Source organism: Salipiger sp. ABF4_146 (genome assembly GCF_056161345.1).
In genome coordinates this window covers 1-111531 of record NZ_JBSWYX010000011.1, presented here as the reverse complement: position 1 = coordinate 111531, position 111531 = coordinate 1, and the positions used below count along the sequence as shown (strand labels likewise).

At 65.6% G+C, this 111531-nt stretch carries 109 protein-coding genes (1 of these 109 only partly in view); 67 read left to right on the top strand and 42 right to left on the bottom strand.

The window, feature by feature from the left end; genetic code table 11:
* The 3 genes in view from ACXAJT_RS16835 to ACXAJT_RS16825 are tightly spaced (at most 53 nt apart) and all read left to right on the top strand, a layout consistent with a single transcriptional unit that may run on beyond the window.
* Positions 1-503 carry the 3' portion of an ATP-binding cassette domain-containing protein gene (locus tag ACXAJT_RS16835; RefSeq protein ID WP_475237104.1) on the top strand. 265 nt of this gene lie to the left of the window's left edge, so only the last 503 of its 768 coding nucleotides appear in the window; its start codon lies beyond the left edge, outside the window; it ends in the stop codon at positions 501-503.
* A 53-nt stretch (positions 504-556) separates the two neighbouring features.
* Entirely contained in the window at positions 557-1378 is an 822-nt protein-coding gene (locus tag ACXAJT_RS16830) for an ABC transporter substrate-binding protein (protein WP_475237102.1), read from the top strand.
* Positions 1379-1425: 47 nt separating this feature from the next.
* Positions 1426-2313 (top strand): substrate-binding domain-containing protein, encoded by an 888-nt coding sequence (locus ACXAJT_RS16825; RefSeq protein ID WP_475237101.1) that lies wholly within the window; start codon positions 1426-1428, stop codon positions 2311-2313.
* On the opposite strand, the gene ACXAJT_RS16820 is transcribed toward ACXAJT_RS16825, so the two are convergent.
* From ACXAJT_RS16820 to ACXAJT_RS16770, 11 genes are all read right to left on the bottom strand, one after another.
* Positions 2310-3563 carry a lytic murein transglycosylase gene (locus ACXAJT_RS16820; protein ID WP_475237099.1) on the bottom strand — a complete coding sequence of 418 codons (1254 nt, stop codon included), beginning with the start codon at positions 3561-3563 and terminating at the stop codon, positions 2310-2312. The two genes, ACXAJT_RS16825 and ACXAJT_RS16820, sit on opposite strands and share 4 nt — an antisense overlap.
* Positions 3564-3593: 30 nt before the next feature.
* Positions 3594-4970, bottom strand: coding sequence for a sigma-54-dependent transcriptional regulator (locus tag ACXAJT_RS16815; protein WP_475237096.1), 1377 nt, complete (start codon positions 4968-4970; stop codon positions 3594-3596).
* Between the two features lie 7 nt (positions 4971-4977).
* Positions 4978-5109, bottom strand: coding sequence for a hypothetical protein (locus ACXAJT_RS16810; RefSeq protein WP_475237094.1), 132 nt, complete (start codon positions 5107-5109; stop codon positions 4978-4980).
* Between the two features lie 6 nt (positions 5110-5115).
* A complete protein-coding gene (locus tag ACXAJT_RS16805) occupies positions 5116-6417 on the bottom strand; it encodes a c-type cytochrome (protein ID WP_475237093.1) in 1302 nt (433 codons plus the stop codon).
* Positions 6418-6421: 4 nt separating this feature from the next.
* Positions 6422-7645 (bottom strand): formate dehydrogenase subunit gamma, encoded by a 1224-nt coding sequence (locus ACXAJT_RS16800; protein ID WP_475237092.1) that lies wholly within the window; start codon positions 7643-7645, stop codon positions 6422-6424.
* 113 nt (positions 7646-7758) lie between these two features.
* On the bottom strand, positions 7759-8352 hold the full coding sequence (gene fdh3B, locus ACXAJT_RS16795; RefSeq protein WP_007802716.1) for a formate dehydrogenase FDH3 subunit beta: 594 nt from the start codon (positions 8350-8352) through the stop codon (positions 7759-7761).
* A 12-nt stretch (positions 8353-8364) separates the two neighbouring features.
* Complete coding sequence (locus ACXAJT_RS16790; RefSeq protein ID WP_475237091.1) at positions 8365-11343, bottom strand: formate dehydrogenase subunit alpha; 2979 nt, start codon at positions 11341-11343, stop codon at positions 8365-8367.
* Between the two features lie 122 nt (positions 11344-11465).
* Entirely contained in the window at positions 11466-11660 is a 195-nt protein-coding gene (locus ACXAJT_RS16785) for a twin-arginine translocation signal domain-containing protein (RefSeq protein WP_475237090.1), read from the bottom strand.
* A 50-nt stretch (positions 11661-11710) separates the two neighbouring features.
* Positions 11711-12334 carry a TorD/DmsD family molecular chaperone gene (locus ACXAJT_RS16780; RefSeq protein WP_475237268.1) on the bottom strand — a complete coding sequence of 208 codons (624 nt, stop codon included), beginning with the start codon at positions 12332-12334 and terminating at the stop codon, positions 11711-11713.
* Between the two features lie 2 nt (positions 12335-12336).
* Positions 12337-12987: a DUF3306 domain-containing protein gene (locus tag ACXAJT_RS16775; RefSeq protein WP_475237089.1), complete on the bottom strand. Its 651-nt coding sequence runs from the start codon at positions 12985-12987 to the stop codon at positions 12337-12339.
* Positions 12984-13517, bottom strand: coding sequence for a DUF3305 domain-containing protein (locus ACXAJT_RS16770; protein WP_475237267.1), 534 nt, complete (start codon positions 13515-13517; stop codon positions 12984-12986). The genes ACXAJT_RS16775 and ACXAJT_RS16770 overlap by 4 nt, the downstream gene beginning before the upstream one ends.
* A 372-nt stretch (positions 13518-13889) precedes the next feature.
* On the opposite strand from ACXAJT_RS16770, the gene ACXAJT_RS16765 reads away from it, so the two are divergent.
* The 6 genes from ACXAJT_RS16765 to ACXAJT_RS16740 are packed head-to-tail and all read left to right on the top strand — an operon-like array spanning position 13890 to position 20321.
* Entirely contained in the window at positions 13890-15833 is a 1944-nt protein-coding gene (locus ACXAJT_RS16765) for a 4Fe-4S binding protein (RefSeq protein WP_475237087.1), read from the top strand.
* A 23-nt stretch (positions 15834-15856) separates the two neighbouring features.
* Positions 15857-16048 carry a DUF6494 family protein gene (locus ACXAJT_RS16760; protein ID WP_066111407.1) on the top strand — a complete coding sequence of 64 codons (192 nt, stop codon included), beginning with the start codon at positions 15857-15859 and terminating at the stop codon, positions 16046-16048.
* A 3-nt stretch (positions 16049-16051) separates the two neighbouring features.
* Positions 16052-17116: an iron-sulfur cluster carrier protein ApbC gene (gene apbC, locus ACXAJT_RS16755; RefSeq protein ID WP_475237086.1), complete on the top strand. Its 1065-nt coding sequence runs from the start codon at positions 16052-16054 to the stop codon at positions 17114-17116.
* A complete protein-coding gene (locus tag ACXAJT_RS16750; RefSeq protein ID WP_475237085.1) occupies positions 17113-17823 on the top strand; it encodes a DUF4444 domain-containing protein in 711 nt (236 codons plus the stop codon). The genes apbC and ACXAJT_RS16750 overlap by 4 nt, the downstream gene beginning before the upstream one ends.
* Positions 17820-18320 carry a DUF6505 family protein gene (locus ACXAJT_RS16745; protein WP_475237083.1) on the top strand — a complete coding sequence of 167 codons (501 nt, stop codon included), beginning with the start codon at positions 17820-17822 and terminating at the stop codon, positions 18318-18320. Before ACXAJT_RS16750 ends, ACXAJT_RS16745 begins: the two co-directional genes overlap by 4 nt.
* A 57-nt stretch (positions 18321-18377) precedes the next feature.
* Positions 18378-20321, top strand: a complete 1944-nt coding sequence (locus ACXAJT_RS16740) for a sensor histidine kinase (protein ID WP_475237266.1) — start codon at positions 18378-18380, stop codon at positions 20319-20321.
* Between the two features lie 140 nt (positions 20322-20461).
* On the opposite strand, the gene fdhF is transcribed toward ACXAJT_RS16740, so the two are convergent.
* Together fdhF and ACXAJT_RS16730 are read right to left on the bottom strand one after the other, a co-directional pair.
* The gene (gene fdhF / locus ACXAJT_RS16735; protein ID WP_475237081.1) at positions 20462-23230 is read right to left on the bottom strand and encodes a formate dehydrogenase subunit alpha; all 2769 of its coding nucleotides are present in this window, start codon (positions 23228-23230) and stop codon (positions 20462-20464) included.
* 89 nt (positions 23231-23319) lie between these two features.
* A complete protein-coding gene (locus ACXAJT_RS16730; protein WP_475237079.1) occupies positions 23320-25014 on the bottom strand; it encodes an NAD(P)H-dependent oxidoreductase subunit E in 1695 nt (564 codons plus the stop codon).
* Between the two features lie 153 nt (positions 25015-25167).
* Here ACXAJT_RS16730 and ACXAJT_RS16725 point away from each other — a divergent pair, with 153 nt between their 5' ends.
* Positions 25168-25407: a sulfurtransferase TusA family protein gene (locus ACXAJT_RS16725; RefSeq protein WP_475237078.1), complete on the top strand. Its 240-nt coding sequence runs from the start codon at positions 25168-25170 to the stop codon at positions 25405-25407.
* Between the two features lie 2 nt (positions 25408-25409).
* On the opposite strand, the gene ACXAJT_RS16720 is transcribed toward ACXAJT_RS16725, so the two are convergent.
* From ACXAJT_RS16720 to ACXAJT_RS16705, 4 genes are read right to left on the bottom strand one after another with little or no spacing between them, the layout of a single operon-like run.
* Positions 25410-27569, bottom strand: coding sequence for a molybdopterin-binding protein (locus tag ACXAJT_RS16720; RefSeq protein WP_475237076.1), 2160 nt, complete (start codon positions 27567-27569; stop codon positions 25410-25412).
* A complete protein-coding gene (gene mobB, locus ACXAJT_RS16715; RefSeq protein WP_475237074.1) occupies positions 27566-28057 on the bottom strand; it encodes a molybdopterin-guanine dinucleotide biosynthesis protein B in 492 nt (163 codons plus the stop codon). The genes ACXAJT_RS16720 and mobB overlap by 4 nt, the downstream gene beginning before the upstream one ends.
* Positions 28054-28704, bottom strand: coding sequence for a molybdenum cofactor guanylyltransferase MobA (gene mobA / locus ACXAJT_RS16710; RefSeq protein WP_475237073.1), 651 nt, complete (start codon positions 28702-28704; stop codon positions 28054-28056). The genes mobB and mobA overlap by 4 nt, the downstream gene beginning before the upstream one ends.
* Entirely contained in the window at positions 28701-29576 is an 876-nt protein-coding gene (locus tag ACXAJT_RS16705; protein ID WP_475237071.1) for a formate dehydrogenase accessory sulfurtransferase FdhD, read from the bottom strand. Before ACXAJT_RS16705 ends, mobA begins: the two co-directional genes overlap by 4 nt.
* Before the next feature lie 78 nt (positions 29577-29654).
* Between ACXAJT_RS16705 and ACXAJT_RS16700 the strand changes: the two genes are divergently transcribed.
* Positions 29655-30170, top strand: coding sequence for a DUF2478 domain-containing protein (locus ACXAJT_RS16700; protein WP_475237070.1), 516 nt, complete (start codon positions 29655-29657; stop codon positions 30168-30170).
* A gap of 8 nt (positions 30171-30178) precedes the next feature.
* Here the strand turns inward: ACXAJT_RS16700 and ACXAJT_RS16695 are convergent, their stop codons facing one another.
* Positions 30179-30643: a GNAT family N-acetyltransferase gene (locus tag ACXAJT_RS16695; protein WP_475237069.1), complete on the bottom strand. Its 465-nt coding sequence runs from the start codon at positions 30641-30643 to the stop codon at positions 30179-30181.
* 229 nt (positions 30644-30872) lie between these two features.
* Here ACXAJT_RS16695 and ACXAJT_RS16690 point away from each other — a divergent pair, with 229 nt between their 5' ends.
* Positions 30873-31385, top strand: coding sequence for a hypothetical protein (locus tag ACXAJT_RS16690; RefSeq protein ID WP_475237068.1), 513 nt, complete (start codon positions 30873-30875; stop codon positions 31383-31385).
* Between the two features lie 71 nt (positions 31386-31456).
* Here the strand turns inward: ACXAJT_RS16690 and ACXAJT_RS16685 are convergent, their stop codons facing one another.
* From ACXAJT_RS16685 to ACXAJT_RS16665, 5 genes are all read right to left on the bottom strand, one after another.
* The gene (locus tag ACXAJT_RS16685) at positions 31457-32509 is read right to left on the bottom strand and encodes an L-idonate 5-dehydrogenase (protein ID WP_475237067.1); all 1053 of its coding nucleotides are present in this window, start codon (positions 32507-32509) and stop codon (positions 31457-31459) included.
* A gap of 9 nt (positions 32510-32518) precedes the next feature.
* A complete protein-coding gene (locus ACXAJT_RS16680; protein ID WP_475237066.1) occupies positions 32519-33796 on the bottom strand; it encodes a TRAP transporter large permease in 1278 nt (425 codons plus the stop codon).
* Between the two features lies 1 nt (position 33797).
* On the bottom strand, positions 33798-34298 hold the full coding sequence (locus ACXAJT_RS16675; protein ID WP_475237065.1) for a TRAP transporter small permease: 501 nt from the start codon (positions 34296-34298) through the stop codon (positions 33798-33800).
* 114 nt (positions 34299-34412) lie between these two features.
* Complete coding sequence (locus ACXAJT_RS16670) at positions 34413-35390, bottom strand: TRAP transporter substrate-binding protein (RefSeq protein WP_475237064.1); 978 nt, start codon at positions 35388-35390, stop codon at positions 34413-34415.
* A 46-nt stretch (positions 35391-35436) separates the two neighbouring features.
* A complete protein-coding gene (locus ACXAJT_RS16665) occupies positions 35437-36135 on the bottom strand; it encodes a GntR family transcriptional regulator (RefSeq protein ID WP_475237062.1) in 699 nt (232 codons plus the stop codon).
* 133 nt (positions 36136-36268) lie between these two features.
* Here ACXAJT_RS16665 and uxuA point away from each other — a divergent pair, with 133 nt between their 5' ends.
* The 18 genes from uxuA (at position 36269) to ACXAJT_RS16575 (ending at position 59028) form a co-directional block, all read left to right on the top strand.
* Positions 36269-37486 (top strand): mannonate dehydratase, encoded by a 1218-nt coding sequence (gene uxuA / locus ACXAJT_RS16660; protein WP_475237061.1) that lies wholly within the window; start codon positions 36269-36271, stop codon positions 37484-37486.
* Positions 37483-38937: a mannitol dehydrogenase family protein gene (locus tag ACXAJT_RS16655; RefSeq protein WP_475237060.1), complete on the top strand. Its 1455-nt coding sequence runs from the start codon at positions 37483-37485 to the stop codon at positions 38935-38937. The genes uxuA and ACXAJT_RS16655 overlap by 4 nt, the downstream gene beginning before the upstream one ends.
* A 166-nt stretch (positions 38938-39103) precedes the next feature.
* Complete coding sequence (locus tag ACXAJT_RS16650; protein WP_475237058.1) at positions 39104-39721, top strand: GNAT family N-acetyltransferase; 618 nt, start codon at positions 39104-39106, stop codon at positions 39719-39721.
* Between the two features lie 60 nt (positions 39722-39781).
* A complete protein-coding gene (locus ACXAJT_RS16645; protein WP_475237057.1) occupies positions 39782-41605 on the top strand; it encodes an SLC13 family permease in 1824 nt (607 codons plus the stop codon).
* A 128-nt stretch (positions 41606-41733) separates the two neighbouring features.
* Positions 41734-43137: a dihydrolipoyl dehydrogenase gene (locus ACXAJT_RS16640; RefSeq protein ID WP_475237056.1), complete on the top strand. Its 1404-nt coding sequence runs from the start codon at positions 41734-41736 to the stop codon at positions 43135-43137.
* A 93-nt stretch (positions 43138-43230) separates the two neighbouring features.
* Positions 43231-44415 (top strand): LysR family transcriptional regulator, encoded by a 1185-nt coding sequence (locus ACXAJT_RS16635; protein ID WP_475237055.1) that lies wholly within the window; start codon positions 43231-43233, stop codon positions 44413-44415.
* A 114-nt stretch (positions 44416-44529) separates the two neighbouring features.
* Positions 44530-45498, top strand: coding sequence for a TRAP transporter substrate-binding protein (locus tag ACXAJT_RS16630; RefSeq protein ID WP_475237054.1), 969 nt, complete (start codon positions 44530-44532; stop codon positions 45496-45498).
* 5 nt (positions 45499-45503) lie between these two features.
* The gene (locus tag ACXAJT_RS16625) at positions 45504-46007 is read left to right on the top strand and encodes a TRAP transporter small permease (protein ID WP_475237052.1); all 504 of its coding nucleotides are present in this window, start codon (positions 45504-45506) and stop codon (positions 46005-46007) included.
* Entirely contained in the window at positions 46004-47311 is a 1308-nt protein-coding gene (locus tag ACXAJT_RS16620) for a TRAP transporter large permease (RefSeq protein ID WP_475237050.1), read from the top strand. Before ACXAJT_RS16625 ends, ACXAJT_RS16620 begins: the two co-directional genes overlap by 4 nt.
* A 479-nt stretch (positions 47312-47790) precedes the next feature.
* Positions 47791-48882, top strand: coding sequence for an NAD-dependent epimerase/dehydratase family protein (locus ACXAJT_RS16615; protein WP_475237049.1), 1092 nt, complete (start codon positions 47791-47793; stop codon positions 48880-48882).
* Between the two features lie 193 nt (positions 48883-49075).
* Entirely contained in the window at positions 49076-49432 is a 357-nt protein-coding gene (locus ACXAJT_RS16610; RefSeq protein ID WP_475237048.1) for a hypothetical protein, read from the top strand.
* Positions 49433-49533: 101 nt separating this feature from the next.
* Positions 49534-50883 carry a PepSY-associated TM helix domain-containing protein gene (locus tag ACXAJT_RS16605; RefSeq protein ID WP_475237047.1) on the top strand — a complete coding sequence of 450 codons (1350 nt, stop codon included), beginning with the start codon at positions 49534-49536 and terminating at the stop codon, positions 50881-50883.
* A 112-nt stretch (positions 50884-50995) separates the two neighbouring features.
* Positions 50996-51886: a LysR family transcriptional regulator gene (locus tag ACXAJT_RS16600; protein WP_475237046.1), complete on the top strand. Its 891-nt coding sequence runs from the start codon at positions 50996-50998 to the stop codon at positions 51884-51886.
* Between the two features lie 168 nt (positions 51887-52054).
* Positions 52055-53608, top strand: coding sequence for an ABC transporter substrate-binding protein (locus ACXAJT_RS16595; protein ID WP_475237045.1), 1554 nt, complete (start codon positions 52055-52057; stop codon positions 53606-53608).
* A complete protein-coding gene (locus tag ACXAJT_RS16590; RefSeq protein ID WP_475237042.1) occupies positions 53608-54567 on the top strand; it encodes an ABC transporter permease in 960 nt (319 codons plus the stop codon). The genes ACXAJT_RS16595 and ACXAJT_RS16590 overlap by 1 nt, the downstream gene beginning before the upstream one ends.
* Position 54568: 1 nt before the next feature.
* A complete protein-coding gene (locus tag ACXAJT_RS16585) occupies positions 54569-55393 on the top strand; it encodes an ABC transporter permease (RefSeq protein ID WP_475237040.1) in 825 nt (274 codons plus the stop codon).
* Positions 55390-56991, top strand: a complete 1602-nt coding sequence (locus tag ACXAJT_RS16580) for an ABC transporter ATP-binding protein (RefSeq protein ID WP_475237039.1) — start codon at positions 55390-55392, stop codon at positions 56989-56991. The genes ACXAJT_RS16585 and ACXAJT_RS16580 overlap by 4 nt, the downstream gene beginning before the upstream one ends.
* 42 nt (positions 56992-57033) lie before the next feature.
* Positions 57034-59028 carry a CocE/NonD family hydrolase gene (locus ACXAJT_RS16575; protein ID WP_475237038.1) on the top strand — a complete coding sequence of 665 codons (1995 nt, stop codon included), beginning with the start codon at positions 57034-57036 and terminating at the stop codon, positions 59026-59028.
* Between the two features lie 266 nt (positions 59029-59294).
* On the opposite strand, the gene ACXAJT_RS16570 is transcribed toward ACXAJT_RS16575, so the two are convergent.
* The 4 genes from ACXAJT_RS16570 to motA form a co-directional block, all read right to left on the bottom strand.
* A complete protein-coding gene (locus tag ACXAJT_RS16570; RefSeq protein WP_475237037.1) occupies positions 59295-60479 on the bottom strand; it encodes a carbohydrate porin in 1185 nt (394 codons plus the stop codon).
* 331 nt (positions 60480-60810) lie between these two features.
* Positions 60811-61239 carry a flagellar FliJ family protein gene (locus tag ACXAJT_RS16565; RefSeq protein WP_475237036.1) on the bottom strand — a complete coding sequence of 143 codons (429 nt, stop codon included), beginning with the start codon at positions 61237-61239 and terminating at the stop codon, positions 60811-60813.
* The gene (locus tag ACXAJT_RS16560; protein ID WP_475237035.1) at positions 61229-61498 is read right to left on the bottom strand and encodes a hypothetical protein; all 270 of its coding nucleotides are present in this window, start codon (positions 61496-61498) and stop codon (positions 61229-61231) included. Before ACXAJT_RS16560 ends, ACXAJT_RS16565 begins: the two co-directional genes overlap by 11 nt.
* Positions 61495-62361 (bottom strand): flagellar motor stator protein MotA, encoded by an 867-nt coding sequence (gene motA / locus ACXAJT_RS16555; RefSeq protein WP_475237034.1) that lies wholly within the window; start codon positions 62359-62361, stop codon positions 61495-61497. Before motA ends, ACXAJT_RS16560 begins: the two co-directional genes overlap by 4 nt.
* Positions 62362-62496: 135 nt before the next feature.
* On the opposite strand from motA, the gene ACXAJT_RS16550 reads away from it, so the two are divergent.
* Genes ACXAJT_RS16550 through ACXAJT_RS16540 form a run of 3 tightly spaced genes read left to right on the top strand, consistent with a single transcriptional unit; the run spans position 62497 to position 66757 of the window.
* Positions 62497-63567, top strand: a complete 1071-nt coding sequence (locus ACXAJT_RS16550; RefSeq protein WP_475237033.1) for a hypothetical protein — start codon at positions 62497-62499, stop codon at positions 63565-63567.
* Positions 63564-64904: an FkbM family methyltransferase gene (locus ACXAJT_RS16545; RefSeq protein WP_475237031.1), complete on the top strand. Its 1341-nt coding sequence runs from the start codon at positions 63564-63566 to the stop codon at positions 64902-64904. Before ACXAJT_RS16550 ends, ACXAJT_RS16545 begins: the two co-directional genes overlap by 4 nt.
* The gene (locus ACXAJT_RS16540) at positions 64901-66757 is read left to right on the top strand and encodes a hypothetical protein (RefSeq protein WP_475237029.1); all 1857 of its coding nucleotides are present in this window, start codon (positions 64901-64903) and stop codon (positions 66755-66757) included. Before ACXAJT_RS16545 ends, ACXAJT_RS16540 begins: the two co-directional genes overlap by 4 nt.
* On the opposite strand, the gene ACXAJT_RS16535 is transcribed toward ACXAJT_RS16540, so the two are convergent.
* A complete protein-coding gene (locus ACXAJT_RS16535) occupies positions 66754-67419 on the bottom strand; it encodes a response regulator transcription factor (protein WP_475237028.1) in 666 nt (221 codons plus the stop codon). The genes ACXAJT_RS16540 and ACXAJT_RS16535 overlap by 4 nt on opposite strands.
* 129 nt (positions 67420-67548) lie before the next feature.
* Between ACXAJT_RS16535 and ACXAJT_RS16530 the strand changes: the two genes are divergently transcribed.
* The 7 genes from ACXAJT_RS16530 to ACXAJT_RS16500 all read left to right on the top strand — a co-directional run bounded on the left by ACXAJT_RS16530 (position 67549) and on the right by ACXAJT_RS16500 (position 73362).
* The gene (locus tag ACXAJT_RS16530; protein ID WP_475237027.1) at positions 67549-67818 is read left to right on the top strand and encodes a MucR family transcriptional regulator; all 270 of its coding nucleotides are present in this window, start codon (positions 67549-67551) and stop codon (positions 67816-67818) included.
* Between the two features lie 159 nt (positions 67819-67977).
* Positions 67978-68400 (top strand): Ros/MucR family transcriptional regulator, encoded by a 423-nt coding sequence (locus tag ACXAJT_RS16525; RefSeq protein ID WP_475237026.1) that lies wholly within the window; start codon positions 67978-67980, stop codon positions 68398-68400.
* Between the two features lie 9 nt (positions 68401-68409).
* Positions 68410-69405 (top strand): flagellar motor protein MotB, encoded by a 996-nt coding sequence (locus ACXAJT_RS16520; protein ID WP_475237024.1) that lies wholly within the window; start codon positions 68410-68412, stop codon positions 69403-69405.
* Positions 69406-69789: 384 nt separating this feature from the next.
* Positions 69790-70509, top strand: coding sequence for a hypothetical protein (locus ACXAJT_RS16515; protein ID WP_475237023.1), 720 nt, complete (start codon positions 69790-69792; stop codon positions 70507-70509).
* Positions 70510-70585: 76 nt separating this feature from the next.
* Positions 70586-71335 carry a sigma-70 family RNA polymerase sigma factor gene (locus ACXAJT_RS16510; RefSeq protein ID WP_475237022.1) on the top strand — a complete coding sequence of 250 codons (750 nt, stop codon included), beginning with the start codon at positions 70586-70588 and terminating at the stop codon, positions 71333-71335.
* Positions 71332-72672: a flagellar hook-length control protein FliK gene (locus ACXAJT_RS16505; protein ID WP_475237021.1), complete on the top strand. Its 1341-nt coding sequence runs from the start codon at positions 71332-71334 to the stop codon at positions 72670-72672. Before ACXAJT_RS16510 ends, ACXAJT_RS16505 begins: the two co-directional genes overlap by 4 nt.
* A 15-nt stretch (positions 72673-72687) precedes the next feature.
* Positions 72688-73362, top strand: coding sequence for a flagellar hook assembly protein FlgD (locus tag ACXAJT_RS16500; protein ID WP_475237020.1), 675 nt, complete (start codon positions 72688-72690; stop codon positions 73360-73362).
* Positions 73363-73383: 21 nt separating this feature from the next.
* Here the strand turns inward: ACXAJT_RS16500 and ACXAJT_RS16495 are convergent, their stop codons facing one another.
* The 5 genes from ACXAJT_RS16495 to ACXAJT_RS16475 all read right to left on the bottom strand — a co-directional run bounded on the left by ACXAJT_RS16495 (position 73384) and on the right by ACXAJT_RS16475 (position 77110).
* Positions 73384-74034, bottom strand: coding sequence for a hypothetical protein (locus ACXAJT_RS16495; RefSeq protein ID WP_475237018.1), 651 nt, complete (start codon positions 74032-74034; stop codon positions 73384-73386).
* A 97-nt stretch (positions 74035-74131) separates the two neighbouring features.
* Positions 74132-74893, bottom strand: a complete 762-nt coding sequence (gene flgH, locus ACXAJT_RS16490; protein ID WP_475237015.1) for a flagellar basal body L-ring protein FlgH — start codon at positions 74891-74893, stop codon at positions 74132-74134.
* A complete protein-coding gene (gene flgA, locus ACXAJT_RS16485) occupies positions 74890-75561 on the bottom strand; it encodes a flagellar basal body P-ring formation chaperone FlgA (protein ID WP_475237014.1) in 672 nt (223 codons plus the stop codon). The genes flgH and flgA overlap by 4 nt, the downstream gene beginning before the upstream one ends.
* Before the next feature lie 3 nt (positions 75562-75564).
* Positions 75565-76350: a flagellar basal-body rod protein FlgG gene (gene flgG / locus ACXAJT_RS16480; protein ID WP_475237013.1), complete on the bottom strand. Its 786-nt coding sequence runs from the start codon at positions 76348-76350 to the stop codon at positions 75565-75567.
* Positions 76351-76363: 13 nt separating this feature from the next.
* On the bottom strand, positions 76364-77110 hold the full coding sequence (locus ACXAJT_RS16475; RefSeq protein ID WP_475237012.1) for a flagellar hook basal-body protein: 747 nt from the start codon (positions 77108-77110) through the stop codon (positions 76364-76366).
* Positions 77111-77254: 144 nt separating this feature from the next.
* Between ACXAJT_RS16475 and ACXAJT_RS16470 the strand changes: the two genes are divergently transcribed.
* The 4 genes from ACXAJT_RS16470 to ACXAJT_RS16455 all read left to right on the top strand — a co-directional run bounded on the left by ACXAJT_RS16470 (position 77255) and on the right by ACXAJT_RS16455 (position 83022).
* Positions 77255-79060, top strand: coding sequence for a hypothetical protein (locus ACXAJT_RS16470; protein WP_475237011.1), 1806 nt, complete (start codon positions 77255-77257; stop codon positions 79058-79060).
* A 146-nt stretch (positions 79061-79206) separates the two neighbouring features.
* Positions 79207-80508: a flagellar hook protein FlgE gene (locus ACXAJT_RS16465; protein ID WP_475237010.1), complete on the top strand. Its 1302-nt coding sequence runs from the start codon at positions 79207-79209 to the stop codon at positions 80506-80508.
* A 25-nt stretch (positions 80509-80533) separates the two neighbouring features.
* Positions 80534-81946 carry a flagellar hook-associated protein FlgK gene (gene flgK, locus ACXAJT_RS16460; RefSeq protein ID WP_475237009.1) on the top strand — a complete coding sequence of 471 codons (1413 nt, stop codon included), beginning with the start codon at positions 80534-80536 and terminating at the stop codon, positions 81944-81946.
* A gap of 14 nt (positions 81947-81960) precedes the next feature.
* Positions 81961-83022, top strand: a complete 1062-nt coding sequence (locus ACXAJT_RS16455) for a flagellin (protein WP_475237007.1) — start codon at positions 81961-81963, stop codon at positions 83020-83022.
* Here the strand turns inward: ACXAJT_RS16455 and ACXAJT_RS16450 are convergent.
* Positions 82987-83751, bottom strand: a complete 765-nt coding sequence (locus ACXAJT_RS16450; RefSeq protein ID WP_475237006.1) for a response regulator transcription factor — start codon at positions 83749-83751, stop codon at positions 82987-82989. The two genes, ACXAJT_RS16455 and ACXAJT_RS16450, sit on opposite strands and share 36 nt — an antisense overlap.
* 199 nt (positions 83752-83950) lie before the next feature.
* Between ACXAJT_RS16450 and ACXAJT_RS16445 the strand changes: the two genes are divergently transcribed.
* The 7 genes from ACXAJT_RS16445 to ACXAJT_RS16415 all read left to right on the top strand — a co-directional run bounded on the left by ACXAJT_RS16445 (position 83951) and on the right by ACXAJT_RS16415 (position 88659).
* Positions 83951-85063, top strand: a complete 1113-nt coding sequence (locus tag ACXAJT_RS16445; RefSeq protein WP_475237004.1) for a flagellar basal body P-ring protein FlgI — start codon at positions 83951-83953, stop codon at positions 85061-85063.
* Positions 85064-85074: 11 nt separating this feature from the next.
* Positions 85075-85395, top strand: a complete 321-nt coding sequence (locus ACXAJT_RS16440) for a rod-binding protein (protein ID WP_475237003.1) — start codon at positions 85075-85077, stop codon at positions 85393-85395.
* Positions 85392-85802 carry a hypothetical protein gene (locus tag ACXAJT_RS16435; RefSeq protein WP_475237002.1) on the top strand — a complete coding sequence of 137 codons (411 nt, stop codon included), beginning with the start codon at positions 85392-85394 and terminating at the stop codon, positions 85800-85802. The genes ACXAJT_RS16440 and ACXAJT_RS16435 overlap by 4 nt, the downstream gene beginning before the upstream one ends.
* A 112-nt stretch (positions 85803-85914) precedes the next feature.
* Positions 85915-86862, top strand: a complete 948-nt coding sequence (locus ACXAJT_RS16430; protein WP_475237001.1) for a flagellin N-terminal helical domain-containing protein — start codon at positions 85915-85917, stop codon at positions 86860-86862.
* A 138-nt stretch (positions 86863-87000) separates the two neighbouring features.
* Positions 87001-87438 carry a flagellar biosynthesis regulator FlaF gene (locus ACXAJT_RS16425; RefSeq protein WP_475237000.1) on the top strand — a complete coding sequence of 146 codons (438 nt, stop codon included), beginning with the start codon at positions 87001-87003 and terminating at the stop codon, positions 87436-87438.
* Entirely contained in the window at positions 87407-87841 is a 435-nt protein-coding gene (locus ACXAJT_RS16420) for a flagellar biosynthesis repressor FlbT (protein ID WP_475236998.1), read from the top strand. The genes ACXAJT_RS16425 and ACXAJT_RS16420 overlap by 32 nt, the downstream gene beginning before the upstream one ends.
* The gene (locus ACXAJT_RS16415) at positions 87838-88659 is read left to right on the top strand and encodes a DUF1217 domain-containing protein (protein ID WP_475236997.1); all 822 of its coding nucleotides are present in this window, start codon (positions 87838-87840) and stop codon (positions 88657-88659) included. The genes ACXAJT_RS16420 and ACXAJT_RS16415 overlap by 4 nt, the downstream gene beginning before the upstream one ends.
* Positions 88660-88697: 38 nt before the next feature.
* On the opposite strand, the gene ACXAJT_RS16410 is transcribed toward ACXAJT_RS16415, so the two are convergent.
* Genes ACXAJT_RS16410 through fliF form a run of 5 tightly spaced genes read right to left on the bottom strand, consistent with a single transcriptional unit; the run spans position 88698 to position 93324 of the window.
* Complete coding sequence (locus ACXAJT_RS16410; RefSeq protein ID WP_475236995.1) at positions 88698-89747, bottom strand: flagellar motor switch protein FliG; 1050 nt, start codon at positions 89745-89747, stop codon at positions 88698-88700.
* Between the two features lie 21 nt (positions 89748-89768).
* A complete protein-coding gene (gene fliP, locus ACXAJT_RS16405; protein ID WP_475236993.1) occupies positions 89769-90620 on the bottom strand; it encodes a flagellar type III secretion system pore protein FliP in 852 nt (283 codons plus the stop codon).
* Entirely contained in the window at positions 90617-90946 is a 330-nt protein-coding gene (locus ACXAJT_RS16400) for a FliM/FliN family flagellar motor switch protein (protein WP_475236992.1), read from the bottom strand. The genes fliP and ACXAJT_RS16400 overlap by 4 nt, the downstream gene beginning before the upstream one ends.
* A 3-nt stretch (positions 90947-90949) precedes the next feature.
* Positions 90950-91618, bottom strand: coding sequence for a FliH/SctL family protein (locus tag ACXAJT_RS16395; protein ID WP_475236989.1), 669 nt, complete (start codon positions 91616-91618; stop codon positions 90950-90952).
* Entirely contained in the window at positions 91615-93324 is a 1710-nt protein-coding gene (fliF, locus tag ACXAJT_RS16390; protein WP_475236987.1) for a flagellar basal-body MS-ring/collar protein FliF, read from the bottom strand. Before fliF ends, ACXAJT_RS16395 begins: the two co-directional genes overlap by 4 nt.
* A 148-nt stretch (positions 93325-93472) precedes the next feature.
* Between fliF and ACXAJT_RS16385 the strand changes: the two genes are divergently transcribed.
* The 4 genes from ACXAJT_RS16385 to ACXAJT_RS16370 are packed head-to-tail and all read left to right on the top strand — an operon-like array spanning position 93473 to position 96003.
* Entirely contained in the window at positions 93473-94057 is a 585-nt protein-coding gene (locus ACXAJT_RS16385) for a flagellar basal body-associated FliL family protein (protein ID WP_475236985.1), read from the top strand.
* Positions 94054-94995: a flagellar motor switch protein FliM gene (locus ACXAJT_RS16380; protein ID WP_475236984.1), complete on the top strand. Its 942-nt coding sequence runs from the start codon at positions 94054-94056 to the stop codon at positions 94993-94995. The genes ACXAJT_RS16385 and ACXAJT_RS16380 overlap by 4 nt, the downstream gene beginning before the upstream one ends.
* On the top strand, positions 94979-95344 hold the full coding sequence (locus ACXAJT_RS16375; RefSeq protein WP_475236982.1) for a flagellar motor switch protein: 366 nt from the start codon (positions 94979-94981) through the stop codon (positions 95342-95344). The genes ACXAJT_RS16380 and ACXAJT_RS16375 overlap by 17 nt, the downstream gene beginning before the upstream one ends.
* Before the next feature lie 5 nt (positions 95345-95349).
* Positions 95350-96003, top strand: a complete 654-nt coding sequence (locus ACXAJT_RS16370; protein ID WP_475236980.1) for a MotE family protein — start codon at positions 95350-95352, stop codon at positions 96001-96003.
* Between the two features lie 65 nt (positions 96004-96068).
* On the opposite strand, the gene ACXAJT_RS16365 is transcribed toward ACXAJT_RS16370, so the two are convergent.
* The 3 genes from ACXAJT_RS16365 to ACXAJT_RS16355 all read right to left on the bottom strand — a co-directional run bounded on the left by ACXAJT_RS16365 (position 96069) and on the right by ACXAJT_RS16355 (position 100942).
* Positions 96069-97769, bottom strand: coding sequence for an ABC transporter ATP-binding protein (locus ACXAJT_RS16365; protein ID WP_475236978.1), 1701 nt, complete (start codon positions 97767-97769; stop codon positions 96069-96071).
* 100 nt (positions 97770-97869) lie between these two features.
* Positions 97870-99984 (bottom strand): TonB-dependent receptor, encoded by a 2115-nt coding sequence (locus ACXAJT_RS16360; RefSeq protein WP_475236976.1) that lies wholly within the window; start codon positions 99982-99984, stop codon positions 97870-97872.
* Between the two features lie 46 nt (positions 99985-100030).
* Complete coding sequence (locus ACXAJT_RS16355; protein ID WP_475236975.1) at positions 100031-100942, bottom strand: helix-turn-helix domain-containing protein; 912 nt, start codon at positions 100940-100942, stop codon at positions 100031-100033.
* 369 nt (positions 100943-101311) lie between these two features.
* Between ACXAJT_RS16355 and ACXAJT_RS16350 the strand changes: the two genes are divergently transcribed.
* The 12 genes from ACXAJT_RS16350 to ACXAJT_RS16295 all read left to right on the top strand — a co-directional run bounded on the left by ACXAJT_RS16350 (position 101312) and on the right by ACXAJT_RS16295 (position 110995).
* Positions 101312-102112: a creatininase family protein gene (locus ACXAJT_RS16350; RefSeq protein ID WP_475236973.1), complete on the top strand. Its 801-nt coding sequence runs from the start codon at positions 101312-101314 to the stop codon at positions 102110-102112.
* Between the two features lie 11 nt (positions 102113-102123).
* Positions 102124-102939: an ABC transporter ATP-binding protein gene (locus tag ACXAJT_RS16345; protein ID WP_475236972.1), complete on the top strand. Its 816-nt coding sequence runs from the start codon at positions 102124-102126 to the stop codon at positions 102937-102939.
* Entirely contained in the window at positions 102920-103783 is an 864-nt protein-coding gene (locus ACXAJT_RS16340; RefSeq protein WP_475236971.1) for an ABC transporter permease, read from the top strand. The genes ACXAJT_RS16345 and ACXAJT_RS16340 overlap by 20 nt, the downstream gene beginning before the upstream one ends.
* An 8-nt stretch (positions 103784-103791) precedes the next feature.
* Positions 103792-104955, top strand: coding sequence for an amidohydrolase family protein (locus ACXAJT_RS16335; RefSeq protein WP_475236969.1), 1164 nt, complete (start codon positions 103792-103794; stop codon positions 104953-104955).
* Positions 104952-106343 carry an FAD-binding oxidoreductase gene (locus ACXAJT_RS16330; protein WP_475236968.1) on the top strand — a complete coding sequence of 464 codons (1392 nt, stop codon included), beginning with the start codon at positions 104952-104954 and terminating at the stop codon, positions 106341-106343. The genes ACXAJT_RS16335 and ACXAJT_RS16330 overlap by 4 nt, the downstream gene beginning before the upstream one ends.
* A gap of 31 nt (positions 106344-106374) precedes the next feature.
* Positions 106375-107385 carry an ABC transporter substrate-binding protein gene (locus tag ACXAJT_RS16325; RefSeq protein ID WP_475236966.1) on the top strand — a complete coding sequence of 337 codons (1011 nt, stop codon included), beginning with the start codon at positions 106375-106377 and terminating at the stop codon, positions 107383-107385.
* 18 nt (positions 107386-107403) lie between these two features.
* Positions 107404-108048 (top strand): NAD(P)H-dependent oxidoreductase, encoded by a 645-nt coding sequence (locus tag ACXAJT_RS16320; RefSeq protein ID WP_475236965.1) that lies wholly within the window; start codon positions 107404-107406, stop codon positions 108046-108048.
* Complete coding sequence (locus ACXAJT_RS16315) at positions 108023-108634, top strand: TetR family transcriptional regulator C-terminal domain-containing protein (RefSeq protein WP_475236963.1); 612 nt, start codon at positions 108023-108025, stop codon at positions 108632-108634. The genes ACXAJT_RS16320 and ACXAJT_RS16315 overlap by 26 nt, the downstream gene beginning before the upstream one ends.
* Positions 108635-108663: 29 nt before the next feature.
* Positions 108664-109053 carry a RidA family protein gene (locus ACXAJT_RS16310; protein WP_475236962.1) on the top strand — a complete coding sequence of 130 codons (390 nt, stop codon included), beginning with the start codon at positions 108664-108666 and terminating at the stop codon, positions 109051-109053.
* 179 nt (positions 109054-109232) lie between these two features.
* Complete coding sequence (locus ACXAJT_RS16305) at positions 109233-109592, top strand: hypothetical protein (RefSeq protein WP_475236960.1); 360 nt, start codon at positions 109233-109235, stop codon at positions 109590-109592.
* Between the two features lie 21 nt (positions 109593-109613).
* The gene (locus ACXAJT_RS16300) at positions 109614-110561 is read left to right on the top strand and encodes a calcium-binding protein (RefSeq protein ID WP_475236958.1); all 948 of its coding nucleotides are present in this window, start codon (positions 109614-109616) and stop codon (positions 110559-110561) included.
* The gene (locus ACXAJT_RS16295) at positions 110555-110995 is read left to right on the top strand and encodes a Hint domain-containing protein (protein WP_475236957.1); all 441 of its coding nucleotides are present in this window, start codon (positions 110555-110557) and stop codon (positions 110993-110995) included. Before ACXAJT_RS16300 ends, ACXAJT_RS16295 begins: the two co-directional genes overlap by 7 nt.
* Positions 110996-111531 lie beyond the last annotated feature (536 nt).

Genomic DNA, 111531 nt, shown 5'->3' with positions numbered 1-111531 from the left:
CGCCCGCGGCGGAAGCGACCGGACGGCAGGCGCTGGTCTTTCAAAAGCCGGTGCTGCTGCGTCGCTCGGTCGCCGCGAATATGGATTTTGTTCTCAAGGCGCGCGGCGGCGATCGCCGCCGCCGCGACAAGCTGCTGGATGACGTGGGCCTGCTGCACAAGGCGCGCCAGCCCGCGCGGCTGCTGTCGGGCGGCGAAGCGCAGCGGCTCGCGTTGGCGCGGGCGCTGGTGACCAACCCCGAGGTGCTGTTCCTTGATGAGCCCACCGCCAGCCTCGATCCCGCCTCGGTTCTGGTGATCGAGCGCATCGTGTCAGAGGCGCGGTCTCGCGGCACCCGCATCGTCTTTGTCACCCATGATGCCGGACAGGCGCGGCGCATGGCCGATGAGGTCGTCTTCCTGCATCGTGGGCGCGTCGCCGAGCACAGCCGCGCCGCAGAGTTCTTTCCCGAGCCGCGAAGCCAAGTGGCGCGGGATTACCTCGCCGGGCGGATCGTTCTCTGATCCCGGCGAAGCTTCACCAGTTTTTTGATGACCAAGGCAAAAGGAAGCCACTGATGAAATTTGCCAAACTGATCGCCTCCACCGCGCTGACCCTCGGCCTTGCCGGCGGTGCCTTCGCGCAGGAGCAGTCGATCATCGTGCAGTCCACCACCTCGACCGCGAACTCGGGGCTCTATGACTACCTGCTGCCGATCTACACCGGCGAAAGCGGCATCACCGTCAACGTGGTGGCCGTGGGCACCGGGCAGGCGATCAAGAACGCCGAGAACTGCGACGGCGATCTGCTACTGGTCCACGCCAAACCGTCGGAAGAGAAATTCGTCGAAGCGGGCTTCGGCACCGAGCGCACGGACCTGATGTACAATGACTTCGTCATCGTCGGCCCGGAAAGCGATCCGGCGGGCGTGAACGGCATGTCCGACGTCGAGGCGGCGCTGACCAAGATCTCCGAGGCAGGCGCGCTCTTTGCCTCGCGCGGCGATGATAGCGGCACCCACAAGAAAGAGGTGGCGCTGTGGAAGGCCGCGGGTGTCGATCCCACCGCCGCGTCGGGTGAGTGGTACCGCGAGACCGGCTCGGGCATGGGCGCGACACTGAACGCGGGCATCGGCATGGGTGCTTACGTGATGACCGACCGCGCCACTTGGATCAGCTTCCAGAATAAGCAGGACTACGCCGTGGAGGTTGAAGGCGACGAGGATCTGTTCAACCAGTATGGCGTGATCCCGGTGAACCCGGAAAAATGCCCCTCGGTGAACATCGATGCGGCGCAGGATTTCGCAGACTGGCTGCTTTCCGAGGATGGTCAGGCGGTGATTGCCGACTATGAGGTCGACGGCCAGCAGCTGTTCTTCCCCAACGCCCCGCAGAACTGATAGGGTCCGGGGGCGGCACATCGCCGCCCCCATCACGACAGACCCGAATGACCGACCTGCAGACCCCGCCGCACCAATATCTCACCGTTCGCGAACTGGCCGATCTGCTGCGCCTGAAAGAGCGCAAGGTCTACGATCTTGCCGCGTCGGGCGAGGTGCCCTGTTCGCGCGCCACCGGAAAATTGCTGTTCCCCGCCGATGAGATCCGGGCATGGATCGAAGGCGCGCAAAGCGGTGGGTTTGCGGCCCCGCGCGCGCCGCGGCCGGGCGTCTTTCTGGGCAGTCACGATCCGCTGCTCGACTGGGCGATCCGCCAGTCGCGCTGCGGCCTTGCCACCTATTTCGACGGCTCGCAGGACGGGCTGACCCGGTTCGCTGCGCGCGAGGGCGTGGCCAGCGGTCTGCATGTGCGCGCGCCCGATGGCAGTTGGAACCTCGCCGCTGCGCGGGCCGCCGCCGACGGGCAGGACGTGGTGCTGATCGGGTTCGCCGCGCGCCGCCGCGGGCTGGTGCTGCGCGAGGCGGGCCCGGTACCGCAGGGGCTTGCCGATCTGTCCGGCCTGCGCGTCGCGCCGCGGCAGGAGGGATCGGGCACGGCGGTGCTGCTGCGTGATCTGGCGCAGGAGGCGGGCGTCGATCTGGCCAATCTTAGCTTTACCGCCACCGAGCGCACCGAGGACGACGCTGTGCAGAGCGTGCGGCGCGGCGAGGCGGATGTGACCTTCGGCCTCGAGTCGGTGGCGCGCAGCTACGGTCTGCGCTTCGTGCCGGTGATCGAGGAGCGGTTCGACCTGCTGCTCGACCGGCGCGCTTACTTCGAGCCGGCGCTGCAGCGTCTGCTGGCATTCTGCCGCTCCGCGCCCTTCGTGAGCCGCGCCGAGAGCCTCGGCGGCTACGATCTGTCGCGGTTTGGCGAGGTGGTCTGGAACGCCTAGCGCAGCGCCGCCTCGGGGAAGCAGGTGGCGGCGCGGCCCTGCGCCTCTTGCCAGCGCCCGATCGAGCGGCGGGTCTTGAAGCCCGGCAGCCCATCGGCGCCGCCGACGTCGTGGCCCATCCGCTCCAGCGCGCGCTGCATGGTCGCCACGTCCGAACGGTAGAGCCCGCCGACGGCGCCCCAGCGCGCGGCGAAATCGCCAACGCCATAGTCGATGCGATCGCCCACGTGCCCGACGAAGAGCGCGTAGAGGTCGCTCATATTGTAATCCTTCAGAACATAGAAGTTCGGCGTCACCACGAAGGCGGGGCCGTGCCGTCCGGCGGGCATCAGCAGAAAGCCTTCGCCGCGCCGCTCATGCTCGGGGAAGGGACGGCCCGAGATGCGGGTGATGCCGAGCTTCTCCCAGTCGGCGATGCGGCGCCCCTGATCGGGCCCCTCGAGCGTGCAGGAGACCGAGGCCGGCACCCGCACCTCGAAACCCCAGTCGCGCCCGGTCTGCCAGCCGTGCTTTGCCAGATAGGTGCCGATCGAGGCGATGGTGTCTGCCTCAGAACGCCAGATGTCGGCATGGCCGTCACCATTGCCGTCGGCGGCGTACTTCAGGAAATTCGAGGGCATGAATTGCGGCTGACCCAGCGCCCCGGCCCAAGAGCTCTTCATCGCTCCGGCGGGCGCGTGTCCGGCCTGCGCGATCTGCAGCGCGGCGATGAGCTCTTCTGTGAAATAGTCCGCGCGGGTGGACATGAAGCCCTTGGTGCCCAGCACTTCGAAGGCATTGTGCGGGATCGACACGCGGCCATAGCCGCTCTCACGGCCCCAGATGCCGAGGATGATGCGGCCCGGCACGCCCGTGGCCCGTTCGGTTGCGGCGAGGGCGCTGGCGTGCCGCTGTGCCATCTGCCGCCCGACGCGGGTGGCGCCGTCAATGGCACCGCGGCTGAAGTATTTCGAGGGCTGGCCGAACTCGGCCTGTCGTTGTCTCTTTGGGGTCTGCGGTGTGGTTCCGGGCGGCACCAGATCGGGCAGATCCCAGTTCAGCGACACGCCAGAAAACGCCGCCTCGAAGGTTCCGCGCGAGACGCCCTTGCGCGACGCTTGCGGCCAGACAGTCTGCTCCAGCCAGCCACGGAACTGCCGTTCGACAGCGGCGCGATCCAACGCGGCTGCCGGGACGGCGGCCAGAACCAACCATAGCAGCGCGCCCGCGCAGAGGCGCCCGAGGTTACGGGGGTGGATACGTTGAATCATGGACCTGCTCCGCCCGGTGTTTGCCCAAGCCTAGCGCAGTGGCTGCGGCGGCGAAATGCTCTCTTCGCCCCATTGCGCCATCTTGCGGTCGATGGTCTTGCGCGAGACCCCCAGCCGCCGCGCCGCTTCGGCCCGATTGCCATCGCAGAGATCGACCATGTGCAGGATGTGACGTTGCACAACGAGATCGAGATCCTCGATCGCTTGCACCCCGGTGACCGATCCGGCCCCTGCGAACTCCTCGGGGAAGCCGCCGAGGATCACCGAGCGTTCGATCAGGTTGCGCAGTTCGCGCACGTTGCCGGGCCAGTCGTAGCGCCGCAGTTTGAGCAGGGTTTCTTCGTCCAGCGCCAGACCGGGCATCCCCAGCGCCTGACTGAACTGCTTGGTGAACAGCGCCGCCAGTTCGAGGATATCGTCCGAGCGGTCGTGCAGCGGCGGCATCTCGACGGTCAGCACGTTGATCCGGTGGTAAAGATCGGCGCGGAACCGCCCCTGCGCCACCATCTGCGGCAGGTCGGCGTTGGTGGCGAACAGGAAGCGCAGGTTGAGGGGCAGTTCGCGCTCGGCCCCGGCGGGCCGGATGCGCTGGTCTTCGAGCACACGCAGCAGCGCCGCCTGCAGCGGTTCCGGCATCTGCGCCACTTCGTCAAGGAACAGCGTGCCGCCATCGGCGAGCAGCAGCAGCCCAGGCTTCAGCCGCTCGCCGCCTTCGAGTCTGCCGAACAGTTCCTGCACCATGCGATCCGGCGCGATGGCCGCGCAGTTGACCGGAACGAAGGGTTTCTCGGCGCGGTCCGAAAGCTGGTGCAAATGCCGCGCGGCCAGTTCCTTGCCGGTGCCGCTGGCGCCGGTGAAAAGCACCGGGGTGGGCAGCGGTGCCAGCTTGGCCAGCATGGCACGCACCGCCACCATCACCTCGGATTTGCCGATCAGCTTGCCTTGAAAATTCCCGGTGCGCAGTTCCCGCCGCAGCAGCGTGTTGTCGCGGCGCAAGTACTTGCGGTCGAGCGTACGCGCCACGGCGCCGAGGATCTGGTTGGCGCGGAAAGGTTTGAGGACAAAGTCGCTGACCCCGGCGCGCAGCGCGGTGATCGCTGTATCAAGGTCGGCGTAGGCGGTGATCAGGATGGTGTCGCCGAAGAAACCCTTGCGTTGCTGCTCGGCCAGCCAGTCGAGCCCGGTTGTCTTCGGCATCACGTTGTCGAGGATCACCAGATCGAAATGCGCCGCGTCGAGCTTTTGCGTCGCCTCCTGCGCCGAGGCGGCCTCTTCCACTCGCTGTACGCGGGGGCCCAGCATCTTGACCAGAAAGTTGCGCATGCCCGGCTCGTCGTCGACCACGAGGATCGAGGCACCGGCCAGCGTCGGGCCGTAGTCGTCGGTGGAGGCGTCGTTCGGCGTCATGCGCGGCTCAGTGGTCGTCGAGCCGGGCGTTGGAGGTGGAGTAGACCTCGGCCGAGGTGAAGCCGATCTCGTGCAGGCCGAAATAGGCCACGATGCCGATGACGATGATGGCGGCAAAGCCGGTGAACATGGCTTTCATAAGCGGTCACTTTCCTTTGGTGGGCTGATCCGTGGTCGCCCGTTTGAGATAGTCTATCAGGTCGGCCCGGTCATCGCTGCCCGCGATCACCTGCATGGGCATCTTCGAGCCGGGAATGTAGTGATCTGGCCCCTGATCGAACAGCGCGTCGATCGTGGTCTCATCCCAGACGATGCCCGAGCCGTCCAGCGTGGCGGAGTAGCTATAGCTCGGCACGGTGCCGGCGGCGCGCCCGAAGACGCCATGCAGGGTCGGGCCGGCCTTGCGCGACGGCCCGGGGGTGAGGGCGTGGCAGATCGAGCATTTGCGCATGAACTGCCGCTCGCCGTTGGGCATGGTTTCGGCATCACGCAAGAAGCTGCGCGCGCCGGAAATACCGGGTTCGAAGGCGTCGAGCATCTCGACCGGCCATGAATAGGCGATATCATCCAGCCCCCCGGCGTGGATCACGCTGCCGTCGTTCGAGAAGGCCAGCGCCCAGACCGGCCCCTGACGGGTGGCGCGGAAATCGCGGGTGATTTGCCAGTCTTGCGTGTCGACGATCATGATAAAGCCTTCGCCATCGCCCACCGCCAGTTGATGGCTGGCGGGGTGATGGGCCATAGACAGGATCGGCCTGCGCTCCAACGTCAGATCGGCAAGCTGGGCGCCGGTCTCAAGATCGACCACGCGCGTGCCGCCATCCACCGCGCCATAGGCGATCCAGTCCGCGCCAAGGGCGATGCGGTTGATGCCAAAGCCGTGCTGGGCCAGCGGCACCGGGGCGGTGCCATCCGGCGGATAGCGCAGCAGCGCGCCGCTCATCGTGCCCGCGAAAAGCGTCCCGTCCTCGGCAAAGGCCAGCGCGTTGACCCCGGAGCCGGGCGAGGGCAGGTCGACGCCTTCATCCCCTGCCAGCGGCCAGAGCCGGATCGTGCCATCCCAGCTGCCGCTGGCCACCGAGGCGCCATCCGGCGCGACTGCAAGCGCGGCAACCTTGCCCTGATGATGGCCCAGAACCCGCGCGGCGTCGCCCCAGACCCGCACCGCGAAATCGTCGCCGCCCGAGACCAGCGTGCCACCCGGCCCATAGGCCAGCGCGGTCACCGCCGCCGCGTGACCGTCGAGCCAGCGCGGCGTGGTGCCGTCCCAGAGGCCGACCGAATTGTCGAAACTGCCCGTCGCCAGCTTGCCCGAGGGCGAAACGGCGATGGCCATGATCGGACCGCCGTGCCCCTTGAGCGTGTTGAACCCGGTCGTGCCTTCGCCCTGCGCCGCCAGCGAGGTGGCGCAGAGCGTCAGGACAAGGACAAAGGCCAGCCGGCCCATGGGCTCACTCCGCCGGAGTGGCCGAGTTCCCGGCAGACTTTCGGGCCTCGGCGGCTTCGCGCTCCTTGACCTTGTCGTACCAGATCGAGTGGTGCTGGTGCGCCCAGTTCTCGTCGACCTGACCGGAGCCCATGGCGTCATAGGCGCCTTCCATGCCCACCGTGCCGATGTAGATATGGCCGATGATCACCGCCATCATCAGGAAGGCGACGATTGCGTGCCACAGCTGCGCGAACTGCATTTCTTCCTGCGGTGCAAGCTCCACCGGGAAGCTGCTCCAGCCGAACCAGCCCGGAACGCCCCAGTCGTTGAGGATCGAGAAGGTCTTGGAAAAGAGCGGCAGATCGAAGGGGAAGAGCAGCGACAGGCCCGACACAGAGACCGACGCGCCCAGCACGATCACCCCCCAGAAGATGATCTTCTGCCCGGCGTTGAACTTCTTGGCCGGCGGGTGCTTGTCGCCGATGATGCCGCCCGCTTGCGCGAACCACGTGATGTCGGTGCGGTCGGGGATGTTGTGCCAGACCCACATGACAAAAACCATGATCAGGGCAAGCATGAAGGCCCAACTGACGTTGTTGTGGATCAGCTTGGAATAGGTCAGCAGGAACGAGTTGAACTGATGGCCGAAGACCGGGATCAGGAACATCCGGCCAAACAGGGTGAAGAGCCCGGTGAAGGCGAGCAGGATGAAGGACCCGGCGAGCGTCCAATGCGCAAAGCGCTCGATCCATTGAAAGCGCTGCACGGTCTTGCCGGTCTTGCCGCCGTCGATGCGGATACGGCCGCGCAGCACGAAGAACACGGCGAGGATGCCGATGGTGCCGAGCAGAAGCCATCCGCCGTAGGTGGCCAGCGGCCCCTCGCGGAATTCCAGCCACCACATGCCGCCGTCTTGGATCAGCACCTTGCCGTTGGGGTTGAGCGTCGAGGCGCGCACGTCGGCCTCGTTGTAGCGCAGCGCGCGCCACAGGTCGGGGTCGGAGGCCCCGCCGAGCGTGCCGAGCTGCGGCGCCTCGGGGGCTTCGCCGCCGATATTGTCGCGGCGGAAGCTGTCGTCGATTTCGATGCCCGCCTGTCGGCGCATGATGTCCTCGAGCGTCTGCGCCCCGCCGGTGGCGGAACGGTCTGGCTCGGGCGGCAGCAAAGTGGCGTCCTGAGCCGCGGCGCCCAGCGGGGCGGCGACCGTCAGGACCAGTGCGAAAAGGGCCAGCAGGTGGCGCAGCATGGTCATCTCCCGGATGCAGGGTCACGCAGACCCCGCGCGGAACGGCGGCTTTCGCCGCCCCGCGCGGGGCAATTGTGCGTCAGCGGCAGGCCCGAGGGCCTGCCCTCTTTGGCTCAGTTGGCCTTTTCGTCGTAGGCGGTGCCCCAGCCCCAGGCGCCCGAGCCGAAGCCACGGGCCACCACGCGCTCGCGGTAGATCGACGACACTTCGTCGCCGTCACCGGCCAGCAGGGCCTTGGTCGAGCACATCTCGGCGCAGATGGGCAGCTTGCCCTCGGCGATCCGGTTGCGCCCGTACTTCTGGAACTCGGCGGCGGAGGTGTTCTCTTCCGGGCCACCGGCGCAGAAGGTGCACTTGTCCATTTTGCCGCGAGAGCCGAAGTTGCCCGCCTGCGGGTACTGCGGCGCGCCAAAGGGGCACGCGTAAAAGCAGTAGCCGCAGCCGATGCACAGATCCTTGGAGTGCAGCACCACACCGTCTTCGGTCTGGTAGAAGCAGTCCACTGGGCAGACGGCCATGCAGGGCGCGTCCGAGCAGTGCATACAGGCAACCGAGATCGAGCGTTCGCCCGGCTGGCCGTCCTGAATGGTCACCACCCGTCGGCGGTTGATGCCCCACGGCACCTCGTGTTCGTTCTTACACGCGGTGACGCAGGCGTTGCACTCGATGCAGCGTTCGGCATCGCAGAGGAATTTAGCTCGTGCCATGTATCGCTCTCCTTACGCCGGCATGATCTTGCAGAGGGTGGCCTTGGTCTCCTGCATCTGCGTGACGGAGTCGTAGCCATAGGTCTGCGCGGTGTTGGTGGATTCGCCCAGCACGATCGGGTCCGCCCCGTCGGGATACTTCGAGCGCAGATCCTCGCCCTCGAAATAGCCGCCGAAGTGGAAGGGCATGAAGGCAACGCCTTCGCCCACCCGCGGGGTGACCATGGCCATAACCTTGACCTTGCCGCCCTCGGGACCTTCGACCCAGACATCGCCACCGTCCCGCACGCCGAGGTTGTTGGCGTCGCGCGGGTTGATCTCGACGAACATGTTCTGCTGAAGCTCAGCGAGCCACGGGTTCGACCGGGTCTCGTCGCCGCCGCCCTCGTATTCGACCAGTCGGCCGGAGGTGAGGATGATCGGATAGTCCTTCGAGAAGTCGTTCTTCTGGATCGAGGCGTACATCGTCGGCACCCGCCAGAAGGTTTTGTCGTCGTAGGTCGGGTAGTCTTCCACCAGATCGCGCCGGTTGGTGTAGAGCGGCTCGCGGTGCACCGGGACCGGGTCGGGGAAGGTCCAGACCACGCAGCGGGCCTTAGCGTTGCCGTAGGGGGCACAGCCATGCTTGATCGCCACGCGCTGGATGCCGCCCGACAGGTCGGTCTTCCAGTTCACGCCACCGATCTGATCGGCGAACTCCGACGGGTACGGCCCGGTCTGCGATTGCTCGCCAAGGTCGGTGTCGGTTTCCGGACGCGAGTCGATGTAGCCTGCGACATATTCGATCATGCGCCGCTCATAGGGCGTCAGATCGCTGTCCCAGCCCATGTCGATGAGCATCTGCATCGTGAACTCGGGATAGCCGTCCTCGATCTCCGAACCGACGGGGTAGGATCCCTCGGCCAGCAGGTTCTCGCCATTGCGCTCCACACCGAAACGGGCGCGGAAGGGCAGGCCGCCTTCGGCGACCGGCAGCGAGATGTCGTAGAGGTTGGCCGAGCCCGGGTGGTTCATTTCGGCGGTGCCCCAGCAGGGCCACGGCATGCCGTAGTAGTCACCGTCGGCCGGTCCACCCAGCGCCCGCAGAGTGGTGCGGTCAAAGGTGTGCTGGTTGGCCATGTGCATCTTCAGGCGTTCCGGCGACTGGCCGGTGTAGCCGATGGTCCACATGCCCTTGTTGAACTCGCGTGTCAGGTCCTCGATCAGAGGCTCTTCGCCGTTCACCGCGATGTTGCGGAACATGCGGTCGGCAAAGCCGAACTTGCTGGCGAACTTGTGCAGGATGACGTGGTCGGGAAGGCTCTCGAAGAGCGGATCCACCACCTTGTCACGCCACTGGAGCGAGCGGTTCGACGCGGTGACCGAGCCATAGGTTTCGAACTGCGTCGCGGCCGGCAGCAGGTAGGTGTTGTCGGTCCGGTCATGCAGGATCGCCGAGACGGTGGGATAGGGGTCCACCACGACCAGCAGGTCGAGCTTCTCCATCGCCGTCTTCATTTCCTTGAGGCGGGTCTGCGAGTTCGGGGCGTGGCCCCAGAACACCATGGCGCGGGTGTTGTCGGGCTGTTCGAGGTTCTCTTTCGCCTCGAGCACACCGTCGATCCAGCGGCTGACCGGGATGCCGGTCAGGTTCATCATGGCCTTATCCTTGCCGTCCTTGCCCTGCATGGTGGCAAAGCGGCCTTTCAGCCAGTCCAGATCCTCTTCCCAGACGCGCGCCCAGTGCGCCCAGCTGCCCGCGGTCAGGCCGTAGTAGCCCGGCAGCGTGTCGGCCAGAACACCAAGGTCGGTTGCGCCCTGCACGTTGTCGTGGCCGCGGAAGATGTTGGTGCCGCCACCGGCGGTGCCCATGTTTCCGAGAGCCAGCTGCAGGATGCAGTAGGCACGGGTGTTGTTGTTGCCGTTGGTGTGCTGGGTGCCGCCCATGCACCAGATCACGGTGCCCGGACGGTTGTTGGCCAGCGTCCGCGCCACGCGCTCGAGCTGGCTGCCCGGCACCCCGGTGACACGCTCGACCTCATCCGGGGTCCAGTTGGCGACCTCGGTGCGGATGTCATCCATGCCCCAGACGCGGCTACGGATGAAATCGCGGTCTTCCCAGCCGTTTTCGAAGATGTGCCACAGCAGACCCCAGACCAGCGCCACGTCCGAGCCCGGACGGAACCGCACGTATTCATCCGCGTGGGCGGCGGTGCGGGTGAACCGCGGGTCACAGACGATCAGCGGCGCGTTGTTCTGCTCTTTCGCCTTCAGCACGTGCTGCAGCGAGACAGGGTGCGCCTCGGCGGGGTTGCCGCCAATGATGAAGATCGCCCGCGACTTGTGGATGTCGTTGTACGAGTTGGTCATGGCGCCGTAGCCCCATGTGTTCGCCACGCCGGCAACCGTCGTCGAGTGGCAGATACGTGCCTGGTGATCGACGTTGTTGGTGCCCCAGTAAGCGGCGAACTTGCGGAACAGATAGGCCTGCTCGTTGCTGTGCTTGGCCGAACCGAGCCAGTACACCGAGTCAGGACCCGAGCTGTCGCGGATGTCCATCATCTGGTCGCCGATCTCGTTGATCGCCTGCTCCCAGGAGATGCGCTGCCATTCGCCGCCCACCTTCTTCATCGGGTACTTTAGGCGGCGTTCGCCATGCGCGTGCTCGCGCACCGAGGCGCCCTTGGCGCAGTGCGCACCGAGGTTGAACGGGCTGTCCCAGCCGGGCTCCTGCCCGATCCAGACGCCGCCCTGTACCTCTGCCATCACCGTACAGCCGACCGAGCAGTGGGTGCAGACCGATTTGACGGTCTTCACGTCGCCCGCGGCCGCGGTGGCGGCCGTGGCCTGGGTCACGGTGCCGCCGGTCGCGGCAACCGCCGCCAGACCGCCGATGGCCAGACCCGAACCGCGCAGGAAGGCGCGGCGATCAACCGAGGCATTGGCCGCCTCGGAAAGGATACTTGTCCGCTGGGGGCGTCGCGCAACCCCGTTGGTCTTTTTCCTCAACATGTTTCTCTCTCCCCTTGCGTGCTCGGCCCCCCATGGTGCCTCGCTTGCTTGGTTATGCTCAGAGCCTTGGACAGTCGGGCGTCACGCAACCAGTCGTCCTTGGCGGGGGAAGCCTCGTCCGGTCAGAACCGGGCGGCGGCGTAGTAGGCGCGGGTGTGCGCGGTATCCTGCAGCTTGTTCGACTGCAGGTCGGGTTCGGCGGCCTCGGCCTCGGTCCCGGTGGTGGTGGCCACGGCGACGGCCGCAAGCGGCGCGGCGGTCGAAGCCAGCTTCAGGAAATCGCGGCGGCTGCTTGCCTGCTCGTCTTTCCTCTTCATTGAGAGACCTCCTCTCTCTGGGTTGCGGCGGTTGCCCGCCCCTCTGCGGATCACTCCGCGCTCATCCGGAAGGCTTCTGCCTCAAGCTCCATGAACGCCCGGCCGAGACGGCCAACAGGGGCGTAGAAAACGGAGTTCTTGGCACCTTCGAGATCCGAAAAGAAATGCGCGGCCCACGGGCCGATGTGCTTGTTGAAAAAGCTCTTCTGCTGGCCGAGCGTGGCCGGCGTGCCAAAGCGGCCGACGATCATCGCGCCCATCATCTCCATCAGCGAGGCGATGTTATCCTCGGGCTCGAACACGTTTTCGGCGCGGGCGAGGCCGCGGGCCGTCATGTCCTGCCGCAGCAGCGCCAGCGGTTTTTCGTTCAGAAAGCCGGTCAGGTAGTAAGAAGCGTAGGGCAGCAGTTCGCCGCGTCCGAGGCCGATGAACAGGCGGTTGTATTCGCTCTCCACCGCTTTCGGCTTCGAGAGGCGCGCCACCTTGGCGAGCGTGGTCACTGCCTCGCCGATCGGGCTCTCGTCGCCGGTGAGGCCAGCGGTCTGGTCGATCAGCCCTTGATCGGCGGGGCGGGCAAGGATCAGGCCAAGAAAGTTGTAGAGATCGGCACGAAGGCGGTCTTCTTCGGCGATACGCATGTCGGGGGCTGCGGTCATGTTGGGCGTGTCCGTCATCATCAGGCCTCGAAGGAAAAGCGCATGCGGCGGCTGCTGGCCGGCAGCGGGCTTTCCTCGGGCTCGGGGTCAATCTGGGCGGTGTCGGCCGCCTGCGGCGCGGTCGGCTGCAGCGGCGGGATTTCGGGCTGCGCTTCGATTGTCGGGCCGAGGGTTTCGGGCGCGCGGATCGAAACGGTGCCGGCGTCGGCAACGCTTTGCGCTGCCTCGGTGTTGCCTTCGTCTTCGTCTTCGTCTTCGGCCTCTGCCTCGGTTTCGGTCTGCTGCTGGCCCGAGTATTCGAGATGCGCCAGCAGCCCCTTGCCGACCTGATAGGTCGTCTTGAAGTCGGCGGCGGGCGTCACGGCGGTGAAGTCCGTGTCGTAATCGTTCAGCCCATCAAGGCAGGCCAGCACCGGGTTGGAGCGCCAGAGCGTGCGCAGAGCGCGGTTCTTCAACCGTTTGGGCAACTGCGATTGCAGGAACTTGCGCACCGTCTCGCCGTCGGTGATGTCTTCGGGCAAGGGCAGCCCGGCCTCGGCAAGAAGGTCTTCGTCGCTGCGCTCGGCAAGCTGTGCCTCGGTTTCGGCGCGGCGGGCGTCGTCCTGCGCCTTCTCCTCGGCGCGGGTTTCGGCCTCTACGGCGGCCTTGCGGCGGGACCAGAAATCTTTCACTGCAGCCTCCCTCTCTTCAGGGCGGGCGAGGCGTAGACATCCGCGGTGGTCGAGATGCGCGGGTCGCCGATGCCGTCCTGTTTGCCGTCCACCTTTGCACGATCGCGGCGCCGTTTCACGAATTCTTCTTCTTCGTGATGGCGTTCCACGAAATCGCCGACCCAAGCCAGCAGCCCGGCGGGCATCGGCACCTTCTCGACGATGTCCTCGCCGCTGTCGGAATAATCCTGCGCCTCATAGGGAGAGGCGGTGACCAGCACGATCTCGAACGGCTGCGCGCCGAGCGTCGGGCGCATGATCACATAGACGCTGGGTTCGCGGGCGGTGATGCCGTGCAGATAGGCCTCGGTCTCGGCGCGGTAGAGTTCCAGTGGCACGGTTCCGGCGTGATATTCGACAACGTCGCCCTCGCGGCGCAATTCGCGCCAGTCCGCCGGGCCCGCGCCCGGCAGCACTGCCACGGCACGCCACGCCCATTTTGCCCAGCGGGTCACGCCGGGGGTGCGGCGCAGCACCACGCCGATAGACATGAATTGATCGTTGCTCGGATGACCAGTCACAGTGATATCCTTCCTCCCACGCTCATTGAAACATGTAGACCTCATGGCGAAAGGGCCAATCGGTGCACCGCGGTATTCTGCGGCCGCAGTTGGACATTTTGGGTAGTCGCTCAGGGGGCAAAAATGGGGCAGGGACGAATTGTCCATCCCGAGTTTTTTGCTCTGGAAAAGTGCCGCGGTGCAGCATGCGAATCACCTGCCGCGCTGCGGCCCGGCGTCGCAGCTGGCCAGCGGCTTTCCGCTCGAGGATTTGAGTTGTGAGAGGGGGCGAATCGGGTCTAGCTAGCGGTCTCAGCGAGCGACGAAAGCCCATGAACCGCGCCGTCCGCCAGGAAGGAAATCATGACCAAGACCCTGATAACATGTGATTGTATGGGCACCCAGTCCATCGATGCCGAGGCCCTTGCCGAGGCGACGGGATTCGAGGTCGCCCCCCCTTGCAAGGCGCTGTGCACCTCTCAGGTCGACCGCGCGGCAAAGGGATTGACGCAGGGGAATGTTGTTCTTTGCTGCGAGCAGGAGAGCCGCACCTTCGAGGCCCTCGCCGAGGAGCTGGGGGTCGAGCCCGCGCCGTTGCTGGATCTGCGGGACCGGGCCGGGTGGAGCGCGGACCAAGGCTCGAAAGTGGCCAAAATGTCCGCCCTCGCCGCCGAGGCCATGCTGCCCGCCGCGTCCGAGAAAACCCTTGATGTGATTTCCGAAGGGTTGTGCCTCATCATCGGGTCCGCCGAGGCCGCGATCGAGGCCGCCGAACAATTGGCACCGCACCTGGGTGTGACCGTGCTGCTGGACGAGGCGGACGAACTGCCCGACACCCGCGCCTTTGACGTGGTTACCGGCAAGCTGCGCAAGGCGCAGGGCGCGCTCGGCCAGTTCCGCGTGACCATCGATGCGCTGCGGCAAATCGAGCCCGAGGGCCGCGCCTTCACTCTGACCGAGCCGCGCGACGGCGGCGTGTCGGAATGCGATGTTATTCTCGACCTGCGCCGCGAGCCGCCGCTGTTTCCGGCGCACGAAAAGCGCGAGGGCTATCTGCGCGCCGATCCGGGCCGTCCGCAAGCCGTGGCGGCGGCGGTCATGGCCGCCTCGCACTTGGTCGGCACCTTCGAAAAGCCGCTTTACGTGCGCACCGAGCCGCTGCTCTGTGCCCATTCGCGCGCCGGGCAGACCGGCTGTACCAATTGCCTCGACCTCTGCCCGACCGGCGCGATCTCGCCCGATGGCGAGCATGTGTCGATCGATCCGATGATCTGCGCCGGCTGCGGCGCCTGTTCCTCGGCCTGCCCCTCGGGCGCGATCAGCTACGACGCGCCGCCGGTGGACCTGACCTTCCGCCGTGTGCAGACGCTGGCCAAGACCTATCTCGAGGCGGGCGGCCATGCGCCGCGCCTGCTGGTGCATGACGCGCATGGCGCCGAGATGATCCGCCTGTCGGCGCGCCACGGCGATGGCCTGCCCGCCGATGTGATCCCGATGGAAATTCGCGCCATCGGCGCCTTCGGCCATGCCGAGGCCGTGGCTGCGCTGGCCGCCGGTTTCGCCTCGGTGACCGTGCTGCCGGGGCCGGGAGCTGATATTCCCGCGCTGTCGGCGCAGGTGGCGCTTTCCGATGCGATCAGCGGCGGCGGCAAGGTCACGCTGCTGGAAACGCCCGACCCCGATGCCATGTCCGCAGCGCTCTATGCCGAGCAGGCGCCTGCGCCCGTCGCCACGCCGGTGCGCCCCATGGGCACCCGTCGCCAGATCACCCGTCAGGCCGCCCGCGCGCTGCACCCCGGCGCCGAGACCCTGCCGCTGCCCGAAGGGGCCCCCTACGGCGCGGTGCTGGTCGATCAGGACGCCTGCACGCTGTGCCTGTCGTGCGTGTCGCTTTGCCCCTCGGGGGCGCTTGGCGACAACCCCGACCTGCCGCAGCTGCGCTTTCAGGAAGACGCCTGCCTGCAGTGCGGCCTCTGCGCCAACGTCTGCCCCGAGGATGCGATCACCCTCGAGCCGCGGCTGCAGCTGGGCGACGAGGCGCTGGAGCAGCGCGTGATCAACGAGGAAGAGCCCTTCGCCTGCGTCGAGTGCGGGTCGCTCTTCGGGGTGAAGTCGACCATTGACCGGATCACCGAAAAGCTTCAGTCCCATGCCATGTTCAGCGGGGACAAGCTGCGGATGATCCAGATGTGTGACGACTGCCGGGTGAATGCGCAGTATCATGCGCAGGACAACCCCTTTGCCGCCGGGGAACGCCCGCGGCCCCGGACGACCGACGATTATCTCAGCAAGCGGCGCGACCATTGAACCGCGACCCAAGGGAGGCCCCGATGAGCGACGATTTCAACATGTCCATGCGCAAGTTCCTCAAGCAGGTGGGCGTCACCTCGCAGCAGGCCATCGAAGAGGCCATGCGCGAGAACGCCACAGCCGGCAAAAGCTACGCGGTGAAGGCCGTGGTGACGATCGAGGAGCTTGGCCTGACCCATGAGGTCACGGGCGAGATCAAGGGACAGGAGTAAGACTTGCCAGCCAGCAGAGAGACGGTTCAGACCGTCCTGAAGAGCATCGCCGATCCGGTTGCGGGCGGCGACATTATGTCGAGCGGCGTGGTGCGCGCGCTGAACGTGGACGAGGCGGGCGCGGTGCGGTTCGTCATGGAAATCCCGCCCAGCCAGAGCGACGCCTATACCAAGATCAAGGAGCAGGCGGAAACCGCGCTGCGCGCCACCGAGGGTGTCTCGGCGGTGGCCATCGTGCTGACCGGGCACACCGAGAAGGCGCCGCCGGATCTGAAGATGCGCAAGGCCGAGCCGCAGGGCCCGCAGCCGGTGCCGGGGATCAACAGCATCATCGCCATCGCCTCGGGCAAGGGCGGGGTGGGCAAATCCACCGTCTCGTCCAACCTCGCCTGCGCGCTGGCGCAGCAGGGCCGGCGTGTCGGCCTGCTGGATGCCGACGTCTACGGCCCCAGCCAGCCGCGCATGCTGGGGGTCTCCGGTCGTCCAGCGAGCCCCGATGGCAAGACCATTTTGCCGCTGCGCAACCACGGCGTCACCATGATGTCGATCGGCCTGATGACCAACGAGGATCAGGCGGTGGTCTGGCGCGGGCCGATGCTGATGGGCGCGCTGCAGCAGATGCTGACGCAGGTGCAATGGGGCGCGCTCGACGTGCTGCTGGTGGACCTGCCGCCGGGCACCGGCGACGTGCAGATGACCCTTAGCCAGAAGGCCAAGGTCGACGGCGCCATCGTGGTCAGCACGCCGCAGGACGTGGCGCTGCTGGACGCGCGCAAGGGCATCGACATGTTCAAGCAGCTCAACGTGCCTATCTTGGGCATGGTCGAGAACATGAGCACCCACATCTGCTCGAAGTGTGGTCATGAAGAGCATGTCTTCGGCCACGGCGGCGTGGCAGCCGAGGCGGCGAAGCTGGGTGTGCCGCTGCTCGCCGAGGTGCCGCTGGATCTGCAGATCCGCCTTGCTTCGGACGGCGGCGCGCCAGTGGTGGTCAGCCAGCCCGACAGCGCACAGGCCAAGTCGTTCCACGACATCGCCTCGGCGCTGGTGGCCAAGGGGGTGGCATGAGCGCGGCCGAGGAACTGGCCTTCCCGCCCCTGCTCTGGGGCGAGGAGGTCGCCACCGATGCTTTCGACCATGCCTGCCAGCGCGCCCTTCTGGGGTGCGATGCCGGGCTGGTCGCCTATCGGTTCGGTGCCGACGTGCTGCAGGGCGCGCTGGTCTTCGCGCCGGAGGTGCCGCTGGCGCAGGCGATGGCGATGCTGCCGCTCTGCGGTGTGGGGTTCCAGAACGCGCTTGGTGTGATGGCCCCGCCCGAGGTGGCCGTGCATCTCGATTGGGATGGCGGGATCCGCGTCAACGGCGCCTCCTGCGGCCACTTCCGCTGCATGGCCGCCACGCAAGACCCGGCGCAGGTGCCCGGCTGGTTGGTCATCGGCTTCACCTTGCCGCTGATCCCCGCCAATGACCGCCCCGGCGACACCCCCGATCAGACCTCTCTCTATGCCGAGGGCTGCGCCGAGGTGCAGCCGCCCGCGCTGCTGGAAGCATGGGCGCGCCACACGCTGAACTGGGTGAACCGCTGGGAAGGCGAGGGCAACCGCGCGCTGCATTCCGAATGGCGCGCGCTGGCGCAGGACGTGGGCGAAGAGGTCACGCAGAACGGCCTTTCCGGCACCTTCCTCGGTGTCGACGAGGATTTCGGCATGCTGCTGCGCGACGCCGAGACCACCCATGTGATCCCGCTCACCACGCTTTTGGAGCCCGCCCCATGAAATTGGCCCGTGCCATCCATTTCGACGAGAGCGACAGCCGCGTCTTCGCCAGTCCTGCGCGCACCGGTGAATGGTGCCTGTCGGGGGGCTTCGAGTTCTCCAACTGGACGGAGGGTGACCTCACCGGCAAGGCCCGGCAGGCCTTCTCCAACGGCTGGCTGGGTCTGGAAACCTTTGGCCGGGTCACCTTCGTCGCCGTCACCGCGCTGGAGCCGGGCGAGCTTGAGGCGCTGACCGACCGTCTGGCCGAGCATTTCGTCACCTACTACGGCGCTCCCTCGGTCGAGGCCGCGCGCCCGGTCGCCGCCGAGGAACTGGCGCAGATGATCGAACTGTGCGACGACCATGCGCCGAACACGCTGCTGACCGTCGCGCGCGAGTTGACCGATGCCGGTGTGCGCGAGAGCTACCGGATGATCGAAGCCAGCGATGCCGGGCTCGACCAGTTCGCCGTGCATGGCTCGCTCGACGATCCGCACGAGCCGCATCAGCACTGACCCGCCGCGCACGCCCGTGCTAGGCTCGGTGCCAGTATGAGACCCGTGACCCGCCCGATGATCTCTGTCCGCCTGCGCCTGCTGATCCTTGCGCTGGCACCGCTTGTCGTGCTCATGCCGCTGCTGCTGCTGCTGGGCATGACCCGATGGACCGGCGATTACGACGATCTGCTGGCGGCCAACGTGCAAAGCGATCTGCGCATCGCCGAGCAATACCTGTCGCATCTGATGACCCGCACCGGCGAGGAGCTGACAGGCGTCGCAGAGTCCGTTGCCTTCCAAGACGCCTTCGAAAGCGGTGGCCCAGACCGGCAGTTCCTGCTCAACAAACGCGCCGAGTTGCGGCTGGATTTCCTCTACTACCTGCCCGCCGCCCAAGTCGCCGGCGCGGCGGCGCGCTGGCCGGTGATCGCCGAGGCGGCGCGGGGCCGCAGCCAGACTGCTATCGACGTCTTTCCACCCGCGGCGCTTGCCGCGCTGCCCGGCAACCTTGCCGCCCGCGCCCGCATCGACCTGATCGAGACAGAGGCCGCGGTGCCCACAGACCGGCTGGTCGAGGATCGCGGCATGGTCGTGCATTCGGCAAGCCCGGTGCGCCTGCGGGGTCGGGAAGGGGTGTTGGTGGGGGGCATCCTGCTCAACAGCAACCTCGGGTTCATCGACGCGATCAACGCGCTGGTCTATCGCAATCCGCTCACCGGCGGCACGCGGCAAGGCACCGCGACGTTGTTCCTCGACGATGTGCGGGTCTCGACCAATGTGCGGCTTTTCGAAGACGTCCGCGCGCTCGGCACGCGGGTCTCGGCGGTGGTGCGCAACGCCGTGCTGGGCGAGGGCGAGACGTGGCTGGCGCGCGCCTTCGTGGTCAACGACTGGTACATCTCGGGCTACCTGCCGCTCAGCGATAGCTTCGGGCAGCGGGTGGGAATGCTCTACGTCGGGTTTCTCGAAGCGCCCTTCGCCGAGGCCAAGCGCCGCGCCTATCTGTGGATGATGGCCGCCTTCGCCGGGGTTCTGCTGCTTTCGGCGCCGGTGTTCCTTTGGATGGCGAAGGGGATCTTTGCGCCGCTGGAGAAGATGACCGCGATCATGCGCCGGGTCCGGCGCGGCAACCTTGCGGCGCGCATAGGCCCGGTGGGCGATGACGAGATCGGGCAGGTTGCGGCGCATCTCGACGGGCTGCTGGATCAGGTGCAGGACCGCGATCTGAAGCTGCGGGCCTGGGCCGAGGAACTGGAAGACCGTGTGGACCGGCGCACAGCCGAACTGCGCGACACCAATGCCAAGCTAGAAGAGACCTATCGCCAACTGGTGATGAGCGAGAAGCTCGCGTCGATCGGCGAGATCACCGCAGGCGTCGCGCATGAGATCAACAATCCGATGGCGGTGATCCAAGGCAACGTCGAGGTGATCCGCATGGAACTTGGGGAGGCCGCCGCCCCGGTCGAGACCGAACTGACGCTGATCGACCGGCAGGTGATGCGCATGCAGGCGATCGTCGGCAAACTGCTGAAGTTCGCCCGCCCCTCAGAGTTTTCCGACTGCGGCGAGGGCGTCGATCTGGCGCCGCTGGTCGAGGACTCGCTGCTGCTGGTGGATCACGCGTTGGGCAAAGGCGCGATTGAGGTGGTGACCGATCTGCCGCCGCTGCCGCAGGCGGCGATCGAGGCCGGCGAGATGCAGCAGGTGGTGATCAACCTCATTCTCAACGCGGCGCAGGCCATGGGGGCCGAGGGGACGCTGTGGATGACTTTGCGCGAGGATATGCGTGAGGGTGTCGCGGGCGTGGCGCTGGAAGTGCGCGACAGTGGGCCGGGCATCGCCGAAGAGCACCTTGGCACGCTGTTCGATCCGTTCTTCACCACGCGGCGCGGCGAGGGCACCGGGCTGGGCCTGTCGATCTCGCAGAGCATCGTGCAGCGGGCAGGCGGGCTGATCACCGCCGCCAATGCCGAAGGCGGCGGGGCCGTGTTCTGCGTGTGGTTGCCGCAGGTGGGGTGAAGACCAAGGCGTTGCGCAACGAAAGCCGGGTGAGCGCCAGCCCGCCGGGACGGCGTCGTCCATCGGGCTTGAACCGATGGCGCCCCATGAACGACCGCTCGCCCGGCGGCTTCGCCTTGTTCCGGGCGGTCTTCCGCCCGCTACGCCGCCGTCACCCGCACCGCCGAGAACTTGAACTCGGGGATCTTGCCGTAGGGGTCGATCGCTGGGTTCGTGAGGATATTGGCCGCCGCTTCCACATAGGCGAAGGGCAGGAACACCATGTCTGGCGCCACTGCGCGGTCGGCGCGGGCCATGACCTCGATCTCGCCCCGCCGCGTCTGCAGCTTGACCATGCCGCCGGGCTCGACGCCCAGCTTGCGCAGCGTCGACGGATGCAGCGAGCAATTCGCGCCCGGTTCCACCGCGTCGAGCACGGTCGAGCGGCGGGTCATCGAGCCCGTGTGCCAATGCTCCAGTTGCCGCCCCGTGGTCAGCACCATCGGGTAGTCGGCATCGGGCTGCTCGTCCGGCGGGATCACCGAGGCGGGGGTAAAGCGCGCCCGGCCCCCCTCGCGGGGGAAGCCGTCGGCGAAGACGATGGGCTGGCCCGGATCCTCTGGCGAGAGCGACGGATAGGTCACCGCGTCCTCGCGCTCCAGCCGGTCCCATGTGATGTTGTCGAGCGAGGGCATGCCGCGCGCCATCTCGGCAAACACCTCGCGCGGGTGGGTGTAGGTCCAGCCAAGCCCCAGCCGCTGCGCCAGATCCACCGTGATCTGCCAGTCCTCGCGCGCCTCGCCCGGTGGCGTGGCTCCGGCGCGGCCCATCTGCACCTGCCGGTTGGTGTTGGTGACCGTGCCGGTCTTTTCGTAGAAGGCGGCGGCGGGCAGGATCACGTCGGCGTAGTTTGCGGTCTCGGTGAGGAAGATGTCCTGCACCACAAGATGCTTTAGCTTGGCCAGCGCCGCGCGGGCATGCACGACGTCCGGGTCCGACATTGCCGGGTTCTCGCCGAGGACATACATGCCACGGATGCTGCCGTCGTGGACGGCGTCCATGATCTCGGTGACAGTCAGTCCCTTCCGGGCGCTGAAATCATCAGACCCCCAGATCTCAGTGAAGGCCGAGCGCACGCCGTCATCGGTGACGTCCTGATAATCGGGCAGGAACATCGGGATCAGCCCCGCGTCCGAGGCGCCCTGCACGTTGTTCTGGCCGCGCAGCGGGTGCAGGCCCGCGCCGGGCTTGCCGACGTTGCCGGTCATCAGCGCGAGGCTGATCAGGCAGCGCGAATTGTCGGTGCCGTGGATGTGCTGGCTGACACCCATGCCCCAGAAGATCAGCCCCGCGTTGGCGGTGGCGAAGGTGCGCGCAACGTCACGCACCGTGGCCGCATCAATGCCCGTCAGATCTTCCAGCGTTTCGGGCGCGAAGCCAGCGAGGTGCTGTTTCTCTGCTTCCCAGTTTTCGGTGAACTTGTCGATATAGGCTTGATCGTACAGCCCTTCCTCGACAATCACCGACATGATCGCGTTGAGCAGCGGCACGTCGGCACCGGGGCGGAACTGCACCATGTGGCTGGCAAAGCGTTTCAGCGCCTGACCGCGCGGGTCCATGACGATCAGCTTGCCGCCGCGCTGCGCGAACTGCTTGAAGAAGGTCGCGGCGACCGGGTGGTTCTCGATCGGGTTGGCGCCGATGACGATGGCCACGTCGGCGTTCTCGATCTCGTTGAAGGTGGCCGAGACCGCGCCCGAGCCGACGTTCTCCATCAGTGCCGAAACCGAGGAGGCATGGCACAGCCGCGTGCAGTGGTCGACGTTGTTGTGGCCGAACCCCTGCCGGATCAGCTTCTGGAAGAGATAGGCCTCTTCGTTGGTGCACTTCGCCGAGCCGAAGCCCGCCACCGTCTCGCCGCCCGCATCGCGCAGCTTGGCGAGCCCGCCGGCGGCGGCGTCCATCGCCTCGTCCCATGTCGCTTCGCGGAAGTGGGTGAACGGGTTGGCGGGGTCGACGTTCAGCCCCTTCGGAGCGCCCTCAAGGCGGATCAGCGGCTTGGTCAGCCGGTGCGGGTGGTGGATGTAGTCGAAGCCGAAGCGGCCTTTGACGCAGAGCCGCCCCTCGTTGGCGGGGCCGTTGATCCCCTCGACGTATTTGACCTTGCCGTCCTTGAGCTTCAGCGAGACCTGACAGCCGACGCCGCAGAACGGGCAAACCGACTGCACCGCCTCGTCGAAGTCTTTGCTGTCGCCGTGCTGCTGATCATCCACCACGGTGGCGGGCATCAGCGCGCCAGTGGGGCAGGCCTGCACGCATTCACCGCAGGCGACGCAGGTGCTGTCGCCCATCGGGTCGTCCATGTCGAACACCGGAAAGGCATCGTGGCCCCGGTCCGCCATGCCGATCACGTCGTTCACCTGCACCTCGCGGCAGGCGCGAACGCAGAGGTTGCACTGGATGCAGGCGTCGAGGTTGACCTTCATCGCCACGTGGCTGTCGTCGAGCAGCGGAATACGGGGCTCTTCCAGCTTGGGAAAACGGCTCTGCGAAACGCCGGTCATCTCGGCCATGTCCCAAAGGTGCGAACTGCGGTCATGCGCCGCGTCGCGCTCGGGCTGGTCGGCGAGCAGCAGCTCCATGACCATCTCGCGCGATTTCTTGGCGCGGGCGCTGTCTGTGGTGACTTTCATGCCTTCGGAGGGCGCGCGGCAGCAGGAGGCGGCCAGCGTGCGCTCGCCGTCGATTTCGACCATGCAGGCGCGGCAGTTGCCGTCGGGCCGGTAGCCCGGCGCGTCCTTGTGGCACAGATGCGGGATGTCGGTGCCGAGCCGCTTGGCGGCCTGCCAGATGGTCTCGCCTGGAAGCGCGGTGACTTCCTGACCGTCAAGGATGAAGGCGGTTTGGGGAATGCTAGATCCGTCGGCCATGGCTCATGCCTCCCGGTGGCTGGAGTGGGTGTCTGTGCCGCGGCCGCGCTGCTGCGCGTCCCGCAGAGGGCGGGGAGAGGGAGCGCGCATCATTTCACCTCCTCGGGGAAGTGCCTCATCACCAGCCGGATCGGGTTCGGCGCGGCCTGACCGAGGCCGCAGATCGAGGCGTCGGTCATCACCTGACACAGGTCCTCAAGCAGCTCGCCGTCCCATGCCTCGGCCTGCATCAGCTTCACAGCCTTCTCGCAACCCACGCGGCAGGGGGTGCACTGGCCGCAGCTTTCCTTTTCAAAGAACTTCAGCATATTGAGCGCCGCACCTCGGGCGCTGTCCTTGTCCGACAGCACAACCACGGCCGCCGATCCAATAAAGGTGCCATGCGGCTGCAGCGTGTCGAAATCCAGCGGCACGTCGCCCAGCGAGGCCGGCAGCAAGCCCGAGGACGGCCCGCCCGGCTGGTAGGCCTTGAACACATGCCCCTCGGCCATGCCGCCCGCGGCGCGGATCAGGTCGTTGATCGTGCTGCCCGCGGGCAGCACGTAGACGCCGGGGTTGGCGACGCGGCCCGACAGCGAGTAGCTGCGCATGCCCTTGCGGTCGTTGCGCGCGACCTCGGATTTGATCTCGTGGCCCTCGCGGCTGATGCGGGCGATCCAGTGCAGCGTTTCGACATTGTGCACCAGTGTCGGGCGGTCGAAGATCCCCACCTGCGCCACATAGGGCGGGCGCAGCCGCGGCACGCCGCGCTTGCCCTCGATTGATTCAATCATCGCGGATTCTTCACCGCAGATGTAGGCCCCGGCCCCGCGACGCAGGTCGATGTAACCGGGCGCGACGATCCCGGCGGTTTCGAGCGCGGCGATCTCTTTGTGCAGGATGTCCAGGATCGCCGGGTATTCGTCGCGCATGTAGATGAAGCATTTCTCGGCCTCGACCGCCCATGCGGCGATCAGCATACCTTCGAGCATCAGGTGCGGCTCGCGTTCGAGGTAGAAACGGTCTTTGAAGGTGCCCGGCTCGCCCTCGTCGCCGTTCACCGCCAGATAGCGCGGGCCGGGGTTGGCGCGAACGAATTCCCATTTCTTGCCTGACGGAAAGCCCGCGCCGCCCATGCCGCGCAGACCGGCGGCAAAGATGGCCTCCTGTACCGCTTCCCAATCGCCGTTTTCGCGCAGGGTCAGCAGCTCATCGTAGCCGCCACCGGCGCGATAGGCGTCAAAGCCCTGATAGTTCGGGATCACCGGCTCGAAGTCGCCTTTGTCGAGCGCCGACTGGATCTTCTCGGGGGTGGCGTGGTCGACGTGCAGGTGGCCGATCTCGACCGTGGGGCCAGTGTCGCAGCGGCCCATGCAGGGCGCGCGCAGCACCCGGACCTTGGCGGGATCATGCCCGGCGGACAGCGCATCGAACAGCGCTTCCGAGCCCGCCATCTCGCACGACAGGGAGTCGCAGACGCGGATGGTCAGGTCGGGCGGCGGGGTCTCGCCCTCCTTCACCGGGTCGAAATGCGCGTAGAAGGTGGCGACCTCCCAGACCTCGGCCATCGACAGGCGCATTTCTTCGGCCAGCGCGCGCAGATGCGCCGCCGACAGATGACCATAGCGGTCCTGAATGAGATGCAGAAACTCGATCAGCAGATCACGCCGACGCGGACGTTCGCCAAGCAGCGCGCGGACCTCGTCCCACGCCTGATCGTCCAGCTGCCGCCCCTTCGGCGTGGCGCGGCCCTTGCCGCCCTTGCGTCCGGATGTCCAGATTCCCTGCTGTCGATCCAGCGCCATCTCATGCCTCCCTCTCACGTCGGTGGGTTGGACGGTTGTGAGGCATCCAATCATTTCAGGTCAATATTGCTATGCCGTCAGTTGATAGGGTTTATCTATCGGGCGATCAGAGAGAGGATGGACAGAACAGGCGCTCTTGCCTAAGCAGATCGCATGACCAACGAACTGACTTGGACACAGGAACTCGACGCCCGCGGGCTGCTTTGCCCGCTGCCGGTGCTGAAGGCGCGCAAGCGGCTGCAGGGCATGGGCGCGGGCGAGGTGCTGCGCATCGTCGCCACCGATCCGGCGGCGGTGATCGACGTGCCGCACTTCTGCAACGAGGCCGGGCACGAGCTTGTCGGCACCGCCGACGAGGGCGAGGCGCAGGTCTATCTGGTGCGCAAGGGCTGAGTTCAGACCAGCCCGAAGGACGCGTAGGGGATGTAGCGCACCGGGGTGCCGGGCGTCACGTCCATCGCGTCGTCCGGCAATTCCACCAGCCCATCGGCCCAGGACAGCCCGCTGATCCGGCCAGACCCTTCCGAGGCGAAGACCTCTGCGTGACCCTCCTCGGTGAGCCGGGCGCGCAGATATTCGCGGCGGCCCTGCTTCTTGCGCTTTGAAAAGGCAGCGGGCACGGTAAATCCGCGCGGCGCGGCCCACCCGGCGCCGGACATGAGCGACAGTGCGGGACGGGCAAAGACCAGCGCGCAGACCAGCGCAGCCACCGGGTTGCCGGGCAGACCGAAGACCGGCACGCCGTCCCACATGGCCAGCGCCAATGGGCGCCCGGGTTTCAGCGCGATGCGCCAGCTCGACAGTGTGCCGCGGGCGCGCAACAGGGCAGAGATATGGTCTTCGTCCCCCGCCGAGGCGCCGCCGGAGGTGAGGATCACATCGGCACGGCGCGCGCCGTCGCTCAGGCGGGCTTCGATGCGCGCGGGGTCGTCGGTCACATGGCCCAGATCCACCGGCTCATAGTGCCAGCCCTGCGCCAGCGACAGCAACATCGGGCGGTTGGCGTCCCAGATCTGATGCGGGGCGGCGGGCAGATCGGGCGCGGGCACAATCTCGTCGCCGGTCGAGAGCACCCCCACACGCAGCGGGCGATGCACCGGCAGTTCGGCGACGCCAAGCGCCGAGGCCAGCGCCAGATCTGGGGCCCGTAGACGGCGGCCCTTGGGCAGCGCGGGTGCTCCGGCCTCCACGTCCTCGCCCGCCTTGCGGGTGTTGGCACGCGGCTTGATCGGCCCATCGAAGACCACCGTGGTGCCGTCGGTGTTGGTGTCTTCCTCGAGCACCACCGTATCGACACCCTCGGGCAGGATCGCCCCCGTCAGGATGCGCACCGCGTGGCCAGCGGGCACGGCGTGCGGATAGGGCTGTCCGGCGGCGGCGCGGCCCGCGACGAGCGGCAGGCGCTGCACGCCGCTACCGGTGGCGGCATGGGCAAAGCCGTAGCCATCGACGGCGGAGTTGGGCATCGGCGGGTTGGAGCGTTTGGCGGTCACATCCGCCGCCAAAACCCGGCCCGTGGCGTCGGCGGTTGGCAGAGTTTCGACGCCGGTAACCGCATGCAGCGCCGCCCGCAGCTTGGCCTGCGCCTCGTCCACCGGCACCCATGACACGCCCTGCGGCATGGCAAAGCAATCGTCGCGCAGGCGTGGCGGCGCAAGGTCGGCGGAAGGGTCGGTCGGCATGGCGGGCTCGGAGGTCTGGGGGAAGGCGGAACGCGCTGCGTCGGCGAGGGCAGTCTCATGGCCGAGGCCGAGGATCCAGCCCTCTTCGGCATCGCCCGCGCGGGTCAGCGTGTCGAGCAGCGCCGGATCGAGTGCGCGAAGCGCACCGGCCAGCACGCGCACCTGCGCCCGGTCCTTGATTTCCTTTTGCCCGGAAAGCGCCGCGACCGTGTCCTTGATCAGCGAGGGGAACAGCTCCACCAGCACGATGGGCGCGTCCTGCTGCTCGAAGGGCCGCACCGCAAGATCGGGGCCAAAGCGTTCGCGCAGCGCCTGAAGGCGCGGGAGGCCGAGCAGCGCCTGAGACCCAACGGACCCGGCCCCGGCGAGCTTCCACACCGGCTGCGCGCCCGGGGTATCGTCACAGGCGCGCTTTTCGGCAAAGGAATTGACATAGCCGTCTTTGGTGCGCGGCAGGTCGGCGATCTCGCGCGCCATGCCATTGCCCCAGAACGGTCCGTTGCCGGGGAACAGGCGATTCATCCCGGCGGCCACCTCGAGCCGGTTGTTGGCATTGTCCGGCGCGTCGTCGATCCGCTGCGCCAGCGTGTGCCAGATGGCAAAAGGATCGGCGCTGCCGGTGAGGGCCTTGGCGAAGCCGCGCGGATAGGCAAAGGGAAAATCGAAGCCCGCGAGCACCCGCCGTCCGGCGGCGCGCTCCTGCTCGAAGAGGGCTATGAGCGTGTTCGTCGCCGCGGCGCGGGTGCGGTGATAGCTGGCCTCGATGCCCTCGGCGCGGGCGATGCCGATCCAGATGGCGTCCTTGCTCTCGCCCACGGGCGAGGGTTTCGACGCGCCGGACCAGTCGACCACGACAAAGGTGTCAAAGCTCACAGCCCCACCTCTTGCGCGATGAAATCGGCGATGGCGGCGGTGTCGTCCAGATCGAAGCGGGGCAGGGGGGTCTCCACGGCGCTGTCGGCGGCGACGGCGCGAATGCTGGGGTTCTGCAGCGAGAGCAGCGGCTTGCCGGTCTCGGCGCGATGCGCCTCGATTTTCGGGTGCGGCGCGGCCTTGTAGCCTTCGATCAGCACCAGATCGACGGGGCTCAGCTTTGTCAGCAGGTCTGACAGCGACGGCTCCGGGGCATCCCGCAACTCGTGCATCAGCGCCCAGCGATGTGGCGAGGCAAGCAGCACCTCTCGCGCCCCGGCCTCCCGGTGGCGATAGCTGTCGCGGCCGGGCTGGTCGACATCGGTGCTGTGATGGGCGTGCTTGAGGGTCGAGACCGAAAACCCACGGGAACAGAACTCCGCCACCAGCCGCTCCATCAGCCCGGTCTTGCCGCAGTTCTTGCTGCCAGTGACGCCGTATATCCTCATGAGGCGAGCGCCTGCGCCCGCGCCAGGTCCTCGGGCGTGTTCACGTTGAAGAACGGATCGAACGGCTCGGCGGGGAAGACCGCCTCGCCCGCGCCATGCCGGTCGGTCCAGAGCACCACTTTGCGCAGCCCGTCTTCAAGTGCGGCGCGCAGGTCGTTTCGTAGCGAAACAGGCCAGAGGCCGAAGGTCGGGTGCCGGTTGATTTTCTTGCCGCCGCCGGATTTCAGCGCCTCGTCGCCGGAGCGTGGCGTGCAGGCCAGCGCCAGCAGGTGCGGCGCGTCTTCGGCGGCGAGCAGCAGGCGCGGCACCAGATCGCAGGGGAAGAAGGGCGTGTCGGCGGCCACGGTCACGATGCTGTCGGCACCCTGTTCGGCGGCCCAGTCGAGCCCCGCGAGCACGCCGGCGAGCGGTCCGGGGAAGCCGGGGATCGTGTCGGGCAGCACCGGCAGGCCATAGCGGGCGAAGCGGCCCGCATCGCCATTGGCGTTGAGCGCCAGCCCACCCACCTGCGGCTCGATCCGGTCGATGACGCGCTGCAGAAGGGGCGCGCCACCGATCTCCAGTAGCCCCTTGTCGCCGCCGCCCATGCGCGTGGCGAGGCCGCCGGCGAGGATCACCCCCAGCGGTTGTTGCAAGGCTCGGCTCATTCGGCGGCTCCCTGTGCGGATTTGCGGCGCGACTTGCGGTCTTCCTCCGGCACCGAAGCCGGGTCAACGTCGCGCACGAGCCGCTCTTCACCCGACAGGCACACGAAACGCTGCCCACGCATCCGGCCGATCAGCGTGAGGCCCACCTGCCGGGCGATCTCGACGCCCCAGGCGGTGAAGCCAGAGCGCGAAGCGAGCACCGGAATGCCCATCAGCGCGGTCTTGATCACCATCTCCGAGGTCAGCCGCCCGGTGGTGTAGAGGATCTTGTCCTCGGACCCCACGCCATGCCGGAACATGAAGCCCGAGATCTTGTCGACCGCGTTGTGCCGCCCAACGTCCTCCATATAGACCAAGGGCTTCTCCTGCTGGCACAGCACCGTGCCATGGATTGCCCCGGCCTCGAGGTAGAGCGAGGGCGTGGTGTTGATCTCTTTCGCCAGAGCATAGAGCCACGAGCTGCGCACCTCGGCGTGGGGCAGGGAAAGGCCCTCGAGCCCCTCCATCATGTCGCCGAAGACCGTGCCGACGGCGCAGCCCGAAGTGCGTGTCTTCTTCTGCACCTTTTCCTCGTAAGAGGTCTCGCGCTCGGTGCGGACGACAACGGTCTCGATCTCGTCGTCGTAGTCGACGCCGGTCACCACATCATCGGCGCGCAGCATCCCCTGATTGCGCAGGAACCCCAGCGCAAGATACTCGGGGTAGTCGCCGATGGTCATCGCGGTGACGATTTCCTGACGGTTGAGATAGATGGTGAGCGGGCGCTCCTCGACCACCGAGATCTCGGTCTCGGCACCGGTCTGATCGGTGCCCGAGATGCGCCGTGTGAGGCGCGTGTCGGTGGGATTTGGGAGCAGGGGAATTTCGGGCATGCGGATGATCTTGCGCCTCCTCTGGCCTGCGCGTTGGGCATCTTGTAACCTGTGCCGCGGAGTTTCAAGGGGACGAGCATGCTTGGGTACGTAACGGGTCTGGGACGCGGTGAGGTGGACCGGCTGATGCGCGAGGTCGCCGACCGGCTGCGCGCCGAGGGCTGGCCTCTGGCGGGCGCGGTGCAGCACAATATCGAGACCGGGCCGACCAGCAAATGCCACATGGACCTTCAGGTTCTGAGCGGCGACGACGTGGTGCGCATCAGTCAGGACCTCGGGGCGCTGTCGCGGGGCTGCCGGCTTGATCCGCAGGGGCTCGAACGCGTTGTGGGGCTGGTGAGCGTCGGGCTGCAGAAGGGCGCGGCGCTGCTGCTGGTCAACAAGTTCGGTAAACAGGAAGTCGACGGGCGCGGCTTTCGGCCGGTGATCGGCGAGGCGCTCTCGTCGGGTGTGCCTGTGCTCGTGGCGGTGAACGAGGGCAATCTCGAGGCGTTTCTCGGGTTTGCCGAAGACCTTGCCGAAGCGTTGCCGGCGGAGGTGGACGCGGTGATGGCGTGGTGCCGGGCGCGGATGCGCGAGGCCGCCGAGGTCTGAGCCGGGGCTTAGAGCCGCACCGTCGCGCAGCGGTTGCCGCGTTCCGCGACGATCCGCGCGCCGGCCCCGAGGGCGATCTGCAGCATGGCCCGGTTGTCGTGGCTGAAGGTGGCCTCGACGGTCTCGATCCCCATGTCACGGGCGTGCTCCAGCGCGGCGGCGAACAGGCGGCGGCCATAGCCGCGGCCCTGATAGGCATCCTCGACCGACAGCGCGATCTCTGCATGAGCCTCGCCGGCACAGTAGAGTTCCATCACGGCGCGGGTGTCGCCATCGGCCTCCAGACCCAGCAGCAGGTCGGGGCGGCTGGTCTCGGCGCGGCGTTGCAGCCAATCGGGTCCGGCGGGGCACTGGAAGCGGCTGCGGCGGGCGGCGGCGCTGAGCCGCTGCCAATGTCCCATCAGCAGATCCGCGGCACGGCGCAGCGAGCCTTCGGTGGGAACGGAATGAAGATGTGCTTCTGCCTGTGCCATCAGGGGTCTCCGGGCGGGTCATCGTCGCTTGTCGGGGGAGATAGGGGCGGGGCGGGCGTGTCACCATCGCCAATCGCGTGACCCCGCCATGCGGCAGGCTCATGCCACGTAGCGACGGCGGGTTGATAAGTCCGATAAAATCTGTCAGGAAATGGCGTAGGCCAGCGCCAACGCCAGCTCAGGACAATGATCCGGTCGCACAGCGACCGCCCGGACAGGCGGAGACACCATGGCAGATATGCAAGCAACCCCCGAAGGCCCCAACCACGCACGCTGCGGCGGATCCGCAGGTATTTCGGACCTTACCGGTCTGGGCCGCCACGATCTCACCGTGCTGATGATCGCGCGCTATTTCTTTCAGTCCTTCGCGCATCCGCAGTCCGAAGGCTGGCTGCGCGCCATGTCGGGGGCCGAGCAGGTGCTGGGCCGGGAAGACGCGCCAGATGTGGTCTTCGCGGTGTTGCGCGCGGTGCAGGAGATGCGCCACGCCCGGCGCAACCCGTTCAACTTCTCCAATCCAGACTGTCCTGGCTGCGCGGCGCGGCTGTGCGGGCACGAGCGGCTGTTTCTCAACATCTTCCGGGCGATGCGACGGGGGCGGAGGGCGGATGCCGAGGCGCATGCGCTGCTGCTTTGCGAGGGCAATGCGGGGCAGCGCCTGATCTGCGCGATGGGAGAGTTGGCCGAGACCATGCCGGGCGTGCCCATGCGCCCGTCGGCAGAGCGGCAGCCCACGCATTGACCGCTGCAGACCCTGAATAAGATGAGAGCCGCGCTGGGTGGGCAGCGCGGCTCTCGGCAAAGGGCGGAAGATCAGCTGAAGGTCAGCTGCACCTTGACCGCCTTGCCCCGGTCCATCGCCAGTTCCACCGCCTCGGCGGCTTCATCGACCGGCAGCGAGTGGGTGACGATGGGTGCAAGTGTCATGGCCCGCGAGTTGATCAGATCGACCGCCTGACCGAACTCGGCATCGAAGCGGTGCGTGCCGCACAGGTTGATTTCTTTCGAAACCAGCATGTTGAAGGGCACCGGCGTGTCGCCCATCACGCCGACCTGCACGATGGTGCCGAGCGGGCGGGTGCAGGCGATGGCCGAGCGGATCGCCGGGCCGGCGGCGGAGCATTCGAAGCACAGGTCGAACTGGCCTTTCTCGGCTTGGTAGTCGACAAGATCCGCAGCGTGGGTGGCAACGTTGATGACGCGGGTCGCGCCAACCTGCTTGGCCACTTCCAGCGTTGCGTCCTGCAGATCGGTGACGACGATTTCCGACGCGCCATAGTGCTTGGCCAGCGCAACGCAAAGCGCGCCGATCGGGCCTGCGCCGGTGACCAGCACACGCTTGCCTTCGAGCGGTCCGGCGACCTGTACCGCACGGGTTACTGCGCGGCAGCAGACGGCGAGCGGTTCGGCCAGCGCGGCTTCGGCCATCGGCACGCCCGCGGCGATCTTGTAGCACTGGCCGGCGCCGATCGCGACGCGGTCGCGGAAGAAGCCCTGCTCGTGCGGGAGGAACATCGCCGAGCCCTTGAAGCGCATGTTCATGCAGTGCTGGTGGTCGCCCTGCTGGCAGAACTTGCAAGTGCCGCAGGGGTGCGACGGGTTCACCGCAACCACGTCCCCGACCGACACGCCGTCGACGGCCTCGCCGACGGACACCACGGTGCCCGCCGCCTCGTGGCCGATGATGATCGGCTCCTGAACGCGGATCGTGCCGATGCCGCCGTCGGCGTAATAGTGGATGTCGGAGCCGCAGATGCCGCCCGCGCCGATGGCGACCACCACCTCGCCCGCACTGGGGCTCGGGTCTTCGATGGTCTCGACGCGCAGGTCTTTTTGTCCGTGCAGCCGTGCGATGCGGTTGGTCATTGGATCGTCCTAGTTCTCGAGGAGGGAGGGCAGCCAGGTGCTGAAGAAGGGCACGTAAGAGACCAGCAGCAGCACGATGATATTGGTGATGATGAAGGGCATGATCGCGCGGGTGACCTGCCACAGCGTGACCCGACCGATGCCGGCGCAGATGAACAGACACACGCCGACCGGCGGGGTGGTCAGGCCGATCATCAGGTTGAGCACCGCAAAGACCGCGAAGTGCAGCGGATCGACGCCGACGCCGGTGGCCAACGCCAGCAGCGGCCCGAACAGGATGATCAGCGCGGCGATGGTCTCCATGAACATGCCGACGAACAGCAGCACGAGGTTGATCAGCAGGATCACGAGGAACTTGTTATCGGTGAGCGAGAGCACCGAGTCCGCGATCATCTGCGGGATGCGTTCCGACACGAGGATCCAGCCAAACACGTTGGCAAGGCCGACCAGCACGAGGATCGCCGCGGCCGAGACGGCGCTGTCGATCAGGATCTTCGGCACGTCGCGGATCTTCAGCCCGCGGTAGACGAAGGCGCCGACCACGAAGGCGTAGATCGAGGCGACCACGGCGGTTTCGGTCGGGGTGGCGAAGCCGATCAGCAGGCCGCCGACGATGAAGCCGGTCATGGCCACCGCCCAGAACGCGCCGAGGAAGGCTTTCCACAGCTCACCCGCGCCCTGCCAAGGCTGGCGCGGGAAGTTGTTGCGCTTGGCGATGATCCACGCGGTGACCATCATCGCAACGCCCATCAGAATGCCCGGCAGCGCGCCGGCGATGAACATCTTGCCGACCGAGATGCCCGACAGCGTGCCGACGATGATCATCGGCACCGAGGGCGGGATGATCGGCCCGACGGTCGAGGAGGCGGCGGTGATCGCAGCGGAGAAATCGGCCGGGTAGCCCGCCTTCTTCATGCCGGGGATCATCATGCCACCGATCGAGGCGGCGTCGGCCGCGGCGGTGCCCGAGATGCCGCCGAACAGCATCGAGGCGGCAACGTTGGTCAGACCCAGACCGCCGCGCATCCAGCCGACCAGCGCCTGTGCCAGCCGCACGATGCGCCCGGTGATGCCGCCGGCGTTCATCAGGTTACCGGCAAGGATGAAGCCGGGGATGCAGAGCAGCACGAAGCTGTCCATGCCCGCGTACATCTTTTGCGGGATGACGACGAGGGGCATGCCCTGAAACAGGATGTAGGCCATCGACGAGACGCCGAGGGTGATTGCCACCGGCAGGCCGATGATCAGGCCGCCGAGGAAGCAGCCGAGCAGGATAGTCAGCTCCATTTCAGAGCTCCTCTTCGGATTTTTCAGGGAGCCCATGCTCTTGGTGGGTCAGCATCCCGATGACGCGCAGCAGCGCGAACAGGCTCAGGGAGACCAGCGCAACAAGCACCGAGGCGTGAACGAAGTCCATGCGGACGCCGAGCGACGGGGCGGTCTGCCGCACGCCGATCGACACATAGAGCCAAGTGGCCTTGAGCAGCAGCACACCAAAGCCGACGGTGATCGCGGCGCAGATCAGCCGCAGCAGCCAAGAGACGCGGTCGGGCAGGGCTTCGCAGACGATGTCGACGTTCACCAGATCGCCCGATCTGTAGGCCAGTCCGACGCCGAAGGCGGCAAGGTAGAGCAGGGCGAAGCGGGTCAGCTCTTCGGTCCAGACGACCGCATCGATCAGCCCCGAGCGACCCAGAAGCTGGATCACGACGGCGACGATGATGGCGAGAAAGCTGAGCCCCGTCGCGATGCGGGCGATGATGGTCAGGATCGAGACGACCTTCTGCATGGGATGGCTCGCTGTGGAATTTAAGAAAAGGGGCCGGACCAAGAGGGGAGGAGGGTCCGGCCCCGGGCGCGTGGGCCCCGGAGGAGGGAGGTGGGGCCCACGATGGGGTGGGTCTTACTCCGCGAAGAGTTGTTCGACCTCGGGCTTGATCTCTTCAGAGACCGAGGAGAGCACCGCGTCCTTGGCGGCTGCGGCAAAGGCCGCGTTGTCGACCTCGTTGAACTCCATGCCCAGTTCGGTCAGCTGGTTCACCAGCTGCTCTTCGTCGGCGAGGAAGAGCTCGCGCTCGTAGTCCTGCGCGCGCTGAGCCGCTTCCATGACGTTGGCCTGATCTTCTTCGGACATCTGGTTCCAAGCCATGTCCGAGATCGTCAGGTAGATCCACGACCGCACATGCTGGGTCAGGTTCACGTAGTCCTGCACCTCGTTGAAGTTCGCCGATTTGATCAGCGCCAGCGGGTTTTCCTGTGCGTCGATGGTGCCGTTCTGCAGCGAGGTGAACACCTCAGAGAAGGCCATCGGGGTCGGGCTCGCGCCGAGCGCCTGCCAGACGTTGAGGAACAGCGGCACGTTCGGCACGCGCATCTTCAGGCCGTTCAGATCGTCGGGCGAAGAGATCGGACGGTTCGACGTCAGGTTGCGCGGACCACGGGCGAAGTAGGCGATCGGGCGGATGCCGACCTGCTCGATGATCTGCGCTTCGATGCGCTCGCCCAGTTCGCCACCTGCGGCCGCGTCCATGTCTTCGAGCGTGGTGTAGGCGTAGGGCACGGCCAGCAGGGCCGCCATCGGCGCCCAGTTCTGCAGCGACTCGCCGGTGATGGTCATGTCGGCGGTGCCAAGCTGCATGCCGTTGATGACGTCCATCTCCTTGCCGAGCGTCTCGTTCGGGTAGACCTCGACTTCGATACGGCCATCGGTGAGGGTGGACAGCTCTTCGGCGAACTTCATCGAGGCTTTGTGCCAGATGTTGTCCTCGTTGGCCGGGTGGCCAAGCTGCAGCGTGATGTCCTGTGCCATGGCCGAAGCGCTCAGCGCAACGGTGGCGATGCCGGTCATCATAAGGGTCTTCAGGGTCTTAGCGACGGTCATGGTGTCCTCCCTTTCAGGGTCGCTGGGATCGATGCCGTGCACACACTCACGCGGCATCGGGGTCGAAGTAGTCCGGGAATGCCTCGCGGATGGCGGGCAGGTCGGAAAGGATCATTTGCAAGTGGCCGCGCATCGCCTTCTCGGCGGCGACGGGGTCGCCAGCGTCGATGGCGTCAACCACTGCGGTATGCTGGGCAATCAGGTGCTTGAGCGGGAAATGCGCCGAGGTCATCTGGCGCACACGGTCCATCTGGCTCTTCATGCCGTCGATCACTGCCCAGGCGTTGGGGCGACCGGCGCCACGGGCCAGCGTGTGGTGAAACTCGTCGTCGAGGGGCACGAAGGCGGTCGGGTGCGCGTCCACCAGTTCGGCCTGCGCGGCGATCTGCGCGCGCAGATCCTCGACCAGCCCGTCAGGCCGCTCGGTGGCGCAGAGCTTGACGATATCGGCCTCGACCGCCTCGCGGACGAAGCGCGCATCCATCACCGCGCCCACAGAGATTTTTCGCACGAAAGAGCCGCGCTGCGGGCGAATTTCAAGCAGGCCCTCTTCGGCGAGCTTGATGAAGGCTTCGCGCACGGGTTGGCGGGAGACGCCGAAGCGGGTGCCGATCTCGGCCTCCGAAAGACGAGTGCCGGGTTCAAGCTGGTTGCGTGTGATGCACTGGCGCAGGGCCCTGATCAGCTGCGGGCCGACAGGGGCCGACAGGTCGACCGGCTCGATCTGGATTATTCCGATTCCCATGGCACTCCTCCTGAGCCGCGAAACTGCTCCATACTTCCATACTAGTCAACATCAGAATCCGCTGATAAGGATCTGTCACCACCACCGGCGCCGACGATAGGCCCGGAACAGTTGACGAAAGGGAGGGAAAGCGATGCGTCAGACCTGGCGTTGGTTCGGTCCGAAAGACCGCGTTAGCATCGACGACATGATGCAGGCAGGCGTTGAAGGCGTTGTTTCGGCGCTGCATCACGTGCCCACCGGCACCGTCTGGTCCCCCGAGGAAATCGCACAGCGCCAGCAGGAGATCGCCACCCGCAAGGACGGTCGTCCCTCGACGCTGGTCTGGGATGTGGTCGAATCGCTGCCCGTCTCGGAAGATATCAAAAAGCAGAAGGGCGACTGGAAAGCCCATATCGAGAACTGGAAGACCTCGATGCGCCACCTGCGCGAGGCCGGGCTCGAGACCATCTGCTACAACTTCATGCCGGTGCTTGACTGGACCCGCACGGATCTGGCGTGGGAGCGGCCCAGCGGGGCGCGCTGCATGCGCTTCGACCTGATCGATTTCGCCGCCTTCGACATCCACATCCTCGAACGCCCCGGCGCTGCCGAGAGCTTCCCCGACGCGGTGGTGGCCGAGGCCGCCGAGCGTTTTGCCAAGATGGATGACGCTTTCAAGGAAAAGCTGGCGGGCAACGTCGTCTTCGGTCTGCCGGGCGCCGCCGAGAAGTTCACCTTGGACGACGTGAAGCTGCATCTTGCCGAGTATGACAGCATCTCTGAAGAGAAGCTGCAGCAGCACATGATCGACTTCCTGTCGGAATTGACGCCGCTCGCCGAAGAGCTGGGTATGCGCCTGTGCTGCCATCCGGACGATCCGCCCTTCCCGCTGCTGGGTCTGCCCCGGATCATGTCGACCGAAGCGCATTACCGCAAGATTCTTGACGCGGTGGACCTGCGCGCCAACGGCGTGACGCTCTGCACCGGCTCGCTTGGCGCCCGCCCGGACAACGACCCGGTGGAGATCTTCAAGGCGCTGGCCGACCGCGTGCACTTCCTGCACCTGCGCAACGTGACGATCGAAGGCACCGAGGTGATGAACTCGCTCTACGAAGACGAGCATCTTTCGGGCCACACCGACATGGTGGCGATGGTCGCCGCCGTTGTCGCCGAAGAAACCCGCCGCAAGGCCGAGGGCCGCGCCGACTGGTCGATCCCCTTCCGGCCCGACCACGGTCAGGACATCCTCGACGACATCGGCCGCGAGGCGCAGCCGGGCTACCCGGCGATCGGCCGTCTCAAGGGGCTGGCGGAACTGCGCGGCATCTACCGCAGCTTCGAGCACAAGCTGGTCACGGGGGCGGCATGAGGCTGACATCCCTGAGCCAAGTGCCCGAGGCGCTGCGCCCGACCTATGATCCGCAAGCGCATGGGGTGGGCATCGTGCACCTTGGCCTCGGCGCCTTTCACAAGGCGCATCAGGCGGCGCTGACCGATCTGGCGATGACCGCAGAGGGCGGCGACTGGCGCATCCTTGGGGTGTCGCTGCGGTCGCCGAAGGCATCGGACGAACTGCACCCGCAGAATGGGCTCTACACGCTGATCGAGAAAGGCGCCGAGGGCACCTCGGCGCGGGTCATCGGTGCCATCGCCGGTGCCATCTGTTCGGCAGGCAACCCCGAGCCCGCGCTGGAGGCGATGGCCGCCGAGGGCACCAAGATCGTGTCGCTTACGGTGACGGAAAAGGCCTATGGCCTCGACCGTGCGGCGCAGGGGTGCGACGTGGCGCATCCCGCCGTTGCCGCAGACCTGGCCAATCCTGCCGCGCCGCAGGGCGTGCTGGGCCTGCTGACCGAAGCGCTGCGCCGCCGCCGCTCGGCTGGGCTCGCGCCCTTCACCGTGCTGTGCTGCGACAACCTGCCGGAAAACGGCGTGCTGCTGCGCGGTGCGGTGGTCGATTTCGCGCGCCGGATCGATGCTGATCTTTCGGAATGGATCGCGCTCAACGTCGCTTTTCCGTCGACCATGGTTGACCGCATCACCCCGGCGGCGACCTCCGCCACGCTGGCCGAGGCCGCCGAGCTCACCGGCTGCGAAGACCTCGCCGCTGTCGAGACCGAGAGCTTCTGCCAATGGGTGATCGAGGACAACTTCCCGCAGGGCCGCCCGGCCTGGGAGGCGGCGGGCGCGATCTTCACCGATGACGTGGTGGCCTTCGAAGCGATGAAGTTGCGGATGCTGAACGGCAGCCATTCGATGCTGGCCTACGCGGGGTTCCATGCGGGCTGCACCTACGTCCGCGACGTGATGGCGAATGCGCCGCTGGCGAAGCTGGTGCGCCGTCACCTTGCGACCGCCGCCGCGACGCTGCCGCCAATCCCGGGCATCGACACCGCCGCCTATGCCGACGCGCTGGCGCGCCGCTTCGAAAACCCGGCGATCGCACATGAGACTTTCCAGATCGCCATGGACGGGTCGGAGAAGATGCCGCAGCGTATCTTCTCGGCGGTGGCAGACGCGCGGGCCAAGGGCATCGATTGCCGCGCTTTCACCTTCGCCACGGCGGCCTGGCTGCGCCACCTGAGCGGCGCGACCCATGACTGCGACGCCTATGTCCTGCGCGATCCCCGCGCCAATGAACTGCTGGCCATGGCGGCGGGCAAGGACGCCGAAGAGATCGTTGGTGCGCTGCGCGGCGCGTCCTTTGTGCCGCCGACTGTGGCCGAGGATGACGCCTATTGGATCGAGGTCACCGGCCTTCTGGCAGAGATGCTCTTTGAGCCGATGCAGGATGTGATCGCCCGCGAAGCGGCGGCCTGAACCTCTTTCTGCCGCGCGGCATCTTGGCTCTCTGCCGGCCGCGCGGCAGTCGTTGGTATACCATCAATGACCAAACACCGCTTATTGGCGGTGTTTGCGCAAACGGTATGTCTGGAATTACTGTCCCGTCATGAATGTCGCTGTATGATCGGCTTGGGAGGATGCCATGCCATATACCGACATTGATCGCGGGTCCCGGACCTTTATCACTCCACGCCGCAAGAGCGCGGAACAGGCCGAAATCTCGCGTCTTGAGAACGAGTTGCGCGCTTTTGTTGCGGTCGCCCTGCAGCACGGACTGCGGGACTATTGCGAGATTCGCCATCCCGAGCTGACCCATGAACTGGATGCTGGCCTGCAGCGCGCGCGCCATCAGGCCGAATCGAAATACGAACGGGTGATGGCCCGTCTCGCCAAGGTGCCGGGGTTGATCGCAAGCGTCGGCGACACCGGCGAGCGGACCTATTACCGTAACAGTCAGGAAAACGTCGCCTATATCGAGCATTCGCTGTGGAACAAGCGGTTCATCCTCAGCGGCATCTGGGTGGCGCCAGCGCATCGCGGCAAGGGCATTGCCCATCGCATCCTGCGCCAACTGGTCGATGCGGCGGATGCCTGCGAACTGGGGATTGAGCTGCACCACGAGCCCTTTGGCGAAGAGGGGCTCGACAAGCCGGCGCTCGAAGCCTTCTACAACCGCCACGGCTTTCAGCATCACGAGCTGACACCGGGCGCGATGTTCCGCATTCCCCGGACTCCGCTTGATCACCACGACAGATCCTAGCTTCACTAAGGCCTGAGCCCGCCAGTCCCGGCGGGCACGGCCAACGGAGGTGAGGCACGGATGACGCTCGAGCTGGCCCTGGTGCTCGGTCTGCTGGTGCTTGCGCTCGTGCTCTTTGCGCGGGGCAAGCCGCGCATGGATGCGGTCGCCGTCATGGTGATGGTCGCGCTGCCCTTCACCGGCGTGCTTAGCATGTCCGAGGCGCTCTCGGGCTTTTCCGACTCCAGCGTCGTGCTGATCGCCGCGCTCTTCGTCATTGGCGAGGGGTTGGTGCGCACGGGGGTGGCGCAATGGATGGGCGATCAGATCATCGCCCGTGCCGGTGGCCGCGAAGGGCTGCTGCTGGTGCTGCTGATGCTTGCCGCTGCGGTGCTTTCGGCCTTCATGAGTTCGACTGGCGTCGTCGCCATCTTTGTGCCGATCGTTCTGGGCATCGCCCGACGCGCAGGGATCGGGCCGGGGCGGCTGATGATGCCGCTGTCGATGGCGGCCCTCATTAGTGGGATGCTCACGCTCGTCGCGACCCCGCCCAACATGGTGATCCACGCCGAATTGGTGCGGCGCGGTCTGGAGGGGTTTTCGTTTTTCGCCTTCCTGCCCTTCGGCCTGCCGGTGCTGATCCTCGCTATGATCTACATGCTGGTGATGCGCCGATTCCTCGCGCCCGATGCGCCGCCGCCGGTGTCGGAAAGGCGCCCGATGGCCGAAATGATCGACAGCTACGCGCTGCGCGGGCGGCTGGCGCGGCTGCAGGTCACGCCGGGATCCGATCTGGTGGGTCACCAACTGGGAGAGCTTGACCTGCGGGGGCGCGACGGGGTGACGATCCTGACGCTCGAACGGCCGCGTCGCTGGGGCACGGAAATGCTGCGCCCGACGCGCGAGACCGTGCTGCAGGCATCGGACATTCTGCTGCTTGGGGTCGTCGGGGAGAGTTTCGATCTTGAGAACTGGCGGCGCGAGCGAAAGCTGCAGATGCGTGCGCTCGGGGCCGAAGACCTGACGCGCCCGGACCGAGAGGTTGGTATTGCCGAGGCAATGGTGCCCCCCGGATCGCGGCTCGCTGGGCGCAGCCCCGCCGAGGCGCGGCTGCGCACACGGCGCGAATTGACGGTGATCGGCCTGCGCCGCGGCAGCGGCCCGCTGGACGGTGCCGGGGCCGACACCGCGCTGCGACCGGGCGACACGTTGCTGCTCTTAGCGCCATGGCCCGCGCTGCGCCGCATGTCCGAAGACCGGCGCGATCTGTTGCCGCTCGACCTGCCCGAAGAGGCTGATGGCGTTGCCCCTGAACACCACCGCGCGCCGCTGGCAGTGGCGGTGCTGCTGGTGATGGTGCTGGCCATGGCGACGGGCGCGCTGCCCAACACCCAGGCGGCGCTGCTCGGCTGCCTCGCTATGGGTGCATTCGGGATCATCGGGATGGATGGTGCCTACCGCGCGATCAACTGGCAGACGCTGGTGCTGATCGCAGGCATGATGCCGTTCGCCACCGCGCTGGAACGCGCGGGCGGCGTCGATCTTGCGGCGCAGGCGGTGCTGGGGCTGATGGGAGACATGCCACCCCGCGCCATTCTGTCGGTGCTGTTTCTTGCCACCACGGTGCTGAGCCTCTTCATCTCGAACACGGCGACGGCGGTGCTGATGGGGCCGGTGGCCATGGCGGTGGCGGACGGGCTTGGCGCTTCCCCCTATCCCTTCGCCATGTGCGTGGCGCTCGCCGCCTCTACCGCCTTCATGACACCCGTGTCGTCGCCGGTGAACTTGCTGGTGATGGTGCCGGGTGGCTATCGATTCACCGACTTCCTGCGGATCGGTGCGCCCTTCACGCTGGTCACCATGGCGGTCTGCATCTTCTTGTTGCCGATCCTGCTGCCGCTCTGATCCGGGCCGCTTGACCCCGAACAGCTTCCGCGCCGAGACTCGGGAACAAGCACGGCGCTGCCCCGTTTACCCTGCGTCCCCACACGGCAGCCCGCCTTCCTCCCGAGGTGCGGCGGAAAGGAGCCCTCATGCCCGACACACTCTCCTGCGACGTCGCCGTCATCGGCGCCGGCACCGCGGGCATCGCCGCCGAGCGCAACGCGCGCAAGCATGGCGCTTCGACGCTGCTCATCGATCCCGAATTTTCGGGCACGCTCTGCGCCAATACCGGCTGCATGCCCTCGAAGCTGCTGATCGCGGCGGGGCGCAGCGCGCAGCGGGCGCGTGGCTCGGGGCTCTTTGGCATCCAGACCGGTTCGGTGGCGGTCGACGGGCCCGCGGTGTTGAGCCGTCTGCGCGACGAACGGGACCGCTTTGCCGCGGCCACACGTCAGACCTTTGAAAAGCTTCCCGCGGGCACCTGCCTGCGTGGACGGGCCCGATTCACCAGGCCGACCACGCTGGAACTGGACGATGGCACGCGGATCGAGGCCAAGGCGGTGATCATCGCCACCGGCTCCGCCGCGATGATCCCGCCGCCGTTCCGCGATCTTGGCACGCGCCTGCTGACCAATGAGTCGATCTTTGAGTTGCCTGATCTGCCGCGCAGCCTTGCGGTCATCGGCGCCGGGGTAATTGGCGTCGAACTGGCGCAGGCGATGGCACGGCTGGGCGTGCGGGTGACGGTCTTCGATCTGGGTAAGCAGTTGGCCGGTGCGCGCAGCGATGCGATACATGAGGCGCTGAAGTCCGCGCTTGAGGCGGAACTTGACCTGCAACTCGGGGTCGAACCGGATCCGGAGCCCTGCGAGACGGGCGTGACGATCCGCTGGGACGGCGGGGCAGAGAGTTTCGACAAGGTGCTGGTGGCGTCGGGGCGCGCGCCGCGTCTCGATGGTCTGGACTTGGAAGCGACAGGCCTCTCGCTCGACGACAAAGGCATGCCGGATGTTGACGCGGCGACCCTGCAATGCGGCACGGCGCCGATCTTCATGGCGGGCGACGTCAATGGTGCGCGGCCGGTGCTGCACGAAGCCTCGTCCGAAGGCGCCATTGCCGGGCGCAACGCCGCCGCCTTTCCTGCAGTCATTCGGTCCGAGCGCAGCCTGCCCTTCACCATCACCTTTACCGAGCCGCCGCTTGTCAGCCTCGGGGCTGACCCGGAGGACGCCTCTGTCATCGGGACCGCGGACTATTCCGATCAGGGCCGGGCGCGGGTCGAGGGGGAAAACCACGGCACGGCGCAGATCTACGCCGCCGCGCCCGATGGCCGGATCGTGGGCGCCGACCTGTGCTGCCCCGGAGCGGAGCACATGGGGCACCTGCTGGCGCTGGCGGTGCAGCAGAAGCTCACGGTTTCGGACCTGCTGGCGCTGCCGGTGTATCACCCGACGCTCGAAGAGGGGCTGCGCGGCGCGCTACGCGAGATTTGTGCGGCGCTGCCTCTGCCTTTGCCGGGTGACAGCGACAGCGGCGCGCCGGCGGGCGGCTGAGCGCCATGGACCCTACAGCCGCCGGGGCGCTATAACCGCACGGCAGGCAGAAGGGCAGGGCCAAGCGATGGGCACAGCAACAGGCACGCGCCGATGATTTCGCGCAACCTCCGGCACCTTCGTGTCTTTCTGGCGGTGGCCGAGGAAGCCCAGATCACCGCCGCCGCAGAGCGGTTCAACGTCTCGCAGCCCGCCGTCACCCAGATGCTTGGCAAGCTGGAGGCGCAGGCTGGCGGCGCGCTGTTCGACCGGACCAGCCGTGGCTTCGTGCTGAACGAGCGTGGCGCGGTGCTGGCGGCGCGTCTGCGCCGAGCGTTTCGGCAGCTTGATGCGGCGCTCGGGGCGATCTCGCCGCGTCTGCCGGCGCTGGCCACAAGCGGCCAACTGCAGGCGCTGATCGCGGTGCACGACAGCGGCGGCTTCACCCTCGCCGCAAAGGCGCTCGCGCTGTCGCAGCCCACCGTGCACCGCGCTGTCAGCCAGCTTGAAGAGGAGATCGGCGAGCGGCTTTTTGACCGAACGTCGCAGGGCCTGATTCCCAGCCGTGCCTGCCGCGCGCTGGTGCCGCGCGCCCGGCTGGCGCTGAGCGAACTGGATCAGGCCGACATGGATCTCGGCGAATTCGACGGCCGCGAGACGGGCCGGATCGCCATCGGTACGCTGCCTTTGTCGCGGTCTGTGCTTTTGCCGCGCGCGCTTTCGGCGTTTCGGCAGGCGCGCCCCAACATGCGAGTTACGGTGGTGGACGGCACGCATGAGATGCTGCTGTCGGGTCTGCGCCGCGGCGATGTCGACGTCATGCTCGGGGCGCTGCGCAGCACCCGCCCGGCGCCCGATGTGGTGCAGGAAACGCTGTTTCACGACCGCTTCGCCATCGTCGCACGGCCGGGGCATCCGCTGGCTGGACGCGGGCCGGTCCCGCCGTCGCAACTGGCCCGGTTCCCATGGGTGGTGCCGGGTCCGGGGACGCAGCTAAGGCGCCAGTTTGAGGCGATTTTTGCCGCTCACGACCTGCCGCTTCCCGCCAGTCTGATCGAGGCCGGTTTCATTCTTCTTATACGTGAGTATCTCGATCTGAGCGATGCACTGGCGTTCACCTCGGGCCGTCAGGCGGCGCCGGAATTGAGCCGCCGCAACCTCGTTCAGCTGGAGACCACGGAAAACCTCCCACTGCGGCAGATCGGGCTGACGACGCGGGTGGGTTGGTTGGCCTCGCGGCCGCAGCAGCTGATGATCGATTGTCTGCGCGCGGCGGCCAAGGGCCTTCCTGCCTTATAGCGAGAAGTTATGATGGAATGCGTCGAATGTATTGGTGCTGCCGAAAAGATCGCTCCACAACCTATGCCGCACACGGCCTGTCATGCAGGCAGGCGTGATCTTGGGAGGATTACCATGCGTTCTGTTCTTCTTGCCGCGGCCCTTGGCCTTGCCTCCACCTCTGCGGCCCTTGCCGAAGATTTCAAATTTGCCAGCTTCTTTGCGCCGACCCACCCCTATGTCGAGGGGGCTTTTGAGCCCTTCGCCAAACTGGTTGAAGAGAAGTCCGGCGGCGATCTGTCGGTGACGATCTACAACGGCGGTGAGCTTGGGCCGGGTCCGGCCGAGCAATACAGCCGCGTGCTGGACGGTGTGGCCGAACTGGCCGTGTCGCTGCCGGGCTATACCGCGTCGACCTTCCCGCTGACGCTGACCGCCGAACTGCCGGGTGTGCTGAACACCGAGACCGGCACCGCCGACATCTGGAACAACATCGAACTGTTCCAGCCCGAGTACCGCCGCGCCATTCTGGTCAGCCTGTGGTCGTCGGCGCCGAACCAGCTTTACACCCGCGACACCGCCGTGCGCAGCCCGGCCGACATCGAAGGGCTGAAGATCCGCGTGCCGTCGCGCAACACCGGCCTGCTGGTCGAGGCATGGGGCGCGACCCCGGTGTCGATGCCGGTCAGCGAGATCTACAACGCCATGCAGACCGGCGTGATCGACGGCGCGATGATCGACACCACGGCGACCCGAGCCTTCCGGCTGGGCGAGGTGGCGAGCTACCTGACCATCGGCATGGACACCACCAACTCGCCGTTCTTCATCCTCGCCAACCGCGATGCCTTCCGCAGCCTCGGCGATGATCAGCAGGCGGCGCTGCTTGAGGCGGGCAAGGAAGCCTCGGTTCTGGCCAATGAGGTGCAGCTTTCGGTGGCCGCAGGCGGTGTCGAAGCCTTTGCCGAGATGGATGGTCGCGAGGTGATCGAGCTTAGCGCCGACGAGGCCGCCGCCTTCAACGAACTGGCCGCGCCCGTGGTCGAGAGCGTGGTTGCCGAGACCGGCGGCAGCGCTCAGGCCATCGTCGACGCGCTGTCGAAGTAAGCGCCATGACGCGCTCTGAAACCCGGGTCCTGTCGGTTATCTCCGACAGGGCCACCGCGATCCTCGCGGTGATCGGCGGGCTGGCACTGCTGCTGCTGGTGGTGCTGATCTTCACCGGCGTGGTGCTGCGCTACGTGTTCGGCCAGCCGATCCTCGGCTCGAACGAGATCATCCAGCTGACCGCCGTGGCGCTGGTGATGTCCGCGCTGCCCTATTGCACGCATCTCAATGGTCACGTGACGGTCGACGTCTTCGACCGGGTGCTTGGTCGCTTTGGCCGAATGGCCGGGGATGTGCTGGCGCGGGTGCTGTCGGGCTATGTGCTGGGGGTGCTATGCCACCGCGCCTACTACAAGGCGCTCGACGCTGCCGAATTTGGCGACACCACCAATATGCTGGGCCTGCCCCTTTGGCCCTTCTACGGAATTCTCGCTCTTGGTTGCGGGTTCTGCGTGCTGGTCTTCGCGCTGCAGATTCTCAAGCTGGTGATCTACGGAGAGGAACTATGACGGATGTCTCCGCGGGCCTTGTCGGTATTGCCTGCCTCTTCCTGCTGATGATCCTGCGCACGCCGGTGGCCTTCGCCATGCTGCTGGTTGGGTTCTTTGGCTACTGGGCGCTGTCGGGCTTCCGCAGCGCCAGCGCGATGCTGATGACCGAGAGCTACTCAGCTGTGTCGTCCTATTCGCTGATCGTCGTGCCGATGTTCGTGCTGCTGGGCAATATCGCCTCGGTGGCGGGCTATTCGCGCGGGCTCTATGATGCCGCCTACGCGTGGGTCGGCCGCTTCAAGGGCGGGCTTGCGTCTGCCTCGGTGATCGGCTGCGCGGCTTTTTCGGCGGTCTCGGGCTCCTCGGTGGCCACCGCCGTGACCTTGGGCAAGGTGGCGCTGCCGCAGATGAAACGGCTTGGCTACGGCGACGGTCTGGCCACCGGATCGGTGGCTGCCGGCGGCACTCTGGGATTCCTGATCCCGCCGTCGACCGGCTTTGTGCTCTACGCCATCCTCACCGAAGAGAGCATCGGGCGGCTGTTCATGGCGGGGATCCTGCCGGGGCTGCTGCTGAGCGTGCTGTTTATCGGGGTGATCTGGCTGCAGGCGTCGCTCAACCCCTCGGTCGGCCCGCAGGGCGAAAAGCTGAGCTGGGCGGACCGTATCCGCATCTCGTCGGAGGCATGGCCGCTGTTTGGCGTGATCATCGTGTCGATCGGCGGCATCTACCTTGGCGTCTTTACCCCGGTCGAAGCCTCGGGCATTGGCGCCGGCCTGGTGATCCTTCTGGCCCTCGTGCAGCGCAAGCTGAACTGGCCGGGCTTCAAGGCGGCCATTCTCGACACGCTGAAAACCTCGGCCATGCTGTATATGGTGGTGATCGGGGCGAACGTGCTGAACCCCTTCCTTGCGATCACCCACATTCCGGCGACCCTCGGCGCGCAGCTCGAGACGCTGGGGCTGGGCGCCTATGGCACGCTGATCGTGATCCTGCTGGCCTATGTGGTGCTGGGGATGTTCATGGACGGTCTGTCGATGCTGGTCATCACCATTCCGATCGTCTTCCCGGTGATCACCGGCTTCGGCTTTGACCCGATCTGGTTCGGCGTGGTGGCGGTGATCGTCATCGAAATGGGCATGATCACCCCGCCGGTGGGCATGAACGTCTTTGTCGTGCGCGGCGTGGCCGGGCCGTCAGTGCCGCTGACCACCGTGTTCAGCGGTGTGGCGCCGTTCCTGCTGGCGATGCTGGTGGGGCTGGTGCTGATCATCGCGGTGCCGCAGATCGCCACGTTCATTCCGGACACAATGTTCAACTAGGCCGAAAGCGGACAAGCACGAGTGTCCGTGTAAGGGGCCCCGCCGAGCAATCGGCGGGGCCTCGCCTGTTGCCCTCGCCGGGCGCGCTATGCGGCAAAGTCACTGGGTTTGCGGCTCGAATCGTGCCAAACTCACTCGTGCGCGAATGAGTTCTGGCTACGAATCCACGCTATTTTCGGATTCTCAGGTCAGGGACGAGACTGTTGACGGGCTTGGGTTGCGGCGTCTGAAGCGACAAGAAGGGCAGCAGGTGAACTGATGCCAGGATTTTCGCTCAACAATGGGGCAGCTGCTTGCAATCGGGCGCGGATGCATGGCGCAAATTATGGCCATGTTGCCGATTATCGTGTAAAGGATTCGAGTAGCTAAAAATTTTGAACTTGTAAGTTACAGATTTCCTTTAATTTTCCTAAGGGCCCCAGTTTTTCCGGGGCTTCGCCGGAGGTGCTTTTCATATGCGAATTGGAACGGAGAATCCGATGAATATTGTTGTCTTGGGATGCGGGGGCTTTATTGGCAGCCATCTGCTTGATCGACTCCTCGCCACCACCGATCACAAGATCATTGGTTGGGATCCGTCGAGCGAGAAGATCCAGAAGCATCTGGACCATCCAAATTTCACGCTCCACCAGAAGTACGTTGATGACCCCGACACGCAGCATGACCTGCGCGACGCGGTCGCAGGCAGCGACGTCGTGGTTAACCTCGCGGCGATTTGCAACCCGTCAGAGTACAACACCAACCCGATCAGCGTGATTAAGTCGAACCTGTTCGACGTCTATCCGATCGTCGAGCTTTGCGTTGAGCACAAGCGCTGGCTGATCAGCTTCTCGACCAGCGAGTGCTATGGCCGCACGCTGTCGAGCTACGTGGGCGACACCGAATACGCCGACCCCGATCTTTACGAGCTCAAGGAAGACGAAACGCCGCTCATCATGGGCCCGATCGTCAACCAGCGCTGGACCTACGCTTGTGCAAAACAGATGGTCGAGCGTCTCGTCTACGCGCACCATAAGGAAGACGGACTGCCGTTCACCGTGGTGCGCCCGCTGAACTTCTTCGGTCCGCGCATGGACTATATCCCGCAGCGGGACGGCGACGGCGTGCCCCGCGTGCTGGCGTGCTTCATGGGCGCGCTGCTGAACGGCGACCCGCTGAAGCTGGTGGATGGCGGCAAGGCGCGCCGCACCATCGTGTCGATCTACGAGGCCGTCGACGCCATCTGCCGCATGCTCGACAATCCCGAGAAGGCAAATGGCCACGCTTTCAACATCGGCAACCGCAACAACGAGGTCACCATGGCCGAGCTGGCGGACATGATGCGCAAGACCTACGCCAAGATCACCGGCGATCCCTCTTACGAAAACTACCCGATCATCGAGGTCAGCTCGGAAGAGTTCTACGGGGAAGGCTATGAGGACTGCGATCGCCGGATGCCCGATATCTCGAAGGCCAAGGAATTGCTGGGCTGGGAGCCGAAAATCGCGCTCGAAGACGTTCTTCTCGACACGATGACCTATTTCCACGAGCAATACTCTGGAACCATGGCGCGCGCGCACGTGGCTGAATAAACGCCTCCCCTCGCCATTTCTTTTGCCGCGCCCCCTCCCGGGCGCGGCAATTTCGTTTCTGGGCATGGCATGTGGCGCCGTGACACCGAACCGCGGCTGCTGCCGTCGCCGCTCTGTTCCGTTCCGTTGCACGGGCCGGGACACTTGATACGCTCACGCACGCCCCCTTTCCAAACCCGCAGGCCCGTGCGACATGACCGGGGTGCGGAGCAAGCTGACATACCCCCTCGCGCTGATCTTGGCCGGACTGCTCGCGCTGACCGCTGCGACCTCGGCTGCCATGATGGCGCCCGACCGCAGTTCGGCGGCGCTCGAGACGCTTGAGCTGACGGTTGGCATGGTTCACGCAGACGCCTGCGAAACCGGCGGAGCGCACGACCATCACTGTCCGTTCTGCCACAGCCTGCCAGATGCGCCCGTTCTTGACCGCCTCGACCGCAGCAGCGTGCTGCTGCCCCATGAAAGCTGGCGGCAGGGCGCGGATCTGCTTCGCGAGGCTCAGGCCCGCAACATCAACCATTCCCTAAGAGCGCCACCCGGCATCGCCTGACGGCGTCACGCTGCCGTCCCGACGTCCCTCTGCGCGGCTTTGCCGCCGGATTGCTCTTGCCTCAGGTCCCGTCACGGCGGCGGGCCAATTGGAATGGACCCATGACAGAACAGACACATCGCGCGGCCTCCGCCGCGCTCTACCGCGCCGTCTGGCGCTGGCATTTTATCGCAGGGCTGATGGTTCTGCCCTTCGTCCTTATCCTCGCCATCACTGGGGGCATCTATCTCTTCAAAGATGAGATAAACGGTGCCGCCTACACCCCGCTCCGCTTCGTCGAGGAGCGCGGCGCGGCGCTTGCGCCGTCGCAGATCACCGCCGCGGCGCTGGCCACGCACCCCGGCACGCTCAAAGCCTACAGCCCCGCCGCGGCGCCGGACCGTAGCGCCGAAGTCGACATCCTTGGCGATGACGGCCTCAAGGACACCATCTACGTCGACCCCTACACCGGCGATGTGCTGGGCACGCTCTGGGACGGCGGTGCGGCGGGCAGCCCGGCGATGTATGTGGTCCGCAAGCTGCACTCATTGGAATACGTCGGCTGGTTCGGCAACCGGCTGATCGAGGCGGCGGCGGGCTGGATGGTGCTGCTGGTGGGCACGGGGATCTTCCTGTGGCTGCCGCGCGAGCGCAAGCTCGGCACCGTCAGCATCAAGGCCAAGCGCGGCCGGCCATGGTGGCGCGATCTGCACGCGGTCACAGGACTTTATACCGGTGTCTTTATGGTTTTTCTCGCGATGACCGGGCTGCCGTGGTCGGGTGTCTGGGGCGGAAAGTTCTATGACTACGCCTACGCGCTAGGGCTGGGGATGCCGGATGGCTACTGGTCGGGTGCCCCTGTTTCGACCGTGCCTGTGTCAGATGTGGTGGACCGCGCGCCTTGGATCATGGAACAGCAGGCCACGCCGCTCTCGGAGGCAGACGCGGGGGTGCCGCAGGCGCTCGACAGCGTTGTCGCAAAGGTCGAGGCACTGGGCATCGTGCCGGGCTATGCGGTGTCGATGCCAAACGGGCCGCAGGGGGTGTTCACCGCCTCGGCCTATCCCGACGACATCAGCGACGAGCGGATCATCCACCTCGATCAGTACAGCGGCGAGGTGCTTTATGATGCGGGCTTTGCCGATCTGGGAACGCTGGGCCGCTGGGCCGAATGGGGCGTTAGCGTGCACATGGGGCAGGAGTGGGGGCTGGCGAACCAGATCGTGCTGCTGCTGGCCTGCGTGGCGATGGTCGGGCTGTGCGTCTCCGGCGCGGTGATGTGGTGGAAGCGCCGACCGTCAGGGGCGCTCGGCGTGCCGCAGATGCCCACAGACGGGCGCATCCCGCGGGTGCTGCTGTTGATGGCGCTGGCGGCGGGGGTTTTCTTTCCGCTGGTTGGACTGTCGATGCTGGTGCTGGCCGCGGTCGAGATCATCGTGCATCTGACCGGGCGCCGTCGGCGGCTGGCCTGATCCCTGGCCTGATCCTCGAGCGGAACCCACGTCGGCCCCGCATCTGCCGGGGCCGACGCTTCGTGCGTCGCAGCCCTTTCGCACCCCTGGTGCGGGGCTCTATAAGCGGCGCATGGATATCGCCCGTCTCCCGCCGCTGCGCAGCCTGCTCGCCTTTCAGACCGTGGCGCGCTGCGGCAGCTTCACCCGCGCCGCCGAATTGCTCGCGCTCACGCAAAGCGGCATCAGTCGCCAGATCGCATCGCTCGAAGATCACGTCGGCGCCGCGCTGTTCGAACGCCAGCCCTCGGGGGTGGTGCTCACCCGGATCGGCGAGGAATACGCCAAGGAAGTGGGCCGGGCGCTCGACGCGCTGCAATCGCTGGAGGCGGGGCAGATCACCCGGCGCGGCCAGGATAAGGTGACCATCGCCTGCTCTCGGGCCGTGGCCGATCTGTGGATGCTGCCGCGGCTGACCCGGCTGCGTGACGCGTTCCCCGGCTTGGAGTTGAAGCTGATCGTCAACGACTTCTTCCAGCAACTGCGGCACGATGAGTACGATCTGGCCATCTACTACCGTCCGAACCGCCCCGCCGATCACGTGGTTGACGTGCTGGGCCCGGAGGAGATGCTGCCGGTGATGGCGCCCGGCGCGGTGCCGCTGATCGATGCCGAGGCGCCGCTGCTGCTCACCGTGGAAGAGACGCACAAAGAGTGGACAGACTGGGGCAACTGGCTCGCCGCGATGGATGTGCACCTGCCTGATACGGCGACCCGCTGGAAGCTGGGCGATTACCACCTGTCGGTCGAGGCGGCGCGGCGCGGCGTCGGCATCGCGATGGGCTGGACGTGGTTCATCGTCGATTACCTCGAAAGCGGCGAACTGGTGCCCGCCGATGCCCGCCCGTTCCGCGGCCACGGGCAGTACTACCTCATGCGGCCCACCACACGTCATCAGCGGCAGGTGGCGCGGCAGGTCGGCGATTGGCTGGTCGAAAACAATCGTCGTTGGCGCGCGGTCTAAGGCAGAGACTTCCGCAAGACGCTGATTTCGTTGCCCAAAAACTCTCTCTTGAGGGGCGCTCAGAGGGGTATGACAAAAATTCATTTGTACCTCTAAGCAATCCCCGGGATGTTCCGCGCCAATTCGGCTCCAAGCCGTGTATAGCGAAGAATCCACAGGAGAGACGCCATGACGAACGTTCATGACATGTCGGGTATCAGCCGCCGCGGACTACTTGCCGGGGCCGCAGGAATGGGTCTCGTCGGCCTCAGCGGCCTGCCGCTGCGCGCACAGGAAACCCCGCGCAAGGGCGGCACGCTGAAGCTCGGCATCAGCGGCGGGTCGACCACAGACGACTTCGATGTCCGTAAGCTGGCCGACTGGGTGCCGGTGAACCAAGCCTACATGGTCATGAACGGCCTCGTGGAAATCGACTCCGACAACATCGCCCAGCCCGAGCTCTTCGCCGGTTGGGAAGCCGAGGAAGGCGCTGCCGCGTGGGTTTTCGACGTCCGTCAGGGCGTGACCTTCCACAACGGCAAATCGCTCACCGCCGATGACGTGATTTACTCGCTCAACCTGCACCGCGGCGAAAGCTCCTCGGCGGCGCGCTCGATCCTCGCGCCGATCACCGAGATCGAGAAACTGGGCGAGCACCAGATCCGCATCACGCTGGAAAGCGGCAACGCCGACCTGCCCTACCTGCTGTCCGACTATCACCTGCTGGTGGTGCCCGAGGGCTTTGACGACTGGTCGAACCCGATCGGCACGGGCCCGTTCACGCCCGAGCGTGTCGAGCCCGGCGTGCGCGGCCGCTTCGTGCGGAACGAGAGCTACTGGAAGCCCGGCTGCGCCAACGTCGATGCTGTCGAGGTGGTGGTGATCAACGATGTGACCGCCCGCACCAACGCGCTGATGTCGGGGCAGGTGCATGCGATCAACTCGGTCGATTTCAAGACGGTCAACCTGCTGGGCCGCAATCCCAACCTCGAGATCGTGCGCTCGGCCGGCGGTCAGCACTTCACCTTCCTGATGGATTGCACCAAGGCGCCGTTCACCGACGTCAACGCCCGCCTCGCGATCAAGCACGCGGTGGACCGCGAGCAGCTTCTGCAGACCGCGCTCGCCGGCTTTGGCCAGCTGGGCAACGACCACCCGATCCCGCAGACCGACCGTTTCTACAACTCGGAACTGGAACAGCGCGCCTACGACCCCGAGCAGGCGCAGTTCTACGCCAAGAAGGCCGGGTTCGACCCGCTCGCCGTCACCCTCTCGGCCTCCGACGCGGCCTTCTCCGGTGCGGTCGATGCGGCGGCGGTGTTCCGCAGCGCGGCCACCGGCGCGGGCGTCGACGTGACCATCAAACGCGAACCGGCGGATGGCTACTGGAGCGACGTGTGGATGCAGGTGCCGTTCTGCATGTCCTACTGGGGCGGCCGTCCGACCGCCGACCAGATGCTGTCGATCGCCTATGAGTCCAACTCGTCCTACAACGACACTCGCTGGAGCAACGACCGCTTTGACGCGCTGCTCAAAGAGGCCCGCGCGCTGCTCGACGAAGAGAAGCGCCGCGAGATCTACTGGGAATGTCAGGCGCTGATCCACGAGGACGGCGGCGCGATGATCCCGATGTTCGGCGATTACCTCGACGCTGTCTCGACCGACGTGAAGGGCGTGAAGCCCCATGCGATGTTCAACCTGATGGGCGCGCGCATGGCCGAAAAGGTCTGGCTGGACGGCTGATGGTTTCGTTGATCGCAAAACGTGCCGGCCTCGGGCTTCTGACGCTCTGGCTGGTCTCGGTTCTGGTGTTTGCCGGAACCGAGATCCTGCCGGGCGACGTGGCCGGCGCCATCCTCGGGCAGAACGCAACGCCCGAGTCGCTCGCCGCGCTGCGCAGTGAACTGGGCCTCGATGTGCCCGCGCTGCAGCGCTACTTCGACTGGCTGGGGGGCATCCTCACCGGCGACATGGGCCGCTCTATGGCCTCGGGGCAGCCGGTCTCGGATCTGCTCTGGCCGCGCTTCTGGAACACCATGGCGCTGGCCGCCTACGCTGGCGTGATCGCCGTGCCGCTGGCCGTCAGCCTCGGCATTTTCGCCGCCGCCAAGCGCGGCACGATCTTCGACCGGGCCGCCAACGTTGCCGCGCTCGCCTTCGTGTCGCTGCCGGAATACTTCCTTGGCCTGCTACTGGTGCTTTGGCTGTCGGTGAAGACCGGCTGGTTGCCAAGCCTTGCGGACACCTACGAGGGCATGGGCGTTGCCGCGTGGTTCCACGCCACGACGCTGCCGATGCTGGTGCTGGTGATGGTCACCACGGCACAGATCCTGCGCATGACCCGCACCACTGTGCTCGGCGTCATGGACCAGCCCTATATCGAGACCGCCTTCCTCAAGGGGCTGAAGAACGGCCGTGTGGTGATGCGCCACGCCGCGCCCAATGCCGCCGCGCCGATCGTCAACGTGGTGTCGTTCAACATCGCTTATCTGATCACCGGCGTCGTGCTGGTCGAGGCGGTGTTCAACTACAACGGGCTGGGCCGCTTCATGGTCGACGCCGTGTCGAAGCGTGACCTGCCGATGGTGCAGGCCGCCGCGATGATCTTCGGCGCCGCCTACGTGATCCTCAACATGATCGCCGACATCGCCGCCATCGCGCTCAACCCCCGTCTGCGCCACCCGCGCGGAAAGGAGGCGTAAGATGAGCCGTGTTTCCAATATCCCGCTGACCGGCTGGATCGGCATGGCGCTGATCGCCGCGAATGCGATCCTGTTCCTGTTTGGCCCGATGCTGGCGCCCTTCGGACAGGAAGAGATCGTCGGCATGCCATTCGACATGCCGCAGCCGGGCCATCCGCTGGGCTTTGACCAGAACGGCCGCGACATGCTCTCGCGCCTTCTCTACGGCGCGCAGATGTCGATCGGCATTTCGCTGGCCGCCGTGTGCCTGAGCTTCGCCATCGGCGTGCCGCTCGGCATCCTCGCGGCGATCCGGGGCGGCTGGCTGGACCTGGTGCTGTCGCGCGTCGTCGACACAGTCATGTCGATCCCGGTGCTGATCTCGGCGCTGGTCGTGCTGCAGGCGCTTGGCTCGTCGCTGCCGGTGCTGATTGTGACCATCGCCTGCCTCGACAGCACCCGCGTCTTCCGCCTCGCACGGCTGGTGGCGCAGGGCATCAACGTGATGGAATACGCCGAAGTCGCCCGTCTGCGCGGCGAGGGCCTTGGCTGGATGATCCGCCGCGAGATCCTGCCCAACGCGCTGCCGCCACTGGTGGCCGAGTTCGGCATGCGCTTTTGCTTCACCTTCCTTTTCGTCGCGGGGCTTTCGTACCTCGGGCTTGGGGTGCAGCCACCCTTCGCCGACTGGGGCGGGATGGTGCGCGACAACCAGCAGGGCATCCTCTACGGGCTGTACGCGCCGCTCTTCCCCGCCGCCGCCATCGCCATGGTGACCATCGGGGTGAACCTCACCGTCGACTGGCTACTGGCTGGCCACACCACCGTGCAGGGAGACAACCGATGAGCGATATCCTTCGTATCCGCGACCTGCGCGTCGCCACCGCAGAGGGCACCGAACTGCTGCACGGCGTCTCGCTTGACCTCGAACAGGGCGAGATCCTCGGCCTGATCGGCGAGAGCGGCGCGGGCAAATCGACCATCGGTCTTGCGTCGATGGGCTATGGGCGCGGCGGCTGCCGGATCACCGGCGGCAGCATCGAACTGGCGGGCAAGGACCTTGCCTCCACCAGCCGCGCCGAGCGCGAGGCCGTGCGCGGCGCGCGCATCGCCTATGTGGCGCAGAGCGCGGCGGCGGCTTTCAACCCCGCGCATCGGCTGGAGCGGCAGATTATGGAAGGCCCGCTGCGGCACGGCCAGATGAGTGCCGCCGAGGCGCGCGCATGGATGATCGAGCTTTTCACCGCGCTCGGCCTGCCCGAGCCGGAAACCTTCGGTCGCCGCTACCCGCACCAAGTCTCGGGCGGGCAGCTGCAACGGGCGATGGTCGCCATGGCCATGTCCTGCAAGCCCGACATCCTCGTGCTTGACGAGCCGACCACGGCGCTCGACGTGACCACGCAGATCGAGGTGTTGCTGCTCCTGCGCGAGACGATCCGCAAGTACGGCACCTCGGCGCTCTATATCACCCACGATTTGGCGGTGATCGCGCAGGTGGCCGACCGGCTGATGGTGCTGCGCCACGGCGCAGAGGTCGAGACCGGCACCACCGAGCAGATCCTCGCTGCCCCGCGCGAAGCGTACACCCAGCGGCTGGTCTCGGAACGGCAAGCGAGCCTCAACGCCGAGGCCGGTGCGCATCACCGGACGGGCGAGGAAGTCCTGCGCGTCGAAAACGTCTCTGCCGCCTACGGCAAGACGCCGGTGCTGTATGACGTGAACCTGTCGGTAAAACGCGGCGAGACGGTCGCCATCGTCGGCGAGTCCGGCTCGGGCAAGTCGACGCTGGCGCGGCTGGTCTCGGGGCTCTTGGCCCCGTCGGCGGGGCAGGTGCAGTTCGACGGCGCGCCATTGGCCGAGAGCTACCGCAAACGCACGACCGACCTTCTGCGCCGAATCCAGCTGATCTACCAGCTGCCCGACGTGGCCTTGAACCCGCGCCAGACCGTGGCAGAGACCATCGGCCGCCCGCTGCAGACCTTCCGCGGGCTCAAGGGCAAGGCACAACAAGAAGAGGTGGCGCGGCTGCTCGACCTCATCGGCCTGCCCGCCGAGATGGCAGGGCGTCTGCCCGGCGCGCTTTCAGGCGGGCAGAAGCAGCGTGTCTGCATCGCCCGCGCGCTGGCCGCCGAGCCTGACCTGATGATCTGCGACGAGGTCACCTCGGCGCTCGATCCGCTGGTTGCCGAGGATATCTTGCGCCTGCTGCGCAAGCTGCAGGACGAACTGGGTATGACCTACCTCTTCATCACGCACGATCTGTCGGTGGTCCGCCGGCTCGCCGATCGTACCGTGGTGATGCAGAAGGGCCGGATCGTCGAGGAGGCGGATACCGCCACGCTCTTCGAGGCGCCACGTGATCCCTACACCCGCAAGCTGCTGGACTCGGTGCCGCAGCTGGATCGCGGGTGGCTCGACAAGGTGCTGGCCGCCCGCGCGTCCTGACCCGAACACACATCTGAATACACACGAGAAACGGAAGTCATCATGGCCACCGAATTCATCGAACACGTCTGGATTCCCATGTCCGACGGCACCCGCCTCGGCGCCCGGCTGTTCCTGCCCGAGGGCGCGCGCAGCCACGCTGTCCCGGCAGTTCTGGAGTACATCCCCTACCGCAAGCGCGACGGCACCCGCGCCCGCGACGAGGCGATGCACGGCTATTTCGCCGAGAACGGCTATGCTGCCGTGCGCGTCGACATCCGCGGCAGCGGCGAGTCCGAGGGCCACATGGCCGACGAGTATCTGGAACTGGAACAGGACGACGCCTGCGAGGTCATCGCGTGGATCGCCGCGCAGGACTGGTGCGACGGCAACGTCGGGATGATGGGCAAAAGCTGGTCGGGCTTCAACGCGCTGCAGGTCGCCGCGCGGCGCCCGCCGGCGCTGAAGGCGATCATCACCTGCTACTCCACCGACGACCGGTTCAAGGACGACATTCACTTCATGAATGGCTGCCTGCTGAACGACAATTTCTGGTGGGGCTCGATCATGATGGGCTATCAAGCCCGCCCGCTGGATCCCGAGATCGTCGGCGACAGCTGGCGCGAGGACTGGCAGCAGCGTCTGGAAACGCTGCCCTTCTTCCCGGCGCTCTGGGCCGAGCATCAGAGCTATGACGCCTATTGGAAGCACGGCTCGGTGCAGGAAGACTACAGCGACATCCAGTGCCCGGTGATGGTCGTCGGCGCATGGGCCGACAGCTACACCAACTCTGTGCCGCGCCTGCTGGAGAACCTCTCGGTGCCGACGCGGGGCATCATCGGACCTTGGGGGCATGTGTATCCGCAAGATGGCGTGCCCGGCCCGGCGATCGGCTTTCTACAGGAGGCGACACGCTGGTGGGACCAGTGGCTGAAGGGGAAAGACAGCGGCGTGATGGAGGAGCCCAAGCTGCGCGCCTACATCAATGATCCGATCGCGCCCGAAACCTCGCGCCCGGATCAGCCCGGCCGCTGGGTTGGATCCGACTGGCCCTTGGCCGAGCCGATGCATGCGCTTCACCTGACGCCGGGCGGCGCGCTCACCGATGCGCCGGAAGAGGGTGGGCTGCTGCCGATCCGGTCGCCGCAGAGCCACGGCATCGCCTCGGGCGAATGGATGGGGGTCGGCTGCCCGGGCGAGATGCCCGCCGACCAGCGTATCGAGGACGGCGGCGCGCTTGTCTTCGAAACCGAGGTGCTGCAGGACGATCTGGAGGTCCTCGGCGTGCCCGAGCTTGACCTGCACCTCGCCTCGGACAAGCCGGTGGCGCAAGTGGTGGTGCGGCTTGGCGATGTGGCCCCCGACGGCAAGGTCACCCGCGTCAGCTATCAAGTGCTGAACCTCACCCACCGCAACGGCCACGAGACGCCCGAAGCGCTGGTGCCGGGGCAGTTCGAGACGGTGAAGGTCAAACTCTCGACCTGCGGCCACCGTTTCGCCGCGGGCCATAAACTGCGGGTCTCGGTGGGTACGGCCTATTGGCCGATCATCTGGCCCGCGCCCGAGGCCGCCACCCTGACCATCGACACCGCCCAAAGCCTGCTGCACCTGCCGCAGCGCGCGGGCGGCGATGCGCACCCCGGCTTCGAGCCGCCAGCGCATGGCCGGGCCTGCCCGGTCACAATGATCCGGCCCGCCAAGCTCGAGCGCCACGTGACCACAGATTACCTCACCGGCGAGGTCACCTATGTGACCAACGGCGAAGGCGGGCTGTTCGGCGAAGGTGTGCTGCGTTTCGACGAGATCGGCACGGTGCTGTCGCACAGCCTGCGGCGTGAGCTCACCATCCATCCCGATGATCCCACCAGCGCACGTTACAAGCTGCATCAGGATTACGAGATGGGCCGCGAGGGCTGGGAAACCCGGTCGGTGCTCGACAGCGAGATGACCTGCGACTCTGAGACTTTCTTCCTGACCGCCACCATGGTTGTCACGCTGAACGGCGAGGAGGTCTTCACCAAGACGTGGAACGAGGCGATCCCGCGCGCGCTGATCTGACGCTGTCAGGCAACGCAGAGCGGAACGGCGAGCGCCGGTCCGATCGATCGGGCCGGCGCTTTGCCTTGCGGGGACGACGTGGGAGCGGAGTGTTTGCGGAACATCAAGCAGCGGTCCGAAGGTGTGGTCCAAACTGCGGTCGATGATCGTTGCCGGCTGCAGCAGGCCGCAGCGCAGGGGGCGCCTCTGGCGCGCCCGCCAGAGATGACCGTGTGGCGAAACCGGCTGTCCCCGCGGGGACAGCCGGTTGATCGGCAAGCCGAGGCTCAGAAGGTGGCGCGCAGGCGGAAGCCGATCTGCGTGAACTCGTCGTAGTTTTCAAAGCCCGGCTTGACCCGCATCACGTTGCCCCCGATGCGCCAGTTTTCAGTCAGCGCTGCCTCGTAGAAGGCCTCGACCGCCCATTCGTCTTCCAGCTCGACGCCATAGGCATCCAGCGCCTCGCCCAGTTTGTTCGACCAGTCGTAGCGCGACCATGCGATGCCCCAGCGGTCGCTTTCGCGCCCGGCAAAGGGAGCGTTGCCGCCGACCCCGACGAGATAGAGCGCGTCGAGCGGATTGGGATTGCCGTCACCAAAGCCCACCTGACCAAAGACGCCCCAGCCCTGCGCCGGGTTCTGCGGGTTGCTCCACAGGTACTGCTGGAAGCTCAGACCGGCGTAGCTCACGCCCTTTTTGGTGCTGGCAAAGCTCTCGTCGTCGGTGGACAGCAGCAGCGACTCGTAGTCGGTGCCCTTCTTGGTCGAATGCACGAGGTTGAGATTGTAAAAGCCCGGCTGACCATTGAGTGCCGTGGCGAAGGTGATCGTGCCATTGTAGACCAGACCGTCGTCGAAAAGGTTGTCCCAGAAATCCTCGCCCTGCGCGTTGTTGGGATCATAAAGGAAGAACGAGAAGATCATCGGATCGGTCTTCACCGACAGCATGCCGCCGAACACATAGGGGGGCAGCACGAAGTTGCCCGGTGCCGCGAGACCGATGTACTGGAAGCCGCCCTGACCCTGACCGCCCTGCAGCGGCGTCTGTTCCGCAAGATCGATCACGTTGAACTTGCCGAAGGTCAGGCTGGTGCTGGGCGAGAACTGCTGCGTCAAGGTCAGCGACAGCGTGGTGTTTTCGTCCGCGGTGGCGCGGGGCAGCGCCGAAAAGACGTTGGTTGGCCAGATCACCCCGCCCTCGCCAAATCCGACGAAATCATCACCGTCGGCATATTCGAGATGCGCACTGACCGAGCCGCCATCCCAGATCTCGCCGTAGCTCATCTTGATGTCGGCGCGCCAGCTGTAGCGGCCGTCGTCATCGGCGTCGCCCTCGATCGCGGCATCGGCGAAGGTGGTAAGACCGAAGCTGAACTGCGGCCCGCTCTCCTGCGCGGCGGCGGCGAGCGGCAGGGCCGAGACGGCAAGGCCGCTGGCGATCAGGCGGAAGGGAAGCAATGGGCGAATGGGCATGGCAATATCCTCGTTCCTGAGGTGACTCTGACATTAACGACGCCGATCCGCAGAGCGGGACTTTGCGCTGCCAAGGCGGAACTCGTTGAATACATGGTCTCGAAAATATCTGATTTCGCGGAATTAAATTGCGGTGCGAAACCCGTGCAGAAATCGTTTCACAGCGGCGCGAAAAAAGCAATTGCACAACTACCTCAGGGTGAATTGCCGGGTCCGGTGTGGCCTTGTTGCCCTAGCGTCAAGTGGGGCTGGCGCCGGTACGGTGACGGGCAAAGGCGGGCATGCGTCGGAAGATCATGCTGCGGGCAGCGCGCGTGTGGCCTCGCGGGCCTCAGCGGTGCCAGCGCAGCAACGATAGCTCATCTTGCGCGTCGGCTTCGCGCTTTTCGGCGGCGCGGCGCTCTTCGGCCAGACGCTTGAGGCGCAGGATTTCATAGGTTTTCTGCTCGGCCAGCGCGGCGCGCAGCTTCTCTTCCGACCGGGCGAGGTCCGGCGCGAGCTTGGCGGCGTCGCTGGAGATGCGGTCGACCTCGGCGCGGATCGAGCGGATAAAGCGGCCGAGGTAGGGCGCGCCTTCGAGCCCGTCGATGCGCGACTCCCCCGACAGGCGGTGGAGCAGGGCGGTCTTGTCGTTTTCCAGCTTGTCCATGCGGGCTCGGATCGCGCCGGTTTCGGCGGCCTGCCGTTCTGTCTCGAGCGATTTGACGCGCTCCATCACCTCCAGCGCACGCAGCCGGCGGCGGGCGGCTTCAGTGGCCATCTGAGGCGTCCGGGGGCTGCGGCGCGTCGGGCACCGGGCGCTCGCCGCCGAGCTTGCGGCGCATGGCGGCCAGCAGATCGGCGGGGAAGCCGTTGCCCGAGGGCGGGATTTCGCTGAACGTGCCGCCGCGCGCGGCTGAGAGGAAATTCGGCTCGTCCTCTTCCGCCGCGTCCTGCGGCGCGGAGGCGGCAAAGGCGCCGCCCGAGAGCAGCGCCAGCAGCAGCGGCCCAAACAGGGCGAGGGTGGCCGCCCGCATCATGCCGCGGGCAGTTCCTTTTGCGCGGCCTCGACCTCGTAGAAATCGGGCTGCATGCGGGTGGGAATGTTGCCGCGGCCGATCTCGACGCAGATGCTTGGCGGGTGGTCGGCGACCATGGCGACAAAGATATCGCGGATGATGTGGTAGAAGGCGGCGTCTTCTTCCTCGATCTGGCTGAGGCGGCCCGAGATCGGCTGCACCATGCAATAGGCAAGGAACACGCCAAGGAAGGTGCCCACCAGCGCGCCGCCGATCATGCCGCCAAGGATTTCCGGCGGCTGGTCGATCGAGGACATCGTCTTGATCACCCCCAGAACCGCCGCAACGATGCCGATGGCGGGCAGCCCGTCGGCCATCTGCTGGATCGCATGCACCGAGGCCATGGATTCATGGTGGTGCTTCTTGATCTTGCGGTTGATCACGTCCTCGGTCTGATACTTGTCGTCGAACTGCATCGACAGCATGCGGAAGCTGTCGCGGATCAATTCAAGGGCGAAATGATCCGACGCGATCCGCGGGTAGCGCGCGAAGATGTCACTCTCCTTGGGCGACTCGATGTGGGTGTCGAGCGCGAGGATGCCCTTGGCCTTATAGATGCGCGACAGTTCGAACATCAGGTTCAGAAGGTCAGTGTAGTCCTTGCTCTTCCAGCGCGGGCCTTTCATCACCTTGACGATGCCCTTGCCCGAGCTCTTGATCACCGAAAAGCTGTTGGCGATGACGAAGGCACCGATCGCCGCGCCCCCGATCATCATGCCTTCGAAGGGCAGCGCGTGCAGCACGATGTCCATCTTGCCGCCGGAGAGGATGAACCCCCCGAAAACGAGACCGAAAACGAGGGCGAGGCCGAGTATCAACGTCATGGAAGGGATCTCTGCTTGGGCTCTTGTTGCCGGAATGCGCCGGTTCTCATGTCCAAGCATAAGTAAATTTGACTTTTGTTCAAGTATAATCAAGGATAGATGAGGAAGTCGAAGAACTGTTCGGGGCGTCTGATCATGAAAGCCGAAAAACTCGTTTATTTCTTCGAAGCCTGCGAGCTGCGGACGGTCTTTCCCGACTGGCCCGAAGAGATCGGCCTCGCGCTGTGCCTCGATGATGTCGGCACCTGCGAGATGCTGTTGCACCACCGTGACGAGGGCCGCGACGTGCTGCGGAAGGCTGCGGCGGTTCTGGGTGCGCCGGCGGGCGGCTTTGCCGTGGTGCCGCAGGTCGAGGGTCATCCGACCCGCCGTGTGCTGTTCTCGGACGAACAGAAGCTTTTGAAGCTGGTGGCGGGCGAGGATGATCTGGCCGAGATGGCCGACGACTACCTGATCAACTACCGCTTCGAGGCGGACCGCAAATCCCGCCCTGCGCCCACGCCTGACCCGGCCCCGCAACCGGTCGCTGCCGCGCCGAAACCGGCAGAGCCGTTCCGCTGGCGCCCGCGTCTGCACTTCTCCGAGCCCGCACCGAAGCCCCCGCGCCGGCGCAAGGCCCCGGCCAGTGATATGCCCGAGGGCTATGCCTCGGCCGAGGTCATGCGGGATGCGGACTGCCAGTTTGTCGAAGCCGAGATCAGCCTTGGCTACCGCGGCGTGCGGGTGACCTTGGCGCCGGAATTGGTGACCATCACATCGCGCACGGTTCTGGTGCAGGAGGTTGGCTTTCGCGACGATTTCTCGCGCTTCGTATTGCCGCGCAAAGCTGTGGCGGGCTGGAAAGCGGGCGAGCCGCTGGTGATCGACATCCCCGAAGCGCGCTTCCCGGCGGGCCTGCGCCAGCGCTTTGCCGCTGCGCCGCGCACGGCCGAGGTGACGGTGACCGATCACGGCGTCTTCGTCGCGCCCGGCGCCGTGCTGCCGCCGCCCGCGCCCGAACCGGAAGAGATCGCGCCGGAGCCGATCACGGCGCCCGCCAAATCCCGCCCGCGGCGCTTGCTTTCACCGGTGCGGGTTGCCTTGGTCGCGCTGGTCGGGGGCGGGTTGATGACCGGCACGATGATGAACGCGGTGGAACTGCCACTGGCCTTTGACGCGCCGGTGTTCGATCTGGCGTTTGACGCGAAGCCGGAGGCCGAAAAATGAAATGCGCGGTGATCACCCCGGTCGGGCCGGGCCATGCCGCGCTGTTCGAGCAGGTCTGTGCGCCATCGGTCGCACAGGCTAAAAGCTTCGATATGGGGCCCTTCGCCGAGGTCCATCATTACATGATGGATGACACCGTTGGTCGTCATGGCCGGTCTGCGCGCCGCAACGAAGCGCTGCAGCGGGCGGTGTCCGAGGGTGTCGACTGGGTATTCTTTCTGGATGCCGACGACCTGCTGACGCCCAATGCCTTCGAGGCATTCGGTCGGGTCATCGCCGCCGAGCCCGATCTGGACGTGGTCTGGGGGCTGATCTGTACGCTCGAGGCGAACGGGGAGCCCGAGCTGCGCGAGGGCCAGCCAACGACGCTCGACAGTCGCGCGCAATATCTGGCCGTGGCGCCTTATAACGCGGTGCAGATCGGCGGGTTCTACCGCGCGGAACTGGCGGCGCGGATCGGCTTCGACACGGCGCTCGACACCGGCGAGGACTACAAGTTCTTTTGCCAACTCTGGACCGAGGCGCGCTGCGCCAAGCGACCGGAGATCTTCTTTCTCAACAAGCGCGGCGTGCATTCCACGGGTCCGCGCTCGGCGACGGGCGCGGACTGGAGCCGCGCAGTGGCGCTGCAATGGCGCGCCCAAGTGGCGCAGGTGCCGGTCTGGGCAGAGTTCGACGACGGGCAAGGCACGCCGGTGCGCATGCGCCTCACCGACCCAACGGATGCGATCCAGCACAGCCATGTGGAGGGGCGCTTTTTCGAAGAAGACGCTCTGGCCAAGCTGCCCAAACTGCTCGACGCGGACCATCCGCGCATCGTTGAAGTGGGTGCCAACGTTGGGAACCACGTGGTCTGGTATGCCCGTAACCTCGCGCCGGAGCGGATTTATCTGGTCGAGCCCAAGGCCGATGACGCCGCCCTGCATTTGCTTGACGAGAATATCGCGGCGAATGGGATCGAGGCGATGGTCGACCGCTGCGGTCTGCAGTGGCGGGATGAGGCGGCCGTCCCCGAGCCCGCTGCGATGCCCATGATCACCACCGGCCTGATGGTCGCGCCAAAAAGCCGCCCCGAGGTGCCCGCGCTCGACAGTCTGTTGGCCGATGAGCGGGCCGATTTTATCAAGATCGACGCCAAGGGCATGGAACTGGACGTGCTGGCCGGCGCGGCGGCTCTGATTGCCCGCGACCGTCCGGTGATCTGGATCGAGGTCCTGCGCGAAAACGTCATGGGGTTTGCCCAAAGCTGGTGCCGCAAGGCCGGCTACCGCATCGCCGACAGCACCTTCACCACGCATAGCACCAAGTATTTCGCCGTCCCGAAGGAGCGCTCATGAACACCCAAGTCCTCTCGCGCAAGGAAAAGCGGGCCATCGCGGCGCGTGGGGCCAAGCTCTATGGGGTGACCGGGGATCGGGCGCTGGCCGTGCATCAGGCCTATCAGTTGATCAAGGCCGACAAGCTGCCCGAGGCCTGCCAACTGGTGGTGCCGCTGACCCGCTCGGTGCCCGACAACCCGCATCCTTGGGTCATTCTGGGCATGGCGGCGCTGAAGCGGCGCGAGGCGGAAACCTCCAAGGCGTTTTTTGCCAAGGCCGAGGAAACTGCGCCCAAGCTGATGGAAGTGCTGACCGGGCTGGCCAAGTCGCATTTCCTATGCGGCGAGCCGGAGCCGACACTCAAATACATGGCCGCGGCGTTCAAGGCGGGCAACCGCGAGATCCCGATGATGCAGCTCTATCTGGGTCTGATGAAAAAAGCTGCGCGGGTGCCGCAGGCGGTCGAGGTTCTGGGGCCAATTGCCGAAAAGCTCGACCATCCCGAGCTGACGCTGGAGATCGGCACAACGCTGGCCGAGATCGAAGACTGCAAGCCGGACTCGGTGAAATGGCTCGAACGTGGTTATGAGCTTTCGCCCGACACAGAGCAGGGCAAGGTCGCACGGCTCTCGGCGCTGTTTCATTCGGGCCGCATGGCCGATGCAGAGGCCTGGGGCCGTGAGTTGCTTGCCTCTGATTTTCAGGCGCGCGATGTGGTGATGGTGATCCTGCTCGGGGCGCTGCGCTTCCAGTCGAAGCATGCGGAGCTGATCGAACTGGCCGAGGATCACGAATTCACCGACCCGATGTCCTATGGCCGGGCGCGCGCTTTCGCGGCCAACGCCTATCTCGATGCCGGTAACCTGACCGAAGCCCGCCACGCTTATGTCGAGTCGATGCATGTGGTTGAGAACCTTGAAGAGCCCGCGCGGGCCTATGGCACCTTCTGTTTCTCGCTCGGAGAGTACGAGGAAGGCGTGCCGCACTACTTCCGCCGTCACACGCCGAACTTCCGGGTTAAGGTCCCGTCCGAGAACTCGGAAAAAGACAACCTGCTTGCGCAGGATCGTATCTATCTCATCAGCGAGCAGGGCATCGGTGACCAGCTTGCGCTTCTGGCGCTGACCCGCATCCTGCCGGTGCCCGAGGCCTGCGACGTGATCTTTGTGGCAGAGCCGCGCCAAATCGATCTGCTTGCCGGAAACACGCTGGGGCTGCAGATGATCTCGACAGAGGATCTTGGCGTAGAGACCGAAGCGCCTGCGCCCGGGCAGGTCGTCGCCCTCGGCGATCTTGTGCGGTATATCCCCGAACACACGGCTGCCGCGCGGCGCGGCAGCTTTCTGCGTCCAGACCCGCGGCAGGTGCGCGCGTTCCGGCAGCGCTATGCGGCTTTGGCGGGGGATCGGCCGATCTTCGGGCTGGCTTGGGCGGCCCGCAGCCTGATCGGGCATCTGCGTTCGGTTCCGCTGCACGAGATGGTCAAGCTGCTGCCTGAGGGTGCTTTTGTTGTGAGTCTGCAGTATGGCCGCACGGACGAGGAGATCGCCGAAGCACAGGGGGCGCGGCCGGATGTTGAGTTTTACAGCGACCCCGAGGTCGATCAGATGACCGACCTTGCCGCCTTTGCCGCGCAATGCGCAGCCCTTGATCGAATCGTCACCGTCGACAACACCACCGCGCATGTTTGCGGTGCGCTCGGGCATCCCGAAACGCATGTACTGGTGCCAACCGGCGCCGAATGCATGTGGTACTGGGGGCGCGAGGCGGAGATCGATCCGTGGTATGGGGTGCTTGCAATGCACCGCCAACAACAGGCGGGCGATTGGAGTGTCCCGTTCGCCGCGCTGCGCGAGATCTGCGCCGCCTAAAGCGGCGCGTCGCCTTCCAGCACGTACCCCTGAGCGCGGATTGTGCGCACGCGCAGTGCTTCGCCGTATTGATCGGCCAACTTCTTGCGGATCCGTGCGATGTGAACATCGAACCGCCGGTCCCCATAGTTCCACTCCTCGCCCGCTACATCGGCGGCCAGTTCCGGCCTGCTGATGATCTCGCCACGACGCTCGTTCAAGCAGGCGAGGATCCGTTCCTCGAGCGGGGTGAGGCCCAATTGGACCAACCGCGCGGCGCGCTGTCCGGCGTGCGAGGCATGGCATAAACGCGCCGCCAGCCGGGCTTTCAATTCGGACGGATCATGATCCCCGCGCAATGCGTCATCGGCCCCGGCGGCAAAGATCTCGGCCGCGCCATGCGCACGGTTTCCGTGGTCGATGCCAAGGATCACCGCGCCCGGCGCGTGGCGGCGCACCGCCGCGATGAGGGCGAGCATGTCGCTGTCGCGCGCGCCATGCGCCGAAAGCCCAACGATCATCGCGGTCAGCGGCACGTCATGGGTGATCAGATCGCGCACTTCCGCGGGGCGGGCGCGGCGCAGCACACGGCGCAACCCGCTGAGTTCCATGAGTTCTGCCCATTCCCGGCGGCGCAGCGTATCCCGCTCAACCACCGCGGCAAAAGAAGCACGCTGACTCATCCGCCACTCCAATGTCGGGTTTTTGACAAAAAAACTCCCATGACCTGACGCGAATTGTATTTGTTCAACCTAGATTAACCTTCGATTCCTATTTGCCACATCAGGAGAGGCTCAAGAAGAGACAAGGGTATGCGTAAAGTGATGCAAGGGTTTCTGTCGCGGGTGTTTCGTTGGCAGCGGGTTGAAGAGACGCCGCTTGCCCAAGAAACATATTCGATGCTGGTCTGCCGCGAAACCGGCATGCAGAAACCGTTGCTTCGCCGGCACTTGCGCGAGGTGCTGGGCATGACCCCCGAGCAGTACAGGAAAAAATGGCGCCTGCCCGAGGATACCCCGCTGGCATCGCAAGCCTATATTGACCGGCGGGAAGCCGCTCGAAACATGGAGTGTGAAGGTTAAATTTCACGGAAGACAAGAATCTCTGTAAGGTAAAAGTGCAGTCCCCGTCGTCGGGCACGTCTGTTCAAGAACAGATAACATGGTGAACAGGCAAGGGCGGACAGAAGACCGTCTGGTTCCGGCGATGCGAGCGCAGAAGACGATTGGCAGGATGTTAAGATGAATGGACATGACGACTCTCAGGACATGGTGGCCCGGATCGTGGCGGCCTATGCATCGCGCCCGGACGTAAGCCCGGACGAAATTGTGAACCTTTACCGGCGCTTGACCGGGGAGGTCCACGAGGCGCCTAGCGAAGCGCCGACGCCAGTGTCTGAAGGTGCCCTGCGGCCGGCCCTGCCGGTTGCGCAGGCGGTGACCGAGGACAAGGTGTACTGCCTGTGTTGCGGGCGCGGCTTCAAGATGCTCAAACGTCACCTTGGCGCTGAGCATGGGATGACCGAAGCGCAATATCGCGCCGCGTTCAATCTGCCCGAGGATTTCCCGCTGGTGGCCCCGAGCTACTCGCGCAAGAAAGCTGCCCACGCCAAGGAGGCCGGGCTTGGTAAATACGACCGCGCGGTGATGGCGGGGCAGGAGTAATACGGCACTATGGCGGGCAGGAACGAGCAAGCGATCATCATCAAGAAGGTCGAGGAAACCAGCGGACACGGACACCACGGCGGCGCATGGAAAGTGGCCTATGCCGACTTCATGACCGCGATGATGGCCTTCTTCCTGCTGCTTTGGATCCTTGCCGCCTCTGACGAGGAGAAGCTTCGCGGGCTTGCCGATTACTTCACGCCCAGCCTGTCCGAAGCCGGGGGGCGGGGCGAAGGTCTGCTTGATGGGATGGTGCTGGGGGACGATGGCGTCATGAGCGGCACCGACGGTCCGCATACGCCCGTGCAACTGCCGAGCTTCGGTCAGGAGAACCCGCTGGCGGTGTTTGACAGCCGCCTGCGCGATGCGGACTCGCGGGTTGTGGTCGAGTTTGACAGTCGGCCCGAGGGCCAGCAGGACAGTCAGACCATCAACACCGGCGAAAACGGTGTCGCAGATGGCGTTGCGGCTGCGCAGGCCGCGGCGGACGCCGCCGAAGCTGAGCGTGCCGAGCGGGACTGGCAGGACACGCAGGCGCGGCTCGAAGAGACGATCACCGATCGCGTCGCCGATGATCCCCAGTTGCAGGCGCTGCAAGAGAACCTGCTGTTCGAGCGCAGCGCCGACGGGCTGGAGATTCAGATCGTCGATAAGAACAGCAGCTCGATGTTCTCAACGGGCAGTTCCCGGATCGAGGCGCGGACGCGGGATCTGCTGCGGATCGTCGCTGAAGCCATCGTCGACCTGCCGAACGAGATCACCATCTCCGGTCACACGGACTCCGTACCCTACACCCGCGCTGGCACCTACTCGAACTGGGAGCTGTCGGCCGACCGGGCGAATGCCACCCGCCGCGTGCTGGTCGACACCGGGGTGAACCCGGCTCGGATCAGCCGAATTTCGGGCCTTGCCGACACCGCACCGCTTGATCCGGAGCACCCCGCCGCCCCGGAAAACCGTCGCATCAGCGTCACATTGCAATATCCGACCTCCGCGCAGCCCTGACCCTCGGGGCTGCCGGCGGAACAGGGGCGGTCTTTTTCACCATATCTAGTGTTCCTTTTGCCGCAGTGTCCTGCATGTCCACACGAAATTTCTAAAATGTTAAGAAAATCCCGAGGGTGTGAGGCGACTTCTCTCACTTGAAAACGGCTTCCGTCATGCTCAAGAATCGCACAAATACAGTACCTTAACTTCCTATGTCCTGCGCCCCGATATAGAGTCTTCGAACGTCAAGACATCTATATCTAGAGGCAGGGTTAACATTTGATGGGTTTGCGAAGAATTTCTCAAAACATAATGTGAACCTGGGGAAAGACTCATGGGGCACAGGTAACGATCATGCGTAGTGGCGATGTACTTAGACTGATCTGGCGGGACGGAGTCTCTTTGCCGGACAAAGCCTATGGTGCGCGCTTTCAGGCCGCCTTCACAGCGATCCTGCCGGTTCGTGCGGTGGTTCTACGCGCCGGTGGCACCTGCACGCGTCCCTTGGTGATGGCCGATGAGCTGGAACTGGCGCCGGCCCTGCCGCTCGGCGACGTGCTGGTCGAAGAGCTGCCGGTGGATATGCCCTACGGCACGATGGTCGTGATGCTGCCGCAAGGCGGCACATCCTTCTCGGAGCAACTCGGCGAGAGCGTCGGAGAGGCGCTTTTGCTGGCGCAAAGCCTTGGCGGCGTGCCGATGGAGCATGAAACCGACGCGCTTTATATCATGGCGCATGCCGCCGCGCGCCGCGCCGCTGCGCTGCGCCTTGAGGGGCATCGGGTAGACGCACAGCGCTTCAGCATCGGCTTGGGGCGCTGTCTGGCGCGACACTGGCTGGCTGACAGCCGTCCGATGCTGCCCGATCCCGCGCTGTTCTCTCGCCCCGATTTCCTCTGGCAGCGCCAACTCGCGCTCTATCTGGCCGATCTCGACCCTGGGTTTTCGTCGCCGGATCCGCTGGATGTTCCCGGTGATCTTCTGCAGGTGTCTGACACGCCGCTGCGCCTTGCGGAATGGGCGGGGCGCACCGAGATGATGCTGCGCGCCGTGATGGGCGCACCCGAGCGCGAAGATGTGCCGTTGCAGAGCAGCCTCGCGGCCCGGTTTAACCTTCAATAAATCATTATATTCTTCCGCCAGTTGAAGAACTGTGTTTACTTATTCTTGCAGGCAAGAATGAGTTGGGCGTTTCTTCATGATGTCCATGACGTACCAAGCCGCGATGCGCGAGCCGTTTCTCGATGTAGATCAGGAACGCAGCGCCATCTGCAGCTGGCAAGATAGCGGGGACCGCAAAGCGCTGGAGGTGCTGCTGCGGTCGCATGCCCGGCAGGCGTGGTCACAGGCGGCGCGCTTCACCGACAACCCGGTGCACCTTGAGGACCTGGCGGCAGAGGGCATGCTCGGGCTGATCAAGGCCGCCGACTGTTTTGACCGCAAGCAAGAGGTGCGGTTTTCGACCTATGCCGCGTGGTGGGTGATGAATGGTGTCTCCAGTGCGCTGTCGCGGATCAAGGCGGTGATCGATATTCCGGCGCGCACCTTTCTCGATGCCCAATCCGGGCGGCTGCCAGAGGAGGAGCGGGCGCTCATCCGCCTTGCGACGCAGGGCATCGTTGCGCTCGACGGGGGGGACGATGAGGATGATCAGCGCCCGCGCGACATACTTGTCTCTGCCGACCTCGGGCCCGAAGATCTGGTCTCGCAACAGAGCGAGCGCGCCATGCTCACCCGGCTTTTGGCCGAGGCGCTGGCGCCGATGACACCGGAAGAGGCCGAGGTGATCCGCCGCCGTCGCCTGCAGCCCGACCCCGAACCCTTCGGCAGCATTGCGCGCGATCTCGGCGTGTCGCAGGACCGGCTGCGGCAGGTGGAAAAGCGCGCCATGCTGAGGCTGCGCCGCAATCTTATCGACCGGGGTTTTTCACGGAACGTGTTTTCATGATCAATATGCTTACCGCGCTTGGCGGGACCACACCGGGCACCGAGGTCGCGGCCACACAAGAGGCTGAGGCCGAGACCCCCTTTGCCAGCCTGCTTGCCTTGATTGGTGGTGATGACGCGGCAGAAGGCGAGGAAGGCCAGACGGGCGAGGTCGCCAAGCTTCTTACCGAAACCGAAGCCGCGCTGTCCGATCCCGATCTGAGCGACGATGAGATCTCCGATATCCTTGCCCCGGTTCTGGCGCGTCTCGGTGCCGAACTGGCCGCAGATCCGGCGCTGATGGATCGTATGAAGGCGATGGTCGCCGAGCTGGCCGCGGCCCAGGAAGATGCCACGACGGCACCCGCCTCTGCGACTGGCACCGAAAGTGAAACGCCTTGGCGCATGCTGGCCGAAGGGCTGTCGGATCTTCAGGGGCTTTTGGCGGGGAGGGGCGAGATCGCCGGCGACGGCGCAGAACTCGCCGCGCTCCTGAGCCGCGCCCTCGATGTGGCAACAGAGATGACCGAGCAGGTGGCCATGCGCTTCTCACCGGTGCTTGCGGGGCTCGACCAGATGGGCGTGGCGTCGATGCGAGGGGCCGGGGCCGTGCAAGCAGGCGAAGCGCCGCTGGCGCGGGGCGATATTGTCGGTTTGGCGGCCGAGAGGCTTCGCAATGCGGACGCCGGCAGCACCGCGCAGACCGGCGGTCAGGGAGCCGAGACCGGGGGCGATGCGGCACCGGATTTCGCAGCCGACACGCTCCGCTCGCCGCAGACCTCCTCGGCCGCGCTGGCATCCGCAGCCCTGAACTTTGATGCACAGCCCGGTCAAAGCGCGACGCTGCAGGCGCAGGCCACGCCGCTCGCCCCGGTGTCGGCGATGCCGGGGGCGGCAAGCCCCATGGCAGCGGCGCAGCTTGCCGGCAGCGCGCCGCAGATGGCGGCACCGCAGGGGCAGGAAATCCTTGGGCAAATCCGCGCCAACATGCGCGATGATGGGCAGATCAAGGTGGAACTGAAACCCGAGGGGCTGGGCAAGGTGGAGATCGCGCTCGGCCCGGACGAAGCGGGCAAGATGCAGGTGGTGGTGCGCGCCGATCAGGCGGCGGTGCTTTCGGCGCTGCGGGCCGACCGCGACGGGCTGGTCGCGCTTTTGCGGGACGCCGGGCACGCGGTCGACGAGGGCGCGCTCAGCTTCTCCGATCTGGGTGCCGACACCGGCGGGCAGGGCACCGACGACAGCGGCAGCGGGTTTATGAATTACGGGCCCGCGGGCGACGAGGCGGCCAGCCTTGCCGACGCGGCGCAGACAGACACACTCCGCCTGCCCGAGGGTAGCGTGGACATCAGGATTTGACGGGGACGGTTTTCCATGGCGATTGATCCATTCGGCACCACCACCACAAGCACGACCACCACATCGGCCAGTTCCTCGATGAGCCAGCTTTCCGAGGACTATGAGAGCTTCATCACCCTGCTGACCGCGCAGATCGAGAACCAGAACCCGCTCGAGCCGATGGACAGCACCACCTTCATTTCGCAGCTGGCGCAGCTCAGCCAGGTCGAGCAGTCGGTGGCGACCAACTCGAACCTCGAAGGCATCGCCTCGCAACTGGCGTCCATGGGGGCGATCTCGGGCCTGTCGCTGATCGGGCGCTCGGTGGTTGCGGCGACCGATGATGTCACGCTGGGCAGCGACGGGGCGTCGGCTGATCTGTCTTACGCGCTGGCGGCAGACGCCGCGAGCGTGACGATGACGGTCACCGCCGAGGATGGCACGGTGCTGCGCAGCTACACCGGGCTTGAGGCCACGGCGGGCGCACGCCACACGGTCACGTGGGATGGCATGGATTATGAGGGGCTGCCGCTGCCCGCGGGCGGCTATAAGGTGAGCGTCGAAGCGCTGGATGCGGATGGCAACAGCGTACCCGCGCAGACCTACGCCCCGGCCAAGGTGGGCAGCATGACCTATGAAGACGGTCTCGCCACGCTCCATCTGGAGAATGGCGACAGCGTGCTTGCCGGGGCGGTCGAGGAAATTCTCTGATCAAGCGGCGCGCCCGGACCATCAGGTCCGGGGCACGTCAGCCTTTACCAGCGACAGGAACAGGACTTCGGAGACATCGTCGCCGAAGTCTTTTTTCAGGTCTGCCGACAGCGCCTTCGACAGATCGCCGGTGTTGATGTTCACGCCTTTCATTGCCGGACCGTCCGCGGCGCGGTGCATCGAGGTGAGGATCGCGTCGCGCAGCCGCGAGGCATTTTCGGCGACGTTGAAGGTGACGGCTGTCTGGCTGTCGCGCATGGCGACGCCGACCTCGGATACCACATAGGTGATGCTTTCGGCGCGGTAGACCGGCACGCTGATCTTGCCCAGCGTCACCACGCTGGAGTCGCCCAGACGGTCCTCGGTCAGCACGCCGGGCGGGGTTTCCACCTCGGCCACATCGGCCTTGATCTCGGTTTCGCGCGCCGCGCCGCTGTCGGCGTGCTCGTTGTGCTGCTCGGTCCCGATCGCGCCGCCATCCTCGGGAGAGGCGGCTTTGTCGGGGGCCTCGGTCGCCAGATCGTCAAGGATCTGCTCGGCCTCGGAAGGGCCAGCTTCTGCCGTCCGCTCTTCCACCTGAGGCGCAGCGGGGGCCAGAACCTGTCCGGCGCCGTAGCCAACGGCCCCAAAGATCAGGGGCAGCGCGGCCAAGGCTAAATATGATTTCTTCATAACGAAGTCCCGCAGTTTCTACTGTCAGGGTCCGGTATGGCCGACGATTCGGGCGAGAGTTTTCTCAAATAGCGGCGTGAATCCGGCTACTTCTCGATCAATACGGCAAGATTACGTCCATGACGTCTTCGCCGTAGCCGCGGGTCTGCTGGCGGCTGACCGAGCCGCGCCCGCCGTAGGAGATGCGCGCCTCGGCGATCTTGTCATAGGGAATGGCATTGGTGCGGTCGATGTCCTGCGGGCGGATAATGCCGGTGACGCGCAGTTCACGCAGCTCCTCGTTCACCTTCACTTCCTGCCGGCCCGCGACGACGAAATTGCCGTTTGCCAACTCCTGCACCACCAGCGCGGCCATGCGCAGGTTGATCGTCTCCTCGCGGTCGATCGAGCCAGAGCCCGACGCACCGGTGGTCGAGGTGATGTCGACGATGTTGTCCGAGGGCAGGTCTTCGGGGCCGACGCCGGGCAGGATCTTGTCGATCTGGGTGCCGTAGCCAAAGAAACTGGGGAAGCCCATGGTTGAGCTGCCGGTGCGGTTGCGGTCGGATTCGTTGCTCAGCGATGCCTCGTCCTCGATCTCGACGAGGATGGTGAGGATGTCCCCGATCTGGGTCGCACGCTGGTCGCCGAAGAAACCGGACGAGCCGCGCTCCCACAGCGAGGCGCCTTCGGCCCGGTAGGGGATGCGGTCGGGCTTGGGCGGCGGCATCGGTATGTTGACGCTGCGCGCCTCGGCCAAGGTCTGCGGATCAAGGCCAACGCGGCTCACCTCCGGATCGCGGTCGAAGGCGGGGCTGCCGCAGCCGGCCAGCAGGCCGAGCGCAGAGACGGCCAACAGGCCATGGCGAAGCGGGGTCATCGGATCACCTCCACGAGCCCTTCCTCGCGCGCGATGGCGACGAGCGGGGCGTTGCTGACGAGATTGACGATGCGCACGTCCTGCCCGCGGTGGGCATCGGTCAGCGCGCGACCGGGGGCGGTGACCACCAAACGGCCATCGTCATAAAGAATATTCACCTTGTCGCCGCGGCCAATCACCAGCGGCTGCATTACCGATTGGGTCATCACCGGGCGGCCCTGCGCCAGCATCCGGCGCACCTGCATTCCCGCCAGCCCGTCGGGGTCGGTGACGGTGAAGGCGCCGACACGGCTCAGCGGCATGTCGACCGTCTTGATGTCTGACGCGGAGATCAGCTCGCCGGGCATCAGGCGACGCGTCGGCACCGGCAGGCTTTGCGTGGCGACCACGAAACCCTGCAGCCGATGGGTCACCCCCTCTTCGGTGACCGCATTGGCAAGGAACTGGCCGCTGTCGCGATCCATCCAGAACGCCGAGATCATCTCGGCGCTCTCGATCTGCGCCCCCTTGAAGCGCACCCGCAGGCTGGCCTCCGCGGGCAACGCCTCGGCCCAGCTCATCCGGGCCTGCTCTTCGATGAGCACTGCGGGCTCTTCGGCGCGCGCAGCGAGCGGCGCCAGCACGAGCGCGAGGAGAAGCGAGGCGAGGCGCAGAACGGGATGGCGCATGGCTTACCTGATCTGGTTGGCCGCGGACATCATCTGGTCGGCGGTCTCGATGGCCTTGGAGTTCATCTCATAGGCGCGCTGCGCCTGAATGAGATCGGTGATCTGGCGGATGATGTCGACGTTGGAGCTTTCCAGATAGCCCTGACGCAGAATGCCGACGCCCTCATCGCCGGGCACCGCCGGGATCGGATCGCCCGAGGCGACGGTGGCCTCCAGCAGGTTGTTGCCCAGCGGGCGCATCCCAGCGTCGTTGACGAAGGTGGTGAGCGTCAGCTGGCCCACCTCGACCGGTACGGTGTCGTCGCCAACGTAGGCGCTGACGATGCCGGTCTCGCTGATCGCGATGGACACGGTGTCGTCGGGCAGTACGACGCCGGGGTCGATCTCGAAGCCCTGCTCGTTGACGATCTGACCTTCGGCGGACAGGCGGAACGAGCCGTCGCGGGTATAGGCCTGCGCCCCGTCGGGCATGTTCACGGTGAAGTAGCCGCGCCCGTCGATTGCCATGTCGAGCTGGTTCTCGGTCTGTGCGAGGCCGCCTTGGGTGTTCAGCCGCACGGTGCCTGCGGTGCGAACGCCGAGACCAATGTCGAGGCCGGTGGGGCGGGTGTTGCCCTCTTCGGCGGTCACCGCGCCTTCGCGCGCGAGGTTTTCGTAGATCAGGTCGGTGAAGCTGGCGCGCGACGCCTTGAAGCCGGTGGTGTTGGCGTTGGCGATATTGTTGGAGATGACGTCGACGTTGGTCTGCTGCGCCATCATGCCGGTTGCGGCGATTCCGAGTGCCTTCATGGTGGTCCCTTCCTCAGCTGTTCCGGATGCGGCTCAGCATTTCTTTTTTCAGCTCGTCGTCCTGCTGGACCAGATTCAGCGACTGCTGATAGGCCTGCTGGATGTCGATCAGCCGGGTCACTTCGGTCACCGCCTGAACGTTGCTCATTTCGACAGCGCCTTGGATCACCCGCGTGCCGGTGTCGTCGGCGACAAGCTGGGCATTGCCTTCCTGCGGAACGAACATGCCGCCCCCCACGCGCCCAAGGCTCTGGCGGTCGGGCAGGGTGAAGACGCCCACCTGACCCAGCACCGCGCCCTCGGCGTCCGAAATCACCCCGTCGTCCGAGATGCTGACGGTCGAGGCCTGCGCGGGCGGCAGCACCATGGGGGCGCCCCCGGCATCGAGGATCTGCGCGCCACTGGCGGTGATCACCCGGCCCTGCGCGTCGAGCACCAAGGCTCCGTCGCGCCCGAAGGCGGTGCGTCCGTCGGCGCTTTCATAAGCAAACCAGCCCTCGCCGCTGAGCGCGAGATCGAGCGTATTGCCCGTCGGCATTACCGCGCCGGACGAATTGTCCACGTAGGACCCGCGGTCGAGCACATAGTTCGTGCCATCCCCGGCCAGCGCCGCGTCGTCTTCCTGCAGGTAGGTTTCGAACAGCACGCGCTCGGCCTTGAAGCCGGTGGAATTGGCGTTGGCGATATTGTTCGACGTCACATCCATCTGCCGCTCGAGCGCGGTCAGCCGGGAAAGCGCGACATAGATCGAATTATCCATGCAAATTGCCCATCAGTATTTGCTCGATCATTCTTTTCTTGCTGATGATGCGGGTTTTGCTAAGGTAACGCAAGCATAATGATGATCAGGCAGGCGTAAGTGGTAAGCTATTCTTGTGCATTCGTGGGGAAGCATGCGGCCGTGATGGCGCTGCTGCTCTGCGCCTGCCCGGTGCTTGCCGAGCGGGGTGGGCTCGAGCAATTTGCGCAGTTCACCCCCGCACTGCTGCCCGAGCCGCAGGTGATCGACCCGCCCGCGCTCTACATCGGCCAGCGCCCCGAGCAGCCTTTCCTCGAAGAGCGCGCTCGGCTCATGGATGCGGTGATCGCGGCCGGAGACAGCCAGCCGGCACAGGCGCGGGCGCTCACCGACCTTGCAGAGTTCTTCTTTGCCCACGCCATGGCGCCCGAAGGGCTGTCGGTGCTGCAATCGGTCGGCGGCGCGGGTGTGCCGCCCGCGCATGAGCTGCGGGCGCGTTCCTTCGAGTTGGCGCTTGGGCTGATCGACCCGCGCGGCACGCCGCTGACCGAGCGCGCCGCAAAGCTGCTCGATCCGGCGCATTCTGGCTGGCCGGACCAGCCGTTGTTCCTTGCCATCTCTCACATTCGCGACGCCGCCTGCAGCGAGGCCGGTCCGCTGCTGCCAGACGCGGTCGCGCGGCTGGCGCGTTTTCCCAAGCCCGTGCAGGCGCGGCTTTTGCCGGGGTTTCTGGATTGTGCGATCGAGACCGGGCAGTGGCGCCTGGCCCGCGACATCGCCGCGGCCTTTGAAGGCTATCCGGAGCTGAAGGACAGCACCGCCTACCACTTCATGCTGGGCAAGGTCGCGGAATCCGTCGATCAGCCGCTGGCCGCTTTCGACAGCTACGTGCGCGCGATCGACGGGCAGGATATCTGGGCGCATCGCGCACGGCGCGCGCTGGTCACGCTGGGACTGACCAATGATGCGCTTGCCACGACCGAGGCGATCCGCTTGCTCAAGCTCGAAACCGACATGTGGCGCGGCGACGCCTCGGCTGGCGAGACGCTGGACCAATTGGCGTCCCTGCAGGTGATTGCCGGCCAGCCCACCAACGCGATCGAAAGCTACGGGCTCATCGTCATGCGCCGCTCTGGCACGCCGCAGGCGACGGCGGCACAGCAGAAAGCCCGCGCCCTGATCGAAGAGCACTATCGCAAGGGGGCCGAAGGAGAGATCCCGCTTGGCCGGTTCATGGCCGATCACAGCCGCATCGCGCGCTACTTCCGCTTCACGCAGAATTTCGCACTGGCCTCGGAGCTGTTTGCCGACACGTTCCGCAAGGCCGGCGCCACCAAGATTGCCGCCGAAGAATATGCCACCACTCACGACTACCTTACGGCGGCGCAGGATCTGGGCATCACCACCGCGGACGAGGGGCAATTGGCCCGTCTCAAGGTGAAAGAGGCCGAGACCCTGCTGGCGGGCGGCCAGTTCGAGGCCCTCGGGACGCTGCTTTTGCAGCCGATCACCCTGACGGATCCGGATCTGAAGGAACGCTTCGATCTGGTTTCGGCCCGCTATTTTGATGAAACCGGCCAGACCGCCGAGTTGCTGGACGGCAGCGGCGGCACCGGTGAGACGACGCAGATCCTGCGGCTGCGGGCGCTTGCGCATTTCGAGCGCGGCGACTGGCCCGAGGCGGCGGCGGCCTACGATCGGTTGCATCAGCGCGAGGGTGCGGACATGCCGCTGCCCGACGCCATCCGGCTGCTGCTGTCGGAGCACCGCAGCGGCAATGCGGACCGTGCCGCGGCGCTTGCCCGTGAGTTCCCCTCGCTGGCCGAGCTTCCCGGCTGGGCAGAGATTGCACGCGGCCTGACCACAGATGCCCCGGCGCTGCTGCCGTTGCGCGAAGACACCGCGCGGGCCCGGATCGACAAGGCGCAAGAGACGCTGGACGTCCTGCCGGACGTCAATCAGTTGAACTGATCGGCCCGAGGGCATGATCAGCGAAGATCCGGCGCGGTTTTGCTGGATCAGAACAAGTAAAGACGGTTTTAACCATGGTGAAACCCCTGCCTCCTAAGTGACTAGGGAACATTGGGTTCACCTTCGACCAACAGGGCGAGACGGACATGAGCATTTCCAACGCGATGGCGGCCGGGGTTAGCGGCCTTTCGGCGAACTCGAACGCAGTCGAGCGCATTTCGAACAATATCGCAAACGCCGATACCATCGGCTATCGCCGCAGCTTTGCGCAGATGATCACGTCTGGCTCGACGTCTCCCACCGGCGGCACGTCGACCGGTGTGGCGACGACCATCAATCACGCCAATAGCACTGAGGGCACCTATACGGAAACCTCGGTCAGCTCGAACCTGACGGTCAATGGCAATGGTTTCTTCGTGGTGAACTCGAACATCGAAACCGGCTTCGGCACTGGCAATATGTTCACCCGTGACGGCAGCTTCGCGCCGGACGAGGACGGCAATCTGGTGAACGGGCAGGGGCTTTATCTGATGGGATATGGCTACGATGACAATGGCGAGCTTGGCGCGGTTGACCGCGCGACGTTTGCCGATCTCGAGCCGGTGAACATCTCCAGTGAGGCTATCAACGGCACCGCCTCCACCGAGGTGTCGATCAGTGGCACGCTGCCGTCGCAGGAAACCGGCGTCGACCAGCCCGGCGACGCGTTCACCACATCGGTCGAGTTCTACAACTCGCTGGGTGAGGCAGACCGGCTGACCCTTTCGTTCCAGCCCACCGATGTGGACGACGCATGGGAGGTCACCGTCGCGGGACCGGACGGCGACTATGGCACCGTCACCATGAACTTCAACAACAGCGGCGCCAACGCCGGTGCGCCGGCCGGATATGCCAACCCCACCTCGCTGGCCGCAGCGCCCGCCGCTTTCGCCTTTGATGCGGCCACCGGCGAGATGGCCCTGACCATCAACAACGGCGACGTACCGCAGCAGTTGACGCTGTCGCTGGGCGCGCCGAACGAATTTGACGGGCTGACCCAGTTCGCCGGGGACTACACCCCGATGAACGTCAATGCCGACGGCGCGGAAAGCGGCGTGCTGACCAGCGTCGAGTTCGACGAGAGCGGCGATGTCTGGGGTCTGTTCGACAACGGCAACCGCAAGGTTCTTTACTCGGTGCCGCTGGCGACTTTCACCAACCCCGACGGGCTGGCCACATCGAACAACTCCACTTTCCAAGTGTCCAATGAGTCCGGTGATTTCTACCTTGGCGCCGCAGGCACCGGCGAGACCGGCACGCTGACCTCGGGCGGGGTCGAGGGTTCGAACGTCGACATCGCGCAGGAGCTGACCAGCCTGATCCAGCGCCAGCGTGCCTATTCGTCGAACGCCAAGATCATCACCACCGCAGACGAGATGCTGAACGAAACCGTCAACCTCAAACGCTGACGCATATGGCAGATAGGATCGCACCATGAGCCTGACCGGGGCCCTCAACGCGGCACGCAGCGGGATGACCACCACCTCCCGCTGGGCGCAGACCACGTCGAGCAACATCGCCAACGCCAACTCCGCGTCCTATTCGCGGCGCAGCACGGTGGTGGAAAGCAACGCTTTGGGCGGCGTCTCGGTGAGCGAGATCTCCCGCGCCGTCAGCAGTTCGCTCGACAGCCAGTACCGCGACGAGGTGTCCCGCACGGCCACGCAGGATGCGATCGCCAGCGGGCTGTCGCTCTACAGCGCCGAATTGGGTGACACGCAGTCGGGCAACACGCTGCTGTCCCGGCTCACCGATCTGCAAAGCTCGCTGTCGCTGGCCGCAGCAACGCCGTCTGACAGTGGGCTGCAACGCGCCGCCGTGACCGATGCGCAGCAACTGGCCAACCAGCTCAACAGCGCCTCGGAGAAGCTCGGGGAGGCCAGCGATCAGGCTTTGGGCGGGATCAACAGCGACATTTCGGGGATCAACGCGACGCTCGCCGATTTGTCCGAGATGAACGCCCGGCTGACCAGCGGCAAGCTGAGCGACAGTCAGGAAATGGCGCTTGGCGACGAGATGACGGAAAAGCTCGACGCGCTTGCCGAGCAGATGGATTTCACCCTGCGCACCGACTCCAAGGGCCGCATGGAGATCTTTACCACCGGCGGCACGCCGCTGCTGCAGGGCGAAGAGGTGACCGAGCTGAGCTTCGACGCCAGCACCGGCGTTCTGAGTGCCGGCGAGGTCGAGATCACGGCCGGCGTCACCGGCGCGCGGGGCATTTCCGAAGGCTCCCTCGCCGGGCAGATCCAGCTCTACAACGACATCATCCCCGAGATGAGCGCTCAACTGGACGAAGTGGCGCGCGCCCTTGTGAGCGTGATGGAAGAGGCCGATGCCTCGCTCGGCGCGGGCGAGGCGGGCCTGTTCACCGATGCGGGCGACGCACTTGGCGATCCGGTGGAAGAGGGGCTTGCCGGGCGCATCGCGGTCAACAATGCCGTTCTGCCCGAAGAGGGCGGAAACCTCTGGCGCCTGCGCGACGGCATGGCGGCGACGGCGGAAGGGCAGGCCAACGATGCCACCCAGCTCAATGCCTTCATCTCGGGGCTCGACAGTCCGACCAGCTTTGATGCCTCGCTCGGCCTCGACGGCGAAGCGACGCTTGCCGATTATATGTCGTCGCTGATTGCCAGCCAGAACAGCACCCGCGCCAGCGCCGAAACGCAGGCCGAAGCCTTTGCCGCCGGCGCCATGACCGTGCAGGAAACCCGGCTTGGCTTCATGGGCGTCAACGTCGATGACGAACTGCAGCAACTGGTGACCATCGAACAGGCCTATGCCGCCAACGCGCAGGTCATGACCACCGTGCTTGGCATGCTCGACACGCTGATCGAATCCTTCTGATCCCGGAGCCCCATATGATTTATCTCAGCACCGGACCTTCAACGCTCTATTCCAGTCTGCTGCGGCGCAATCAGGCCGCCGATCTGACCAATGAGCTGTCGCGCGCCGAGCAGGAGCTCTCGACCGGATACAAGTCGGATATCTACAAATCGCTTGGGGTCAGCGCCGCCGAGGCGCTCAATCTCAGCGCGCAGCTCGACAAGGACGAGGCGCAATCCTCGGTCAACACAGTGATGATCTCGCGGCTGGACATGACCAGCCAGTCGCTGAATTCGATGCGTGAAACGGTGCAAGAGGTGCTCGACCTCGCCGTCAGCAGCGCAGACAGCCAAGCAGGCACCGCAGCGGGGCTGCAAACAGCGGCCAAGGGGGCGCTGGTCTCGCTGATCGCGCAGGCGGGCCAGACCTATGCCGGGCAGCCGTTGTTTTCGGGCACGTCGGGCACTGCCGCGTCGCTGCAGGATTGGAGCACTGCGCAAGAGGGTAGCGGGCTCTCCCCGCAGCAGGTGTTCGAAGATCTTCTTGCAGGCGGGTTGTCCTCGGTCGCCGACGTCGACGCGGCGATAGCCGAGTTCGACGCGATCTTTTCGGACACCGCAGCCGACGCGGACACCAACTTCCAGTCGCTGATCTACAACGGCTCGACCGGCAACGCGCAAGCCAGCGCCGAGATCGGTGACGGCATCAGCATAACCTACGGCGTACAGGGCGATGACGAGGCCTTCCGCGAGGTGATCAAGGGGCTCGCGATGCTCACCGCCACCGACCCCGCCCGCATCGAGAATGATGAGGCCTATGGCGCGTGGATGGATGAGGCGATCCAAACGCTGGGCTCGGGCGTCAATGGCCTGCTGGAGCGGGAAACCATGGTTTCCTCGGCCTCGGCGCGCATCGAGGAACAGAACGAACGCATTTCCGATCGCGCGACGCTCTATAAGAGCCGTCTGCTGGAGTTGGACGGCGTAGATGCCTACGAGGCGGCTAGCAATGTGACGATGCTGCAGACCCAGCTTGAGGCCAGCTACACCGTCACCGCGCGCCTATCCCAGCTGAGCTTTCTGAATTACATGCGATGAGGCGGCAAGGCTGAGGCGGGGCGCCTCGGCCTCCCGCTTGCTCTCGGCGCCCGGTGCCAGCTTGTAGCCGCGTCCGCGAATGGTCCGGATATGCGGATCGCCCGAGGGCGACATCTCTTCGATCTTTTTGCGAATACGGCAGATGTAGACGTCGATCACCTTGTCGAAGGGCTGATCCTCGGACATGCCGTAGACCGCGTCATAGATCACCGCTTTCGAGACCACGCGCGGCGCAGCCAGCGCAATCTGCTGAAAGATCGCCAACTCGCGCTGCGACAGCCGCATCGGCGTGCCGGCCACGTCCGGGTCGCGCCCATCGAAATGCGCTGTGACGTCGCCGATCTGCACCGATCCCGCCGCGTGGCCGTGAAAACGCCGGGTGATCGCATTGACCCGCGAACGCAACTCCGGCCCGGTGAGCGGCCCGACGATATCGTCGTCGGCGCCCGCATCCAGCGTCTCCATCGCCGCCTCGGGGTCGCGCTGGTCGCGCAGCACGAGGATCGGATTGCGGCAGCCGGATTTTCGCAGTCGGTAGATGTGCTCGACGGTGCGCGGTTGCTCGGACAGCAGCACCGGCCTGTCGGCATAGCCATCGCTGCTCAGCAGATCCAGTTCGCGTTCAAAGAAGTCGTCGCTTACGGCCACCGTCTGCCAATGCGCGGCTTCAAGCTCGGACAGCAGCCCATGGAAGGAATTCGAACGTGGCTCGTAAAGATAGATATGCACACTGCTCTCCCGATGCGCCGCCGTCATTCAATATCCATGGCTGGATGCGCTGATCATGCTCACAATTTTTACTGCGGTCAAGCAATACACAAGGATAGCATGATTAGTTTTGAAGAATGTCGTTGAAGAAATTGCTGCGCGGATGTTTAATCCTTGTTATATGGACATTCGTAGTCAGCCCTCAGCCGCAGGAAGCTTCATGCGTTTCGCAGCCAGTCTCGGCGCCCTCCTCTTGGCGCTCATTGCCGCGCTCCCCGCGGCGTCGGATGTCCGCATCAAGGATATCGCGACCGTCGAAGGCGTGCGCGAGAACCAACTGGTGGGCTATGGGCTCGTGGTCGGCCTCAACGGCACCGGCGACAGCCTGCGCAACAGCCCGTTCACCGAAAAGAGTATCGAGGCGATGCTGGAACGTCTGGGTGTCGGCAATCTGTCGGACGACCAGATCCAGACCGACAATACCGCCGCGGTCATGGTCACCGCGATGCTGCCGCCCTTCGCGCGGCTCGGCTCGCCCATTGACGTGGTTGTCTCCTCGCTCGGCGATGCCAGTTCGCTGCGCGGCGGCACGCTGATCGTCACCCCGCTCACCGGCGCGGATGGCGATGTCTATGCGGTGGCGCAAGGCCCGATCGCCGTGGCCGGTTACGCCGCGCAGGGCATGGCGGCCTCGGTGGTGGAGGGGGTTCCAACGGTGGCCCGGATCGAAAACGGCGCGACGGTGGAAAACGAGATCGAGTTCTCCTTGGCGACGCTGGATTCCGTCCGGCTGGCGCTGCGCAATCCTGACTTCACCACCGCCACCCGCATGGCCGACGCAATCAACAAACGCATGGGCACCAACACCGCCACAGCGCTTGACCCGGGCACCGTCGAGGTCGCGCTGCATGGCGCGGGCAAGGGCGACGTGGCAGGCATCCTTTCGGACGTCGAGAACATCCGTGTTGATCCCGACGCCATCGCCAAAGTGGTGATCGACGCGCGCTCTGGCACGATCGTTATTGGCGAGGACGTGCGGATCGACCGTGTTGCGGTCAGTCAGGGAGGGTTGACGGTGATGGTGCGAGAAGACGCCGAGGTCAGTCAGCCCGACCCGATCACCATCGGAGGCACCACCGTCGTCGTGCCGCGGACCACCGTCGGCGTCGACGAACAGGAGGCGCATTTCACCATTCTCGAGGGCGCGGACGTCAGCCTGCAGCGGCTGGTGGATGCGCTCAACGCGATCGGGCTGAGTGCGACCCAGACAATCTCGATCCTGCAGGCGATCAAGGCTGCGGGCGCGTTGCACGCCGATCTGGAAATCATCTAGGGGAGGTCCGAATGGACGTGAAGACATCCATGGCCGCACTGCAGGTCACCGGCGCGCAGATCGCCCAGCCCGGTGCCATTGCCCGTGACGCCCCGGCCAGCGCCGCCAAGGAATTCGAGGCGATGTTCCTCACCGAGATGGTCGACGAGATGCTCAAGGAAGTCGATCTTGGCGATTTCGGTGGCGGCAAGGCGGAAGAGCAATGGCGCTATTTCCTCGCCGAGGCCTTCGGCAAAGAGATGGCAGAACAAGGCGGCGCCGGCATCGCGCGCAACCTTGAGCAGGCGATGAACGCCTATGCCGCAACTGCCCGCCGTGGAGACGATACATGACCGAGATGACCCCCGCCCGCGCCACCGCACTCGTTGACCGCCTGGCCCGACTGCTGCGCGACGAGATCGCCGCCATCGGCAAGGGGGAGCTTGCCCGCGTCGAGGAACTGTTCCCCCGCAAGCAAGAGCTTCTGGCCGAAATCGAACGCGTCTTTGCCGATCCCGAGGCGCTTTTGGGCGGCGACGATCCGGCCTCGGTGAAGCTGCGCGAGCGCCTCGCAGAACTTCGCAAGCTGATTCACAGCGATCTGTCCTTGCTGCAGCGCATGACCGAAGCCACTGGTGCAGTGGCGCGCGAGATCGACCGGATCCGCGAGCGCCAAAGTCTGCGGGGTGTTTATGGCAGAGATGGCTCGAAAAAGCCACAATGCGTTACTCAGAAGCAACGTTACGATCACTCGGTGTAGCGTTAACTTTCCTTTAACTCCTGGCTCCAATCTCACGTGATACGGTGACCGCACGGCAGGACCGTTTTCGCCAGAAAGGCGAAGCACAACGATAGAAATCGGAGCAGATACAATGTCTTCCATCAATACCAATGCAAGCGCGATGAACGCGCTCTCGACGCTGCGCAGCATCAACAAGGACCTCGAGTCCACGCAGAACCGCATCTCGACCGGCCTCAAGGTTGAATCGGGCAAGGACAACGCGGCCTACTTCTCGATCTCCGAGACCATGCAGGGCGACAGCTCGTCCTACTCGTCGATCAACGAAGGCCTGACGCTGACCAAAAACTCGATCGCCACCGCGCGCCTCGGCGCCGAAACGATCCAGGACCTGGCGCAGGACTTCCTCGACAAGATCTCCTTCGCGCAGGGCGCGGAAGGCGGCCAGACCGAGATCGAGAACGATCTCAACGAGTTGGTCAAGCAAATGGAAACCACGCTCAGCCAGTCGACCTTCAACGGCGACGACCTGCTGGCCGCTGGTGACTATGGTTCTGCAGCTGGCGTTATCACGAGCGGGACTGCCGCGAGCGCGACCGGCGTTCTTACCCTCGGCTCCAACAGCAACTTCGCTACAGGTGCGTCGCGCGATGTCGTGACGGGCATCAGCCGTGCTGGTGACACCTTCGGGACGACGACTATTTCGGTCAGCGAGCATGACCTCGCGACACTGGTTGACGGGTTCAAAGCACTGGCGGACGATTTCGCCACGAAGGCAAACCTCTCGACCACCGGCGCGGCCTTCCTTGCCGGCGCTCTGTCCTCGGCAGAAAGCGTGCTGGGTCTGACCACCGATATCGCAACCAAGCTTGGCCAGTCCGAGAAGTCGGTCGAGAACCAGCAGGAGTTCCTGTCGGCGGTTGTCGACAACATCGACAGCGGCATCGGCGCGATGATCGACGCGGACATGGAAGAGGAAGCGGCACGGCTTCAGGCGCTGCAGGTCCAGCAGCAGCTGGCGACGCAGTCGCTGTCCATCGCCAACTCCTCGCCGCAGAATATTCTGTCGCTGTTCCAGTAATTTCTCTGGAAGTGACACAACTTCTGATGGCATAATGAGGGGGCGCCACAGGCGCCCCCTTTCCGTCGGAGCTTCGGACAAACCGGGCCCGGCTCACAGGTCACCCCGCGCAGCCGGGGGAGCAAAGGCAGGAACGGAATGAGCATCTCCGCATACAAGCGTACGATCCGCGAAAGCGAGTCCCCGCGCCAGATTGAGGCCCGCGTCTTTGCGCGGATCACCGGCGCCATGGAACTGCACCGCGACAGCTGGGCCGCCGCCAAAGACAGGTCGGCCCGTCACGCCATTCTCGCCGATGGGCTGCGCGAAGCCGTGGCGCAGAACCGGCGGCTGTGGGCGCAGCTGCGCGACGATCTGGCCAGCAGCCGCAATGCGCTGCCCGAGGCCTTGCGCGCCAACCTTCTGTCGATCTCGCTCTGGGCCGACCGCACCTGCGGCACGGTGATCGGAGGTGGCGAAGGACTCGCGGCGCTGATAGACGTCAACCAAAGTATTCTTTCCGGGCTCTCTGCCGCGCGCCCGGCCGTGTCAGGGGTAAATCAAGATGGCGCTCAGCCTTACGCTAAAACCGTATGAACGGATCGTGGTGAACGGCTGCATGATGCGTAATGGTGGGCGTAAAAGCACGCTCACCATCGAAAACCGCGCCGACATCATCCGCGAAACCGACCTTCTTAAACCCGAGGCCGCGGCAACCCCCGTGCGCGCCGCGTATTTCCTGATCCAGAGCGCTCTGATCTACCCCGAGCGCCGTGAAAAGCTGGTCTCGGCAGCGCAGCAGCAACTGGCCAAGCTCGCGACCGCCTTCGGCTCCGAACTGCGCATGCATGTGTTCGAAGCCGCCAACAACGTCAGCCAGAACGAGTATTTCGCGGCTCTGCGGCAACTGCGCCCGCTGATGAAGCGCGAGGACGAAGTGCTGAGCCCGCCGCCGGGCGACGAGCCCTCGGACACTGACACAACGAGGATCTCCACATGATCTCCGTCGCTGGCCTCTCCACCAGTCTTGCCCTTCGCATTGTCGACAAGACCGAGGGCAAAGAGAAGGGGATGATCGAGAACGAGGCGGAGCATCAGCGCGCAATCGATTATTTCATGGAAAACATCGAGAGCGTCGAAACCGTCGACGATCTTGTTGGCGACTATAAACTCTACAGCTTCGTCATGAAGGCCTATGATCTGGAGGATCAGATCTTCGGCAAGGCGATGATGGAGAAGGTCCTCAAGAGCAACATCGAAGATGACGAGGCGCTGGTGAACCGGCTCACCGACGAGCGCTTCGAGACCTTCTACAACGCCATGGGCTTCAGCGAAAACGGTATGGCCAACCTCAATACCGTGGACGACGCTTGGAAGGCGAAAATTGTCGAGGCCTATGTCGACACGACTTACGTGAACGAAAAGTCCGAGGACAACGAGGCGCTTGGCACCTTGCTGGAATTTCGCCGCAAGGCCGCGGATGTCACCAGCGCCTACGAAATTCTCGCCGACAGCGATATGGCCGAGTTCGTCCGCACCGCGCTTGGGCTGCCCGACGAGATCGCCGCCGGCGATATCGACAAGCAGGCCGCACTTATCTCGCGCCGGATCGACATCGACCGGCTGGGCGATACCGACTACGTCGAAAGCCTCGTGCAGAAATACGTCGCGATCAGCGATGCCACTTCGGACCTTACGTCGAACAACGCCGCCGTTCAGTTGGTGACCAGCGCCGCCAGCGGTGGATCGGGCAGCTTTGTCCCGGTGACCATCGACATCGAGAGCATTCAGGGCTTTAGCGGCTACCGGTCGCGCTGAATTGATGCCGGACCCTTGGCGGGTCCGGCACGCGGCGCTCAGTAAACCTCGTCTTCGTCGTCCCCGAGCGGCAAACGGATCTGGTCTTCGTCGGCCAGCTGGCGCGCGTAGTCGAGCATCAGCGTCTGCGCCGCGTTCACGTCGCGGCGACGCACCGGCCCCATGCCTTCCATCTCTTCCACCAGCATGTCGCGCGACCGCCCCGGCAGCGCGTTGAGGAACGCATCGCGCGCATCCTGACTGGCGCCGCGCAGCGCCGTCGGCAGCGTGTTGCCCGGCACGCCGCGCATGATCCGCGCGAGGTCCATCGGTTCGAGCTTCACAAGGTCTTCGAAGGTGAACATTTTCGCCTTGATCGCCATGAACGCGTCGGGGATCGACGCCTCCAGCGCCGGCGCCATCGCATCAAATGCACCGCGGTCGAGCTTGTTGAACAGATCCGCCATACGCTGCTGCTGCTCTGTCGCGGTGGGCTGCGCGCCGGCGTTGATGATGTCGCTCTGCAGCGACTCCTCGATCTGCCGCATCATGTGGTGCGGCACGGCTTCCATGCGGATCATCCGCTCGACCACCGAGTTCATCTTTTCCGGCCCCAGCAGCGGCAGCACCTTGGCGGTCACATCGGTACGCACATTGGTCAGGATCGCCGCGATGGTCTGCTCGTGCTCGCCCTTGAGGTAATTGGCGATGACGTTTTCCGACAGCCCGCTGAACCGCGCCCAGAGATCGCGCTCCTTCAGTGGGCCGCGAATGTCCTTGAGTATGCCTTCGACCTGATCGCCCGGCAGCAGCGAGCGCAGCAGGTTCTCGGCCACCGCAAAGGACCCGACGACACCGCCGCCGTTGGTCATGCCCTCGACAAAATCGCTCAGCACCTGCTCGACGGTCTCCGATGAGATCGACCCCAGCCCCGACATCGCCCGGGTGACGCGCTGGATCTCATCGTCGTCAAGCTGCTGCATGAGCGCCGAGCCGCGCTTCTCGCCAAGGCACAGAAACAGGATCGCGGCCTTTTGCGGGCCCGACAGCTTGCGCCGGACGGCGGCGGGGTCGGTCGTGGTGGCGCGTTGGACGTTCGCAACAGCCATCATGCGGCTCCAATCATTGAATTATCCCCCACCGGCGAGGGGCAGATAGCTTTCCATCAGACTGCCGGCCAGCATGTACCAGCCGTCGATCAGCACGAAAAAGATCACCTTGAACGGCAGCGAGATCAGCACAGGCGGCAACATCATCATGCCCGCGCTCATCAGCACCGAGGCGACAATGAGGTCAATAACAAGAAACGGAAGGTAAATCAGAAACCCGATCGAGAACGCCCGGCGCAACTCGGAGATCATGAACGACGGCACCAGCACACGCCAGCCCGCGGCCTCGGGGGTCGTGGGCACCGGGCCGGGCTCCACCGCCGCGCCGCCGGCATCGCTGCGCGCGGCGTAGTCGTGGAAGAGGGCCAGGTCCTTTTCGCGGGTGTTCACATACATGAAGGTCTTGAACGGTTGCCCGATCCGCTCCAGCGCCTGCTCTTCAGTGATCGAGTTCTCCATCAGCGGCCGAACCCCGCCGTCCCACGCATCCTCAAATACCGGCTGCATGACGAAGAAGGTCATGAACAGCGCCATGGCGGTCAGCACCATGTTGGGCGGCGTCTGGTTCAGACCAAGGGCCGAGCGCAGCATGGAAAACACGATCACGAAACGGGTGAAGCTGGTCATGATCACCAGCAGGCCCGGCGCCAGCGACAGCACTGTCATCGCTGCGATCAGCTGCAGGATGCGCCCCGACAGCGTTGCCCGCTCGTCCGAGCCGGCCGGCGCCGAACTTAGCGCGTCGCCGATCGCGCCCAGCAGGTCCGAGCCCGCCGATTGCGCATGCCCCGTGCCCGCGGCCACAAACAGCAGGCCCGCCGCCAGCAGCAGGCAGGTCAGCGCCGTTCCAAGCTGGCGGCAGCGTCGGGTCATTCTTCGGACACGTAATCCTTGACGATCTCGATCAGCGAGACGCCAAGCCGGTCATCGGGCAACCGCACCAGATCGCCGCGCGCCACAAGGCGCTCGTTGATCATCACCTCGACAGGCTGGCCGATGCTCTTGTCGAGTTCAATGATCGAGCCTCGGCTGAGCTTGAGCAACTGCGCGATGGGCATGCGGGTCTGGCCCAGCACGATCTGCACGTTAAGGCCGACGTTGAGCATCGCGTCGATGCCCTGGCTGTCAGGTTTGCCCGATGTCTGCGGAGCGGTGTCCGCGCCGCCCTCTTCTTGTTTGGTGTCTGCCTCGTCCGCCATGTCTTATTCTCCTGCCTGATCCTGCCCGATCGCGGCATCGATCCGCGCCTTGCTGTCCTCGAGCGCGCCGAGGATCCGCTGGCAAATATCGTTGAAACTGTAGCTCATCACGCCGTGATCCCATTCCGCCCGCACGTCGCCTGCGGCGAGGGCCGGGTCAGGCTTAACCTCGAGACGCCCGCCAAAGCCTGACTGGCGGGCGATCCGATGTACCTCTGCGCCCGCCCGCTCGGCGGCTTCGGGGGCGAACCACAGCTTCAGTTCGGCCGCGCCTAGAGCCATGCGCACGACGCCGCGCGCTTCTTGCATCGCCTCGGCCTCGGACAAAGAGGCGCTGGCAGCGGGCGCGACCTGCTGCAGCACCGACAGCGCAAAACCGACCATCTGCGATTCAAGCACCGCGTGATGTGCGTCTGCGTCGGAAAACAGCGCCTGCAGCGCGGGGGCGACCGCTTCGATGGCGCTCAACTGGCGCGCGCTGGCGCTTTGCTGCGCCGCCTGTGATGCCTCGTCGCGGCCTTGAGCCAGACCGGCCTCAAGCCCTTCGGCATGTGCCTTGGCCACCGCCGCGTCGAATTCGGCGCGGGTGTAAATGGCGCCGACATGGGCCTGCTCGCCGCGCGCGGCGGCCTCTGCCTCGGCGTCGAAGTTGCGATCGAAGACAAAGCTCATGTCGCGGACCCTTCAGCCAGCCAGCCCTTCACCACCTTGATGGCGTCGTCAGGCTCGCGCTCGATCAGCTCGCCCACGGTGTTGATCCAGCCGCGTTGAACGCCGCCCTGCACGGAAGCGACGGCCACCATTTCCTCGGATCCGTCGGGCAGCGGATCAAGCACGGTGCCGCTGTGATAAACGGTGTCTTCGCGGTTCGCGGCCTGCTGCCCGGAATGAATATGGGTGACATTGGTCTGCCCGCCCTGCGCGCCCTCCCCCTGCGCCCCGGGCAGCGCCGGAGCGGCGGCGGGTGCGGGCAGCCCGCCCGCGTCGTCGCCTTCACCCGCGTTCGCCACCATCAGCCGGTTCAGCGCCGGACGCACCCCGAGGATCAGCACCGCCGCCACCAACGCCAGCGCGAAGAGGCCGCGCAGGATGGTACCAAGGTTTTCCTGCAGGATCTGCGTGAAGCTGCGCGAGACCGGCTCGCCCACGTCCATCGAGTAGTCCATGAACCGCAGGCTCACCACCTCGACGCTGTCGCCGCGCGCCTCGTCAAAGCCCATGGCGCTCTGCACCAGCGCCTGCAGCCGCTCCAATTCCTCGGCGGTGCGTTCTTCGTAGTCCACCGAGCCGTCGGGCTGCACGTTGTAGATACCGTTGACCAGCACCGCCACCGACATGCGTTCGACATCGCCGGGCTCGCGCACGGTCTCTGTCTGCGTCCCGCCGATCTCGTAATTGACGATTTCGTTGTTGGTGTTCGAGCTGTTGGTGTTGGTCCCCGGCACGTCATCGGCCAGCGCGGCGGGCACATCGTCGGCCACGCCGACCTCGCCGCCAGCGGCGCGCTGGTCCTGCGTCACCTCTTCGCGGGTCTCGGTCGAGCGGACCACCCGCTGATCGGGATCATAGCTCTGCTCACGCACCACTTGCCGCTCGCTCGACAGATCGACACTGACGGTGACCCGCGCGTTGCCCGCGCCGACCCGCGCCGAGAGGATCTGGTTGATGCGCTGGCTCAGCCGGTCCTCGATCTGCGCCCGCGCCGATTGCAGCGAGGCCTCGCTGCCCGCCTCGCCGTCATCGGCGAGAATGGTTTCGCCTGACGCCGAGAGCACCGTCACCTGCGCGGGTGCGAGATCGGGCACCGCCGATGCAACCAAAGAGCGAATCGCATGCGCCTGCTTCATCCCGACCTGACGCGAGCCCCGCACGATCACCGACGCCGACGGGGTGGGCCGCTCCCGCGAGAAGGGCTCGCGTTCGGGCAGCACCAGATGGACGCGCGCCGCCTCGACGCCGTCGATGGTCTGGATCGAGCGGGCCAGCTCGCCTTCCATGGCACGCATCCGGTTGACCCGCTGCATGAAACTATTCATCCCCAGCCCGCTCTGCTCGTCAAACAGTTCCCAGCCCGGCGTGCCTTCGCTGGGCAGCCCCAGAGAGGCAAGCTCCATACGGGCCCGCGCCATCTCTTCGGCGGGCACGCTGACGGCGGTGCCCGCGGTATCGGTGCGGCTGCGGATGCCCGCCGCGTCGAGCGAGTCGACGATCCGCGCCGCATCGGCCGGATTGAGATCGCGGTAGAGCGAAACGTAGTCAGGCGTCGTGACCACCGAGAGACCGAAAAACAACGCCAAAACAAGCGCAAGGCCCGTCCCACCCAATACGGAGAGACGCCGCCATCCCAGCGATTTCAGATTTTCCAGTAGCGCCTGCACGTGTCTCGTTGTCCTGCCCTGTCACCCACTACAAGAATAAACACAACTGTTCTTGATCATCAAGAACTATACCGGAGGTTCTGCTTGCTTAGCGCGAAGATCCAGACCATAGTATTACAAGATTAACCACCACTGCCGATGACGGTTCATGGCTGACGCAACAACAACGGAAAACGGTGCCGGCGGCGGCTCGAAACGCGGCAAGCTCCTCATTGGGCTTGTCGTTGCGTTGGCGTGTACGCTGGCGCTGCTGATCGGCCTTCTGGCCTCGGTGGGGCCCGGCAACCTGATGACCTTGATCACCGGCGAAAGCGACGCGCCTGCGCCGAACGAGGCAACTGATGGCGCGCATAGCGCGAACGGCACCGCGCAACCGGGGCAGACGGGCGCGCAGAGCCTCGGCACTGACGAGCATGTGGTGGTGCTGCCGTTTCAGGAGATCATCGTCAACATCACCTCGACCACGGCCACCGGACGGCAGACCTCGCGGTTTCTGAAGCTGAACCTCGCCATCGTCTACGACACGCGGGTCGAGGGCGCCGAGAAGGTCGCAAGCCGCCAGCTGTTCATGCGGGACAGCTTTCAGGACTATCTGCGACAACTCAACGAAAGCGACCTGCAGGGCTCGATCGGTCTGGCGCGGCTGAAAGCCGAACTGCTGCGCCGGGCGCGGGCGATCACCGACAGTGCCGCACCGCAGGAATTTCTCATCGCGGATCTCATCATCCAATGACCGAGCACAGCGAAATCACCGTCGACACCCGCGCCGTCGAAGAGATGATCGTCGAGCGCGCCAAGCAGTCCTACACGCGGCTGCCGATGCTCGAAGTTGTCTTCGACCGCTTTGCATTGTCCTTGGCGCAGGTGCTCAAGAGCTATCTGGGCGCGATGGTCGACGTGACTCTCGACAAGGTCGATTACCTCACCTGTCAGGACGCGATCGACACGCTGCCCGATCCCGCGCTGATCGGCGTGACCGACGCCGTGGAGTGGAACGGCACGATCGCCGCAGTGATGCGGCCCGAGTTGCTGTACTCTGTGCTGGAGATCACGTTCGGCGGGCGCACGGTGCCGGAAACCACACACAACGTGCGCACCTTCACCGGCATCGAGAAGCGCATCGGCAAGAGTTTCTGCGAAACCACGCTCAACGAGCTGTCGGCTGCCTTCGAAAAGGTCACACCCGTGCGGTTTGAGGTCGGGCACCTCGAGACCAACCCAAAGGCGCTGCTGCTTGCCCCGCCGACCAGTTCCTGCGTCCGCGCGGTGCTGAGCCTCAACATCGAGGACCGGGTGAGCGAGATGGTCTTCCTGCTGCCCAACACCGCCTTCGACATCGTCGGCGATGTGCTGTCACAGAACTTCACCGGCGGCCAGTTGGGCGGTGACACCGGCTGGCGCCTGAAGCTGACCGAAAAGCTGGGCACCACGGCGATCCCGGTCTCCGCCGTTCTGGGGCAGGCGGTGATTCCGCTGCGCGACGTGCTGTCGTGGATGCCGGGGCAGGTGCTGGATCTGGGCATGCAGGTGGATGACCCGGTCACCCTGTCAGTGATCGGCAAGGATATTGCCAAGGCCGAAGTGGGGCGCCGGAAGAACGGCAAGATCGCCCTCAAAGTTTCAGATAAAATGTACGAAGAAGAGGAATTGCCAGATGTCCTTCTTGATTGACATTGCCATTCTCGTGCTGCTCGTCGGAACCCTCACCTATGCGTGGGTGGTCGACCGCCGGGTTCGGGTGCTGATGGCGGCGCTCAAGGACCTCGAACCGATGATCGGCAATTTCTCGGCTGCGGTCGACAAGTCCGAAAGCGCGGTCACCGCGCTGCGCAGCGCCGGCGAGCAGGCCGCCGATCAGCGCGCCCGCCGCCAGCGCGAGCCCGAGATGACCCGCGACGAGGCCCCTTCGTTCCGCACCACGCGTGAGCGGCCCGCGCGGCCCAATGGCACGGCGTCGGTCTCGGGCAAATCCGAACTGGTGCGCGGGTTCTTCGAAACCGTGCGCAACCGCGAGGCCTGACCCCAATGCGCCCCATCAACTTCGTCATGATCGGCCTTGCGGTCGCGGTGGTTTCCAAGATCGCCCTGACGCTGGCCGAGCAGCCGAAACTTGCGCTGCTCAGCGACACACCGCCCGAGCCCGAGCAGACGCTCTTCGTCGGCGCCGCCTCGGCCGCGGCCAGCGAAGAGCCCGAGCCGAGCCCCGCGCGGAAGGTAAGCGCCGCCAGCGACGCGCCGTTGCAATGCGAAGGCGGCCCCGAGGAACTTCTGGCCGAGATCCGCGAAGAGCGGGCCCTTCTGGTGGCGCAGAAAGAGCGCCACGACGCGCGGCAGGCGGAACTGGATCTCACCGCCGAGACACTCGAAGTAGAACAGCAGCGGCTGGCCGATCTGAAGGTCGAACTTGAAGGTCTGCTTGAGAAGGTGAAGGCCGCCCACACGTCCGACGTCGACCGGCTGGTGGCGCTCTATCGGAACATGAAGCCACGGGATGCGGCGGTGATCATGGACGATCTGGATATCGAAGTGTCGGTGATGGTGCTGGGCACGATGAACGAGCGCGATGCGGCGCCGATCCTTGCGGCGCTGAACCCGGTGCGGGCGCGGGCGATCTCGCAGATCATCCTCGAGCGATCGAAATTGCCGGGCGACCAGCGGCTCGACGACATCAAACTTTGAACAAAGTTCCCTCGTGAAAAGCGTCGGCTTGCACGTGCAGGCCGGCGCTTTTTATTGCTCAGGGATTAGCTCGCAAGTTCGTAGTAGGCTGCCTTCGCTTCGATCAGTGCTTCGTGGTTCCCGCGCTCGACCACGCGGCCTTGTTCCAGCACGACGATATGATCCGCATCGCGCACGGTATTGAGCCGGTGCGCGATGACCAGCGTTGTGCGCCCCACCGCCAGACGCGACAGCGCGGCCTGCACTTCGCGCTCGGTGGTTCGGTCGAGCGCTGACGTCGCCTCGTCCAAAAGCAGGATCGGCGGGTTCTTCAGAAACACCCGCGCGATGGCCACGCGCTGGCGCTGGCCACCCGACAGCATCACGCCGCGCTCGCCGACAACCGTATCGAGGCCTTGCGGCAGGCTCTCTACCAGCGGGCCGAGTTGCGCATGATCCACAGCTGCGCGGATCTCCTCTTCGGTCGCACCCAGCTTGCCGTAGGCGATATTGTCGCGCAGCGTGCCGCCAAAGAGAAACACGTCCTGCGAGACCAGTCCGATCTGGCTGCGTAGCGAGGCGAGGGTCATCTTCTGGATCGGCACACCGTCGATGCGGATCTCTCCGCCGGTGGGCTCATAGAAGCGCGGCAGCAGGGCCATGAGGCTCGACTTGCCCGCGCCCGATGGGCCGACCAGCGCCACCGTCTCGCCGGGACTGATGTCGAGAGAGACATCGTGCAGCACGCCGCGCACGCCGTCATAGGCGAAGCTGACGTTGTCGAAGCGGATCTCGCCGCGGAATGGCGGCGCCTCGCGCGCATCGGGTGCATCCGCGATATCGGCCTCGGTCTCCAGCAACTCGGTGTAGCGGCGGAAGCCCGCGATGCCGCGCGGGTAGGTCTCCATCACCGCCGCGATCTTCTCCAGCGGGCGGAAGAACACGCCCACCAGCAGCAGGAAGCCAACGAACCCACCCTCGCTGAGCGAGCCGCCGAACACAAAGCCTGCGCCCGCCACCATGACGATCACCTGCACCAGCCGCATCCCGCCGTAATGCAGCGCGGTGAGCTTGGCCATCACCCGGTAGGCGTCGAGCTTGGTCTCGCGGTACCGGCGGTTGTCCTGCTCGAAAAGGTCGCGCTCGTGCGCTTCGTTAGAAAACGCCTGCACCACGCGGATGCCGCCAAGGCTCTCTTCCAGCCGCACGTTGAAGGCACCGACCCGGCCATAGATCTCTTGCCACGCGCGGGTCATGCGTCCGCCGTAGACCGCGACCAGCCAGACCATCACCGGCACGATCACCAGCGTCATCAGCGCCAGCGGCAGGTGAATCCACGCCATCAACCCGAAGGCGCCGGCAAAGGTCATCACCGCGATGAACAGGTCCTCGGGCCCGTGGTGGGCGACCTCGCCAATCTCTTCGAGATCACGGGTCACGCGCGCCACCAGTTTGCCGGTCTCGGCACGATCATACCAGCGCCAGCTCAGTTTCGTCAGATGCGCGAAGGCGCGGCTGCGCATCTCGGTCTCGATGTTGATGCCCAGTTTGTGGCCCCAGTAGGTGACCACGATCATCAGCCCGGCGTTGATCAGATAGACCGCGACCAGCGCCACCGCGGCCAAGATGGTCAGCCCCCAATCGCCGCCCGGCAGCAGGTGATCAATGAAGCCGGCGATGGCCAGCGGGAAGGCCAGTTCCAGCAGGCCCGAGGCGACGGCAGAGCCGAAGTCGAGCCAGAACAGGCGCATGTGGGGGCGGTAGTAGTCAAAGAATTGGCGAAGCATCCGGCTGTTTCCTGTCTTGGCTGGCGCGATGCGGGCTGTTGCAGCGGAACGGGCGCCGCATCCGCGGATGCAGCGCCCGGCCTGTGTCACGGCAGTGGGCTTACCACTTGTAGGTCAGGCGCGCCTGTACCGTACGGCCATCGCCGTAGTAGCAGCCGAACCCACCGCAGTTGGCCACATAGGACTCGTCGGTGAGGTTGCTGACGTTGACCGAGACCTGCATGTCCTCGGTGATCGCGTAAGCCGCCTGCAGATCGAGCAGGGTCACGTCGTCCATCTGGTAGGTGTTGGCGGCATCGCCGTAGCGCTCGCCGATGTAGCGCGCCCCGCCACCGACGGTCAGCCCGGACAGCGCGGTGTCGGGCGCAAAGCTGTAGTTGGCCCAGAGGCTGGCGTTGTGCAGCGGCGCGTTGGGCAGGTCGTTGCCCTCGTTGTCACCCTTGGTCTGCTCGGCGTGGTTCCAGGTGTAGGCACCGCGCAGGGTCCAGCCATTGTCGAGATCGACCGAACCTTCCAGTTCCAGACCCTGCGACCGGGCTTCGCCGACCTGCGCGAAGTCGCCGACGCCGTTGTCGTCGGTGATCGAGGTGAGCAGATCGGTCTGCTTCAGATCAAACAGCGCCGCGCTGAAGAAGCCGTTGAAGCCGAGCGGCTGGTACTTCACGCCAACCTCCCACTGCTCGCCGCGGGTCGGCTCGAAAGTGTTGCCGCTGTTGTCGGTGCCGATCTCGGGATCGAAGGAGGTGGCATAGCTGACATAGGGCGCAACGCCGTTGGCAAACACGTAGCTCAGCCCGGCGCGGCCGGTGGTCGCCTCATCGTCCTGATCCACCTCGGTGGTGCCCGCGAAATTGGTGAACGTGCTGCCTTCTTGGCTGGCCCAATCGTGGCGCAGCGCCAGCGAGGCGCGCCAGTTGCCAAAGGTCATTTCGTCCTGCGCGTAGATGCCGATCTGCTCCAGCGTCAGGTCGCCGCCTTCGATGTACCACGGGGTCGACAGGTTGGCGCCGCCGTAGGACGGGTCCGAGAAGCTGATGCCGTCGGCATAGCGGAACTCGGTGGATTCCTCGATGCCGTAGCGGCGCAGGTCCAGCCCGACGAGCAGCGTATGCGCGACAGGGCCGGTGTCGACCGTGCCGGTGAGCCGGGCGTCGAGGTTCTGGGTGAAGCTGTCCTCGGAGGTCACGTTGGCGCCGCGGGTGATGGTATCGCCGTCGGTCACGCCGTTGTTGACGTAGAAGCCGGTGTAGTCCCAGTCGAAGCTCTGGTAGCGGAAATTGACGTCCAGATCCCAGTTCGCGCTCAGCTCCTGATTCAGCGCAAACCCCAGATTGAGCGTTTCGCGGTCGCTGTCGTCGTCGCTGCTGTCGCCGGCGTAGAACTCCCGCAGATCCTCATCGTCGGCCTCGCCGATCAGGTCGTAGGGCACACCAGCCGGAGTGATCGGGCTGTCCTTCAGCCACGAGCCGAGGAATTGCAGCGAGGTGCCCTCGGTCGGCTCCCAGCGAGTGGCGAGGCCAAGGTACGTGCGGCTGTTCTCCAGTTCCTCGACGTCCTCCTCGCTGTCGCGGGCCACGGCGGTGACGCGGGCGGCGAACGTGTCGCTGAAGGTGTGGTTGTAGTCGATAAAACCTTCGGTGGCTTTCGGATCGCCGAGCCCGACGCCGACCTCGCCGAAGTCGAGAAATTGCGCGCGCTTCTGGATCTGGTTGATCACCCCGCCGGGGATGCCGGCGCCGTAAAGCACCGAGGCCGGGCCCTTCAGCACCTCGACCCGCTCCAGAGAGTAGATCTCGAAGGCGGGCGCACCAAAGTCGCGCAGCAGCCGCAGGCCGTTGAGGTATTGCGCGTTGCTGCCATCAAAACCGCGAATGGTCGGACTGTCGAAGCGCGGATCGGTGCCGAAAGGCTGCGCCAGCAGGCCCGAGGTGTAGCCCAGCGTGTCGCCAAGCGTGGTGGCGCCTTGGTCCTCGATCTGCTCGCCGGTGATCACCGAAATCGACTGCGGCGTCTCGAGGATCGGCGTGCCGGTCTTGGTGGCAGTCTGCGCAGTGGTGGCGACGTAGCCCGGCACGGGGTCCGACGGATCGTATTCGCCCTCGAGCACGATCTCGCCAAGATCGAAGAGGTCGGCGGTGGATTGGGCCTGTGCGGCGCCGGCAATGGCGATCAGGCTGGCGCTGGTCAAGAACGACAGGCGGAGGGTGCTGGTCATGTCACGTCCCACGATACGGATTTTTTCCGACTGTTTATATCGGGAATTAGCAGCCCGATTGAACCAGACCGCCGTGATTTGACGAAATCGCGCTCAAACGCGCGCGCCGCCATGCCGCGGGCGTCTCGCCCTGCGCGGCACGGAAGGCGCGGGTGAGATGCGCCTGATCGGCAAACCCCACTTCGGCGGCGATCTCGGCCAAGGCCATGCGGGTCTCGGTCATCAGCCCCATCGCCGCCTCGAGCCGTAGCTGGGTCAGCCAGCGCTGCGGGGTGGTGCCAAGGCTCTGCTTGAAGGCGCGGGTCAGCCAACTTTCCGAGAGACCGGCCACTTGCGCCAGTTCCGCCACCTCGATCCGGCGGTGCAGCGACGCCTCCACATGGGCCCGCAGATCGCGGATCACATGCGGCGCTAAGCCGCCGCGTCGCGGCCCGCTTTCTGTCGCGCCAAGGTCGAGCACCTCGCACAGCAGCGCCGAAAGCACGCCGTCGAGCATCATGTCAGGGCGGGCAGGGGCCTGCACCTCTTCCGCCAGCATCGCGGCAAGCATCCCGGCGCGGCTTTCGCTGCCGAGGAAATGCGCCGCGCCGGTCCGCGCACTGCCTCCTGCGTCGCGCAACCTCTGCGCCAGCGGCCCAGCCTCGAGATGCAGGTCAAGATGGGCGTAGTCGCGCTCTTCGCGCAATTCGCTCCAGAGCGGCATGCCGGCGGGAATGAAGAAGGCGCCAATGCCTTCCATCCACGGCGCGTCCGGCCCGGTTCGCAACCGCAAGGCCGCGTCGGGCGCCCCGAGGAACACCACCAGCCGCGGATCCGGCGAGCTATAGAAGCCGCCGCCGCCCGCTTCGCCGTGCACATGCCAGACGTCGGCGATCGCGCCACCCCAGCGCCGCCAGCGCAAGGGGCGCAGCGGATAGATTGCCGTCGTCTGCGATGTCATGCGGGGCATGAAGGTCATGGCGGATCCATCAGGGGTGAGGGCACCGCGTGTGGCGGGGCCTTTCACACATTCACGGGTGTGACACTGGGAAGGGCGGGTTCGGGCCAGCTAACCTTTCCCGAGTAGTTTAGTCAAGCAAACGCATCGCGTGCCCGGCGAAGGTTGGAAATACCTTTCCGATTCGCCGGTCAGCCCCGGATCCACCGGCCTCCGCCCTTGGGCAGAAGCGAATTTGCACAAATTGGCGGCATCTTTTCCGGCTGACGTCGCGCTCGTCGCTTCCTGCCTCTTGGCCGTCTGGCCATTTTCATACCAAACGGTTTGATCGTTTGATATGAAGATCAAACACGCGCGGCGAACCCGCGCGACAGACGGAAGGGGCAGTGCATGAAACGATATTGGGCCGACTACAGCAGCCGCGAGTTCGCGGCGCTGCAGCGCGACCGGCTGATCGCCGTGCTGCCGCTTGGCGCGATCGAACAACACGGCCCGCATCTGCCGATGTCGGTCGACAGCTGCACGGTCAACGGCGTTGTCTCGCGTCTGGCGCAGCGGTTGCCAGATCATAGCCCGGTGCTCTTTCTGCCAACCCAGGCGGTGACCAAAAGCAACGAGCACAGCGCCTATCCCGGCAGCCTGACGCTATCCGCCGAAACCCTGTTGCGGGTCTGGACCGAAATTGGTGCCTGTGTCGCCCGCTCTGGCGTGCGCAAGATCGTCCTGCTGAACGGCCATGGCGGCAACATCCCGGCGATGGACATCGTGACCCGCGAGCTGCGCGAGAAACACCAGATGATGGCCTTCTCGCTGAGTTGGTTCGCCGCCGGGATGCCCGAGGGTGTCTATTCCGAGCGCGAACGCCGCCACGGCATTCACGCGGGCGACATGGAAACCTCGGTGATGCTGGCGCTCGATCCGGGCAACGTCGACATGCGCCGCGCCCGCGATTTTCCTTCGCAGGCCGAGATCTGGGCGCAGGAAACCCCCTCGATCGCACTGCCCGGCCCGGCAAAACCGGCATGGCTGACGCAGGATCTCAGTAGCGCAGGCGCCTGCGGCGAGGCACATCTGGCCAGCGCCGAGAAGGGCGAGGCGACGCTCGATCATGCCGCCACGCAACTCATCTCCATCTTCGACGAGATCGATCGCGCGCCGCTGTCGCGCCTCGACACGCAACCCGACTGGTAAGGAGCCCAGCCATGCCTCTCGACACCTCCGTGAACCCCCCTGTGCAGGGCGCCGCGCAGATCGAGATGTCCCACGTCTTCAAGCGTTTCGACAATGGAACGCTGGCGCTGCAGGACATGGACCTCACCATCCGTCAGGGCGAGTTCGTCAGCCTGCTCGGGCCCTCGGGCTGCGGCAAGTCGACGGCGCTGCGGATGATCTCGGGGCTGCTGGCGCCGTCCTCGGGCCAGATCGCCGTCAACGGCCACGCGCCCGGCGAGGGTGTGCAGGGCGGCGACGTCAGCTTCGTCTTCCAGGAGCCGACGCTGATGCCCTGGGCCACTGTGTTCGACAACGTCCACCTGCCGCTAAAGCTGCGCGGTCTCGGTCGCAAGCAGGCCGAGGCGCAGGTGATCGAGGCGCTGGAGATGGTCGGTCTCGCCAAGTTCGGCGGAAGCTACCCGCGCGAGCTTTCGGGCGGCATGAAGATGCGTGTCTCGATCGCCCGCGCCATGGTTACCAAGCCCAAGCTGCTGCTGATGGACGAGCCCTTCGCCGCGCTCGACGAGATGACCCGCTTCAAGCTCAACAACGACGTGCTGAACCTCTGGCGGCGCAACGGGCTGACGGTGATCTTCGTCACCCACTCGGTGTTCGAAAGCGTCTACCTGTCGAGCCGCGTCGTGGTCATGGCGCCGCGGCCGGGCCGGGTGGTGCACGACATGGCGCTGGCCGAGGCCACCACGCGCGACGAACACTACCGCACCACGCCTGAATACGCCGAGACCTGTCGTCTCGTCTCGGATGCACTGGAAGGGACCATGGACGATGTCGACCTCAACCACTGATCCGCTGACCATGGTCGCGCAGGCAAACCCGGCCGAGGACCCCGCGCTGCGGGCCGCGCGGCGCGAGCGCCGGATGCAGGTGCTGATGCCCAGCCTCGCGCTGCTCTGCGCGCTTGGCCTGTGGGAATTCCTCGTCCGCTACAACGAGATCCCGCACTACCTGATCCCGGCCCCGAGCCTCATTGCCAAGACGCTCTGGACCGACGGCCCCTCGCTGCTGACCAGCGCATGGTTCACCGTGAAGCTGACGCTGCTTTCGCTCGGGCTGGCGATCATCGGCGGGGTGCTTCTGGGGATGGTCTTCGCGCTGTCGCGGACCATCGAGCGCAGCCTCTTTCCTTTCGCGGTGATCCTGCAGGTGACGCCCGTCGTGGCCATCGCGCCGCTGATCCTGATCTATGTCGAGAGCACCTTCGCGGCGCTGCTGATTTGCGCATGGATCGTCGCCTTCTTTCCGATCCTGTCGAACACCGCCATCGGCATGCGCAGCGCCGACCACAACCTGCGCGACCTCTTTACACTCTATGGCGCGACGAAGTGGCAGCGTCTGCGGTACCTGCTGATCCCCTCGGCGCTGCCCTACTTCATGGCCGCGCTGAAGATCGCCGGCGGCCTCGCGCTGATCGGCGCGGTGGTGGCCGAGTTCGTCGCTGGCACCGCCGGGCAGAACACGGGCCTTGCCTCGCGCATCCTCGAGAGCAGTTTCCGGGGCGAGATCCCGCGCATGTTCGCCGCGCTGTTTCTGGTGTCCATGCTGGGCGTCCTGATCTTCCTCGCCACGTCGTGGCTTTCGCGCGCCGTGCTGGGCCACTGGCACGAGAGCGAAATCAAGCGGCAGGGCTGAGCATGACAATGTTGAACGGAGTCGCCATCGCAGGGCGCGCGGGGCACTGGGATGTGACGCTGGACGGCGCGCGCATTGCAGCGCTCACACCGTCAGAAGAGCAGGGGGGAGGTCTGCTTCTGCCCTGTTTCGTCGACGCGCATGTCCACCTCGACAAGACCTTCACCGCCGCGCGCGTACCGAGCCGCCCGCAATCGCTGCAGGATGCGATCGAGCTGATGGCCGGGGACAAGCCGAACTGGACGGCGGCGGACCTTCGCAGCCGCGCCGACCGCGGCCTGCGCCGCGCCTTCGCCAATGGCACCAAGGCAATGCGCAGTCACGTCGACTGGACCGACGCGGAGATGCCCGAGGCGCTGCCGGTGCTGCGCGGGCTGGCCGAGGCATGGCAGGGCCGCATCGATCTGCAACTTGCCACGCTGACGCCACTGGACGCTTTTGATGAGGTCGGCGAGTGGATCGCGCAGGAGATCGCCGGCTCCGGCGCCGTGCTGGGGGCCTTCGTCTACCGCAACGACGCGATCCCCGAGAAGCTGCGCAGGGTCTTCGATCTGGCCGAGAAGCACGACCTGCAACTCGATTTCCACGTCGACGAGGGGCTGGAACCGGAAGCGCAGGGGCTCGACGCGATCCTGGACGAGACCGAGGCGCGCGGCATGGCGGGCCGGGTTCTGGTCGGCCACTGCTGTTCTCTTTCCGTGCGCCCCGATGGAGAAGTTGCCGAACTGCTGGGCCGGGCAGGGGAGGCCGGCTTGGCCCTTTGCACATTGCCCACCACCAACGCCTTTCTGCAGGACGCCGCGCCGGGCCGCACGCCGCGTCTGCGCGGGCTGGCGCCGGTGCACGAAGCGCGCGCCGCCGGGATGCCGGTGATGCTGGCCTCTGACAACGTGTGCGACCCGTTCTACCCGCAGGGCGATTACGACCTGTTCGATGTCTACCGCATGGCCATGCTGGCCGGGCACCTTGATCCCGCGGGCTGGCTGAGCAGCGTCACCGAGACCCCGGCGCAATGGCTCGGCCATGACGTTGGCATCGCGCCCGGCGCCCCCGCCGACTTCATCCATATCGCCGCCAGCAGCCTTGATGATGCGCTGAACCGCCCCCGCGCGGTGCGCACCGTCTGGCGCGATGGCACCCCCATCCCCGAGACCTCCGGAGACCTCGCATGACCGACACGCAACTGGCCGAACCCCAAGGCCGCCACACCGAGGCGCTCAAAGCCCTGCGGCAAGATCTCGACGGCCTGCGCTTTTACGACGACGAACGCGCGCTTGAGGCCCGCTCGAAGGACTACTTCTGGTACAGCCAGATCCTCGACGCCGAACTGAAGGACAAGCGCGCCGAACTGATCGTCATTCCGCAGACGCAGGACGAGGTGGTCCGCGTTGCCTCTGCTGCCGCGCGCCACAAGGTGCCTGTCACCCTGCGCGGCGGCGGGACGGGCAACTACGGCCAATGCGTGCCGCTCGACGGCGGGCTGGTCGTCGACCTGACGCGCCTTAATAGGGTCCTCGAGATCACCCCCGGCCATGCCCATGTCGAGGCGGGCATCCGCATGTCGAAGCTCGACGACGCGGCCCGTGAGACAGGCCAAGAGCTGACCATGTATCCCTCGACCCGCAGCCTCGCCACCATCGGCGGCTTCATCGCAGGCGGCTCGGGCGGCATCGGCTCTCTGCGCCACGGCATGCTGCGCGACGAGGGGAACCTCACCTATCTCAAGGTGCTGACGCTGGAAGAAGAGCCGCAGGTGATCGAACTGCGCGGGGCCGACGTGCAGAAGGTGCACCACGCCTATGGCACCAACGGCATCGTGCTGGAGGTTGGCCTCGCGCTCACCCCGTCCACCGACTGGCTGCACACCGCGGCACTGTTTGACGGTTACGACAAGGCGCTGCGCTTTGCCACCGCCGCGCAGGAGGACGGGCTGGATTGCTACCTGCTGACCACCGTCGAGCGCCGCTTCGCCCCCTATTACCGCAAGTTCGAGGGCTACTTCCCCGAGAACCGCGACGCCGTCTTCGCCATGGTCGCCCCGTCGGACATGGACCGCTTCCGCCAACGCGCCGAAGCTGAGGGCGCGACCATCTCCTTTGCCATGACCATGGAGGAGATTCACCAGAACCGCCTGCAGCCCGCCTATGAATGCGGCTGGAACCACACCACGTTGCAGGCTCTGAAAGTGGACAAGGGCTGGACCTATCTGCAGGTGGCCTATCCGCGCCCCTTCGACATTGATCTGGTGATGCGCCAGATGGCCCGCCACGGCGACGAGATGTTCTGGCATCACGAAATGGCGCGGCAGGACGGCGAGATCCAGATCTTCGCCCTGCCGCTGGTGCGCTTCCGCGGCAAGCAAGAGATGTACACGCTGATCGCGGAACTGGAGGCCGACGGCTGCACGATCTTCGATCCGCATGTGGTCACCATCGAGGACGGCGGCATGAAGACCATCGACACCGCGCAGATCGATTTCAAGAAACGGGCCGATCCCTACGGCCTGATGAACCCGGGCAAAACCCGGGGCTGGCGCCCCGAGATGGCGCGCAGCGCATAACACACCCACCACTCACCAACGGGACACTCTCATGACCAAGCTTGGACTTTCCCTCGCCGCGCTGGCGGCTTCCCTCGCTGCCTCCGCCGCCGTCGCTGGCGACAAGGTGGTTTTTGGCACCAACTGGCTGGCACAGGGCGGCCATGGCGGGTTTTATCAGGCGCTGGCCGATGGCACCTACGAAAAATACGGCCTAGAGGTCGAGATCCGTCAGGGCGGCCCGCAGGTGAACAACCGCCCCATGCTGATCGCCGGCAAGCTCGACTTCCTGATGGCGGGCAACCTGCTGCTGTCCTTCGACAACGTGCGCAATGGCATCCCCACCACCGTGGTCGCGGCGATCTTTCAGAAGGACCCGCAGGCGCTGATCGCCCATGAGGGTGCCTACGACAGCTGGCAAGACCTGACCACCGCGCCCGAGATCCTGCTCTCCAAGGACGGCCAGTTCTCTTACTGGAAGTGGATGGTCGAGGACTTCGGCTTCCAGGATGAGCAGGTCCGTCCCTACGGCTACAACCTTGCGCAGTTCCTCGGCGACGAGACGATGGTGCAACAGGCCTATGCCACCGCCGAGCCGCTTTACGCCGCGGCCGAGGGCGCCGATGTGGCGACCTACCTTATGGCGGATTACGGCTGGAACACCTACGCCACCACCATCGAGACCCGCCAGCAGATGATCGATGAAAACCCCGACGTGGTGCAGCGCTTCGTCGATGCCTCGATCGAGGGCTGGTACACCTTCCTCTACGGCGATCACAGCGCTGGTTACGACGCGATCATCGAAGCCAACCCCGATCTTACTGTCGAGAAGCTGGACGCCGAGATGGCGCAGATGGCCAAGCTTGGCATCATCGACAGCGGCGACGCGCTGGAACTCGGGATCGGCGCAATGACCGAGGCGCGCATCGCCAAGTTCTACGAGACCGCGGTCAACAGCGGCATTGTCGAAGAGGGCTCGGTGGACCTGACCAAAGTGGCCAACACCTCTTTCGTCAACCAGCGTCATGGCATGGACATCAAAGCCGCGGCCGAAGGCAACTGAGGCTGAAGGGGTGGCGCCATGCGTGTGCTGATCGTCTTTGCCCATCCGGGCCGCGAGAGCTACGGCGCCGCCCTCTTTGCCACGGCGCGCGACGCCCTGTTGCGCGCCGGTCACGAGGTCGAGGTGATCGATCTCTACGCCGAAGGTTTCGACCCGGTGCTCTCGCCCGAGGACTGGGCCGACTACCTGACCGACACCGACCGGCTGATCGCCAAACTCGACCGCCACGTCTCGGCACTACGCCGGGCCGAAGCGCTGGTGATGATCTATCCCACGTGGATGTACGGCCCGCCCGCCATCCTCAAGGGCTGGATGGAGAGGGTGTGGCTGCCCGGCGTCGCCTTCGATGTGGCGCGCGCCGACAAGTCACGCGCCACCGGGCGGCTGCAGAACATCCGGCATCTGGCGGTGATCACCACCTCGGGCTCGCCATGGTGGTGGCTGCGGCTGATCCGCGACCCGGGCCGCTCGATGCTGACCCGCGGCTACCGCGTGCTGTTTCATCCGCGTTGCCGGATCACATGGTTGCAGCTACACGACATGAACCACCGCAAGCCCGCGCAGTTGCGGGCCTTTCTGGCCCGCGTCGAGCGCCGCCTGTCGCGGCTTGGGGGTTTGAAGAACGGGGGTAAGGGCAATGAATGCCGCAAGTCTGAAGCGTAAGGAGATCCACGACGCGATCCGACAGGCCGCGCTGCGCGAGTTCGCCAGCACCGGGCTGGCGGGCACCTCGACGCAGCAACTGGCCAAGGCCGCGGGGATCACCAAGGCCCAGCTGCACTACTACATCACCTCGAAAGAAGACCTCTACCGCGAGGTGCTGGAAGGGATCATCGCCCAGTGGCGCGAAATCTTCTTCGTCGAGGGTGAGCTGGACGATCCCGCCGAGGTGATCGCGGGCTATGTGCGGCGCAAGCTGCGGCTGTGCATCGAACAGCCCGAAGGCTCGCGGCTGTTCGTGCAGGAATTGCTGCGCGGCGCACCCGAGATGGAAGACCATTGGCCCGGTCTGCGGGCCTCGGTTGACGAGGCCGCTGGCGTGATCCGCCGCTGGATCGACGAGGGCCGGATGAAGCCGGTGGATCCGGTGCTTTTCATGATGAACATCTGGGCCGTCACTCAACACTACGCCGATTACCAATTGCAGAGCCGCCGCGTGCTCGACGTGGCCGAGGATGGCGCGCTCGATTTCGACCGCATTGCGGAAGAAGCCGTGCTGCTCTTCCTGATGCGTGCCGGGCTGGCCTGAGACCAAACGCTGCCCAAAGGAGCCCCCTGATGAAGCCGCTCAATCCCAAGAGCATCGCCGCGCCCTTCGGTCACTACTCGCACGGCATCGCTGCGGGGCCGGTCACGGTCACCTCCGGGCAACTGCCGCTGCGGCTCGACGGAACGATTCCCGAAGGCGTCGAGGCGCAGGCCGATCTTTGCTTCGAGGCGCTGCGCGCGATCCTCGCAGAAGACGGGCTGGATTTCTCGGACGTCTTGAAGTTTTCGGCCTATGTCACCCGGCGCGAAGACATGGCGGGATATATGGCCGCCCGCGACCGCGCCTGTGCCGATCTGGACGTCAAACCCGCCTCGACTCTGATGATCGTCGCCGGTTTCACCCGGCCGGAGTTTCTTGTCGAGATCGAGGCGACTGCCCTCCGGCAACCTTACCCCTAAGGGCGAGCGCCGCCACGATTTACGGCAAACTGAGACACTGTCGCGCAACAACCCTGCCGCGGCGGCTGCGCCGCGCTCGGCCTTGGCTGGCCTGACGTCGCGAAAACCCAATCTGCGCGCAAGTGCAGCCGCACCGGGCCGGACCAACGACCGCGCTTCCGAACCAGACGCCGTGTGTTGTGGCGAGTTACGAAATCAGCGCCTTTGCGGGAGGCGACAACCACTACCTTTCCGAAGATGGCGTCGCGGGCGCAGACGTCACCCCGACATGGGAACAGAGCCAGCGGATCACCGTCGCCGTCACCGATGACGAGGGCTTTCTCAGCGGCGGCAGCGCAGTCCGCGATGGCAGCGAGCAGACCGCCACGGCAACCGCCTCCGACGGCACCGAACTGGCCACGGGCACGCTCTACGTCAGTGACGGTAATGTCGTCTACGATCCCGACGGCGCCGCGATCAATGTCTACGAACTGACCATCGAGGGCAATGGCATCGTCGGCTATGCCACCGATGCGCCGATCACGCCGGGGGTCACCTAAACGTAAGGCGGTGCCGGTACGTTGCCCGCCGAAGGCGTGGCCTACAGCGCTCTCGACACACAGGCCTACGAACGCGACGACGCCAACACCACGGCTGGCGGCCACTTTTCCGAAACGCGCGACAGCGGCGCGGGCGACGACAGGATCGACGACGAGACCAGCCCGATCCTCACCGGCGGCAATGAATTTCATGGTGGCGAAGGCGACGACAGCATCTGGGGCGGCACCGGTGCCGACAATATTACCGCCGGGTCGGGCAACGACACGCTGGACGGCGCCGATGGCGACGACACTCTCGCGTGGGAGGACGGCCTCGACCCGATGAACGGCGGTCTTGGCGACGACTCTCTCTGGGGCGACGCAGGCTCCGACCGCTTTTATATCGGCAATTTCGACTGCACTGACACCATCTTCGGCAGCGAGGCTGGCGACAGCAGCGACGTCGATGCGCTGGACTGCCTTTGGGCCTCCGATCCGCTGTCCGTCAGCTTCGGCAGTTGGGAGTTCGGCAGCGACGAGGTCGGCACAGCGGGCTCCACCGGCCAGTTCTGGGAAATCGAGCACGTTGTAGGCGGCAACGGCGCAGATACCACCGATGCCTCTGCGAGCGGCTCCGCCGCGCAGGTCTACCGCATGTCCGGCGACGACAGCCCTACCGGCAGCGGCCGCGCCGATAGCATCGATGGCGGCGACGGTGTCGACACGATTACCCGCGGTGCGGGCGACAACACTCTCAGCGGCGGCGATGGCCGCGACAGGTTCGCGCTGAGCGCCGATGGTGGTGCCGACACGATCACAGATTTCGACATGACGCCGGTTGGGGACGGTGGCACCGCCGATCAGTTCGACACCAGCACGCCGCGCGATGGCCGGGGGCGAGACGGTCCACACATGGGATGTGTCGGTCAGCGACGACGACTCGGGCAATGCGGTATTGGGCCTTCCCACCGGCGAGAGCCGTCGTGCTGACGGGGGACTCTCCCGCCAGCGTCACCGCCGATCAAACGCGCTATGCCATGGGCGTGCCATGCCTTGTCGCGGGAACGCCGATTGCCCCCCCCGGCAGCTGGACTCCGCTCGAGGCCCTGCAATCCGGCGATCTGGTGATCACCGAGCGTGGCGCACATCCGGTCCTCTGGTGCGGCGCGCGCAATGTCACAGGCGATGAGATCGAGTCCGATCCGATGCTCGCACCCGTCGTGATCCAGCACGGCGCACTCGGCAATGCCACCGAGATGCGCCTGTCGCGCCCACATTGCATCGCGGTGACCGACCCAGCCAGCGGTCGGCCCGCGCTCGCGCGCGCAGGACATCTCGCGCAGCGACGCGGCAGCCGCCTGCGGCTCGCGTTTGGGATGCGCGGCGTTTCCTACCATCAACTGCTGCTGCCCACCCACGCATAGCTCAACGCTGGCGGGCTGTTTGCGGAAAGCCTCTGGCCCGGACCGAGGGCTCTGCGCGCGCTTGGCCCCAAGGCAAAACTTGCCTTGGTTTCAGTCAAGCCCGATCTCGCCCGAGCGATCCAGGGCCTAGAGCCGTTGGGCGGCCTGTACGGTCCGTCGGTCCTACCACTGCTGCCGGGGGCTGACCTGCGCAGCGGCGAGGGCCCGGTTCTGCCGCTTCTGCGCGGTCCGACCGATGGGTTCCACTACTGCGTGAAGGCTTAAGCATGTATTCCATAATATTACTTATGAGAATCACGGGTGTGTCGGGGTGGATTCACAAACGAAGTGCAAATTCTGTATCAAAACAGAAGTTTGCATGGAGGATGTGGAATGGGTCGTTGTTACCTTCAGCTGAGTTTCAAGGAGCGGATCAAGATTGCCAAGTGGCGTGAGGCCAAGATGGGAGACTGTCCGGAATTCTGTGCCCCGGCGCGTTGATTACGCCATTGGGAAGCGGTCCTCGAACATGATGGCGAGCTGGCTTTTCACTGCGT

Bases quoted from the DNA above. Each gene is read 5' to 3' on its own strand.
- ACXAJT_RS16830 (WP_475237102.1), top strand. From the start codon at position 557: ATGAAATTTGCCAAACTGATCGCCTCCACCGCGCTGACCCTCGGCCTT.
- ACXAJT_RS16825 (WP_475237101.1), top strand. From the start codon at position 1,426: ATGACCGACCTGCAGACCCCGCCGCACCAATATCTCACCGTTCGCGAA.
- ACXAJT_RS16820 (WP_475237099.1), bottom strand. From the start codon at position 3,563: ATGATTCAACGTATCCACCCCCGTAACCTCGGGCGCCTCTGCGCGGGC.
- ACXAJT_RS16815 (WP_475237096.1), bottom strand. From the start codon at position 4,970: ATGACGCCGAACGACGCCTCCACCGACGACTACGGCCCGACGCTGGCC.
- ACXAJT_RS16810 (WP_475237094.1), bottom strand. From the start codon at position 5,109: ATGAAAGCCATGTTCACCGGCTTTGCCGCCATCATCGTCATCGGCATC.
- ACXAJT_RS16805 (WP_475237093.1), bottom strand. From the start codon at position 6,417: ATGGGCCGGCTGGCCTTTGTCCTTGTCCTGACGCTCTGCGCCACCTCG.
- ACXAJT_RS16800 (WP_475237092.1), bottom strand. From the start codon at position 7,645: ATGCTGCGCCACCTGCTGGCCCTTTTCGCACTGGTCCTGACGGTCGCC.
- fdh3B (WP_007802716.1), bottom strand. From the start codon at position 8,352: ATGGCACGAGCTAAATTCCTCTGCGATGCCGAACGCTGCATCGAGTGC.
- ACXAJT_RS16790 (WP_475237091.1), bottom strand. From the start codon at position 11,343: ATGTTGAGGAAAAAGACCAACGGGGTTGCGCGACGCCCCCAGCGGACA.
- ACXAJT_RS16785 (WP_475237090.1), bottom strand. From the start codon at position 11,660: ATGAAGAGGAAAGACGAGCAGGCAAGCAGCCGCCGCGATTTCCTGAAG.
- ACXAJT_RS16780 (WP_475237268.1), bottom strand. From the start codon at position 12,334: ATGACGGACACGCCCAACATGACCGCAGCCCCCGACATGCGTATCGCC.
- ACXAJT_RS16770 (WP_475237267.1), bottom strand. From the start codon at position 13,517: ATGTCTATCGGCGTGGTGCTGCGCCGCACCCCCGGCGTGACCCGCTGG.
- ACXAJT_RS16765 (WP_475237087.1), top strand. From the start codon at position 13,890: ATGACCAAGACCCTGATAACATGTGATTGTATGGGCACCCAGTCCATC.
- ACXAJT_RS16760 (WP_066111407.1), top strand. From the start codon at position 15,857: ATGAGCGACGATTTCAACATGTCCATGCGCAAGTTCCTCAAGCAGGTG.
- ACXAJT_RS16750 (WP_475237085.1), top strand. From the start codon at position 17,113: ATGAGCGCGGCCGAGGAACTGGCCTTCCCGCCCCTGCTCTGGGGCGAG.
- ACXAJT_RS16745 (WP_475237083.1), top strand. From the start codon at position 17,820: ATGAAATTGGCCCGTGCCATCCATTTCGACGAGAGCGACAGCCGCGTC.
- ACXAJT_RS16740 (WP_475237266.1), top strand. From the start codon at position 18,378: ATGATCTCTGTCCGCCTGCGCCTGCTGATCCTTGCGCTGGCACCGCTT.
- fdhF (WP_475237081.1), bottom strand. From the start codon at position 23,230: ATGGCCGACGGATCTAGCATTCCCCAAACCGCCTTCATCCTTGACGGT.
- ACXAJT_RS16730 (WP_475237079.1), bottom strand. From the start codon at position 25,014: ATGGCGCTGGATCGACAGCAGGGAATCTGGACATCCGGACGCAAGGGC.
- ACXAJT_RS16725 (WP_475237078.1), top strand. From the start codon at position 25,168: ATGACCAACGAACTGACTTGGACACAGGAACTCGACGCCCGCGGGCTG.
- mobB (WP_475237074.1), bottom strand. From the start codon at position 28,057: ATGAGGATATACGGCGTCACTGGCAGCAAGAACTGCGGCAAGACCGGG.
- mobA (WP_475237073.1), bottom strand. From the start codon at position 28,704: ATGAGCCGAGCCTTGCAACAACCGCTGGGGGTGATCCTCGCCGGCGGC.
- ACXAJT_RS16705 (WP_475237071.1), bottom strand. From the start codon at position 29,576: ATGCCCGAAATTCCCCTGCTCCCAAATCCCACCGACACGCGCCTCACA.
- ACXAJT_RS16700 (WP_475237070.1), top strand. From the start codon at position 29,655: ATGCTTGGGTACGTAACGGGTCTGGGACGCGGTGAGGTGGACCGGCTG.
- ACXAJT_RS16695 (WP_475237069.1), bottom strand. From the start codon at position 30,643: ATGGCACAGGCAGAAGCACATCTTCATTCCGTTCCCACCGAAGGCTCG.
- ACXAJT_RS16690 (WP_475237068.1), top strand. From the start codon at position 30,873: ATGGCAGATATGCAAGCAACCCCCGAAGGCCCCAACCACGCACGCTGC.
- ACXAJT_RS16685 (WP_475237067.1), bottom strand. From the start codon at position 32,509: ATGACCAACCGCATCGCACGGCTGCACGGACAAAAAGACCTGCGCGTC.
- ACXAJT_RS16680 (WP_475237066.1), bottom strand. From the start codon at position 33,796: ATGGAGCTGACTATCCTGCTCGGCTGCTTCCTCGGCGGCCTGATCATC.
- ACXAJT_RS16675 (WP_475237065.1), bottom strand. From the start codon at position 34,298: ATGCAGAAGGTCGTCTCGATCCTGACCATCATCGCCCGCATCGCGACG.
- ACXAJT_RS16670 (WP_475237064.1), bottom strand. From the start codon at position 35,390: ATGACCGTCGCTAAGACCCTGAAGACCCTTATGATGACCGGCATCGCC.
- ACXAJT_RS16665 (WP_475237062.1), bottom strand. From the start codon at position 36,135: ATGGGAATCGGAATAATCCAGATCGAGCCGGTCGACCTGTCGGCCCCT.
- uxuA (WP_475237061.1), top strand. From the start codon at position 36,269: ATGCGTCAGACCTGGCGTTGGTTCGGTCCGAAAGACCGCGTTAGCATC.
- ACXAJT_RS16655 (WP_475237060.1), top strand. From the start codon at position 37,483: ATGAGGCTGACATCCCTGAGCCAAGTGCCCGAGGCGCTGCGCCCGACC.
- ACXAJT_RS16650 (WP_475237058.1), top strand. From the start codon at position 39,104: ATGCCATATACCGACATTGATCGCGGGTCCCGGACCTTTATCACTCCA.
- ACXAJT_RS16645 (WP_475237057.1), top strand. From the start codon at position 39,782: ATGACGCTCGAGCTGGCCCTGGTGCTCGGTCTGCTGGTGCTTGCGCTC.
- ACXAJT_RS16640 (WP_475237056.1), top strand. From the start codon at position 41,734: ATGCCCGACACACTCTCCTGCGACGTCGCCGTCATCGGCGCCGGCACC.
- ACXAJT_RS16635 (WP_475237055.1), top strand. From the start codon at position 43,231: ATGATTTCGCGCAACCTCCGGCACCTTCGTGTCTTTCTGGCGGTGGCC.
- ACXAJT_RS16630 (WP_475237054.1), top strand. From the start codon at position 44,530: ATGCGTTCTGTTCTTCTTGCCGCGGCCCTTGGCCTTGCCTCCACCTCT.
- ACXAJT_RS16625 (WP_475237052.1), top strand. From the start codon at position 45,504: ATGACGCGCTCTGAAACCCGGGTCCTGTCGGTTATCTCCGACAGGGCC.
- ACXAJT_RS16620 (WP_475237050.1), top strand. From the start codon at position 46,004: ATGACGGATGTCTCCGCGGGCCTTGTCGGTATTGCCTGCCTCTTCCTG.
- ACXAJT_RS16615 (WP_475237049.1), top strand. From the start codon at position 47,791: ATGAATATTGTTGTCTTGGGATGCGGGGGCTTTATTGGCAGCCATCTG.
- ACXAJT_RS16610 (WP_475237048.1), top strand. From the start codon at position 49,076: ATGACCGGGGTGCGGAGCAAGCTGACATACCCCCTCGCGCTGATCTTG.
- ACXAJT_RS16605 (WP_475237047.1), top strand. From the start codon at position 49,534: ATGACAGAACAGACACATCGCGCGGCCTCCGCCGCGCTCTACCGCGCC.
- ACXAJT_RS16600 (WP_475237046.1), top strand. From the start codon at position 50,996: ATGGATATCGCCCGTCTCCCGCCGCTGCGCAGCCTGCTCGCCTTTCAG.
- ACXAJT_RS16595 (WP_475237045.1), top strand. From the start codon at position 52,055: ATGACGAACGTTCATGACATGTCGGGTATCAGCCGCCGCGGACTACTT.
- ACXAJT_RS16590 (WP_475237042.1), top strand. From the start codon at position 53,608: ATGGTTTCGTTGATCGCAAAACGTGCCGGCCTCGGGCTTCTGACGCTC.
- ACXAJT_RS16585 (WP_475237040.1), top strand. From the start codon at position 54,569: ATGAGCCGTGTTTCCAATATCCCGCTGACCGGCTGGATCGGCATGGCG.
- ACXAJT_RS16580 (WP_475237039.1), top strand. From the start codon at position 55,390: ATGAGCGATATCCTTCGTATCCGCGACCTGCGCGTCGCCACCGCAGAG.
- ACXAJT_RS16575 (WP_475237038.1), top strand. From the start codon at position 57,034: ATGGCCACCGAATTCATCGAACACGTCTGGATTCCCATGTCCGACGGC.
- ACXAJT_RS16570 (WP_475237037.1), bottom strand. From the start codon at position 60,479: ATGCCCATTCGCCCATTGCTTCCCTTCCGCCTGATCGCCAGCGGCCTT.
- ACXAJT_RS16565 (WP_475237036.1), bottom strand. From the start codon at position 61,239: ATGGCCACTGAAGCCGCCCGCCGCCGGCTGCGTGCGCTGGAGGTGATG.
- ACXAJT_RS16560 (WP_475237035.1), bottom strand. From the start codon at position 61,498: ATGATGCGGGCGGCCACCCTCGCCCTGTTTGGGCCGCTGCTGCTGGCG.
- motA (WP_475237034.1), bottom strand. From the start codon at position 62,361: ATGACGTTGATACTCGGCCTCGCCCTCGTTTTCGGTCTCGTTTTCGGG.
- ACXAJT_RS16550 (WP_475237033.1), top strand. From the start codon at position 62,497: ATGAAAGCCGAAAAACTCGTTTATTTCTTCGAAGCCTGCGAGCTGCGG.
- ACXAJT_RS16545 (WP_475237031.1), top strand. From the start codon at position 63,564: ATGAAATGCGCGGTGATCACCCCGGTCGGGCCGGGCCATGCCGCGCTG.
- ACXAJT_RS16540 (WP_475237029.1), top strand. From the start codon at position 64,901: ATGAACACCCAAGTCCTCTCGCGCAAGGAAAAGCGGGCCATCGCGGCG.
- ACXAJT_RS16535 (WP_475237028.1), bottom strand. From the start codon at position 67,419: ATGAGTCAGCGTGCTTCTTTTGCCGCGGTGGTTGAGCGGGATACGCTG.
- ACXAJT_RS16530 (WP_475237027.1), top strand. From the start codon at position 67,549: ATGCGTAAAGTGATGCAAGGGTTTCTGTCGCGGGTGTTTCGTTGGCAG.
- ACXAJT_RS16525 (WP_475237026.1), top strand. From the start codon at position 67,978: ATGAATGGACATGACGACTCTCAGGACATGGTGGCCCGGATCGTGGCG.
- ACXAJT_RS16520 (WP_475237024.1), top strand. From the start codon at position 68,410: ATGGCGGGCAGGAACGAGCAAGCGATCATCATCAAGAAGGTCGAGGAA.
- ACXAJT_RS16510 (WP_475237022.1), top strand. From the start codon at position 70,586: ATGATGTCCATGACGTACCAAGCCGCGATGCGCGAGCCGTTTCTCGAT.
- ACXAJT_RS16505 (WP_475237021.1), top strand. From the start codon at position 71,332: ATGATCAATATGCTTACCGCGCTTGGCGGGACCACACCGGGCACCGAG.
- ACXAJT_RS16500 (WP_475237020.1), top strand. From the start codon at position 72,688: ATGGCGATTGATCCATTCGGCACCACCACCACAAGCACGACCACCACA.
- ACXAJT_RS16495 (WP_475237018.1), bottom strand. From the start codon at position 74,034: ATGAAGAAATCATATTTAGCCTTGGCCGCGCTGCCCCTGATCTTTGGG.
- flgH (WP_475237015.1), bottom strand. From the start codon at position 74,893: ATGACCCCGCTTCGCCATGGCCTGTTGGCCGTCTCTGCGCTCGGCCTG.
- flgA (WP_475237014.1), bottom strand. From the start codon at position 75,561: ATGCGCCATCCCGTTCTGCGCCTCGCCTCGCTTCTCCTCGCGCTCGTG.
- flgG (WP_475237013.1), bottom strand. From the start codon at position 76,350: ATGAAGGCACTCGGAATCGCCGCAACCGGCATGATGGCGCAGCAGACC.
- ACXAJT_RS16475 (WP_475237012.1), bottom strand. From the start codon at position 77,110: ATGGATAATTCGATCTATGTCGCGCTTTCCCGGCTGACCGCGCTCGAG.
- ACXAJT_RS16470 (WP_475237011.1), top strand. From the start codon at position 77,255: ATGGCGCTGCTGCTCTGCGCCTGCCCGGTGCTTGCCGAGCGGGGTGGG.
- ACXAJT_RS16465 (WP_475237010.1), top strand. From the start codon at position 79,207: ATGAGCATTTCCAACGCGATGGCGGCCGGGGTTAGCGGCCTTTCGGCG.
- flgK (WP_475237009.1), top strand. From the start codon at position 80,534: ATGAGCCTGACCGGGGCCCTCAACGCGGCACGCAGCGGGATGACCACC.
- ACXAJT_RS16455 (WP_475237007.1), top strand. From the start codon at position 81,961: ATGATTTATCTCAGCACCGGACCTTCAACGCTCTATTCCAGTCTGCTG.
- ACXAJT_RS16445 (WP_475237004.1), top strand. From the start codon at position 83,951: ATGCGTTTCGCAGCCAGTCTCGGCGCCCTCCTCTTGGCGCTCATTGCC.
- ACXAJT_RS16440 (WP_475237003.1), top strand. From the start codon at position 85,075: ATGGACGTGAAGACATCCATGGCCGCACTGCAGGTCACCGGCGCGCAG.
- ACXAJT_RS16435 (WP_475237002.1), top strand. From the start codon at position 85,392: ATGACCGAGATGACCCCCGCCCGCGCCACCGCACTCGTTGACCGCCTG.
- ACXAJT_RS16430 (WP_475237001.1), top strand. From the start codon at position 85,915: ATGTCTTCCATCAATACCAATGCAAGCGCGATGAACGCGCTCTCGACG.
- ACXAJT_RS16425 (WP_475237000.1), top strand. From the start codon at position 87,001: ATGAGCATCTCCGCATACAAGCGTACGATCCGCGAAAGCGAGTCCCCG.
- ACXAJT_RS16420 (WP_475236998.1), top strand. From the start codon at position 87,407: ATGGCGCTCAGCCTTACGCTAAAACCGTATGAACGGATCGTGGTGAAC.
- ACXAJT_RS16415 (WP_475236997.1), top strand. From the start codon at position 87,838: ATGATCTCCGTCGCTGGCCTCTCCACCAGTCTTGCCCTTCGCATTGTC.
- ACXAJT_RS16410 (WP_475236995.1), bottom strand. From the start codon at position 89,747: ATGGCTGTTGCGAACGTCCAACGCGCCACCACGACCGACCCCGCCGCC.
- fliP (WP_475236993.1), bottom strand. From the start codon at position 90,620: ATGACCCGACGCTGCCGCCAGCTTGGAACGGCGCTGACCTGCCTGCTG.
- ACXAJT_RS16400 (WP_475236992.1), bottom strand. From the start codon at position 90,946: ATGGCGGACGAGGCAGACACCAAACAAGAAGAGGGCGGCGCGGACACC.
- ACXAJT_RS16395 (WP_475236989.1), bottom strand. From the start codon at position 91,618: ATGAGCTTTGTCTTCGATCGCAACTTCGACGCCGAGGCAGAGGCCGCC.
- ACXAJT_RS16385 (WP_475236985.1), top strand. From the start codon at position 93,473: ATGGCTGACGCAACAACAACGGAAAACGGTGCCGGCGGCGGCTCGAAA.
- ACXAJT_RS16380 (WP_475236984.1), top strand. From the start codon at position 94,054: ATGACCGAGCACAGCGAAATCACCGTCGACACCCGCGCCGTCGAAGAG.
- ACXAJT_RS16375 (WP_475236982.1), top strand. From the start codon at position 94,979: ATGTCCTTCTTGATTGACATTGCCATTCTCGTGCTGCTCGTCGGAACC.
- ACXAJT_RS16370 (WP_475236980.1), top strand. From the start codon at position 95,350: ATGCGCCCCATCAACTTCGTCATGATCGGCCTTGCGGTCGCGGTGGTT.
- ACXAJT_RS16365 (WP_475236978.1), bottom strand. From the start codon at position 97,769: ATGCTTCGCCAATTCTTTGACTACTACCGCCCCCACATGCGCCTGTTC.
- ACXAJT_RS16360 (WP_475236976.1), bottom strand. From the start codon at position 99,984: ATGACCAGCACCCTCCGCCTGTCGTTCTTGACCAGCGCCAGCCTGATC.
- ACXAJT_RS16355 (WP_475236975.1), bottom strand. From the start codon at position 100,942: ATGACCTTCATGCCCCGCATGACATCGCAGACGACGGCAATCTATCCG.
- ACXAJT_RS16350 (WP_475236973.1), top strand. From the start codon at position 101,312: ATGAAACGATATTGGGCCGACTACAGCAGCCGCGAGTTCGCGGCGCTG.
- ACXAJT_RS16345 (WP_475236972.1), top strand. From the start codon at position 102,124: ATGCCTCTCGACACCTCCGTGAACCCCCCTGTGCAGGGCGCCGCGCAG.
- ACXAJT_RS16340 (WP_475236971.1), top strand. From the start codon at position 102,920: ATGTCGACCTCAACCACTGATCCGCTGACCATGGTCGCGCAGGCAAAC.
- ACXAJT_RS16335 (WP_475236969.1), top strand. From the start codon at position 103,792: ATGTTGAACGGAGTCGCCATCGCAGGGCGCGCGGGGCACTGGGATGTG.
- ACXAJT_RS16330 (WP_475236968.1), top strand. From the start codon at position 104,952: ATGACCGACACGCAACTGGCCGAACCCCAAGGCCGCCACACCGAGGCG.
- ACXAJT_RS16325 (WP_475236966.1), top strand. From the start codon at position 106,375: ATGACCAAGCTTGGACTTTCCCTCGCCGCGCTGGCGGCTTCCCTCGCT.
- ACXAJT_RS16320 (WP_475236965.1), top strand. From the start codon at position 107,404: ATGCGTGTGCTGATCGTCTTTGCCCATCCGGGCCGCGAGAGCTACGGC.
- ACXAJT_RS16315 (WP_475236963.1), top strand. From the start codon at position 108,023: ATGAATGCCGCAAGTCTGAAGCGTAAGGAGATCCACGACGCGATCCGA.
- ACXAJT_RS16310 (WP_475236962.1), top strand. From the start codon at position 108,664: ATGAAGCCGCTCAATCCCAAGAGCATCGCCGCGCCCTTCGGTCACTAC.